This window comes from Salipaludibacillus sp. HK11, from assembly GCF_047795645.1.
Classification (GTDB): Bacteria; Bacillota; Bacilli; order Bacillales; family Salisediminibacteriaceae; genus Salipaludibacillus.
This window is the reverse complement of the sequence record NZ_CP181045.1, coordinates 4,959,749-5,075,091: the sequence shown is the minus strand read 5'-3', so window position 1 is coordinate 5,075,091 and position 115,343 is coordinate 4,959,749. Positions and strand designations below refer to the sequence as shown.

Annotated in this window: 116 protein-coding genes, 1 other RNA gene and 1 other annotated feature (2 of these 118 running past the window's edge); of the genes, 28 read left to right on the top strand and 89 right to left on the bottom strand. The window is 37.7% G+C overall.

The window, feature by feature from the left end; translation table 11 throughout:
• Positions 1 to 118, top strand: partial view of a YqzM family protein gene (locus ACM26V_RS24105; protein WP_416149297.1) — the 3' portion only. Its footprint begins 14 nt before the window's first position; the window shows 118 of its 132 coding nt (coding positions 15-132); its start codon lies beyond the left edge, outside the window; its stop codon occupies positions 116 to 118.
• Positions 119 to 177: 59 nt separating this feature from the next.
• On the opposite strand, the gene ACM26V_RS24100 is transcribed toward ACM26V_RS24105, so the two are convergent.
• The 3 genes from ACM26V_RS24100 to ACM26V_RS24090 form a co-directional block, all read right to left on the bottom strand.
• Positions 178 to 2,472 (bottom strand): DNA internalization-related competence protein ComEC/Rec2, encoded by a 2,295-nt coding sequence (locus ACM26V_RS24100; RefSeq protein WP_416149296.1) that lies wholly within the window; start codon positions 2,470 to 2,472, stop codon positions 178 to 180.
• Positions 2,473 to 2,582: 110 nt separating this feature from the next.
• The gene (locus ACM26V_RS24095) at positions 2,583 to 3,152 is read right to left on the bottom strand and encodes a ComE operon protein 2 (RefSeq protein WP_416149295.1); all 570 of its coding nucleotides are present in this window, start codon (positions 3,150 to 3,152) and stop codon (positions 2,583 to 2,585) included.
• A gap of 96 nt (positions 3,153 to 3,248) precedes the next feature.
• Positions 3,249 to 3,869, bottom strand: coding sequence for a helix-hairpin-helix domain-containing protein (locus ACM26V_RS24090; protein ID WP_416149294.1), 621 nt, complete (start codon positions 3,867 to 3,869; stop codon positions 3,249 to 3,251).
• Positions 3,870 to 3,998: 129 nt separating this feature from the next.
• On the opposite strand from ACM26V_RS24090, the gene comER reads away from it, so the two are divergent.
• Entirely contained in the window at positions 3,999 to 4,829 is an 831-nt protein-coding gene (gene comER, locus ACM26V_RS24085) for a late competence protein ComER (protein WP_416149293.1), read from the top strand.
• Positions 4,830 to 4,932: 103 nt separating this feature from the next.
• Here the strand turns inward: comER and ACM26V_RS24080 are convergent, their stop codons facing one another.
• The 8 genes from ACM26V_RS24080 to ACM26V_RS24045 form a co-directional block, all read right to left on the bottom strand.
• A complete protein-coding gene (locus ACM26V_RS24080) occupies positions 4,933 to 5,664 on the bottom strand; it encodes a class I SAM-dependent DNA methyltransferase (protein ID WP_416149292.1) in 732 nt (243 codons plus the stop codon).
• 27 nt (positions 5,665 to 5,691) lie between these two features.
• Complete coding sequence (rsfS, locus tag ACM26V_RS24075; protein ID WP_416149291.1) at positions 5,692 to 6,048, bottom strand: ribosome silencing factor; 357 nt, start codon at positions 6,046 to 6,048, stop codon at positions 5,692 to 5,694.
• A gap of 7 nt (positions 6,049 to 6,055) precedes the next feature.
• Positions 6,056 to 6,634, bottom strand: coding sequence for a bis(5'-nucleosyl)-tetraphosphatase (symmetrical) YqeK (yqeK, locus tag ACM26V_RS24070; RefSeq protein ID WP_416149290.1), 579 nt, complete (start codon positions 6,632 to 6,634; stop codon positions 6,056 to 6,058).
• The gene (nadD, locus tag ACM26V_RS24065) at positions 6,627 to 7,202 is read right to left on the bottom strand and encodes a nicotinate-nucleotide adenylyltransferase (protein WP_416149289.1); all 576 of its coding nucleotides are present in this window, start codon (positions 7,200 to 7,202) and stop codon (positions 6,627 to 6,629) included. Before nadD ends, yqeK begins: the two co-directional genes overlap by 8 nt.
• 29 nt (positions 7,203 to 7,231) lie before the next feature.
• Positions 7,232 to 7,522 (bottom strand): ribosome assembly RNA-binding protein YhbY, encoded by a 291-nt coding sequence (gene yhbY / locus ACM26V_RS24060; RefSeq protein WP_416149288.1) that lies wholly within the window; start codon positions 7,520 to 7,522, stop codon positions 7,232 to 7,234.
• On the bottom strand, positions 7,519 to 8,358 hold the full coding sequence (gene aroE, locus ACM26V_RS24055) for a shikimate dehydrogenase (protein WP_416149287.1): 840 nt from the start codon (positions 8,356 to 8,358) through the stop codon (positions 7,519 to 7,521). The genes yhbY and aroE overlap by 4 nt, the downstream gene beginning before the upstream one ends.
• Positions 8,359 to 8,457: 99 nt before the next feature.
• The gene (yqeH, locus tag ACM26V_RS24050; protein WP_416149286.1) at positions 8,458 to 9,570 is read right to left on the bottom strand and encodes a ribosome biogenesis GTPase YqeH; all 1,113 of its coding nucleotides are present in this window, start codon (positions 9,568 to 9,570) and stop codon (positions 8,458 to 8,460) included.
• Positions 9,543 to 10,073 (bottom strand): YqeG family HAD IIIA-type phosphatase, encoded by a 531-nt coding sequence (locus ACM26V_RS24045; RefSeq protein ID WP_416149285.1) that lies wholly within the window; start codon positions 10,071 to 10,073, stop codon positions 9,543 to 9,545. The genes yqeH and ACM26V_RS24045 overlap by 28 nt, the downstream gene beginning before the upstream one ends.
• A 568-nt stretch (positions 10,074 to 10,641) precedes the next feature.
• Between ACM26V_RS24045 and ACM26V_RS24040 the strand changes: the two genes are divergently transcribed.
• Positions 10,642 to 10,797 carry a sporulation histidine kinase inhibitor Sda gene (locus ACM26V_RS24040; protein WP_416149284.1) on the top strand — a complete coding sequence of 52 codons (156 nt, stop codon included), beginning with the start codon at positions 10,642 to 10,644 and terminating at the stop codon, positions 10,795 to 10,797.
• 30 nt (positions 10,798 to 10,827) lie between these two features.
• Here ACM26V_RS24040 and ACM26V_RS24035 read toward each other — a convergent pair whose 3' ends face one another.
• The gene (locus ACM26V_RS24035) at positions 10,828 to 11,052 is read right to left on the bottom strand and encodes a hypothetical protein (RefSeq protein ID WP_416149283.1); all 225 of its coding nucleotides are present in this window, start codon (positions 11,050 to 11,052) and stop codon (positions 10,828 to 10,830) included.
• A gap of 331 nt (positions 11,053 to 11,383) precedes the next feature.
• Between ACM26V_RS24035 and ACM26V_RS24030 the strand changes: the two genes are divergently transcribed.
• The 7 genes from ACM26V_RS24030 to mnhG are packed head-to-tail and all read left to right on the top strand — an operon-like array spanning position 11,384 to position 17,144.
• On the top strand, positions 11,384 to 13,807 hold the full coding sequence (locus tag ACM26V_RS24030) for a Na+/H+ antiporter subunit A (RefSeq protein WP_416149282.1): 2,424 nt from the start codon (positions 11,384 to 11,386) through the stop codon (positions 13,805 to 13,807).
• Positions 13,804 to 14,229 carry a Na(+)/H(+) antiporter subunit B gene (locus ACM26V_RS24025; protein ID WP_416149281.1) on the top strand — a complete coding sequence of 142 codons (426 nt, stop codon included), beginning with the start codon at positions 13,804 to 13,806 and terminating at the stop codon, positions 14,227 to 14,229. Before ACM26V_RS24030 ends, ACM26V_RS24025 begins: the two co-directional genes overlap by 4 nt.
• Positions 14,229 to 14,567 carry a Na(+)/H(+) antiporter subunit C gene (locus ACM26V_RS24020; protein WP_416149280.1) on the top strand — a complete coding sequence of 113 codons (339 nt, stop codon included), beginning with the start codon at positions 14,229 to 14,231 and terminating at the stop codon, positions 14,565 to 14,567. The genes ACM26V_RS24025 and ACM26V_RS24020 overlap by 1 nt, the downstream gene beginning before the upstream one ends.
• Positions 14,560 to 16,041: a Na+/H+ antiporter subunit D gene (locus ACM26V_RS24015; protein WP_416149279.1), complete on the top strand. Its 1,482-nt coding sequence runs from the start codon at positions 14,560 to 14,562 to the stop codon at positions 16,039 to 16,041. Before ACM26V_RS24020 ends, ACM26V_RS24015 begins: the two co-directional genes overlap by 8 nt.
• 5 nt (positions 16,042 to 16,046) lie before the next feature.
• Complete coding sequence (locus ACM26V_RS24010) at positions 16,047 to 16,529, top strand: Na+/H+ antiporter subunit E (RefSeq protein WP_416149278.1); 483 nt, start codon at positions 16,047 to 16,049, stop codon at positions 16,527 to 16,529.
• Positions 16,529 to 16,810: a Na(+)/H(+) antiporter subunit F1 gene (locus ACM26V_RS24005; RefSeq protein WP_416149277.1), complete on the top strand. Its 282-nt coding sequence runs from the start codon at positions 16,529 to 16,531 to the stop codon at positions 16,808 to 16,810. Before ACM26V_RS24010 ends, ACM26V_RS24005 begins: the two co-directional genes overlap by 1 nt.
• Positions 16,791 to 17,144 carry a monovalent cation/H(+) antiporter subunit G gene (gene mnhG, locus ACM26V_RS24000; protein ID WP_416149276.1) on the top strand — a complete coding sequence of 118 codons (354 nt, stop codon included), beginning with the start codon at positions 16,791 to 16,793 and terminating at the stop codon, positions 17,142 to 17,144. The genes ACM26V_RS24005 and mnhG overlap by 20 nt, the downstream gene beginning before the upstream one ends.
• A 121-nt stretch (positions 17,145 to 17,265) precedes the next feature.
• Here the strand turns inward: mnhG and ACM26V_RS23995 are convergent, their stop codons facing one another.
• Entirely contained in the window at positions 17,266 to 18,054 is a 789-nt protein-coding gene (locus ACM26V_RS23995; RefSeq protein WP_416149275.1) for a phosphatidylserine decarboxylase, read from the bottom strand.
• A 386-nt stretch (positions 18,055 to 18,440) separates the two neighbouring features.
• Here ACM26V_RS23995 and ACM26V_RS23990 point away from each other — a divergent pair, with 386 nt between their 5' ends.
• The 3 genes from ACM26V_RS23990 to ACM26V_RS23980 all read left to right on the top strand — a co-directional run bounded on the left by ACM26V_RS23990 (position 18,441) and on the right by ACM26V_RS23980 (position 22,452).
• Positions 18,441 to 21,041: a CBS domain-containing protein gene (locus ACM26V_RS23990; RefSeq protein WP_416149274.1), complete on the top strand. Its 2,601-nt coding sequence runs from the start codon at positions 18,441 to 18,443 to the stop codon at positions 21,039 to 21,041.
• 305 nt (positions 21,042 to 21,346) lie between these two features.
• Positions 21,347 to 21,892, top strand: a complete 546-nt coding sequence (locus tag ACM26V_RS23985) for a peroxiredoxin (RefSeq protein ID WP_416149273.1) — start codon at positions 21,347 to 21,349, stop codon at positions 21,890 to 21,892.
• 110 nt (positions 21,893 to 22,002) lie between these two features.
• Positions 22,003 to 22,452: a TlpA disulfide reductase family protein gene (locus ACM26V_RS23980; protein ID WP_416149272.1), complete on the top strand. Its 450-nt coding sequence runs from the start codon at positions 22,003 to 22,005 to the stop codon at positions 22,450 to 22,452.
• A 156-nt stretch (positions 22,453 to 22,608) separates the two neighbouring features.
• Here ACM26V_RS23980 and ACM26V_RS23975 read toward each other — a convergent pair whose 3' ends face one another.
• A complete protein-coding gene (locus tag ACM26V_RS23975; protein ID WP_416149271.1) occupies positions 22,609 to 23,709 on the bottom strand; it encodes an HD-GYP domain-containing protein in 1,101 nt (366 codons plus the stop codon).
• Positions 23,710 to 23,987: 278 nt separating this feature from the next.
• Between ACM26V_RS23975 and deoD the strand changes: the two genes are divergently transcribed.
• The gene (deoD, locus tag ACM26V_RS23970) at positions 23,988 to 24,695 is read left to right on the top strand and encodes a purine-nucleoside phosphorylase (protein ID WP_416149270.1); all 708 of its coding nucleotides are present in this window, start codon (positions 23,988 to 23,990) and stop codon (positions 24,693 to 24,695) included.
• A 147-nt stretch (positions 24,696 to 24,842) separates the two neighbouring features.
• Here deoD and ACM26V_RS23965 read toward each other — a convergent pair whose 3' ends face one another.
• From ACM26V_RS23965 to ACM26V_RS23950, 4 genes are all read right to left on the bottom strand, one after another.
• Positions 24,843 to 25,829: a lipoate--protein ligase gene (locus tag ACM26V_RS23965; protein ID WP_416149269.1), complete on the bottom strand. Its 987-nt coding sequence runs from the start codon at positions 25,827 to 25,829 to the stop codon at positions 24,843 to 24,845.
• 59 nt (positions 25,830 to 25,888) lie between these two features.
• On the bottom strand, positions 25,889 to 26,014 hold the full coding sequence (locus tag ACM26V_RS23960; protein WP_416149268.1) for a hypothetical protein: 126 nt from the start codon (positions 26,012 to 26,014) through the stop codon (positions 25,889 to 25,891).
• Between the two features lie 134 nt (positions 26,015 to 26,148).
• Positions 26,149 to 26,874 carry an RNA polymerase sporulation sigma factor SigK gene (gene sigK, locus ACM26V_RS23955; RefSeq protein WP_416149267.1) on the bottom strand — a complete coding sequence of 242 codons (726 nt, stop codon included), beginning with the start codon at positions 26,872 to 26,874 and terminating at the stop codon, positions 26,149 to 26,151.
• Positions 26,875 to 27,357: 483 nt separating this feature from the next.
• Positions 27,358 to 29,388, bottom strand: a complete 2,031-nt coding sequence (locus ACM26V_RS23950) for a methyl-accepting chemotaxis protein (protein ID WP_416149266.1) — start codon at positions 29,386 to 29,388, stop codon at positions 27,358 to 27,360.
• 475 nt (positions 29,389 to 29,863) lie between these two features.
• Between ACM26V_RS23950 and ACM26V_RS23945 the strand changes: the two genes are divergently transcribed.
• Positions 29,864 to 30,688 carry an aldo/keto reductase gene (locus ACM26V_RS23945; protein ID WP_416149265.1) on the top strand — a complete coding sequence of 275 codons (825 nt, stop codon included), beginning with the start codon at positions 29,864 to 29,866 and terminating at the stop codon, positions 30,686 to 30,688.
• A 387-nt stretch (positions 30,689 to 31,075) separates the two neighbouring features.
• On the opposite strand, the gene dapF is transcribed toward ACM26V_RS23945, so the two are convergent.
• The 5 genes from dapF to ACM26V_RS23920 form a co-directional block, all read right to left on the bottom strand.
• Positions 31,076 to 32,044: a diaminopimelate epimerase gene (dapF, locus tag ACM26V_RS23940; protein ID WP_416149264.1), complete on the bottom strand. Its 969-nt coding sequence runs from the start codon at positions 32,042 to 32,044 to the stop codon at positions 31,076 to 31,078.
• Between the two features lie 260 nt (positions 32,045 to 32,304).
• Positions 32,305 to 32,475: a hypothetical protein gene (locus ACM26V_RS23935; RefSeq protein ID WP_416149263.1), complete on the bottom strand. Its 171-nt coding sequence runs from the start codon at positions 32,473 to 32,475 to the stop codon at positions 32,305 to 32,307.
• Between the two features lie 186 nt (positions 32,476 to 32,661).
• The gene (locus ACM26V_RS23930) at positions 32,662 to 33,573 is read right to left on the bottom strand and encodes a metal ABC transporter solute-binding protein, Zn/Mn family (RefSeq protein WP_416149262.1); all 912 of its coding nucleotides are present in this window, start codon (positions 33,571 to 33,573) and stop codon (positions 32,662 to 32,664) included.
• Between the two features lie 265 nt (positions 33,574 to 33,838).
• Positions 33,839 to 34,567, bottom strand: coding sequence for a PRC-barrel domain-containing protein (locus tag ACM26V_RS23925; RefSeq protein ID WP_416149261.1), 729 nt, complete (start codon positions 34,565 to 34,567; stop codon positions 33,839 to 33,841).
• 154 nt (positions 34,568 to 34,721) lie between these two features.
• Positions 34,722 to 35,537 (bottom strand): flagellin, encoded by an 816-nt coding sequence (locus ACM26V_RS23920; RefSeq protein WP_416149260.1) that lies wholly within the window; start codon positions 35,535 to 35,537, stop codon positions 34,722 to 34,724.
• 236 nt (positions 35,538 to 35,773) lie between these two features.
• Here ACM26V_RS23920 and ACM26V_RS23915 point away from each other — a divergent pair, with 236 nt between their 5' ends.
• Positions 35,774 to 37,765, top strand: coding sequence for a S9 family peptidase (locus tag ACM26V_RS23915; RefSeq protein ID WP_416149259.1), 1,992 nt, complete (start codon positions 35,774 to 35,776; stop codon positions 37,763 to 37,765).
• Between the two features lie 119 nt (positions 37,766 to 37,884).
• Here the strand turns inward: ACM26V_RS23915 and ACM26V_RS23910 are convergent, their stop codons facing one another.
• Entirely contained in the window at positions 37,885 to 38,127 is a 243-nt protein-coding gene (locus ACM26V_RS23910) for an HPr family phosphocarrier protein (RefSeq protein ID WP_416149258.1), read from the bottom strand.
• Between the two features lie 162 nt (positions 38,128 to 38,289).
• On the opposite strand from ACM26V_RS23910, the gene ACM26V_RS23905 reads away from it, so the two are divergent.
• The gene (locus ACM26V_RS23905; protein WP_416149257.1) at positions 38,290 to 38,904 is read left to right on the top strand and encodes an NUDIX hydrolase; all 615 of its coding nucleotides are present in this window, start codon (positions 38,290 to 38,292) and stop codon (positions 38,902 to 38,904) included.
• 75 nt (positions 38,905 to 38,979) lie between these two features.
• On the opposite strand, the gene ACM26V_RS23900 is transcribed toward ACM26V_RS23905, so the two are convergent.
• Together ACM26V_RS23900 and mtnN are read right to left on the bottom strand one after the other, a co-directional pair.
• On the bottom strand, positions 38,980 to 39,219 hold the full coding sequence (locus ACM26V_RS23900) for a YrhC family protein (RefSeq protein WP_416149256.1): 240 nt from the start codon (positions 39,217 to 39,219) through the stop codon (positions 38,980 to 38,982).
• A gap of 175 nt (positions 39,220 to 39,394) precedes the next feature.
• Entirely contained in the window at positions 39,395 to 40,096 is a 702-nt protein-coding gene (mtnN, locus tag ACM26V_RS23895) for a 5'-methylthioadenosine/S-adenosylhomocysteine nucleosidase (protein ID WP_416149255.1), read from the bottom strand.
• 131 nt (positions 40,097 to 40,227) lie between these two features.
• Between mtnN and ACM26V_RS23890 the strand changes: the two genes are divergently transcribed.
• Positions 40,228 to 40,443, top strand: a complete 216-nt coding sequence (locus tag ACM26V_RS23890) for a DUF2536 family protein (protein ID WP_416149254.1) — start codon at positions 40,228 to 40,230, stop codon at positions 40,441 to 40,443.
• 165 nt (positions 40,444 to 40,608) lie between these two features.
• Here the strand turns inward: ACM26V_RS23890 and ACM26V_RS23885 are convergent, their stop codons facing one another.
• The 21 genes from ACM26V_RS23885 to ACM26V_RS23785 form a co-directional block, all read right to left on the bottom strand.
• On the bottom strand, positions 40,609 to 41,265 hold the full coding sequence (locus ACM26V_RS23885) for a YrrS family protein (protein ID WP_416149253.1): 657 nt from the start codon (positions 41,263 to 41,265) through the stop codon (positions 40,609 to 40,611).
• 212 nt (positions 41,266 to 41,477) lie between these two features.
• On the bottom strand, positions 41,478 to 41,948 hold the full coding sequence (greA, locus tag ACM26V_RS23880; protein WP_416149252.1) for a transcription elongation factor GreA: 471 nt from the start codon (positions 41,946 to 41,948) through the stop codon (positions 41,478 to 41,480).
• 383 nt (positions 41,949 to 42,331) lie between these two features.
• Positions 42,332 to 42,982, bottom strand: a complete 651-nt coding sequence (udk, locus tag ACM26V_RS23875; RefSeq protein ID WP_416149251.1) for a uridine kinase — start codon at positions 42,980 to 42,982, stop codon at positions 42,332 to 42,334.
• Positions 42,983 to 42,984: 2 nt separating this feature from the next.
• Positions 42,985 to 44,262 carry a peptidase U32 family protein gene (locus ACM26V_RS23870; protein WP_416149250.1) on the bottom strand — a complete coding sequence of 426 codons (1,278 nt, stop codon included), beginning with the start codon at positions 44,260 to 44,262 and terminating at the stop codon, positions 42,985 to 42,987.
• Positions 44,263 to 44,329: 67 nt separating this feature from the next.
• Positions 44,330 to 45,259, bottom strand: a complete 930-nt coding sequence (locus tag ACM26V_RS23865; RefSeq protein ID WP_416149249.1) for a peptidase U32 family protein — start codon at positions 45,257 to 45,259, stop codon at positions 44,330 to 44,332.
• 12 nt (positions 45,260 to 45,271) lie between these two features.
• Entirely contained in the window at positions 45,272 to 45,934 is a 663-nt protein-coding gene (locus ACM26V_RS23860) for an O-methyltransferase (RefSeq protein WP_416149248.1), read from the bottom strand.
• A gap of 123 nt (positions 45,935 to 46,057) precedes the next feature.
• Positions 46,058 to 47,173 carry an endolytic transglycosylase MltG gene (gene mltG / locus ACM26V_RS23855; protein WP_416149247.1) on the bottom strand — a complete coding sequence of 372 codons (1,116 nt, stop codon included), beginning with the start codon at positions 47,171 to 47,173 and terminating at the stop codon, positions 46,058 to 46,060.
• A gap of 195 nt (positions 47,174 to 47,368) precedes the next feature.
• Positions 47,369 to 47,677 (bottom strand): DUF1292 domain-containing protein, encoded by a 309-nt coding sequence (locus tag ACM26V_RS23850; RefSeq protein ID WP_416149246.1) that lies wholly within the window; start codon positions 47,675 to 47,677, stop codon positions 47,369 to 47,371.
• Between the two features lie 16 nt (positions 47,678 to 47,693).
• The gene (ruvX, locus tag ACM26V_RS23845; protein WP_416149245.1) at positions 47,694 to 48,110 is read right to left on the bottom strand and encodes a Holliday junction resolvase RuvX; all 417 of its coding nucleotides are present in this window, start codon (positions 48,108 to 48,110) and stop codon (positions 47,694 to 47,696) included.
• Entirely contained in the window at positions 48,107 to 48,379 is a 273-nt protein-coding gene (locus ACM26V_RS23840) for an IreB family regulatory phosphoprotein (RefSeq protein WP_416149244.1), read from the bottom strand. The genes ruvX and ACM26V_RS23840 overlap by 4 nt, the downstream gene beginning before the upstream one ends.
• Positions 48,380 to 48,478: 99 nt before the next feature.
• Positions 48,479 to 51,115 (bottom strand): alanine--tRNA ligase, encoded by a 2,637-nt coding sequence (gene alaS / locus ACM26V_RS23835; protein WP_416149243.1) that lies wholly within the window; start codon positions 51,113 to 51,115, stop codon positions 48,479 to 48,481.
• Between the two features lie 448 nt (positions 51,116 to 51,563).
• Positions 51,564 to 52,652: an AI-2E family transporter gene (locus ACM26V_RS23830; protein ID WP_416149242.1), complete on the bottom strand. Its 1,089-nt coding sequence runs from the start codon at positions 52,650 to 52,652 to the stop codon at positions 51,564 to 51,566.
• Between the two features lie 255 nt (positions 52,653 to 52,907).
• Positions 52,908 to 53,093, bottom strand: coding sequence for a hypothetical protein (locus tag ACM26V_RS23825; RefSeq protein ID WP_416149241.1), 186 nt, complete (start codon positions 53,091 to 53,093; stop codon positions 52,908 to 52,910).
• Between the two features lie 27 nt (positions 53,094 to 53,120).
• Positions 53,121 to 53,309 carry a hypothetical protein gene (locus tag ACM26V_RS23820; protein ID WP_416149240.1) on the bottom strand — a complete coding sequence of 63 codons (189 nt, stop codon included), beginning with the start codon at positions 53,307 to 53,309 and terminating at the stop codon, positions 53,121 to 53,123.
• A gap of 44 nt (positions 53,310 to 53,353) precedes the next feature.
• The gene (locus tag ACM26V_RS23815) at positions 53,354 to 53,824 is read right to left on the bottom strand and encodes a hypothetical protein (RefSeq protein ID WP_416149239.1); all 471 of its coding nucleotides are present in this window, start codon (positions 53,822 to 53,824) and stop codon (positions 53,354 to 53,356) included.
• Between the two features lie 24 nt (positions 53,825 to 53,848).
• Positions 53,849 to 56,167, bottom strand: coding sequence for an ATP-dependent RecD-like DNA helicase (locus ACM26V_RS23810; protein WP_416149238.1), 2,319 nt, complete (start codon positions 56,165 to 56,167; stop codon positions 53,849 to 53,851).
• A 7-nt stretch (positions 56,168 to 56,174) separates the two neighbouring features.
• Positions 56,175 to 56,849 carry a tetratricopeptide repeat protein gene (locus ACM26V_RS23805; RefSeq protein WP_416149237.1) on the bottom strand — a complete coding sequence of 225 codons (675 nt, stop codon included), beginning with the start codon at positions 56,847 to 56,849 and terminating at the stop codon, positions 56,175 to 56,177.
• A gap of 80 nt (positions 56,850 to 56,929) precedes the next feature.
• Positions 56,930 to 58,036: a tRNA 2-thiouridine(34) synthase MnmA gene (mnmA, locus tag ACM26V_RS23800; RefSeq protein ID WP_416149236.1), complete on the bottom strand. Its 1,107-nt coding sequence runs from the start codon at positions 58,034 to 58,036 to the stop codon at positions 56,930 to 56,932.
• A 21-nt stretch (positions 58,037 to 58,057) separates the two neighbouring features.
• Complete coding sequence (locus ACM26V_RS23795) at positions 58,058 to 59,203, bottom strand: cysteine desulfurase family protein (protein ID WP_416149235.1); 1,146 nt, start codon at positions 59,201 to 59,203, stop codon at positions 58,058 to 58,060.
• A gap of 22 nt (positions 59,204 to 59,225) precedes the next feature.
• On the bottom strand, positions 59,226 to 59,645 hold the full coding sequence (cymR, locus tag ACM26V_RS23790) for a cysteine metabolism transcriptional regulator CymR (RefSeq protein WP_416149234.1): 420 nt from the start codon (positions 59,643 to 59,645) through the stop codon (positions 59,226 to 59,228).
• Positions 59,629 to 60,285, bottom strand: coding sequence for a YczE/YyaS/YitT family protein (locus ACM26V_RS23785; RefSeq protein WP_416149233.1), 657 nt, complete (start codon positions 60,283 to 60,285; stop codon positions 59,629 to 59,631). Before ACM26V_RS23785 ends, cymR begins: the two co-directional genes overlap by 17 nt.
• Positions 60,286 to 60,527: 242 nt before the next feature.
• Here ACM26V_RS23785 and ACM26V_RS23780 point away from each other — a divergent pair, with 242 nt between their 5' ends.
• The gene (locus tag ACM26V_RS23780; protein WP_416149232.1) at positions 60,528 to 61,859 is read left to right on the top strand and encodes an AAA family ATPase; all 1,332 of its coding nucleotides are present in this window, start codon (positions 60,528 to 60,530) and stop codon (positions 61,857 to 61,859) included.
• A 96-nt stretch (positions 61,860 to 61,955) separates the two neighbouring features.
• Positions 61,956 to 62,609 carry an RsfA family transcriptional regulator gene (locus ACM26V_RS23775; RefSeq protein ID WP_416149231.1) on the top strand — a complete coding sequence of 218 codons (654 nt, stop codon included), beginning with the start codon at positions 61,956 to 61,958 and terminating at the stop codon, positions 62,607 to 62,609.
• 363 nt (positions 62,610 to 62,972) lie between these two features.
• On the opposite strand, the gene ACM26V_RS23770 is transcribed toward ACM26V_RS23775, so the two are convergent.
• The 18 genes from ACM26V_RS23770 to ACM26V_RS23685 all read right to left on the bottom strand — a co-directional run bounded on the left by ACM26V_RS23770 (position 62,973) and on the right by ACM26V_RS23685 (position 82,387).
• Positions 62,973 to 63,692 carry a LutC/YkgG family protein gene (locus tag ACM26V_RS23770; protein WP_416149230.1) on the bottom strand — a complete coding sequence of 240 codons (720 nt, stop codon included), beginning with the start codon at positions 63,690 to 63,692 and terminating at the stop codon, positions 62,973 to 62,975.
• Positions 63,689 to 65,128 carry a LutB/LldF family L-lactate oxidation iron-sulfur protein gene (locus ACM26V_RS23765; protein ID WP_416149229.1) on the bottom strand — a complete coding sequence of 480 codons (1,440 nt, stop codon included), beginning with the start codon at positions 65,126 to 65,128 and terminating at the stop codon, positions 63,689 to 63,691. Before ACM26V_RS23765 ends, ACM26V_RS23770 begins: the two co-directional genes overlap by 4 nt.
• A 14-nt stretch (positions 65,129 to 65,142) precedes the next feature.
• Positions 65,143 to 65,865 carry a (Fe-S)-binding protein gene (locus tag ACM26V_RS23760; RefSeq protein WP_416149228.1) on the bottom strand — a complete coding sequence of 241 codons (723 nt, stop codon included), beginning with the start codon at positions 65,863 to 65,865 and terminating at the stop codon, positions 65,143 to 65,145.
• Between the two features lie 184 nt (positions 65,866 to 66,049).
• A complete protein-coding gene (locus tag ACM26V_RS23755) occupies positions 66,050 to 66,823 on the bottom strand; it encodes a ThiF family adenylyltransferase (protein WP_416149227.1) in 774 nt (257 codons plus the stop codon).
• 170 nt (positions 66,824 to 66,993) lie between these two features.
• Positions 66,994 to 67,179: non-coding RNA, 6S RNA (gene ssrS, locus ACM26V_RS23750), on the bottom strand.
• Between the two features lie 238 nt (positions 67,180 to 67,417).
• A complete protein-coding gene (gene aspS / locus ACM26V_RS23745; protein WP_416149226.1) occupies positions 67,418 to 69,229 on the bottom strand; it encodes an aspartate--tRNA ligase in 1,812 nt (603 codons plus the stop codon).
• A 2-nt stretch (positions 69,230 to 69,231) separates the two neighbouring features.
• Positions 69,232 to 70,494 carry a histidine--tRNA ligase gene (hisS, locus tag ACM26V_RS23740; RefSeq protein WP_416149225.1) on the bottom strand — a complete coding sequence of 421 codons (1,263 nt, stop codon included), beginning with the start codon at positions 70,492 to 70,494 and terminating at the stop codon, positions 69,232 to 69,234.
• Between the two features lie 139 nt (positions 70,495 to 70,633).
• Positions 70,634 to 70,864: a binding site (T-box leader), on the bottom strand.
• Between the two features lie 84 nt (positions 70,865 to 70,948).
• Entirely contained in the window at positions 70,949 to 71,125 is a 177-nt protein-coding gene (locus ACM26V_RS23735) for a hypothetical protein (RefSeq protein WP_416149224.1), read from the bottom strand.
• A gap of 66 nt (positions 71,126 to 71,191) precedes the next feature.
• A complete protein-coding gene (gene dtd / locus ACM26V_RS23730) occupies positions 71,192 to 71,635 on the bottom strand; it encodes a D-aminoacyl-tRNA deacylase (RefSeq protein WP_416149223.1) in 444 nt (147 codons plus the stop codon).
• A 77-nt stretch (positions 71,636 to 71,712) separates the two neighbouring features.
• The gene (locus ACM26V_RS23725) at positions 71,713 to 73,902 is read right to left on the bottom strand and encodes a RelA/SpoT family protein (protein ID WP_416149222.1); all 2,190 of its coding nucleotides are present in this window, start codon (positions 73,900 to 73,902) and stop codon (positions 71,713 to 71,715) included.
• A gap of 443 nt (positions 73,903 to 74,345) precedes the next feature.
• Positions 74,346 to 74,858 carry an adenine phosphoribosyltransferase gene (locus ACM26V_RS23720; RefSeq protein ID WP_416149221.1) on the bottom strand — a complete coding sequence of 171 codons (513 nt, stop codon included), beginning with the start codon at positions 74,856 to 74,858 and terminating at the stop codon, positions 74,346 to 74,348.
• Positions 74,859 to 74,951: 93 nt separating this feature from the next.
• Positions 74,952 to 77,306, bottom strand: coding sequence for a single-stranded-DNA-specific exonuclease RecJ (gene recJ / locus ACM26V_RS23715; RefSeq protein WP_416149220.1), 2,355 nt, complete (start codon positions 77,304 to 77,306; stop codon positions 74,952 to 74,954).
• 68 nt (positions 77,307 to 77,374) lie between these two features.
• The gene (locus ACM26V_RS23710; RefSeq protein ID WP_416149219.1) at positions 77,375 to 77,701 is read right to left on the bottom strand and encodes a LapA family protein; all 327 of its coding nucleotides are present in this window, start codon (positions 77,699 to 77,701) and stop codon (positions 77,375 to 77,377) included.
• On the bottom strand, positions 77,698 to 78,615 hold the full coding sequence (locus tag ACM26V_RS23705) for a cation diffusion facilitator family transporter (protein WP_416149218.1): 918 nt from the start codon (positions 78,613 to 78,615) through the stop codon (positions 77,698 to 77,700). The genes ACM26V_RS23710 and ACM26V_RS23705 overlap by 4 nt, the downstream gene beginning before the upstream one ends.
• Before the next feature lie 199 nt (positions 78,616 to 78,814).
• Entirely contained in the window at positions 78,815 to 79,747 is a 933-nt protein-coding gene (gene secF / locus ACM26V_RS23700) for a protein translocase subunit SecF (protein ID WP_416149217.1), read from the bottom strand.
• Positions 79,737 to 81,059: a protein translocase subunit SecD gene (secD, locus tag ACM26V_RS23695; protein WP_416149216.1), complete on the bottom strand. Its 1,323-nt coding sequence runs from the start codon at positions 81,057 to 81,059 to the stop codon at positions 79,737 to 79,739. The genes secF and secD overlap by 11 nt, the downstream gene beginning before the upstream one ends.
• Before the next feature lie 155 nt (positions 81,060 to 81,214).
• Positions 81,215 to 81,532, bottom strand: coding sequence for a post-transcriptional regulator (locus tag ACM26V_RS23690; protein WP_416149215.1), 318 nt, complete (start codon positions 81,530 to 81,532; stop codon positions 81,215 to 81,217).
• 36 nt (positions 81,533 to 81,568) lie between these two features.
• Positions 81,569 to 82,387, bottom strand: coding sequence for a DUF368 domain-containing protein (locus tag ACM26V_RS23685; RefSeq protein WP_416149214.1), 819 nt, complete (start codon positions 82,385 to 82,387; stop codon positions 81,569 to 81,571).
• Positions 82,388 to 82,694: 307 nt separating this feature from the next.
• On the opposite strand from ACM26V_RS23685, the gene spoVB reads away from it, so the two are divergent.
• Positions 82,695 to 84,245 carry a stage V sporulation protein B gene (spoVB, locus tag ACM26V_RS23680; protein ID WP_416149213.1) on the top strand — a complete coding sequence of 517 codons (1,551 nt, stop codon included), beginning with the start codon at positions 82,695 to 82,697 and terminating at the stop codon, positions 84,243 to 84,245.
• Between the two features lie 161 nt (positions 84,246 to 84,406).
• On the opposite strand, the gene ACM26V_RS23675 is transcribed toward spoVB, so the two are convergent.
• A complete protein-coding gene (locus tag ACM26V_RS23675) occupies positions 84,407 to 85,075 on the bottom strand; it encodes a DUF421 domain-containing protein (RefSeq protein ID WP_416149212.1) in 669 nt (222 codons plus the stop codon).
• Between the two features lie 87 nt (positions 85,076 to 85,162).
• Entirely contained in the window at positions 85,163 to 86,452 is a 1,290-nt protein-coding gene (locus tag ACM26V_RS23670) for an ArsB/NhaD family transporter (protein ID WP_416149211.1), read from the bottom strand.
• Positions 86,453 to 86,627: 175 nt separating this feature from the next.
• Between ACM26V_RS23670 and ACM26V_RS23665 the strand changes: the two genes are divergently transcribed.
• Positions 86,628 to 87,017: a TIGR04086 family membrane protein gene (locus ACM26V_RS23665; RefSeq protein ID WP_416149210.1), complete on the top strand. Its 390-nt coding sequence runs from the start codon at positions 86,628 to 86,630 to the stop codon at positions 87,015 to 87,017.
• Positions 87,018 to 87,111: 94 nt separating this feature from the next.
• Here the strand turns inward: ACM26V_RS23665 and yajC are convergent, their stop codons facing one another.
• The 14 genes from yajC to ACM26V_RS23595 all read right to left on the bottom strand — a co-directional run bounded on the left by yajC (position 87,112) and on the right by ACM26V_RS23595 (position 99,991).
• The gene (gene yajC / locus ACM26V_RS23660) at positions 87,112 to 87,375 is read right to left on the bottom strand and encodes a preprotein translocase subunit YajC (RefSeq protein WP_416149209.1); all 264 of its coding nucleotides are present in this window, start codon (positions 87,373 to 87,375) and stop codon (positions 87,112 to 87,114) included.
• A gap of 197 nt (positions 87,376 to 87,572) precedes the next feature.
• Entirely contained in the window at positions 87,573 to 88,712 is a 1,140-nt protein-coding gene (gene tgt / locus ACM26V_RS23655) for a tRNA guanosine(34) transglycosylase Tgt (protein WP_416149208.1), read from the bottom strand.
• 95 nt (positions 88,713 to 88,807) lie between these two features.
• Complete coding sequence (queA, locus tag ACM26V_RS23650) at positions 88,808 to 89,836, bottom strand: tRNA preQ1(34) S-adenosylmethionine ribosyltransferase-isomerase QueA (protein WP_416149207.1); 1,029 nt, start codon at positions 89,834 to 89,836, stop codon at positions 88,808 to 88,810.
• A 69-nt stretch (positions 89,837 to 89,905) separates the two neighbouring features.
• A complete protein-coding gene (locus ACM26V_RS23645) occupies positions 89,906 to 90,124 on the bottom strand; it encodes a DUF2905 domain-containing protein (RefSeq protein WP_416149206.1) in 219 nt (72 codons plus the stop codon).
• A complete protein-coding gene (gene ruvB, locus ACM26V_RS23640) occupies positions 90,121 to 91,122 on the bottom strand; it encodes a Holliday junction branch migration DNA helicase RuvB (RefSeq protein WP_416149205.1) in 1,002 nt (333 codons plus the stop codon). The genes ACM26V_RS23645 and ruvB overlap by 4 nt, the downstream gene beginning before the upstream one ends.
• 42 nt (positions 91,123 to 91,164) lie before the next feature.
• Positions 91,165 to 91,779, bottom strand: coding sequence for a Holliday junction branch migration protein RuvA (gene ruvA / locus ACM26V_RS23635; RefSeq protein WP_416149204.1), 615 nt, complete (start codon positions 91,777 to 91,779; stop codon positions 91,165 to 91,167).
• Positions 91,780 to 92,053: 274 nt separating this feature from the next.
• Positions 92,054 to 92,620 (bottom strand): BofC C-terminal domain-containing protein, encoded by a 567-nt coding sequence (locus tag ACM26V_RS23630; RefSeq protein ID WP_416149203.1) that lies wholly within the window; start codon positions 92,618 to 92,620, stop codon positions 92,054 to 92,056.
• A 158-nt stretch (positions 92,621 to 92,778) separates the two neighbouring features.
• Positions 92,779 to 93,591 carry a YhcN/YlaJ family sporulation lipoprotein gene (locus ACM26V_RS23625; RefSeq protein ID WP_416149202.1) on the bottom strand — a complete coding sequence of 271 codons (813 nt, stop codon included), beginning with the start codon at positions 93,589 to 93,591 and terminating at the stop codon, positions 92,779 to 92,781.
• Between the two features lie 146 nt (positions 93,592 to 93,737).
• Entirely contained in the window at positions 93,738 to 94,763 is a 1,026-nt protein-coding gene (gene safA / locus ACM26V_RS23620; RefSeq protein ID WP_416149201.1) for a SafA/ExsA family spore coat assembly protein, read from the bottom strand.
• 456 nt (positions 94,764 to 95,219) lie between these two features.
• Positions 95,220 to 96,128, bottom strand: a complete 909-nt coding sequence (pheA, locus tag ACM26V_RS23615; RefSeq protein WP_416149200.1) for a prephenate dehydratase — start codon at positions 96,126 to 96,128, stop codon at positions 95,220 to 95,222.
• Between the two features lie 55 nt (positions 96,129 to 96,183).
• On the bottom strand, positions 96,184 to 96,591 hold the full coding sequence (locus ACM26V_RS23610; protein WP_416151955.1) for an ACT domain-containing protein: 408 nt from the start codon (positions 96,589 to 96,591) through the stop codon (positions 96,184 to 96,186).
• A gap of 248 nt (positions 96,592 to 96,839) precedes the next feature.
• On the bottom strand, positions 96,840 to 98,126 hold the full coding sequence (gene obgE, locus ACM26V_RS23605) for a GTPase ObgE (protein ID WP_416149199.1): 1,287 nt from the start codon (positions 98,124 to 98,126) through the stop codon (positions 96,840 to 96,842).
• Between the two features lie 46 nt (positions 98,127 to 98,172).
• Positions 98,173 to 98,709 (bottom strand): Spo0B domain-containing protein, encoded by a 537-nt coding sequence (locus ACM26V_RS23600; protein WP_416149198.1) that lies wholly within the window; start codon positions 98,707 to 98,709, stop codon positions 98,173 to 98,175.
• 124 nt (positions 98,710 to 98,833) lie between these two features.
• Positions 98,834 to 99,991: a sensor histidine kinase gene (locus tag ACM26V_RS23595; RefSeq protein ID WP_416149197.1), complete on the bottom strand. Its 1,158-nt coding sequence runs from the start codon at positions 99,989 to 99,991 to the stop codon at positions 98,834 to 98,836.
• 236 nt (positions 99,992 to 100,227) lie between these two features.
• On the opposite strand from ACM26V_RS23595, the gene ACM26V_RS23590 reads away from it, so the two are divergent.
• Positions 100,228 to 101,178, top strand: coding sequence for an agmatinase family protein (locus tag ACM26V_RS23590; protein ID WP_416149196.1), 951 nt, complete (start codon positions 100,228 to 100,230; stop codon positions 101,176 to 101,178).
• 189 nt (positions 101,179 to 101,367) lie between these two features.
• Here ACM26V_RS23590 and ACM26V_RS23585 read toward each other — a convergent pair whose 3' ends face one another.
• The 5 genes from ACM26V_RS23585 to ACM26V_RS23565 all read right to left on the bottom strand — a co-directional run bounded on the left by ACM26V_RS23585 (position 101,368) and on the right by ACM26V_RS23565 (position 107,413).
• A complete protein-coding gene (locus ACM26V_RS23585) occupies positions 101,368 to 101,547 on the bottom strand; it encodes a hypothetical protein (protein ID WP_416149195.1) in 180 nt (59 codons plus the stop codon).
• Entirely contained in the window at positions 101,540 to 102,949 is a 1,410-nt protein-coding gene (hemY, locus tag ACM26V_RS23580; RefSeq protein ID WP_416149194.1) for a protoporphyrinogen oxidase, read from the bottom strand. Before hemY ends, ACM26V_RS23585 begins: the two co-directional genes overlap by 8 nt.
• A gap of 3 nt (positions 102,950 to 102,952) precedes the next feature.
• Positions 102,953 to 103,885 (bottom strand): ferrochelatase, encoded by a 933-nt coding sequence (gene hemH, locus ACM26V_RS23575; RefSeq protein WP_416149193.1) that lies wholly within the window; start codon positions 103,883 to 103,885, stop codon positions 102,953 to 102,955.
• Between the two features lie 13 nt (positions 103,886 to 103,898).
• Positions 103,899 to 104,951, bottom strand: a complete 1,053-nt coding sequence (hemE, locus tag ACM26V_RS23570) for a uroporphyrinogen decarboxylase (protein WP_416149192.1) — start codon at positions 104,949 to 104,951, stop codon at positions 103,899 to 103,901.
• Between the two features lie 290 nt (positions 104,952 to 105,241).
• Positions 105,242 to 107,413: a transglycosylase domain-containing protein gene (locus ACM26V_RS23565; RefSeq protein ID WP_416149191.1), complete on the bottom strand. Its 2,172-nt coding sequence runs from the start codon at positions 107,411 to 107,413 to the stop codon at positions 105,242 to 105,244.
• Positions 107,414 to 107,680: 267 nt separating this feature from the next.
• On the opposite strand from ACM26V_RS23565, the gene ACM26V_RS23560 reads away from it, so the two are divergent.
• From ACM26V_RS23560 to ACM26V_RS23550, 3 genes are all read left to right on the top strand, one after another.
• A complete protein-coding gene (locus ACM26V_RS23560; protein WP_416149190.1) occupies positions 107,681 to 108,427 on the top strand; it encodes a cytochrome c biogenesis CcdA family protein in 747 nt (248 codons plus the stop codon).
• Between the two features lie 45 nt (positions 108,428 to 108,472).
• Positions 108,473 to 109,645 carry a M20 family metallopeptidase gene (locus ACM26V_RS23555; RefSeq protein ID WP_416151954.1) on the top strand — a complete coding sequence of 391 codons (1,173 nt, stop codon included), beginning with the start codon at positions 108,473 to 108,475 and terminating at the stop codon, positions 109,643 to 109,645.
• A 283-nt stretch (positions 109,646 to 109,928) separates the two neighbouring features.
• A complete protein-coding gene (locus tag ACM26V_RS23550) occupies positions 109,929 to 110,756 on the top strand; it encodes a DUF4397 domain-containing protein (RefSeq protein WP_416149189.1) in 828 nt (275 codons plus the stop codon).
• Positions 110,757 to 110,834: 78 nt separating this feature from the next.
• Here ACM26V_RS23550 and ACM26V_RS23545 read toward each other — a convergent pair whose 3' ends face one another.
• From ACM26V_RS23545 to ACM26V_RS23535, 3 genes are read right to left on the bottom strand one after another with little or no spacing between them, the layout of a single operon-like run.
• Positions 110,835 to 111,563, bottom strand: a complete 729-nt coding sequence (locus tag ACM26V_RS23545; RefSeq protein ID WP_416149188.1) for an EcsC family protein — start codon at positions 111,561 to 111,563, stop codon at positions 110,835 to 110,837.
• A 34-nt stretch (positions 111,564 to 111,597) separates the two neighbouring features.
• Positions 111,598 to 112,821 carry an ABC transporter permease gene (locus tag ACM26V_RS23540; RefSeq protein WP_416149187.1) on the bottom strand — a complete coding sequence of 408 codons (1,224 nt, stop codon included), beginning with the start codon at positions 112,819 to 112,821 and terminating at the stop codon, positions 111,598 to 111,600.
• Positions 112,814 to 113,560, bottom strand: coding sequence for an ABC transporter ATP-binding protein (locus tag ACM26V_RS23535; RefSeq protein WP_416149186.1), 747 nt, complete (start codon positions 113,558 to 113,560; stop codon positions 112,814 to 112,816). Before ACM26V_RS23535 ends, ACM26V_RS23540 begins: the two co-directional genes overlap by 8 nt.
• A gap of 174 nt (positions 113,561 to 113,734) precedes the next feature.
• On the opposite strand from ACM26V_RS23535, the gene ACM26V_RS23530 reads away from it, so the two are divergent.
• Together ACM26V_RS23530 and serC are read left to right on the top strand one after the other, a co-directional pair.
• A complete protein-coding gene (locus tag ACM26V_RS23530) occupies positions 113,735 to 114,163 on the top strand; it encodes an HIT family protein (protein ID WP_416149185.1) in 429 nt (142 codons plus the stop codon).
• Between the two features lie 222 nt (positions 114,164 to 114,385).
• Positions 114,386 to 115,343, top strand: partial view of a 3-phosphoserine/phosphohydroxythreonine transaminase gene (gene serC, locus ACM26V_RS23525; protein ID WP_416149184.1) — the 5' portion only. 128 nt of this gene lie beyond the right edge of the window; 958 of the gene's 1,086 nt are visible here — the first part of the coding sequence; its start codon is at positions 114,386 to 114,388; the stop codon falls past the right edge of the window.

The following is a 115,343-nucleotide window of genomic DNA, read 5'->3' as shown; positions in this document are numbered from 1 at the left end:
AAAAGATGTTCAAACAAAACGGAACGACTTTTTAGATAGTGCCGTTGGTTTTGTTGTTGTTTTTGGCTTTTTTGCAACAATTTTTATTATTGCCCAAGTGATTGACCTTTTCTTTTAGCAGTAAGGTCTACATATACTTTAGAATGACACGTCCTCAATCACATTGAAGACGTGTTTTTATTTAAAATATGGTTCCACGTTTATTTGCCCACCCCACACTTCCAATGATATTGCTCCGTGTCGCGTTGTTCTATAAATCATCACACCCTGTTCCTCAAGTCGAATCGACACCTCGTCATGTGGATGACCATAACGATTATTCTCCCCTGCAGAAATTAACCCAAATTCAGGTTCGATTTGCTCGATAAACGGTCCAGTTGTTGAGGTGTTACTTCCATGGTGTCCAACCTTTAATACATCCGTTGTGAGTGTAGGAAAATTTTTTAATAGTTGCTTTTCGCCCAATTCTTCCAAGTCGCCTGTAAATAAGAAATGGACACTATTTAATGATGCCAATAAAACAATCGATCGATTATTTTCATTTTCTTGTGGTCCATCAGGATGAAGAATATAAAACCAATCGTCACCCTCTTTCCAACCGAACCCTTTCTCAACCATTGAAATCGACACACCATCTTCTGCAAGACAGTTTAATCTAGATTCAGCTGTTTCTGGTACTGGTAATCCTTTTGGGTAAAAGACATTTGCCACGCTCAGTTTACTTGAGAGGTAACAGGCTTCTCCTATATGATCAACATGCCCATGCGATAGTAAAAGCACATCAATTTTTTTTATTCCTTTTCCTTTTAAAAAAGGTTCAACGACATATTTACCAGGACCTGTAGATTGACGTATATCTTTTTCGTGATTATCCCCCCATGTAAGGCGTCCACCAGTATCGACCAGATAAACCCCTCTTCTATAAGGTAATTCAATGACAATTGCTTCTCCCTGACCTACATCAAGCATCGTAACTATTGCTTTCCCATTGAAATAAGGAAGTGCCCATTGGAGTGAAAATACCGCGATCAGTAACAGAGAGGGAATTATCCTGCGGTTTTTTTCAAATAATAACAAACTCACGATAATCACAACCATCATCATCCATAACATAACTCCTGATGGCCTTCCAAACATAATCACACTCCACGAAGGTCCTGTTGCTATGGAAAGTAGACGATCCATCATCATTAAACTTTTTGATACAAGCCAATAACTTAATTCAGATAGCGAAGGAATAATTTGTTGAAAAATAACCGTTATAAAGGCGCATGGAAGCACAAAAAATGAGATGAAAGGAATAAATACAAGATTCATCGGGATCGTGAACAAAGACAGTTCAAAAGAATGGTAAAGTGTTAATGGTAAAGAGATTAGTTGCGCTACACCCGTGACTTTTAATAAAAGTATTATCCGGGATTGCGTCTTAAAAAGAGATGTTGATAGCAAGAGAGTAAAACTAGTCAGAACAGATAGTTGAAATCCGAGGTGATAAATATAAAAGGGGTTAACAATCAATAAAAACAAGGCCACAAGTGCCACGACATCAATTGCTTTGATTTTCCAATTCAAGGCAACAACTAGAAGGTATATCATGCACATCAAGGATGCCCTTAAAACAGAAGGTGATCCACCAGCAATAATCATATAAACCGGTAAAAAGCTGAATACGAGGAATCCCGACAACTCTCTTGTTAGTCCAAACCGGTACAAAATGAAAAAAAGCGCAAAAGTTATTAACCCTACGTGAAGTCCAGATACGGCAAGCAAATGAAGGATTCCAAGCTGGCGATACTGGGCCATTGTATTTTCACTCATGAATGTTCGATCACCAAATACAAGAGCAGCCATAAGTGCTGACGTTTCTGAATCATTTTTTCTTAATAGTTGATCGATTCCACGATGACGAATTGTATCGAAGAATCGTAACCAGAGATTATCTTCCTGTTCACAAATCAGGTCATCTTCTGATAGACGTATAATCCAATCGATATTTTGCTCAGATAAGTATTGTTGATAATCGAAGGAGTAGGGGTTTTTTGAAGGGGTAGCTTGTTCTAAAACACCTGCAAATGTACACCTTTCACGGGCGAGCACGGGAGGATCTTTCCCAGGCTGATTTGGATAAAATACTTGCAATTTTTCATTCTCATCCAGTAAAAAATTAAAGGACCATTCTCTATTACTCGACGTTAACTGAGGTTTCGTTTTAACCGTCCCTTGAAATATTGTCTCCGTACCTAGTAATGTCGATTGAGCTTGTTGAACGAAAAATGTCCCATAAACAAAAAAAGTAAGACCAATAAGTAAATGGAACGCAAGTAAAAAACGTGTCTTTTTTAACTTGAGTCTTTTCAGGTGAGGTAGAAACCCAAAAAATAGGAATGTGATTGACCACATTTCTCCAACATTGAAAGCGAATAACAAGCCGCTTATCGCAAAAAAAACGGCACAATACATTCGCGAAAACATGATGACCTCCTGTCTTAAAGCGTTAGTTATTGGTAGACTTCTATACTGGAGGAAAAAAAACCAAGAAAGGGGGAAGAGGAAGAATGACTCCCTCCATTAACATCTGATGATCATGAAGATGACGTGTATAGACGATTCGCCTCATCTTTTAACGCCCTAATTTCATCTCCACCTAAACCTTGCTTCTCTAATTTAGATAGGAGGTCTGCAGTGAATGATAGTTTTTCTTTGTTTTGTGTATCCAATATCATTTCTTCGAGTTCAACTTGCTCTACCATTACGTCAGCTTGTTGAAACAGTTCGATTGCAAACTCATGATTTTTATAATCTTGGGCGTAAAAAACTTTTTTAATTCCTGCTTGAATCAGTGATTTACAGCAATTTAAACAGGGAAAATGGGTCACGTATATTTCCGCCCCTTCTGCCGGTACACCGAACTTGGCACATTGCAGTATTGCATTAATTTCTGCATGAACGGTTCTTACACAATGGTCCTCTATTAAATAACATCCTTCGTCGGAACAATGAGTTCCCCCTGAGATAGAACCATTATATCCTCCAGCTATGATTCGCTTATCTCGAACAATCGTTGCTCCGACCATTAATCTCGTACATGTACTTCTTAAAGCTAGCAAATGACTTTGAGCCATAAAATATTGATGCCACGATATTCTTTCCATGATATGTACTACCTCCTATAGATTTAACCTGACTACATTCTCTACTAGTTTAGACACCTTTTTAACTATTCGTCAATCTGATTACTGTAGTCACTCCTACTTTAGCCAAATTTCATCTCGAATCGCTTCCAATGTTTTTTCCCCGATTCCCGGAACTTGGATGATTTCTTCTACCGTTTGAAATGGTCCATTTTCTTCACGGTAAGCCACAATCGCTTCAGCTTTGGCTGGCCCTATCCCCGGAAGCGCAGTCAACTCTGTAGCAGAAGCTTGATTGATAACAATCCCTTCTTGTTGATTGCCCTTTAAAGTTGTCTCCATGATGTTTACATCTTCTTCATCAAAAGATGGCACATAAATCACCATTTCATCATAACAACGCTCAGCCAAATTAATCGAAGACTCGTTAGCATCTTCTGTGAATCCACCCGCTTTGTTAATTGCATCATGAACCCGCTCACCACTTTGTACTCCATAAACACCTGGTTTCACAACCTCCCCCTTAATATCAACAACGAGACTTACATCTAAATCCTCTACATTTTCAGCAGCGACACTTACTTCTTGCAAATGTTCTTCCCAAGGTTGGTCCTCCTCAACAACCGCTTCTTTGTCATTTAGATTGACTACAAGGAGAAATGATAAAATTACAACGATAAAACCTGCAAATACAACGTAATTTCCTTTCCCTGAAAAAAAATCTTTCATTATTTCCATAACAATTCCTCCAATAAAACATGAAATGAGTTCTATTTCATACGTATTAAGAAAGGTGCATTTGCCTTGAACACCGATGTAGAAGCTGATAATGAAGTTAATTGATTTTTACTTTAGGGGGTGAATGTAATGAAAAAGTTGGGATTTATCGGTACTGGAAACATGGGAAGACTAATTATTGAATCGATGATCAATGGGAGAGGCGTTCGACCTGAAAATGTCCATATGACGAATCGAACAATATCTAAAGCAAAAGAAATTCAAAGAAGATATAACCAAAGTCACGTTCATGAAAAAGCTATTCCAGTTGTGAATTATGCCGATTGGATCTTTATTTGCTCAAAACCACTTGAAATGGTCAACATTATTAAAGAAATTAAACCTCACTTGAAAGATCGTCATGTCATCATTACGATTACAAGTCCACTTGAAGTAGAAGACACGGAACAACTATTAGCGGAAACGAACACACCGATTGTTCGATTCATACCGAGTATTGTCAATCTAGCTCTTGAAGGACCTTCTTTAGTAACATACAGTGATCGTTGCTCAGTAGACCTTCGTAATGAATTATGGACGTTATTTTCAAGTATCTCCTCCCCCATAGAGATAGAGCGAGATATCACACGTGTAGCTTCTGACATCGCAAGTTGCGGTCCAGCTTTTATCAGTTACCTCATCGAGCAGATGATTAAAGGTGCAGCTGAGGAAACAAACATTGATGAAGATACGGCAACAAGTATTGCAGAATCAATGTTGATAGGTTATGGAGAACTTCTTCGGCAAAAACATTTTAATTTGGCCACACTCCGCGACAGAGTTACAGTTCCAGGTGGGGTAACTGGCATAGGGTTAAATGTCCTAAAAAAAGAGGTTGGCTTCATGTTCCACGAATTATTTCAGGAAACGGAGAAGAAATATCTTGAAGACCGTCGAGGAATTTCTGATCAAATGGAATAAACGGATTAGATAAACTAGCGAAGTTAAACATTCTTAAATTATAATAAAAGGAGCTAGCAATGCTAGCTCCTTTTATTATACAAGAAGTTCATTTTATTTCAAACTACTTTTTCACTGCTTTAAAGAAAATCCGGTCATCCTCTTCTTCCACATCTTTTTCTCCAAAGTCTGCGGTAATTTCTATATTATGAAAACCCGCATCCTCCAACCATTGTTTATATACATGTGGCTCAAAGGTGCGTTGGTATTGCTCTTCATCCATGCGCTCGTAATCTCCATTTTCTTTTTTATTAAAAAAAGTCAATGTATGTTGTACACTCAGAGGTTCATCAGCTGGGTCAGAAAACCACAAATAAGACAGTGTTTCTCCGTTTTCACCATAAAGTTGGTGATCAAATATATATTCGAGCTTAAAACAAGAATGAACATCAAATAATAGGACTCCACCTGTTTTTAAGGCAGTTGCTAGGTGAAAGAATGTCTGCTTAACATCCTTTTGCTGACGAAGGTAATTCAAGCCATCACAAAAGATGGTAATCCCATCAAGCTGTTGAAATCCTTGTAATTCTCGCATATCCTGTAAAATAAAATCGACATCCACACCTGCTTCACGCGCTTTTCCTTCAGCTACTGTGAGCATATCCGCTGAGATGTCTACACCAGTCAAGTCAAACCCCTGACGAGCAAGCATTAATGAGAATGTTCCCGTCCCACAAGCAAGGTCTAACACTCGTCCCTGTTTTACTAGATATCTTTCTGCGAAGGATAGCCATGACTCATAAGGAGCATCTTCCATAAGAAAATCGTATAAGGAAGCAAAGTGATCTTGTTTCATGTGCTCACTCTCCTCTTTCTTTTCACTCTACGCTTGCAATATTTCTTCCACATCAATGGTTGGTGCATCTCCCCATAGCTTTTCTAAATTATAATATTGTCGCTCATCTTTATGAAAGACATGGACAATCACATCATCAAGGTCAATCAGAACCCACCTTGCATCTTCAATACCTTCCAACCGCTTAACATCAAGCCCTGCTAATACAGCTTGACTTTTCACTTCCCTAGCGATCGACTCTACTTGCGTTTCAGAATTCCCGTGACAAATGACAAAATAATCTGCTACTAAAGATACTCCTTCCATATTTAATGTAGTAATTTGGTGAGCATTTTTTTCATCAATAGCACGAACTGCTAAATCTAATTTTTCTTTAGGTTCCATATATTTACTAACCTCCATGTTTTTTTAACTTAATCACAAAGTCGTTATAAGCTTCAAATGTATCTGGATATATCGCAATTGAATTTTCACTCAAATAACAGATTGTGTTCTTCAATGATTGCAAACAAGCAACGTCTAGATCTTTTTCAGCTAACTCACGGGTAAGTTTTGCTCCGGAAAATGTTCGACCAGGTTCAATATAATCTGCCAAAAACACTATTTTTTCTTCTAATGTCATTCCTGCTCTTCCCGTTGTATGATATCGAATGGCAGATAAAATACTATCATCGTCAACTGCTAACTCCTGATGTACATAAACTGCTCCAACAAACGAGTGTAACAATTCGTCACCATAGTCTAACAAGTGATTAGGGAGATTCTTTTCTTTTATTACCATATCTCTCATTTCTAACGATGATCGATATTTGGCATAATCGTGTAAGATCGCGGCTAAGCGGATTGTTTGTAAATCTCCCCCGTATCTCTTTGCTAACTTTGTCGCCTCTTCAACAACCCTTTCTGTATGCTCAAAACGACGTGGTTTCAAGGCGTGACGGACCACTTCAAAGGCCTGAGTTTCATTCATATAAACGATTCTCCTTCACAAACTGATAAACCTCTTTCGTCAATAAAAATTGATTAAAAGACTTCCCCTTTATTTTTTCACGAATATAACTGGACGATAACTCCAAACTCACGTCATCTATAACAAGAATTTCCTTGAAGTTATTCGTATCAGCTACCGCAAATCCAGGGCGAACCAGCACTATAAACCGAAGCATCCTTTGTAATTCTTCACTTTGATACCATAAATGAAAGTGCTTTAAACTATCTCCCCCCATAATAAATGAGAAATCGTCATTTGGCCTCGTTTTCAGTAAATGCCTAATCGTATCGACAGTATAAGATGGACCAGATCGCTCTAACTCTAAACGAGAGAATTTGTAAGTTGAATGTTGTTCTACCATTTTCTCAACAAGTCTGATCCGTTGATGCTCAGGTGCACCAGATGAAAGTTCTTTATGAGGGGGAATTCGATTTGGCATCCACCATATTTCATCCAAATTCCCTTTCAGCCTTGCTTCCTCTGCCATAATTAAATGGCCAACATGTGGAGGATCAAAAGTACCACCTAATAGCCCTATTTTTTTCATCTCCAACTCCTCACATCGTCATTCCAGTTCTAGGGAAGATCTATTTTTTTGTTCTCTTGTGACTCTTTATAAAATATGATTGTGCTCCCAATAATTTGTACCACATCTGCACGAGTACCTTTTCCTATGTTTTGCGCTACTTCCTCTTTATCCTCTTCACAGTTTTGTAAAATACTCACTTTAATTAATTCCCTTGCTTCCAATGCTTCATCAACTTGCTTGATAAGATTCTCATTCACACCCGCTTTTCCTACTTGAAAAATTGGCTTTAAGTGATGTGCTTTGCTCCGCAAAAAACGCTTTTGTTTTCCAGAAATCATGTCAATCCTCCTAATTTTTCAACGACTTTTTTCCTCATGATATCTCTTGGTGCTTCTTGATTTGTCCATTTCTCAAAAGCTAAGGCACCTTGATTGATAAACATACCCAAACCATTCTGAATGATTGCTCCTCTTGCTTCTGCATCTTGGAGCCACCTTGTTTTTGCTGGTGTGTAAATTAAATCACTTACGACCACTCCACGGGCGATCATCTCAAGAGAAAGAGGCATCTGGTCTACATTTGGTGTCATACCGATCGATGTCGTATTAACGATCAAATCGAATTCTGTTAAGCGCGCTTGGGCTAATGCAATTGGTAATGTCGATACTTTCGTTATAGCTGAACATTCATGGGCCAACGTATCTGCTTTTTCCATCGTCCGGTTGGTTATACACATTTCTTTGACTCCATGAACCGTCATTGCCATCGCTACACCTTTAGCCGCTCCTCCTGCTCCTAAAACGAGAACGCGCATGTTGTCTAAAGATTTAGGTAGAATAGGAAGCAATGCTTGAAGGTAACCTTCACCATCCGTATTATACCCGATCAATTTATTCTCTTTATGAACGATAGTATTAACCGCACCAATTCTTTCAGCTAAAGGATCTATCTCATCTAAGTATTGCATCACATTTACCTTGTGTGGAATTGTGACATTTAACCCACTAACCCCTAACCCTCTAACGCCATCTATCGCTTGTTTTAATTGATTTTCTTTCACTTCAAAAGCTAGATATGTTGCATCTATTTCCCGTTCCTTAAATGCTACATTATGCATAATTGGAGAAAGGCTATGCCCTATTGGATGACCAATCACTCCATACACTTGTTTCATGAATTCGTCCCCCAAATCTATACCTTCCACTTGATAAGGATGCTACTTATTAACCAAAGCGCGTGGAAGCTTGAAATCTTCATACTTTTTTAGGATAGTTTAAAAAATAGACGGTCTTGTACTTACATGAACCCCTTTAGGTGCATAGCTTCGAATGATACTTCCGGTTCCACTTATTGTCACCCAGCCCAAACCTGAAAATACGAGATCAACCTTCCCAGATGAAATCTTCCATTCCTTCTCGCTAAATGCAGGGAAATTGGAATCTTGGCTTGGTGGCGACAGTAATTCTCCCACATGTTGCTCATATAAAGAATCAGCCTTTTCTAATTTCGTTCGATGAATCGTTAACTCATTAGATACATAAACGACGAACGATTGTGGATCACCACTTACAAAATCGACTCGTGAAAGCCCTCCGAAAAATAACGTTTGTGCGGCTTTTAATTGAAAAACTTTGGGCTTCACTTCTTTTTTAGGTGTTATTACTTTAAGCTCGTCCTTATTCAGTAAGTGAGATATTTGATGATGATTAATAATACCAGGAGTATCAAACAAGTTAGAACCGTCATCTAATGGAACATCAATCATATCCAATGTTGTACCTGGAATATTTGATGTTGTGATCAACATGTCGTCCTCTGCACCAAATTCCTTCAACAACCTATTAATAAACGTTGATTTGCCCACATTCGTACAACCAACAACATATACGTCTTTATTATTACGTAACTTATCGATTAGATTCGCTACCTCCATAAGTGCTTCTCCTGTTTCAGCACTCATTAAATGAACATCCACTGGCTTCAAACCATATTCTTTCGCTGATTTCTTCATCCATTGGATGACCTTAGAGCGTTTGACTGATTTTGGTAACAAGTCAACTTTATTTCCGACCAATAAGACTGGATTTTTCCCAACAAAACGGTGAAGCCCTGGAAGCCAACTTCCATCAAAATCAAAAATATCAACAACTTTTACAATCAGTGCCTCTCTGCTGCCAATTTCATTCAGAATTTTTAAAAAGTCGTCATCTGTAAGAGACACATCTTGAACCTCATTATAATGCTTAAGTCGGAAGCATCGTTGACAAATGATGACTTCCCTCTCTAAAGCTGACGCCGGAGTGTACCCTACCTTTTGTTTATCCTCCGTTTGTATCTTTACTCCACAGCCAGAACAAATCACTTGTTGTCGTTCGGTTTCTCCCATTCAATTAACCCCTTTCTTTTCATTGCGCGAAATACACGTTGTTCGATTCGTCGATTGATCTTTGTGAAGAAACCATCATTCTGTGCAACCGGGACGACTAATATCGTTTGAAAACCGCCTCGATTTCCTCCAAGGATGTCAGTCATTAATTGATCACCGATTACTACCGTCTCTTCTCTTGTTAATTTCATCAATTTGCAAGCAGTTTTAAAAGCTTTGCTCAGAGGTTTCCGGGCACTGTGGATAAACGTAATCTTATGAGGTTCAGCGAAATGTTTCACTCGCCTTTCATTATTGTTTGAAACTATAACGATTTGAAAACCACTCTCTGCTAATTTTTCAAACCAAGCAATTAGTTCTTCCGTTGCTTCTGGCCGATCCCATTCAACCAACGTATTATCTAGGTCTGTTATAATTCCTTTTATACCTTGGTCCTTCAGCTCTTCGATAGATAATTCAAATATCGATTGAACATACTGATCTGGAATAAATTGGTTTAACACATATTTCCCCCATTTCTCAAATACGAACACTAAAATAATGAGTTCCTCATCTATAATACCTATATTTTATCAATGATTTCAAATGGAACAATGATTATCTCAAATAATTACCGTTTTTTGCAAAAGAATTTCGACATATTTTTACACCATTAAAAACTGTGGATAAGTTTTTGCACAGATCCTTCTCTTTATTACCATGAAAACAAGATAGATATGAACAGTCTATCCACAGGAATTACACAGGTAGATGTGGACAAAAACCGATTTGAGAAGGTTTTCTTTTCATGGTAATATCAACTTAATCCAATAAAACACTTAAATAATTCGAAATATTTTCATTTTGAAAAAGGACAAGTTACTCTCATATTTTAGATACTAAAGTCAATTTCTTGATGCATTATCTAAAAAAAACAGAAGTGCAGGATAACGAGATTGTATCACTAAAACAGTAATTTAATTTCGTGTCCGCACCTTAAAGATATCAATGTTTTTAACTTAAGTCATTAATAATCATTTAGTTAGATGGGAGTTATCGTTAAAACTCTTTAAAAATAGGGAGGTTTTTTGATTGAAGAAGCACGGGGCATTGCGCGATTTATCAGACGATCTTTTGATGGAAACATATGAAAAAGCAAGAGAATTAAATTTATCCAATGATTTCTTATGTTTAATCACTGATGAAATGAATCGACGTTCGATCTACAATAAAAAGATTGACCTTTAACGAAACCTTATATAACGATCCTGCACCCTATCAATCCTCGTTTTGCCTTTGTTTAACTGGAACGACCTTAATATATTGTCTGGGTTGGAATTTTTGATTACCGCTCCACAGCTCACCTAAATGCATCCCTTGGTATTCCTCCTGATGTTCATTTTCAATCATCGTCTTTGTCAAAATGACATGACCTGTTGCTCCACATATTAACACAACTAATAAGATACTAACTGAAACGATGTATTTCGATTTCAATTTCATCCGTATCCCTCCTCTTACTAACAGGTTGGTACGGTTTTTTTGTTTTTATACAAAGATCATTCAAAACTTTAACATGTATGTAAAAGTTTTGGGAAAACTAACCTTGTTCTTGAGAAACATAAAAAAAATTTAAATAAATTTTTTTATGTTCCTACATATTTAAGACCTATGTTAATTCTTAGTGAGTAACACTCTAAAAGGATGCAAGGATATGAAATTTATATTATAATTCTACTTATGTTTCTACATAGAAGATCCTTTACTTTCCATGTTAGTAAAGTTGATTCGCAAATAGTTTTTTGTTCATGTTTTATAAAAGGAGGTTAATCACTTGTCAACGCTTCACTTTGTAGCTTTAGCACCGTTTATTATGGCGATAATTATTCCACTCGTATATCACAAATTTCGTCATATCCATACAGGTTGGTTTGTTTTACCAGTACCACTTGTATTATTTATTTATTTGATCAGTTACTTGCCGATTGGTGATGGACCGATGGAAGCAGTCAAACATTCCGTACCATGGGTATCTTCACTTGGTATTCATTTCACCGTATTTCTTGACGGATTAAGTTTGTTGTTTGCGCTATTAATTACTGGGATAGGAACGCTCGTTGTTCTTTATTCGATTTATTACATTGCTAACAAAAAAGATGAACCTCTTAATAATTTTTATGTTTATTTATTAATGTTTATGGGAGCAATGTTAGGCGTTGTTTTATCGGATAACCTCGTTGTTCTTTATGTTTTTTGGGAAATAACTAGTCTTTCTTCTGCGTTATTGATCGGTTATTGGCACCATAAAGAGAAGTCCCGATACGGTGCTCAAAAATCACTATTAATCACCGTTAGCGGTGGTTTTGCCATGCTCGCAGGGTTTACGCTTCTTTACGTTATGACCGGAACATTTAGTCTTAGAGAAATCATTTCGTATGGCGACGTCATCGTTACGAGTTCGTTATTCTTACCGGCAATGCTTTTAATCCTTCTGGGAGCTTTCACGAAGTCAGCACAGTTTCCATTTCACATTTGGCTTCCAGACGCCATGGAAGCACCAACACCAGTGAGTGCTTATTTACACTCCGCTACAATGGTAAAAGCAGGTATTTATATCGTTGCTCGCTTCACACCTGTTTTTGGTGGCGAAGCGGAATGGTTTTGGATCATTACTGGTTTCGGTTTATTCACATTATTATGGGGATCAATTTCAGCTGTCAGGCAAAAGGATTTAAAAGGTATTTTAGCCTTCTCGACAGTCAGCCAATTAGGCTTGATTATGAGTTTACTCGGAATGGGTTCTGCAGCCTTTCACTATGACATCGTTGACGGACAATCAATTTTTACCGTTGCGATACTAGCAGCAGTTTTCCACCTTATTAATCACGCCACTTTCAAGGGTAGTTTATTTATGGTCGTTGGTATTATTGATCATGAGACAGGAACTAGAGATATTCGAAAACTTGGCGGATTGATGACGATTATGCCAATTACGTTCACAATATCTTTAATCGGGATTGCCTCTATGGCTGGCTTGCCACCATTCAATGGCTTTCTCAGCAAAGAAATGTTTTTTACTGGCGCACTAAACACATTGTCCGTCGATATGTTTAACGTTCAAACTATCGGATTTATCATCCCAATAGTTGCTTGGATTGCAAGTATATTTACGTTTGTCTATTGTTCAATCATGTTGTTTCGTACATTCACTGGAAATCACCAGCCAGAAAAATTGGATAAACAAGCCCACGAAGCACCAATGGGTCTGTTGATTTCACCGATCATTTTAGTTTCATTAGTAATTGTATTCGGCCTCTTTCCAAATCTGTTGGCTTATACGATTATCGATCCTGCCATGCAATCAATTCTTCCAGGATTACTTGAACCTGGAGAACAATTCTATGTAAATATTTATCACTGGCACGGCTTGAATGCAGAATTATTTATGACAATGGGTGTTATTTTCTTCGGTTCACTTATTTTTCTGAACGCAAGAAAATGGCAAGAAACAGCAATTTACTTAAAGGAAAGAGACCCACTGAACTGGTTTTATGACAATGGCCTTGTTGGTTTAATCAAAGGTTCTACGGCTGTAAATAACGTTCAGATGACTGGTCGTTTAAGGGATTACTTCAATTTTATGTTTGTATTCTTGATTATCGTTATGGGTTATATGCTATGGAAAACAAATGCGATTGCGATTGATATGGCAAACACAGCTGAAATTCCTGTGTATATGTATTTCATCACAGCTTCACTTATTTTAGCTACACTAGTTATCCCGTTTGTTGCAAAACGGATCTCAGCAATCGTATTAGTCGGAGTTGTCGGATTCCTAATTGCTTTGCTATTTGCAGTATTCCGTGCTCCAGACTTAGCACTCACTCAATTATTAGTTGAGACAGTCGTCGTCGTTCTGTTTTTACTCGTATTTTATCATTTACCCGAGTTGAAAAAAGAAAGCTTCAAACCAGCTTTCAAATTTTCCAATTTATTCATTTCACTTGGGGTGGGACTAGTTGTAACTTTAACTGCTCTTAGTGCTCATGCTTTTAGTCACGCAAATCCAATCAGCCCTATTTCGGATTATTTTGTCGAGAATGCTTATGCTTTAGCAGGCGGACAAAATATCGTAAACGTCATTTTGGTAGATTTCCGTGGCTTAGACACGCTACTAGAAGTACTTGTTTTAGGGATAGTAGCTCTGGGCGTTGTGGTATTAATTAAATTCAAAGCGAAGAAGGGGGAAGACATATGAAAAATACCCCAGTTCAGTTGCATGTGATAACGCGAATTGTTGCGTTTATCATCCTTGCCTTCTCCGTCTATCTATTCTTTGCTGGGCATAATAACCCGGGCGGAGGATTTATTGGAGGATTAATGACCGCTACAGCCCTGATCCTACTGTACTTAAGCTTTGACTTAAAGACGATAAAGCGGGTCATACCATTTAATTATGCAAAAATTATTGCATCCGGGTTACTATTAGCGATTGGAACAGGTATGATCAGTATGCTTTTAGGCTTACCTTTCCTTAAACAGTTCTTTAAATATTATACAGTTCCTATTTTAGGAGAAATAGAATTAACAACGGCCCTACCTTTTGATTTAGGTATCTATTTAGTAGTCGTAGGGTTTTCACTTCTTGTAATATTGACAATAGCGGAGGATGATAACTGATGGAAATCTTAATGATATTAACCGTTGGAGTCCTCGTTTCTGTAGCAACATATATGATTTTAACGAAAAGTTTGCTTCGAGTTATTTTGGGGGTCGTTCTTTTATCCCATGGGGCTCATTTACTGCTGCTAACGATGGCAGGTTTAAACGAAGGTTCTCCCCCACTATTAGGAGAAGACGCCGCCTCATATGCAGATCCTTTACCGCAAGCTTTGATTTTAACGGCTATTGTCATCGGCTTCGGGATCACTGCTTTTATGCTCGTGTTGGCCTATCAAACATATAAAGTGCATAAAACCGATAACTTCGATGAATTAAGGGGAACTGAAGATGACTAACTTACTCATATTGCCAATACTTATTCCATTACTTATGGGCGTCATATTAATCTTCTTCAAGGATTCCAAAACCATTCAACGAGTTGTTAGTGTCATCAGTCTAGCACTTATGCTCATTTTGTCTGCTTATATTACTTACACCGTATATATAAGTGGGATTCAAACGATGGAATTAGGGGAGTGGCCAGCCCCATTTGGGATTGTCCTTGTAGCAGATTTACTTTCGAGTTCACTCATTACGCTAGCTAGTTTGTTAGCTCTTGTTTGCTTGTTTTTCGCCTTTCAAACCTTCTCTGGTGAAAGGGAGCGAAATTACTTTCACCCCTTCTTTTTGTTTTTAATGGTCGGGGTTAATGGCTCCTTTTTAACAGGCGACTTGTTTAACTTGTTTGTCTTTTTCGAAGTCATGTTAATTTCGTCTTTCATCCTTATTTCTATGGGAAGCAAAAGATACCAACTTCGAGAATCATTAAAATATGTCATTATAAACACGGTTTCCTCTATGTTTTTTATTATTGCAATTGCCTATCTTTATGGTATTACAGGAACACTAAACATGGCGGACATCGCAGTGAAAATCTCTGAATTAGAACAAACAGGTATCGTATCCGTAATTGCAGTCGTATTCTTGTTCGTATTTGGAACAAAAAGTGCGATATTTCCACTTTATTATTGGCTACCACATTCCTACTTCGCTCCACCAGCAGCTATTGCTGCCTTGTTTGGTGGGTTATTAACAAAAGTCGGCGTGTATACTATTATGAGGACCTACACATTAATTTTTCCTCATGATGACACTGTCTTTCAAATCCTCCTCATTCTTGGTGGACTGACTATGTTTATTGGGGTTCTAGGCGCCGTTTCCCAATTCGATTTTAAGCGAATACTTGCTGTTCATATTGTCAGTCAGGTTGGCTACATGATCATGGGGATAGGAATATTTACACACTTAGCCATTGCAGGTACTTTTTTCTTCCTTGTCCATAACATCATTGTAAAATCAGCTTTATTCCTTTTTGCAGGAGTAACCGAAAAAATTACTGGTACTTCTCACTTGAAACAAATGAGCGGTGTAATAAAAACTCATCCTTATGTTGGCTGGCTCTTCTTTATCACAGCTATTTCCTTGGCTGGTATTCCACCGCTAACTGGATTCTTTGGAAAATTTGGATTAATCGTCGCTGGTTTAGAAGCCGGACACTACTTTGTTATTGCAGTTAGTTTAATTACAGGTGTCCTAACGCTCTTCTCAATGTGGAAGATTTTCATGACCTCGTTTTGGGGTGAAGTCAAATTTAAAGAACCTGAAGGAAAAGATAGAAAGGTTGGAAAACTATTAATTCCAATCATACCTTTAGTCGCATTGACCGTTATATTAGGACTTGCCGCTGAACCGTTTATGCAGTTCTCTCTTGAAGTTGCTGAGCAGCTTATGGACCCATCTCAATATATAAATTCTGTACTTAAGGAGTAGTTGCCATGGCCTTTCAAATATTATTAAATATTGGTTTAGCTTTCATTTGGATGTTACTCAGAAATGAGTACACAATGGTTGAGTTCATGCTTGGCTTTATTGTCGGTCTTGCTCTCTTATATGTATTACGGAGGTTTTTAGCTTTTGATTTCTATTTTCGTAGGGTCATTGCAGTATTCAAGTTATTAATCCTGTTCACGTATAAGCTAATTTTATCAAATATTGATGTAACAAAAATCGTTTTAAGTCCTAAGATGAAATCAAATATACAACCAGGAATTATTGCAGTACCTACCAAATTAAGAACTGATTGGGAAGTTACATTGCTAGCTAACCTTATTTCATTAACACCAGGAACGTTAACAATGAATTTTTCGGAAGACGGTAGGACTCTATATGTTCATTCCATTCATGTTCCCGATAAAGAGGCAGCAATAAAAGAGATTCATGAATCATTTGAAAGAGCGATTATGGAGGTGACACATTAATGTTAGAAACCGTATCGCTTATTGTACTCGTATTAATGTCTCTAGCCATTCTTGTCTGTACGATTCGAGCAATAATCGGCCCAAGCATGTCAGACCGTGTAGTCGCTTTGGATACGATTGGCATTAACTTGATCGGCTTTATTACTATATTAATGCTCATACAACAAACCCTTGCATATTCAGAGGTTATACTCGTAATTGCAGTCTTGGCTTTTATTGGCTCAGTTGCAATTGCAAAGTTTATTGAGGGAGGTGTGGTTCTTGACAGAGATCGTCATTAGTATTCTGTTGCTTCTTGGTGGAGGATTGAGTGTTCTCGGTGCAATTGGCATCGTTCGCTTCCCTGATGTTTATGGAAGATTACACGCAGCTACAAAAAGTGCCACACTCGGAGTCATTAGTATTATCCTTGGAGTTTTCCTCTACTTTCTCTTCATAGAAGGACTTTTTGTTGGTAAACTTCTTCTAACGATCATATTTGTATTTCTAACTGCTCCAGTATCAGCATTTATGATTGCACGTTCAGCTTATAATGTTGACGTAAAAATGTGGGATAAAAGTATTCAAGATGATTTAGCTGCAGCTATGAAAAAACAAAAATCGCAATCAAAATAAAAAGAACCTGACTTGAACATTTTCATTTTCAAGTCAGGTTTTTTTGTACTTTTATAATCATCTTCACAACTCGAACGCAGAGACGAGTGAAATTTAATTTCAAGGTATTCTAAGCTGTGTGTTAGCTTTTCACCCATTTACCGATAGATTCACCTTGCTTCACATTTAATTCTCCTTCTATAACTTCTGAATTAAATGTGATTGAATTCTTTTCAAATAGTAAAATTACTGTTGAACCAAAGGAAAAATAACCGATTTCTTCTCCTTTTTCCACTTTATTTTTTAAATGAGAGGGGTGGATACTATTGACATTCAGAGCTCCAACCTTGATTAATGCCATCCGATTATCTTTATGAACCATTTCTGTAATCAACCTGTAATTTGTCGCCAAAGGCTCTATTCCATAATGGAGTCCCATCGAATTTACAGGTTCAGAATATCTTCCGAGTGCCCACCGATGGATAATTACGCCATCGCTAGGACTGTGAATCCGATGATAATCCTTTGGGGATAAGTACAATACACAATAATTCCCATTAGCATAACGATTTACTGCTGAATCAATGCCTAACATCGTTTTTAAAGAGTGCTTTTTCCCTTTCACAAAAAAATCCGTATCTTTTGTTATTTTTCCAGCATCTTTTATCACTCCATCTACCGGGCTAATAATTTCGTTTTTATCATCACCTATAAATCTACTGCCCTCTTTTAACTCCCTACTGAAAAAGTCACTTAATGAGTCATACTCAGGTAGATTTCTGGCAAGCTCCGCTTCATTAATATGGAAAGTTCTCGAAAAAGATGGAATTAATAACTTACTTACTTTTAATTGGGTAAACCTCTTTAAAATAGCTGTATACAATCTGTTATGAGTTAGTTCTAACATTAGTTTATAAATGTTTTTTTTCATTTTAATTCGTAACTTCCTTCCTATTTTTAATTTCTAAACTGTTTATTATTATTGAGCTAATTAGTTTCGGGACTGAAAATATGGTATAATTACCCTTCAAATATGCTTTTTGCACAATCAAATAATACAATTACGTGTTTCAAAAACGAAAATTATTTTAAATATAATTATACTTGCACTTGCATATGGGCTCGCTTACTTAGGATTATATAATACTAAGTCGTTTATAAAATGACCTTACTTAAAAGATAAGCTACTGAGGAGTGGTTTTACATTCCTGTTTATTATTCTAACACTATCCATTCTATGATCAGTCAATTTTGAAACAAAATATTTCAACAAGCTCCCGTTTTATTGAGTAATTACTTTTTGGAGGATGAAACACGATGCAACTGATTTTATCACATACTAACCTCGATTTTGATGGACTCGCATCAATGATTGCAGCAAAAAAATTATATCCTCTAGCTGAATTAGTACTCCCGTCAAAACTATCATCTGAAGTCGAACATTTTCTAGCCATCTATAAAGATACCTTCGCTTTCCAAAAAAAGCAAAATATCATCTGGGATCGAGTACATGAAGTGATCTTAGTGGATACTAATGACACTAGCAGAACAGGGGATTTTAAGACCAACTTACACAAAGAAATCTCTTATATCATATTTGATCATCACCCAGTCACAGCGGATACGATTTCTTCAACAAAAGGAATAATTGAAAAGGTTGGAGCAACAATCACATTGCTTTCAGAACGTATACAAGCTAATCGAATTTCTATCTCTCCTCTTGAGGCAACAGTATTTTCATTGGGCCTTTATTCTGATACCGGTGCTTTCACCTATCAGCAAACAACATCTCGAGATCTACTCGCAGGTGCTTTCTTTTTAGAACAGGGTGCTAATTTGCGTGTCGTTGATCAATTCCGTGACGCCCCTTTGAATGAAGATCAACAACAACTTTTCCAGCTTTTATTAGACAATAGCGATCTAATATCTATAGACGGCATTGATATCTTGCTTACTAGTAACATTCAAGAACATTACACAGGACACCTAGCTCAAATAACAAGAAAACTCATGCAAGTAACCGGCACAGATGCCGTGTTTTCGGTTGCTCAAATGGGGGATAAAACATTTATCACGTCAAGAGCATCATCAGAACGAGTCAATGTTCTTCCCTTAATATATTCTTTTGGCGGTGGAGGTCATGAAAAAGCTGCCTCCGCTATGGTGAAACATGAAACGGCTAGTCATGTACGTTCTTTAGTTAAGGGCAAACTTACATCCATTGTTAAACCATCATTAGTTGCAAAAGATATGATGTCGAGTCCAGTAAGGGTCGTAGCACCACAAACAACCATTGTGACAGCTTCAAAAATGCTCTATCGCTATGGGCACACAGGCTTTCCTGTCGTGGAAAATGAAAAATTAATAGGTGTAATCTCTAGAAGAGATATGGATAAAGCTCTTCATCACCAATTAGGACATGCACCTGTGAAAGGTTACATGAGCCACCAGCCCATTACCATTGGTTTGAATGAAAACATTGAGCAAATCCGCGAATTCATGATCGAAGACGATATTGGTCGCTTGCCAGTGATACATAACAAGCAGTTAGTAGGTATCGTCTCACGATCAGATGTGATTCAAGCCATGCATGGAAAAAAAGGCGTGAACGTAACTCACAGTCATTCTAACGCTTCTCCGTTGAAACGTCAGCTCATTGAAACGATGAAGAGGTACCTCTCACCAACAGTCTTTCAATTATTACTTATTATCGGTGAAGAAGCAGATCATTTAGAAATGAAAGCTTATCTTATTGGTGGCATGGTAAGAGACCTCTTGTTAGAAAGTGAAAATGAAGATATAGATGTTGTAGTAGAAGGAGACGGTATTTCGCTCTCTTTTCATTTGCAAAAAATATATGGGGGTAAAGTCCGTCGTCATGACGAATTTCGCACGGCCACATGGCTTCATCCTTCTGGGTTCAAAATCGATTTAACTAGTGCTAGGACAGAATACTATGATTTTCCTGCTGCACTCCCAAAAGTAGAAATGTCTACGATTAAAGAGGATTTATTTCGCAGAGATTTTACGATTAATGCTATGGGCATCTGCCTTCACAGAGAAGAATTGGGTGAACTGCTTGATTACTTCCATGGATTTGAAGATTTGCGAAAGGGTAAACTTAAGGTACTTTATAACTTAAGTTTTGTCGAAGATCCTACGCGTATATTACGAGCGATTCGATTTGAAAGCCGTTTTAAGTTTGAAATGGATTCTCAAACAGGTAGACTCGCCACTGAATCAGCAAATAATCTAGCATCTGTTTCAAAAGCCCGTTTATCAAACGAACTCGCTCGGCTTTTTTATGAAGAAGATGCATCCTTCGCGATAAGGAGGATACATGAGCTATCTTTACCTAAGTTTTTCGTCAGCAAACCTGCCGAAGAATCGATTGCAAAAAATCAAATAGCGCTGCTTTTTAAATGGCAACAATTTTTCAAAGCAAAAAAAATACCGATTCATCAATCCGTTTGGATATGTTATATGTTTTTTCTGACTGCACAAAAAGAAATTGGCCAAACAGGAGTTGAAGGATATTGTTCAACAAAAGAAGATAGACATACATTAGATAATTTAGTAACTCTCAAGAGTAATGAAGGTAGTTATGACTTATATAACGGTCAGAAAATAACGATAGCAGATTTACACAGAACATTTGTGAACTATAAACTTGAGCCACTATTAGGTTTTTTTTCATTATATCCCGCAAAGAACAATCGTCATTTATTTCACTATTTACTTGAACGCGAAAGTTTGGAAAGAATGCTATCAGGAAATGACTTGAAAGAAATAGGACTAAATCCAAGTCCATTATTTAGGGAAATTCTGTTCTTTTCAGAAATAATACAATTGGAAAATCCAACTATAACCAAAAGTAAATTGTTAGAAAAAGTTAAATTAGAATTCTCACTTAAGTAGAAAATTTAACACTATAATGAGAATTAACACCCTTCTTCCTCGATCTAAATAATTTTTTCTTTAATATGGACCGTATTTGTTGATCTTAAAATTTCAGTCGATTATAATATGTATTGGACAGACTTACGATGACTTAAGAGATAGCGTTATTAGTATTCTTTTGATTAGTGCTATTTAATATAAGAGGCAATTACATTAAAAGACGGATACTAAGTGAATTGTTTCACTTGACATATATTCTATTTCATGTAAAATATAATATGTGTTAAATAATAATCATTATAAATAACAAGGAGAGATATAACATGGCTGAAAAAAGAATGGTCGCTAAACAGGCTCCAAGATTTGAAATGGATGCAGTTATGCCTGACAAGGAATTTAGAAAAGTATCATTAGAGGAAAATATGAAGAATGATAAATGGACTGTACTTTTCTTTTATCCAATGGACTTCACATTTGTATGTCCAACGGAAATCACTTCTCTCAGTGATCGCTACGACGAGTTCGAAGATTTAGATGCAGAAGTTATTGGTGTTTCAACAGACACTGTGCACACTCACCTCGCATGGATCAATACGCATCGTGACGACAATGGTTTAGGAGACTTAAATTATCCATTAGCCGCCGATACAAATCACAAGATTGCTCGTGATTATGGTGTACTTATTGAAGATGAAGGTGTTGCCTTGCGTGGATTATTTATTATTAGTCCTGAAGGTGAATTGATGTATGCAGTTGTCAATCACAATAATATCGGACGAGATGTAGAGGAAACATTACGTGTTCTTCAAGCCCTTCAAACGGGTGGACTTTGTCCAGCAAACTGGAAACCCGGTCAAGCTACGTTGTAATCGTTTTTGATCACGAAATCGTCCTCATGTTTGGACGATTTCGTTTTGTATGTTTTAACCAATTAAGAGAACAATAAATAAATGAATAGATAGAAAGGAAGTGGCACTTCATGAAACTTCGTGCACAAATGCCTGAATTAGATGGTGCGACAAAATGGTTAAATGGAGAAGTTAAGAAAGATCAATTAGTAGGAGACAAACCTACTCTAATTCATTTTTGGTCAGTCAGTTGTGGTTTATGTAAAGAAGCTATGCCTGATGTCAATGAATTCCGGGACGAATACGACGAAGAGTTAAATGTTATTGCAGTTCACATGCCACGCTCTGAGAAAGATTTGGATCTGAGTCTTATTGAAGCAACCGCTCAGGGCCATGACATTAGTCAACCTATTTTCGTTGATAGTGAACATAAATTAACCGATGCTTTCGAGAACCAATATGTACCTGCTTATTATGTATTTGACGAACAAGGTCAGCTTCGCCATTTTCAAGCTGGTGGCGGCGGGATGAAAATGCTTCGTAAACGAGTTAATCGTGTCCTCGGAAAAGAAACGAAATGATTTCAAAAGATGACTAAAAAGTACGGATAGAGTATGACTACTCCTTTCGTACTTTTTTATACTTTGAGAATGTTTAACTTAGCTAAAGGATTAAAGTATAAGATAAACTAAGGCTTTCGCCATGAAGGACTTGGCGACAAGCCAAGTTTTTCTAATTTATGAATTAGTCGGAGTTTGGAATACTACTCCCTTTTTAGGGAGCAAAGCCACTTCTTTAATATGCAAATGACGCGCTTCACGTAAATTCACAAATTCAGATTTAATTTTTATTAAAGGTCGATTAATTTCTTCTTTAAAGAGTTGAATAATGTGACCTTTTCTTCCGTCAGTTAACTCAACTTCATGACCAATATAACCCCTAAGAATATGGTCAACAAAAGGAAAAACAATTTCACCGTTTAATTTCCCTCGGTATACCTCTTTGACGAGCTCATCAAGAGCATCAAAAGGAGAACGCTTTGTTTGATAGACTCTTTCTGATGACATCGCATCATAAGTATCAGCAACAGAGATAATTTGTGTTAAAAAAGTGATATTCCCACGCATCAAACCTAAAGGATAACCAGAGCCATCTAGTCTCTCGTGGTGATAAAGTGTTCCGTCCATTAAAGTTTGATCTTTTCCTTGCATTTGTTGCAGAATTTCTTTTCCATAAATTGTATGCATTTTCACTTCTTCAAACTCTTCCTTTGTCAAAGGTCCTTCTTTATTTAAAACTTGCAATGAGACTTTCATTTTACCGATATCATGTATGAATCCTATTTCAGCTAACTTTAAAGATGTACGATATGGGAGGTTTAAAATTTTCCCGATCGTTGCAGCCATTAATCCAACATTAATACTATGTCGATATGTGTATTCATCATGACCTTTAATGTGGCGAAGTCCAAGAAAAATATCAGGGCCATGAAGGACTTTTTCAAGCAATGGTGTAAAAGGTACCATGAATTCTTGTAAAGAAGGTACCTCTTTTGTTAATGCAGCTTGGAATAGTCTCTTGATCTCAATCAAGTTGGTATTGTATTGTTCAGATAATTCTTGATCAAAAAGGTGCTTCGTTTGTTCATCAATTGGTTCTTCCATTTGTTTTTCTAATGTAATTTCTTGTATATTATGGTTTTTTAATATTGGAAAGTGCCAATGTGTAATTATTATTCCTTTTCGAAGTAAAAAATGACCTGATTCTGATATAACATCATCCGCCAATGACCTTCCAATTATAGATTCATTCCACTGATCTTGCTTGGCCAGTTCCATAGACCCACCTCGTCCAAACGTATATTTTGGTATTATTTTCTATATACTGTTAATATACCATATTTTTAGAGCAACTTTTATACTTATTAAAAATTCCACATATAAGAACCAGTTCTTTAGGGCTATTTTTTTTGTGACCGTCATAAATTAAACTAATCAAATCTTTTGCTTGCTATTAAAATGCGAAGTTGTTCAATACCCTATTTACAAAGCTTTTGCATCTTATTCTGCACTATGGTACGTTTATTTCAGTTAATTTATTTGAAAGGATGATAACTATGAGCGTACATATTGGTGCAAAACAAGGAGATATTGCTGAATCAATTTTACTACCTGGTGATCCTTTGCGAGCAAAGTTTATTGCCGAAAATTTTCTTGAGGATGTTACTTGCTATAATGAAGTCCGTGGAATGCTAGGTTTTACAGGTACTTATAAAGGAAAGCGGGTCTCTGTTCAAGGAACAGGAATGGGGGTTCCTTCAATCTCCATCTACGTCCACGAATTAATTAATAGTTATGATGTAAAAAATTTAATTCGAGTCGGAACGTGTGGTGCGATACAAAAAGATGTCAAAGTAAGAGATGTTATCCTCGCCATGAGCGCAACAACTAATTCAGGTGCAAATAGACATCATTTTAAAGGTATGGATTTTGCACCGACGGCAAGTTTTGACCTGTTAAAGAAAGCTTATGATGGCGCAAAAGAACACGAGATGAACGTTAATGTTGGCAGTGTGTTCACAAGTGATATTTTCTATAACGAAGATAAGGAGATCATCCCTTTACTTGCTGCTCATCAGGTACTTGCTGTTGAAATGGAAACATCTGCACTCTATACGATTGCAGCTCGTTTTGGTGTCAATGCATTGTCTGTTTTGACTGTGAGTGATCATATCATAACAGGTGAAGAAACAAGTTCTCAAGAACGTCAAGAAACGTTTAATGAAATGGTTGAAGTGGCTTTAAGTGCTGCTGTGGCCGAATAATAAGTAAAAAAAGAACGGTCGTTGTATGATGAACGACCGTCCTTTTTTATGTTTGGGCTTCTTTTAATCTTCATTGTTGATTATAAAAATCTGCAAGACATGCATGCAGAAAAAGCAATAGCTGAAGATCCTCTCAAAACAATCAATTTAATAAATTAACTCTATAAATCCTTCACGAGAAATTCTTCCGAAATAATAAGTCATATCCAAATCAGCCAATGCCTTATGAATCGCATTTTTCTCATAAGTAATGTTCATCAGCATCTTCTCAACCTCGCTAACGTCTCCCACACCGAAGAAATCACCAAATATTTTACACTCTTGGATGATTCCTTTTGACACATTTAACCGCACGTCTATCGTACCAGCATCAAATCGCTTTGAACGTTGCAAATCGAATTTTGGCGATTTCCCGTAATTCCAATTCCAATTCTTGTAACGGTCTTGTGATATTTGGTTAATTCCTCGCCAATCCTCTTCCGTTAATTTATATATTTCAACTTTTCCCTCTGGAAAAATAGACTCAAGCAATACTTTTTTGAGTTCATCGACCGTAAGTTTTTCTTCTAAAAATTCATTTATGTTTGCCACACGACTGCGAATCGATTTAATACCTTTCGAACGGATCTTTTCCTCATTGACATTTAAAGCATCAACTACTTTTTCAATTTCTGAATCCAGAAGTAGCGTTCCATGACTGAACATTTTACCTTTTGTTAAGTATTGGGCATTTCCTGAAATTTTTCGCTCCCCGACGTGAATGTCATTTCTACCGCTTAATTTTGCATCAACTCCCAGGTTGGCCAATGCTTTGGTGACTGGTTCAGTGAATTTTTGAAAATTAGAGAAGCTATCTCCATCATCTTTCGTCAAAAAACTAAAATTTAAATTTCCTAGATCATGGTACACAGCTCCTCCGCCTGACAGGCGTCGAATTACTTGTATCCCTTCTTTATCCACATAGTCTTTATTTATTTCTTCGATCGTGTTCTGATTCTTACCTATAATAATTGACGGTTTATTTACATAAAAAAGCAAATACGTCTCATCAATTGGCAAATTTCTTAGTGCATATTCCTCAATTGCTAGATTAATCGATGGATCAGTAATATTTTCATTATCTATAAATTTCATTATATGCCTCCTTGTCTAAATACCTTTGTGATTATTTTAACATAATTGTACTGAAAACATTATAAGGTTTGCTTTGTTACTCCATCTGTCGGTAAAATCACTCTAATTATTGTGCCATGATTTCGTTCACTCTTGACATTAATTGAACCTCCGTCCAATTGGACTAGCCGCTTAGTTATCGCCATTCCTAAGCCTGCACCATGATCCGACTGATTTGTATTTGTACCACTTATGTAAATATCACAGATTAAATAAAAGGATCGAGTGGGAAAACTAACCCACTCGATCCTTTTTAGTGTTTTTTCTGATCTTACATAATTTAATCATCTTTATCCGTTCGATAGGCTGCTTTTTGATGACGATAAAACTCATGAAACAGCTTCATTAATGCACGTTTTTCAATACGTGACACATAGCTCCTTGAAATCCCCAATTCTTTAGAGATTTCACGCTGCGTTTTATCCTCTTGCATATCAAGTCCGAAACGTCCAACAATAACCTCTTTTTCCCGTTTATTTAACACATGAATGTATTGATAAATTTGTTTCTTCTCCATCTTTAGTTGAATCTGGTCAACCAAGTCTTCCGTTTCCGCCTGAAGCACATCGATCAAACTAATTTCATTCCCTTCTTTATCTTGGCCAATAGGGTCATGCAGCGAAATATCTTTACGAACTTTTTTTAGCGCACGAAGGTGCATGAGGATTTCATTCTCAATACATCTCGCTGCATAGGTCGCGAGTTTCGTTCCTTTTCCTGAAGAATAACTTTCTATTGCTTTAATAAGACCAATCGTACCTATTGAAATTAAGTCTTCCGTATCTTCTTTTGTGTTCTCAAACTTCTTGACGATGTGTGCCACTAAGCGAAGGTTGTGTTCAATAAGTAAATGCCTTGCCTCCTCATCTCCATCCTTCATTAACTCAATGTATTTCTTTTCGTCCTTTTGACTTAGTGGCTGCGGAAATGCGTTGTTTCTGACAAATGACACAAACACGAGCAATTCCTTCACAAAATGCGTAACTGCAACAAGAATACTGGACATGCTGCCACATCCCTCCTTTGCCTCGTGATATATGTATATGCCTAATAGAAGGGGGCCGTGTCTGTCTATATTAGGGACTACTGAATAACTCAAGTTTTCCAAAGAAGGAACTGTATTTATCAGAGTGGGATGCCTCTTTCATGGCTTCGCTTTCCGCGGTGAAGTCGTCAAGCCGCTTCGGGCAAATGCCCTGTAGGGTCTTGCCAGGACTTCCAATACCGCAGGAGTCTTGCCATGAAAGAGGCATCCCTAGTGTTTATAGTAGGAAAAGCTCTTTAACCTGCAAGATTTATGGGCTATATTACGATCATTCCTTTTCACTTAACTACGATAAAGTAGGCGGAAACCACTGTCCCGATCAGTATTATTAGTTATTCAGTAACCCCTATATTAATTGTGATAAATTCTCATTGGTTAGAAAAGGCGGTTCACCTAAAAAAATAATCCTCTCCTGCTTGTCAGCAAGAAAGGATTATTTCAGTACTACTCTACTTTAAATCGGTTAACAACTTTCTCTAAGTCTTTCATTGTTGTTGCTAAGCTTTCTGACAAGCTACCGAGTTCTTCCGCTGCAGCAAATTGCTCTTCGGTAGTCGCGGTAACTTCCTCTGTTGCTGCTGAAGTCACTTCCGTAATTCCAACCATATCGGATATTGCTTTCTCAACTCTACCCCTCGTCACATCCATTGTCTGAATTGACGTTTCCATAGATTGCGTTGCCTTAAAAATATCCTCCGTATCTTTTATTATTTGATCAAACGACTGCTTCGTTCCATCAACAGACTTCGTTTGTTCAGCAAAAAGAGCGACGGAAGTTTGCACTAAGTTAACAGAATTACTCGTCTGACCTAAGATATTTTTAATAATATCCTCAATCTTTTTTGTAGATTGCTTTGATTGCTCTGCCAATTTTCTAACTTCATCAGCAACAACAGCAAAACCTTTTCCAGATTCACCGGCTCTCGCTGCTTCAATGCTAGCATTTAAGGCTAGTAGGTTTGTCTGATCACTAATATCATTGATCATTGATACAACACCTTGAATCCCATTAACTTCTACATTTAACTTTTCAATCGATGTTTTTATTTCTGAAATATTATTCCCTACACTATGATTCTTTTTCGTAAGTTCTTCCATATAATCCATCGAATTTTCACTTGATTTTTTTGTATTAGTTGCAGCTTGAGATACTTCATTCACATTTTCACCAACACCAAGAACTTCTTTTGACAGCCCTTGCATTTCTTGATTCGTTTTCTCTGAATAGTCTACTTGCTCCATCGCTCCATTTGCTACCTCTTCGATTGAAGAAGCAATTTGGTCCGCTGTCTGAGATGATTGAATTGATATCGTTCTCAATTTCTCTGCACTTTTAACAGCGTACGTAGACATTTTTTTATTTTCCAAAATAATTTCTTTAATATTTGCTAACATATTATTAAAACTATTTCCTAACTGTCCTATCTCATTTTTGCCAACTTCATCTGTACGAACCGTTAAATCTCCTTGTTCGGCTCTCTTCATCAAGTTTACAATTCGATCAACAGGTTTTGTTACCGACAATGTTACAATCACACCTATTATACTTGCAATTACTGCAAAAATAATAACAATAATGGTGACATATTGAATCACATCATTCATTTCCTGCATTAATACTGACCGTGGTGTAGAGACAACCACTTGCCATCCATTCAAAATAGAATGTGTTGACATGACTGCGTCTTCATTTTCTTCGTTCACAGAATATTCTTTTCCAACTTCATCTGGAAAACTACTTGAAACTATTCGATTCTGATCGTCGATAATATATAGTTCTCTTTCTGTTTCTTCTTCTCCTTCAGTAATAAACACATCATCAAACAAACTTCCATCAATTCTTAATACAACTACTCCATCCATAACACTTCTTAGAACAATCAAATCATCAACAGTATCTTCTTCACCTGTCGCTAACCAAACGGTACTTCCATTTGCAAATTGTTCATCTGGATCTGAGCTTATTAGTTCATCAATGCCCAACGAAGTTGTCCGCCCTAATAATTCCCCCTCATCATTTACAAAAAATAGTTCCTCTAAATCAGATTCCCCCACAAGAATTGCAGAAAAATATTCCTGTATTTCTCTTTTCTCTTGAAACTCATCCCCACCATCAATCTGATCAAAATCTTGAGTCAACTGTCTATAAAAATTTTGGTCATTAACCGGTCTCAAAGCAAGATCTTCCATTTGTTCGATTGTCCGATTGACATTTTCAGTCATTTGATAACCGATATCCTCACTCATTTCAGACACTTTATCTTCTAGAGTACTTTTCGATACACTATATACAATACTCGCAATAATTACACTCGGAATAACACTTAATAGAATAAATGAAAGCATTAATTTATACTTCAAAGACATTTTTCCCGACCGATTTTTTCTATTCATTTTCCCAGCAGATGGAATTTTTTTTAATTTATTGAAAAATGACAACTGCGGTATTCTATTTTTTATTTTATTAAAAGCCAAGCCCTCTCACCCCTCGTTTTTTATGCAAACTTGATAGACGTCCCAATATACCTCCTTTAAGTAGTAGATATAATTACTTAGATATTTTTCAAATACCGACGGCTTTTTGTAAATATATAAACCTTTTTTCTCAATAAATGAAATAATGATAACGATTGCAAAAAACTAAAGCCGTTATACATGAGTAAATAGTCCTTTTATTATCATAGCAAATAGATGATATCTTGTCTATTGCATTAGCAAAAATATATTTATTTCTACCAATTTATTTCATGATTTATAAAATAATAGGATAAAGATAGGATCTCTATTAAATCTTATTATGTGAATCTAATCCATGAGACTTTGGAAGAACAAGACTACGATATTTTTACAATAACTACCTCAAACTGCTTTTCTTGCTAGTCAGCTAATATTTAAAGTAACATAAAAGAGGTAGTGATTTTCTCTATCAATTTATTTTAGGAGTGATTCGATGAATTTTGTAACACTCAATAATGGTCTAAAAATGCCACAACTTGGTTTTGGAGTTTGGCAAGTAAAAGACGATGAAGCAACACCTGCAGTAAAAAATGCGATTGAAACAGGGTTTCGCTCAATTGACACGGCAATGATTTACAAAAATGAACGTGGTGTTGGAAAAGCGATTAGTGAAAGTAATATACCTCGCGAAGAATTATTCATTACTACAAAAGTTTGGAATGGTGATCAAGGATACGAGAAAACATTAAAAGCGTTTGATGATAGTTTAGAGAGATTAGGGTTAAACTACATCGATTTATATTTGATTCATTGGCCGACTCCAGACTTTGATAATTATGTTGACACCTATCGGGCAATGGAGAAGTTGTATAAAGATGGACGAGTTAAAGCGATTGGAGTTTGTAATTTTGATATCGATCATTTACAACGTATCTTAGATGAATGCGAAATTACACCTGTAATAAACCAAGTAGAATGTCACCCATTTTTTGCGCAGAATGAATTGAAGTTGTTCTGTAAAAAACATGATATTTATGTTGAAGCTTGGAGTCCTTTAATGCAAGGCGGAGAAGTGTTAAATCATCCTATCGTTCAAGGACTTGCTCGAGACCATAACAAAACTGGTGCGCAAATAATTATTCGTTGGCATTTGCAAAACGAAACGATTGTGATTCCAAAATCAGTCACACCATCACGTATAGAAGAGAACTTTAGTGTGTTTGATTTTGAATTAACAGATGATGAAATGGAGATTATCAACAATCTAGACCGTGGCACACGAACAGGAGCTAAACCTTCTGAATTGCATGCAAGGTGATTTATTAGTCGAAAAAGCTTGCACTTGGTATTATCCAAGGTGCAAGCTTTTGTATTTAGGGACTACTATTTGCAAAGACGATACTGTATTTATCAGAGAGGAATGCCTCTTTCATGGCTTCGCTTTCCGCGGTGAAGTCGTCAAGCCGCTTCGGGCAAAACATGTGTCTCTTCCTCTGCTAAAGCTCTGAAGCGGCATCCGTCGAGACAACTCGAAGCTTACTCGTGAAGTAAACGCTCGACCCTGCAGGGTCTTGCCAGGACTTCCAATACCGCAGGAAAGAGCATTTGCTTTGTCTAATCGTTTGCAAGTAACTGCGTAAATAGAGGCGGTAACCCTCATAACAATCAGTATTTTTAATTATTCAGTAAACCTTATTTTATGCGTTCAAACCATTTTTTTTGCTGCTGTTGCTAATCGATCATAAAGGGCAATTTCTTCCTCAAATATCGTTTGATCTAGTAGTTCTGTTTGTTCAGGATTAGCAAAATTAAAGTCGACAGAAGCTTCGAATTCATATGTTGCATTTCCTCGAAGTCGAATAAAATACTGTCCGTGATCATCCTTTTTTACAAGACATTGAACCATTCCACCAGGATTTAATACGAGTATTTTTTCGTCGAATGTATTTAGACCCAATAAACATGAAACAAGGCTAGATGCTGACATTGCCGTTCCACATGCATTTGTTAAACCTACTCCTCGTTCATATGTTTGAACATAGATTTGGCCATCGGCTACTTTCTTTAAAAAACTAACATTCACACCATTAGGTAATACATCTTTTAATATATTCGCCTTTTCACCTATATTTTGCACTTCACTAACATTAACCTCATCAACCACTGTCACGATATGCGGATTTGGTACACTTAAGCCGGTAAACTTCAGATGTGATGGTAGCCCTTCAATTACTTGGTCAATATGATCTGCTTGGTTAGAAACCAGCGGTATTGTTTGCGTGCTTAATGATACCGGTTCAATCGCCACCTCAAACGTTACAATATCGTCAAAGATATCATCTACGTGTGCAACCGGAAGATCTGCTTTCATTGTTTCTATAATCAGTTCTTCCTTATCTAGTCGTTCGATGACATACCTGGCAACACATCGTAAACCATTTCCACACATTTCAGCTTCAGAACCGTCTGTGTTAAACATACGCATTTTTGCATCTGCATGTTGGCTATCTTGAATAAATAATATTCCATCAGAACCAACTGTTTTATCTCTTCCAGCCAGTTGCTTAGAAAGAACAACCCGCTCCTCTTCCGAAAAAGAGTATTGCCCATTCATCTCATCAATAATAATAAAATCATTTCCCGAACCATGACATTTTAATATTTCTATGATCATTTTCTTATACACTCCTTTATTGAACAAATTCTAATAAAAGCCAGAGGCACCTTGAAAATCTGTGGTGCTTTCTTTGTCGTTCAATTCCTTCATCATAATCGGTATTAGTCTAATTGGCAACGTAAGGACTTATAATTTTCTACGTCCGCTTTTGAACTGTTGTCAAAAGTAATGGATTAGAAGATAGTCTAAATCTATTACACACAAAAACGACCCATCCATTTGGAATTCGGGTCGTTTTCCTTTCTACTATATGCTCGTTAACAACAGTCACTCTCGTTACCTTTCATCACCAAACCGCCGCCCTCTGGCGATTCTTGGAATTCAAGACCCATCGAAGCAGTCTGTCCGTGAATGTTCTTATCAAAGGCAACTTGAATACCATTGATCTCTTCTACAATATCATCACCTGTTGGCTCATCCAGAGCCAAACCTAGTTGAGGACCGCCTCAACCCATGCCAGAGATAAAGATTTTAATGTTTTTTGCGCCTTGTTCGTTCATCACTCCTTGAATAAATTCTTTAGCTTTATCTGTAATGTTCATATTCTCACCTCTATATTAGTATCTAATCAACGTTATTTTAACAAGAATAGAAGTAAAACTCAACGAGCTTGCTCACTCTGTTTTTAAACCGTTAATAAACGTTTCCGCATTATGGCGAATCATCTTCAAATACGTCTCTGCTCCAGATCCTTCTTGCCCCACAGCATCTGTATAAACTTCTCCAGCTATTTCTACACCGGCGTCACTTGATACAGTCTCCATATAACGCTGATCAACCGTTGTTTCAACGAAAACAGCTGGAATTTCTTCGTCTTGAATAATATCTATTAAACGGTTAATTTGGCCTGTTGTTCCTTCTTCATGCGAGTTAATTTCCCAAATTCCCTCTGTATGGAAACCGTAAGCTTCTCCGAAATATTTAAACGCATTTTCACTAACAATTATCGTACGGTATTCCTCAGGAATTTCAGGCACACTTTCCTCTATCCATTGATCTAATTCATCAACTTCCTCTAAGTAGGCCTCAGCATTTTCACGATACACTTCTTCACCATCTGGATCTCGTTCAATTAAGTCATTTAGTAAACGATTCACATAATGATGTGTATTTTTGGGGCTTAACCATGCATGTGGATCAGGTGCTTCTTCCCCTAGAAGTGGAATTTCAGTAATGTCATCTGACAATGAAATGACATCGGTATCAGAAGCATTATCAACAACTTTCTCCAGCCATTCCTCCAGTCCCATACCATTTACATAAAAGACATCGGCATCACTTACATTACGAAAATCACTAGGAACTGGTTCATATTCATGAGGTTCCTCGCCAATCGGAACAATATAATCAATCTCTCCACGGTCTCCCATCACTTCACCGATGATATCAGCTAATACTGAGAAACTTGTTGTCACATACAAACCTTCATCCGTTCTAGTTTCTTGTTGATTCTCATCACTTCCACAACCTGCTAAAATAATTACAGAAGCAAATAGTGATGATAAAAGCACTTTTAATTTCGTCATTTTCTCACACTCTCCCTTTAGTTAAGTTATTTTAATTGTTTCCTAAAAATGAATTATCGATCTCAACATATGAATTCCCATTAAAATTGTGCACTCAACTAATGAAGTTTACAACGGGTCATTTTTTTAACTTAAACTATAAAAGTTGCACTAAGGAAACTTATTAACTAAATCTCATTATACATATTGGGATCAATGTTGTAAAGAACAATTTTATTGTTGAAACAGTAAAAAACCTTCACGATTTGTGAAGGTTTTTTACTACTTATTTTCGATAATGTAGCCATAGGTAACTTTCTCTTTCATCCGTTATATCTAGATCCCTTCGATACTCTGGTGCACTTTCCAATTGATCACGAGTAACGTCGATCCTAATTCTAGCTGCTGCCCATTCAATTTCTTTAATCCACTGTGGTGATATGAGAACCTTCTTACCACCTGGAAGCCATTTTTTCGTATCAGCGATGAAATAATTGATTCGAAATGATGATTCATCAACTAGCAAATCATCAATCTTTCCAAACGTACCATCGTTAACAGCCAATTCGTACCGTGTCACATGTCTAGCTTCATGTACACGAGGATTATCGTCTTCCATCGTCTCTTCTGTTACCTGAACTTCTTGTTGTGACATCTCTCGCGCTGTATTAGCTGATCCCCAAACACCACTTCCAATCCAATAAGGATTCATTCTGTAGTATAGGCTGAAATCATGTTCTCGTTTTCTTGAAACAGGTTCTTCTCCAAAATCTGGCGCTTTTTTCGCTTCATCTTTGGAAATGGACAATCGGATTGTTTCATTCACGTGATCAATCTTGTCAATTGAAACCGGTGACACAAATAATTTTGCTGATAAAAATGTCGCTCCAGTTTTAATGACGATGTAACGAACGGTCCACATCTCTTCATCGAAATAGACGTCCTCTACTTGACCAAATGCACCATCATTTCCGAACACAGTATAAGACGTTAACCAACTATAGTGTAAAAGCATCGGAAAACCAACCTTTCTATACACAAATTGACTTATCACTTTATCGCGAAAGCCCTCTTTGCAGTTATACTGTTGACTATAAAACATGGCCCCAACGGTATAAAAAGAAGATTAGTTTTCTTTTCCCATCACGTCGAAATGAAAAACATACTATTTATCGATTCCCGTTAAGCAAGGTCAATACCATTGATTGTTGTTGATTTACATGCATTAGCATCGACATTGATACTTGTTGTAATAACTGGTGTTTAACTAGCCCCATCATTTCAGAGGCTATATCAGCATCACGAATTCTTGATTCAGATGACGTTAGTTGAACTTCATAATTCGTTAAATGATTGTACGTATGCTCCAAGCGATTTTCATACGATCCTAACCTTGAACGAGCAGAGGAAAGCGATTGTATAGCAGTATCCAATCGCTCTAGTGCGTTGTTAGCTCCTTCACTTGTCGATACATCGATGCCTTCAAGTCCTAAGTTAGCTACACTTGTGTTAGGAAGTTCAATCGTCATCGTCTGTCCTGCATTCGCTCCCGTTTGCAGACGAATCTCTCCGCCTTGATGAAGAGGCCTTGTATTAAATTCTGTTTTCTCGGACGTTGCACCGATTTCTGCAAGCAGTTGATCTATCTCTTGCTGAATCACCAGCTTATCCTCGGGAGAATTTGTCCCGTTTGCTGCTTGAACGCTCAATTCTCTCACACGTTGCAAGATCGAATGCTGTTCATTCAATCCGCCTTCCGCAGTCCTTATTAATGAAACACCATCTAGTACATTTCTTTGCGCTTGTTGTAAGCCCCGAACTTGTGCACGCATTCTCTCAGATATCGCCAACCCCGATGGATCATCGGCTGCTCGATTAATCCGCTTCCCAGAAGATAGTCGTTCCATATGTTTCATCGTCTGCTGCTGGTGGATTCCTATATGTCTTAAGGCAAACCGCTGCATCATTCCGATATTTCGTAGCATCGTCCTTCTTCCTTTCTTTTCATCTATTCTTTATATCGGCAGATCGGACATAATATCGGACTGTTTTCAAAAATTTATTTTTAAACGCTTGGGTTTCACAATTATAAACTCTTTGCTAGTAGGAAGTAACTACCAAAGATGTCCTAAAGTAATTGCGTTTACATATATAAAAGTATTTCGGAATCCGAATTTTTTTGTTAAGATAATAAGAAGATTATGATGAGAGGAGATTAACGATGATTAAACACCCCATGTCTATACATGATTTACGAAATATTAACGTACTAAATGAACCACAAATGGCACCTGATGGCGAGACCATTGCGTTTGTAAGTCAATTCATAACCGAGAAAGATGAGTATACATCACACCTATTTCTACAAAAAAATCAAACGGAGCTACCTAGTCAATGGACCTTTGGAGAAGGTAAAGTAATGTCACCGCGCTTTTCACCTGATGGCCAATCGATCGCGTTCGTTTCTAATAGAGGAAAGAAAACAAAACCGCAAATTTACCTACTTTCGTTATCTGGAGGTGAAGCTAAACAATTAACGGATTTACCTAATGGCGCAAGTCAACCATTTTGGTCGCCTGACTCAACAAAAATAATGTTTACAACCTCTTTTCAAAAAGGTGATTCGCCAGATAAACAAAAGGAAAACACGGAGAAGGAAACGCAGAATAGTGATAAATCTCAGCCGCTCGTCGTTGAGCGTTTAAAATATAAATCAGATGCGTCTGGATTTTTAGACGAAAAAAATAAACAACTCGCTATCTATAACGTCCAAGATGATTCAATGACATTTCTGACTGACGATTCCTTCGATCATGAACCGTCTGGTTGGTCTCCTAATGGAAACGCCATTACGTATTTTTCTAACAAACAAGGAGATCAACACCTCGTTTCTGATATTTATCTTTTAGATCTTTCTACAAATAAACATCGTTGCTTAACTAATGGTAAAGGAATGTATTCACATGCAACATTTTCTCCTAATGGTCAAATGATCGCATGCTTCGGTCATGAGAAAGAATATGCTGGAGCAACTCACACAAAAATTTGGACGATTGATATTTCCTCAGAGAAGAAATCGTGCATAACAAACAATTGGGACGTTCATGTGAGTGATTCTGCAATTGGTGATATTAGATCTGGTAATCCTAATCCTGGTCCTATCTGGTCAAATGATGGAAAGTCATTTTATGCTTTGGCAAGTGAATCGGGAAATACGAACCTTTACCAAATTACGATTGATGGTAAAATCGATCAAATTACGCAAGGAAACCATCACGTTTATGGGTTTGATATTAATAGCGAACAAGACACAGCTATCGTCGGTATTAGTTCTCCTATCAACCCAGGCGAATTGTATATGTATGCTCTAAACTCACGTTCGTCGGAAAAAATGACTGCCATGAATGATGATTTTCTTGAGAAAGTCCAAGTGCAACAACCGGAAGAAATTCAATTCAAAGCAAAAGATGGTTTGACACTTCAAGGTTGGTTATTAAAACCTGTTGGCTTCAAAGATGGTGAAACCTATCCAGGTGTACTAGAAATTCACGGTGGCCCACATGCGATGTATGGAAATACTTTTTTTCATGAGCTTCAATTGTTGGCTGCGAGGGGATATGCTGTATTTTATAGTAATCCAAGAGGTAGTTACGGCTATGGGCAATCTTTTGTAAATGCTAATCGCGGTGACTACGGTGGAATGGATTATGAAGATCTTCTCTCATTTACCGATGCGATCGTTGAGAAGTACTCATGGATCGATGAGAAGCGCTTAGCAGTGACAGGAGGGAGTTATGGTGGGTTCATGACAAATTGGATCATCGGGCATACAAACCGATTCAAAGTCGCTGCTACACTCCGCTGTATTTCAAACTGGACCAGTTTTTATGGAGTAAGTGACATTGGCTATTTCTTCACCGAATGGGAAGTAGGCACTGATGTGTTAACTGATCCTGAAAAACTATGGTATCATTCACCTTTGAAATACGTGAACCAGATGGAAACACCTTTGTTAATTATGCATGGTGAAAAAGATTTTCGCTGTCCTATCGAACAAGGTGAACAATTATTTGTTGCTTTGAAACATCGAGGACAAGAACCGAGATTTGTCCGCTTCCCAGAAGCAAACCATGAACTTTCACGAAGCGGACCTCCTCATTTACGTTTTGCTAGGTTAGAGGAATTAATGAACTGGTTTAAGAAACACATATGACGAGACTAGCCAGATGACTTCTTGAAACTATAGTCATCTGGAATACCCTCTATTTGCTTTATAAAGTAGATCAAAAAAAGAGTCTGGCTTATCCATGGATAAGCCAGACTCTTTTTCTATTATTTTTCAAATAATCCTGCTTCAATTAATGCATCAATAAATTCATCGTCTTGCTCGCCATCAAAATCAAATTCTACAACTTGCCCAGGTTGTAATGATAACGCTAACAAACCTAGTAAACTTTTTGCATCAATAACCCAATGGTCTTTCTTGATAAGAATTTTTCCAGTGTAACGACTAGCATGGTTAACGAGTAAACTTGCAGATTCAGCGAAAATTGGCTTAATTACAGTAAGTTTCATCCAAACACCTCCGACATATTTATTCTGTCATTATACCTAATATTTACTACTATGCCAAGGAGGAATTGAAAATGAGCAAAAATAGATTGTATTTGGTATGATTATTTTAAAGATAGAATCAATGGAAGTGGTGGTCTATTCATGCATAACATACCTGACTCAATGAGAAAATATTTTAAACAAAGAAAAGCTAACATCCTCAATCATGACAATTACAATCGTTTTGCTATTTTTGTTCCGTTAATGATAAAAGATGGAGAATTGCAAATTATTTTCCAAATTCGTTCCCGTCATGTTCGTCAACCTGGGGAAATCTGTTTTCCTGGTGGAAAAGTAGAAGAAACAGACCCTTCTACTTCGTTTGCTGCTATTCGTGAATTAAGTGAAGAATTGGGGGTTCCAGAAAATAACGTTCAACTTCTAGGTGAACTTGATTATATGGTTACTCCTTTTCATTTTATGCTTTTCCCTTATATCGGAACACTTCCAAGCAACACAGAATTTCATTTGAATAAAGGGGAAGTAGAAGACATCTTTTTTGCACCTGTTTCAACATTGATGAAAATGACACCAAAAGTACACGACATTAAACTTGAAATGCAACCAGATAATAACTTCCCCTATCACCTTATTCCTAATGGTGAAGACTATTCTTGGCGTAAGGGCGCCGTAAGTGAAGAATTTTACGAATACAATGGCCATGTCATCTGGGGACTAACAGCTAGAATTCTCACGCATGTTCTTATCGAACTCAGCAAAGATTATTCAGCCAAATAGCACGAACCATTTATCATATTGAAAAACCACAACCTTGGGAGGTTGTGGTTTGAATAAATCTATTTATCAAGCGAATTATTCATCACTTTCATGGATAACTTTCATTGCTTTTTTAGAGATAAGGTGCATAATAACCGATAATACCAATAATAATCCAGTACCAGCAAGTAGAATAGCTTGTGCATTCACTAGTGTAGATTCATTAGGCAAAACGATACCTACCATTAGAAATCCAGAGAGTGCTAATAAAATAAACGCAAAGCGTCGATAATCATCTGCTTTATGCTGTAACTTCATTTCCTGTTTTTCCGTCATAGTAATCACCTCTCATTTATACTGATCAATGAATCTATCAATAGTATAACATGAGGAATGACCTTGTCGGTTTAGTAATGATTTCCGTATTATCCATAGTTTAATCTAACTAAAAAACTATGTTAGATTTACAGGTGCTTTGAAGATTAGGCGTAAGCTGTGAGGCGACAACATCTCACTTCTGTTTTCGAAACTCTTCTAACATTAAAATGACCAACTTCGCAGAATGAACAGATGCCGTCTCTAAGAACTCATCATAAGAAACTTTGGCGTCTTTTCCTGCAATATCAGATAAGGAACGGATGATCACAAATGGTGTTTGAAATTGATGGCATACTTGAGCGATTGCTCCTGCTTCCATTTCTGAACAAGATGGATCATTGAATTTGCTTCGTACTTCTTCTACTCGATCATGGTCGCTCATAAAGGAGTCTCCTGAAATGACTAATCCTTTCACTGCATGGATTCCTACTTCCTTGGCACACTCTTCAGCGATATTAATTAGTGAGCTCTCAGGCTCATAAAAAGAAGGCATTCTTGGCACTTGACCGAATTCGTAGCCAAATACTGTCGCATCGACATCGTTATAACGAACTTCCGTTGAAATTACGATATTACCTACTGCAAGCTCTTTGTGAAATCCACCTGCGGACCCTGTGTTAATAATATAATCAGGAAAATATAACTGATTCATTAATGTCGTGCTGATCGCTGCATTGACTTTGCCAATTCCAGATTTAGATAGAATGACTTCCATTCCATTTATCCGTCCAAGATAAAATTCACACCCTGCGATAATTGCTTCTTCCGTAACACTCATTTCTGTCTTTAATAACTCGACTTCTTCCTCCATTGCACCAATAATTCCTATTCTCATGAATAAAACACCTTTCCTTTTCACATTTGCTCCCACTATCATAGCGAATTTGTCTTGATAGAACAAGCAACGATTCACTTTTGTTCCATTGTCTCTAACACACAAATGGGGTAAAATTAACATGAAATGGAGTGATAAAAGTGATATTTCAACCAGATCAATTAAAAGACAAAGTAGAAATGTTCGAAACATCCAGTCTAAGAGAACTTGAAGACCGAATTTCTAAGAAGATTGACGATAACCAGGCAATTTTACTCGACGTTCATCGTGTCTCACATCAACTTACCATCGATCCAACTACAGGAAAGAAAATATATACTGCGGTCGTTCATTTTAAGAAGAGATAGATCGAATTTTCGTTATATTGTTAATAGCTACTCCTTAAAGTAGAATGATTATCGCCCTATCCAATGAGAAATAGCAGAAACTCACAAGGCTGTTTTAACTAGCTTAAGAAATAATAACGAAAAGGTCAGTTGCGATTGAGTCGCATTCTGACCTTTCTTCATTAACTATCTGTGAGGATTGGAGGATAATTTCTCCATACTAGTCGGCATCCATCCTTCGTTTTCAACCCACTCTATGATGACTTGATATGGTTCATTTGCGTTTTCAGAAGTACTTACCGTACCTATCACCGTTTGATTCCCACCATTTTCAACTCGCCACACGACCATATCGTCGTGATTAATTCCTGTTGCATAAGAGAGAGCACGATCCATCTCTTCACGGTTTACAGTCCCCGAGTCAAAATTCATTGTAAATTGTTCTCCTTGAGCAGTACCAATCGGCTCCCATTCGCCGTCTTCTGTCTCAGGAGTGTCCTCGTTCTCGTTTTCGTTATTTTCTTCATTTTCATTATTCGATTGATTCTTTTCTATTTCCACTGAATCTTTTTCAGCATCATTTACTGAATTATTACTATCAATAGAAATATCTCCTGAATTACCTGTATCTCCACTTTCATTTAAATTCGAATCAGTAGACTCATTTTCCGCTGCTTCTTCAGAAGTTGATGCATCATCTGATCCTCCACCTATAATAAGAGTTCCTGCAATAAATACAATTAATAATGCTACAATACCGATTGAAATATTATAAAATGAATTGATTTTTTTCTTTTTGCGCATATCTGTTCGTTGAGGGGGATTACTCCCATATCGACTCATGGATTTCACTTCCTCCTTTTTAGTGCTTGTACATTTATATTATTATAATGCATTTATCAGATATATTCGAGATTTGTTTAAAAACTTTGACCGTACATGTGAATGTATTGAAATTTTTAAATAGCCTAAGCCAACACCTTCTTCCGTTTATTTCCATTGAATAAAAAAATCTATCCTAGTAGCTAATAAACCAGGATAGATTCACTCATCAATTAATGTACTTTAGTAATTTCAACTTTCATATCTCCTCCAGGCGTGGAGACAACAACTTGCTCTCCAACTCCTTTTCCGAATAAACTTTGAGCCATAGGCGAATCATTAGAAATTTTTCCTTCAATCGGGTCTGCTTCTGCTCGCCCTACAATTGTATAGACTTCCTCATCGCCATCCGGTAATTCTTTAAAGGTGACCGTTTTTCCTAAAGCAACAACCGAACTATCCGAATCTTCTTCAATGATTTGAGAATTCCTAATCATCCCTTCAATTTGTTGGATACGTCCTTCAACAAACCCCTGCTCCTCTTTAGCAGAATCATACTCCGAGTTCTCTGAAAGGTCTCCAAAACTTCTAGCCACTTTTATTCGTTCAACAACTTCTTTACGTTTTTCAGAAATTAAATACTTGAGTTCTTTCTCTAATTTTTCTTTACCTTCTAATGTCATATAATGCTTGTCTTCTGTCATCGTTTCCACTCCTTAAAAAATACATCCCTAATGTTCTACGCTTACATGTTTCATTGTTAGCCAAATGTCAAATCAATGATTTAAAACTGATTGATTTTACTATATGACGTTAACAAGGAAAGATGTTTATTAGTTATTCCCCTGCTAACTATCCTTTTGGCGAAATCAAACTTTCTTTTAAGCTCAGATATGATCCATTACCATAAACGGTAAGCGCCCAACCTGTTCAAAAGTCCAGCCTTGAACAGGTGAGGGCGCTCGAATCATTCTTATAGAAAATGCCATCAACTAACCTTTATCTTCGTTCCTGTCTGTTATTATAAACAAAACTTTGCTTTTAGCCAAGTATTTTTAATTAAATATCCTTTATTTGGGGAATATCGTCATAAATTTATCTTTAAACCGTTCCTTTTATCTTCAAGAACAGTTTTAACTTTCGTAACCATAAGATCAATTGCAACATGGTTATGGCCTCCTTCAGGCACGATAATATCTGCATATCGTTTCGTTGGCTCAATGAATTGCAAATGCATCGGCCTAACTACTGAAGTATATTGGTCAATCACTGAGTCAATCGTTCTACCCCGTTCTTGTATATCCCTTAACAGGCGTCTGATGATGCGAAGGTCAGAGTCAGTATCAACAAATAACTTTATGTCCATCAACTCTCTCAATCGAGCATCTTCTAAAATGAGGATGCCCTCCAAAATAATTACTTCTCGAGGTTCAACATCGATTACTTTTTTTGAGCGAGTGTGATTCGCATAATCATAAACGGGTTTTTCGACCGGTTCCCGGTCAATTAGACGCTTAATATGATCTAATATCAAGTCATTATCAAACGCTAAAGGGTGATCATAATTTGTTTTTAGCCTTTCCTCCATTGGAAGATGATCTTGATCTTTATAGTATGCATCTTGCTCTAGCATTAAAATTGATTGTGCAGGAAATTGGCTGTATATCTCTTTTGCTACAGTTGTTTTACCCGAACCAGATCCTCCAGCTACACCAATGATGATAGGTTTCTTGTTCATGGTCATAGTTCCTTTCTCATCATATTATCTCGGCTTACAGGTTTATCAACCTTAAACTTTACAATTTGCAATGGATGGCGAGCAGCATCGAGTTGATTTCCTTCTTCATCCCAAATTGTGTCTACAACTTGTATAAAGTTCATTATTTCAGGGCCAAAAAATTCGATTCTATCGCCTGGTCTGAAGTGGTTTCTTTGTTGAAGCGTGACGACCTTTGTCTCTTCTTCGTAACCTAGCACAACTCCAGCGAAATCAAAAGCCGTTTTCTGACTATGATAACGGTACATTTGTTCTTCATGTCCTGGTGTATTTTCAAAAAAGGCTGGAGCTGTAGGTCTGTTTGCACATTTCTCTAGCTCTTGCACCCATTCATCGTCAATTTCAAAATGATCGGGGTCTGCACAGTACGCATCAATCACTTTGCGATAGACACTTACTACTGTTGCAACATAATGAATCGACTTCATTCGTCCTTCTACTTTCAAACTGTCAATACCTGCCTCAATCAATTTAGGAATTGCTTTGATTAAGTTCAGGTCTTTTGGAGACATTGCAAATGGAGCATCGTCTTCATCAAAAAGCGCTCTTTCATCTAAGTTTTCTGAAGCTATATCTCCTTCTTCATATAAAAAATAATCCCATCGACAAGACTGACAGCATCCGCCTCTGTTAGAATCTCTAGCTGTCATATGATTACTTAACACACATCTTCCAGAATAGGAAATACACATCGCCCCATGAATAAACGTTTCGATTTCTATATCGACATTTTTTTTCATTTCTAGCATTTCTTCTAGACCTACTTCACGGGCAAGAACAACCCGATCAAGACCTTCTTGTTTCCAGAAATTCACTGCCTGCCAATTCGATAAAGACTGTTGGGTAGATAAATGAACTTCTAGTTTTGGCGCCACTCGTTTACTTGCTTCTATGATTAACGGGTCGGCTACGATAATCCCTTTTACTCCTATTCGCTCTAATTCTTCCAGATAATCATCTAATCCAACCATGTTTTCATTATGTGCGTATATATTCGTTGTCACATAAATATGTGCACCATATTTGGTTGCAAATTGAACTCCCTCTTGCATTTCTTCAATAGAAAAATTATCTGCATTTGAACGTAAACCAAAATCTTGTCCACCGATAAACACGGCATCCGCTCCATAGTGAACAGCAATTTTTAATTTTTCCAGACTTCCAGCAGGCGCGAGCAGTTCGGGTTTTTTCGTGATCACCCGCTTCTCCTCAGTCGACTCTTTGACCGTTTGTTGATCCAATTGCGATCACTCCTTTAATCAAACTAAGGTGTCTCTATTACCTCCATGTATTACATAAACAAGCCGATTAATAAACTGATTCTTTGAAGAAAAATCCTGTATCAAGTTCTCGATTCAACGGCTGAACTGCTTTTACTGCATCTAGAAACTGCTCTTTCTGTTGATGATATGTATCCGGGTCTTCTATATATAAATCAATCGCTTCCCTATATAGCTTTGTAATTTTCTCCAGATAAATTATATCTTTCTGAATGCCTTCAATTTTAAAGGCATCCACTTCTGCTTCAATCATTTCTTCCAACTCATCAATAATACACATATCTTTTGGACTCATAATATGTGTGCCATTTTTATCTTCCCAAATCGGGTATTTGGCATTCCTTTCCGGATCATGGAGAACCAAGCTCTGATCTTTGCTTTTACCTTGAACCTTGAGATCTCTCCCTTGAAATGCCATGTAATTTCCAATTAGCATCCGTTTAGATTGGAACATACAGGTCATACCATGTACTTGTACCTCAATTTCTACATTTGCTTGTTCTTTAATCTCAACAATTGCTTCCATGTCCAGTTCACGAGCCAATACGGCACGAGCAGCACCTTTTCTTCCCCAATAATTTGCGGTATACCAATTTGTCGCTGTTGTTTCGGTATTCCAATGAAGTTTCAAATTAGGTCCGTGTTCCCGTACGTTAATTAAAATCGCTGGATCACCAAACACAATAGCGTCAACACCGATTCGATCTAGGAATTGAATATAATCTGGCATCAATGGGAGGGTTTCATTATGAAATAAAGCATTCATCGCAACATAAACTTTCGCCCCTTGTTTGTGAGCAATATTTGTCGCTTCCTGTACCTCTTGGCGATTAAATTCACCAGCCAGTCTTAGTCCAAACCTTTCTTCTCCAATCATTATCGCTGTCGCCCCTGCATCGAGGAGCATTGGAATATCTGAAATGGTGGTCGGTGTGACTAATAATTCTGGTTTTTTCATACTTTCACCGTCCTATTTTTCTCTGTCTATCTGATTTTTCCTACTGATCATTAACCCGTCACCAACAGGTAACAGCATCGAATCGAATCGAGGGTTATTCATCAAGTTTTCGTTGTATAATCTAATCTTCCGAACCATTGCCCTTAAACCACGGCTATCCGGTTCCGTTTCAGAAGCTATCATCCCTTTAAAAAGAACATTATCAGAAAAAATGACCCCACCCTCTTTCACCATTGGCTCATACAATGAAAAAAAGCGCTCATACTGTCCTTTAGCAGCATCGATAAACAGAACATCAAATGGCCCATAATTTTCGACCTCTTCAGCTAACTCGAGAGCATCACCTTGGATGAGGTCGAATCGTGATTGTAACGAAACTTTTGCCACATTTTTTTTTGCAATCAAAGCTCTTTCTTGATCTCGTTCAAGTGAAATCACTCGAGCATTTGGCAATGCGTGCATCATTCTAATAGCTGAGTAGCCAATTGCTGTTCCAATTTCTAGAATTAGCTTTGGCTGCTGGATACGAAGAAATTGTAACATTGTCTCCATGCCATCTAGTTCCATAATAGGGATGTCATGATCCTGTGCATAAGCTTCTATTTCTTGAATGTACTCTGATCTCTCTTGAAGAAGAGATTTTATATATGCTGTTGTTTGATCAGCTAATTCCATAAAAAAAGCGCCTCCTTTTAGGTGCTTTTTACTTTTTATTCTATTTAAATTATCTTTGACCGATATATTTTAACATACAGAGAAAGTGAATGCGACAAAATGCATTCTCTTCCTCTTTTTTCTTTATTGATATTGTCCTACTGATTCTAAATGATCTGAATAACTTTCGTTAAAATACACGTCTCCTTCAGGAGAATGATAAAAATACAAGTATTCATGTGGCTCTGGCTCTATTGCAGCTTCAATTGAGGCTTGTCCTGGATTATTAATCGGCCCAATTGGGAGACCATCTGTTCGATACGTATTATATGGTGATTCAAGCTCCAAATGTTCATTTAACGTCCTAGACAGGTGCTCCTCATGAGCATATGCTACGGTAGGATCCATCTCTAAACGCATTGGAACGTTAAGTCGATTGTCAATGACACCTGAAATCGTCAATCGCTCTTCGTCATTTCTTGCTTCTCCTTCAATTATCGAAGCTTTTGTTAGAATTTCATGATAATTACCTTCAACCTGTGTTTGTTCTAAGATAGCAGCTGTGCGATCAAGCATCGATTCAATCACTAATGTAGCAGTTAATTCTTCTTCAGTAAAATCATACCTTGAAGGAAACAAATAACCTTCTAAAGGTTCACGTATTTCTTCATCTAAAATCACTTCTTCAAGCATAGCGTAACGTTCAATCAATTCTTCAATGTAATCCTCGTCTCTAGCTTGCTCAGTTAGTTCATCTGCAGTTAAATTTGATTCTTCGGCAATTCGTGCAAATATGTCTTCTAGCCATAGACCTTCAGGTATCGTAAATGAATTTGCATATCCTTCGTACACTCTTCCTTCTTTTAATTCTTCTATCACTTCACTCATAGCCATCGAGCGTGTAAGACGATACTCTCCTGCTTGAAAACCAGATTCACTTTGAAACCGAATGTAATATCTAAACATCGTTGAACTGCTAATGACTCCTTCTTCTTCAAGAATATCTCCAATAGCTGTTGGGGTCGAGCCAATTGGTATATTCACTTCTATTTCCTCTTCATTTTCTTCGTCTACTGGTCCAATAGCACCCATGACATATTGATAGGTACCAAAACCTGCTGCCGCTACAACGACAATAATCGTTACAAAGAAAAACAAAACAATTTTACGTACTAAACTTGCTTCACGCTTTTTTTCTTCCATTTTTATATGATGCTTTTCTTTTTTTTGTTTTTGTTTTAGTTTTTTTTCGTCTGACACAACATGACACCCCTTTCGCCTTTCCCATTATACTATATCTTGCAAATCTCTCCAACAAAATGATAGATTTTAATAGAACATCTAACTAAAACTCTTTTTAAAGAATAAACCTTTACTTGATTAAATTCTTTAAAACAGACAAAACCTTACTAGCACATTATGTACTAGTAAGGTTACATCGAACGTTTATTGGAGTTAGTCCTCTTCTTCCATACCGTCTGCGTATGTGTTCAATAGTTCTTCCACCATTTCCCACTCTTCATCGGTGTCGATCGTGTGAAGAACCAACTCTTCACCTTCTGGCTCTTCAAATCGAAAAGCGTGAACTTCAACTTCTTCATCATCACTTTCGTTTGATCCTTCTGGTGCGAGGACCATGTAGGAACTATCTGTTGCATCTACGTCAAAGGTAAATAAAACTTGAAATAGATGTTCATCCCCATTTTCATCGGGAATCACTATTCGATCATCTTCATTTGCTTCGTTTATTTTAAATTCTGACATTGAAATGCCTCCTTCATTAGGACTGACGATCTAAATACCCTTGTAAGATCATTACAGCCGCCATTTTATCAATTACTTTCTTCCGTTTCTTCCTACTAACATCTGCAGAAATAAGCATTCGCTCAGCAGCGACCGTAGTCAAACGTTCGTCCCACAAATCAACGGTAAGACTTGTTCGTTCCTCGATTTCTTTTGCAAAGGTTTGACAAGCCTCACCACTCGGACCCACAGTTCCGTTCATATTTTTAGGTAGTCCAACGACAACCTTTGTCACTTCATTTTCAGCAATTAATTTTTTAATTCGCAAAAAGTCGGCTTCTGGATTGTCTTGATCACGCTTAATTGTCTCAATCCCTTGTGCAGTCCAACCGAAGGCATCGCTGACAGCGACGCCAATCGTTTTCGTGCCTACATCTAAACCTAACGCCTTCATAATTTCTCCTTTTGATGCTGAGCCAAATAAGAGCGCACTAACTCTTCAATAAACTCATCTCGCTCAATTTTACGTATGAGAGTTCTTGCATCATTATGACGAGGAATATAAGCAGGATCCCCGGATAAAAGGTAGCCAACAATTTGATTAATTGGATTATACCCTTTTTCTTCAAGTGAAGAGTAAACCGTAAGTAAGACTTCCTTTACATCTTCATCCATTGAATCATCATTGAAATTAAACTTCATCGTATTGTCCATAGAACTCATATCACTCACACCTCTCTTCTTGTTCGAAAGAAAAGATTCAATTATTGTTCCACTTTAGTTTAATATACTTGTCTAATAATGTACACATATCTTATTCAATTAGACATTACTTTTTACTAATTGAGGAACAATTTTCAAAGCTTCATCTACTTTAGCTGGATTTTTTCCGCCTGCTTGAGCCATATCTGGACGACCGCCGCCGCCACCACCGCATATAGTAGCTACTTCTTTCACAATGTTTCCTGCATGATGACCTGATTGTACTAAATCTTTTGATACACTGGAAACGATACTCACCTTTTCTCCGTTCACAGACGCTAATACGAGAATGCCTGATTCCAACTTCTCTTTAATAGAGTCTGCCATTTTACGTAAACCATTCATATCTGTAGCTTGCACTTTCTTTACAAGTAGTTTAACACCTTCGATATCTACCACATCACTCAATAGATCTCCAGCCTGTTTCTGACTGAGCTTTGCAGATAAGGATTCATTTTCTTTTTCCTTCTCCCTTAACTGCTTTTGAAGTTGCTCGGCTCGGTAGGGAACATCGGTTAGTTTTGTTTTCAAAATACTTGCTGCTTCTCTAAGTTTATCTACTTGTCCATTCATAAACTGATATGCCTTTTTACCTGTCACTGCTTCTATTCTACGAACCCCTGCACCAATTCCTGCTTCAGAGACAATTTTAAATAATCCTATTTCAGCTGTGTTTGAAACATGACAACCACCACAAAGCTCTATACTATAATCGTCTACTTGAACAACTCGGACGTTATCACCATATTTCTCTCCAAATAGGGCCATTGCCCCCATTTCCTTTGCTTCTTTGAGAGATTTGTTTAACGTTTTTACAGCGATACCTTCCCATACTTTTTCATTGACAATTTGTTCAATTTGTTCGATTTCTTCATCAGTAAGCTGCCCGAAATGTGAAAAATCGAAGCGAAGCCGCTCTTCTTGCACTAGAGAACCAGCTTGATTGACGTGATCACCTACGACATCTTTCAACGCTTGATGGAGCAAATGTGTAGCTGTATGATTCTTTACTATCGGTTTACGTGTCTGCTCTGCTACTTTCGCTTTAAGTGTTACTCCATTCTCTAGTACCCCTGACTGAACTTCTACAGTATGGATGTTTTGACCATTTGGCGCCTTTTGCACATCACTAACTTCAAGAACAACCCCTTCATTGCTCAATGTACCTCCGTCAGCTACTTGTCCACCACTTTCCGCATAGAAAGGTGTTTTATCAAGAATAATTTGTACTTTCTCTCCTTTATTTACTCTGTTAACAAAAGATTTGTCTTGGACAATTGCTTTTACGGTTGATGTTGATTCAAGTGTTGTATATCCAACAAATTCACTTGATTCTTGAATGCTACCCAAAATTTCATCTTGCAGTTGCATCGAACCTGACTCTTGTCTCGCAGACCTTGCTCTTTCCCGTTGCTTTTTCATTTCCGCTTCAAAGCCATCTCGATCTAATTTCAACCCAGCTTCTTCGACATATTCTTCAGTTAAATCAACTGGAAAGCCAAATGTGTCATAAAGACGGAAACCGTCTGACCCGGAGATTACTTCACTTGAATCCTGCTTCGCTTTTTCAATCAATTTATTCAACATAGCTAATCCATCATTTAGTGTTTCATGGAAGCGTTCTTCTTCCGTTCGAATCACCTTTTGGATAAACGCTTGCTTGTTAACCACTTCGGGATAAAAGTCCTTCATAATATCACCAACGACAGGAACAAGTTTATACATAAAAGGGTCGTTAATATTCAATTGTTTTGCATAGCGAACAGCCCTTCGTAACAAACGACGCAACACATACCCTCTACCTTCATTTGATGGGAGCGCACCATCAGATACCGCAAACGCAACAGTTCGAATGTGATCTGCTACAACTTTAAAAGCCATATCAGTATTTGTTTCTACCCCATAAGATTTTCCAGATATTTGTTCTGTTAAACCTATAATCGGTAAAAATAAATCTGTGTCATAATTTGTTTTCGCATCTTGAATAACTGACACCATCCGCTCTAATCCCATTCCTGTATCAATGTTCTTTTTTGGCAACGGAGTATATGTGCCATCAGGATTGTGATTAAACTGGGAAAAAACAAGGTTCCACACTTCTAGATGGCGTTCGTTTTCGCCACCTGGAAACATCTCTGGATCATTCGGGTCGTTGCCATACGCTTCCCCGCGATCATAGAAAATTTCTGAATTTGGACCACAAGGACCTTCTCCAATATCCCAAAAGTTTTCTTCTAGTCGAATAATGCGTTCAGTGGGAAGACCGATTTCTTTATGCCAGATGTCAAATGCTTCATCATCATTCGGATAAATCGTTACCGCTAATTTTTCAGGATCAAACCCTATCCACTTTTCACTAGTAAGAAATTCCCATCCCCAATGAATCGCTTCTTTCTTAAAATATTCACCAATTGAGAAATTACCTAGCATTTCAAAAAACGTATGATGACGTGCTGTTTTCCCTACGTTTTCGATATCATTGGTTCGAATCGACTTTTGTGCATTGGCGATTCTAGGGTTTTTTGGTATCACTCTTCCATCAAAATATTTTTTTAATGTAGCTACTCCACTGTTGATCCAAAGTAAGGACGGATCCTCATGTGGTACTAGAGGTGCACTCGGTTCCACTTCGTGTCCTTTTTCTTTGAAAAAATCGAGAAACATTTGTCTAACTTCAGCTGAACTTAAATTTTTCATTTTATATCCTCCTTCAGTTTATATGTTTAGGTTGTTATCTAAAGGGTGTGATTCCATTTACGCTGAAGGCGAATGGTTTCCTCAAGCCACACTTTAGACTCCTACAAGTGGACGAAAAAAAACTCCTCCCTTAAATAAAGGGACGAGAATATTAATCACGCGTTACCACCCTAGTTACAAAGAAAGATTTCCCTTCCCCTGTCACCTCGTCACGAATAACGGTCGAGTACCGGCAGATTTTAGCCTGCTCTCAAGAGTAGCAAATAATCAATCATGATCTAGAATTTCTCTCAGCCTAGGAAATTCTTCTCTGACCTAATCAAGATATCTACTTCCCATTTTGAGGAGATCATCTTAAACTAGGTTGAACCGGGCTTGATTATTTTTCTCCGTCATCAAATTCATCTAGTATGTATATCAGTTATTATAGAAATCCATGTCGCGTTTGTCAATCATAGATCCCCTTCCTTTCTCGGATTATTTTTCTCCAATGTAAAACAAGTACTTTTAACGTTGCAAAAATAGGCACTGCTAAAATCAAACCAATAAATCCAAGTAACTCATTCCCTAAAATAAGCGCAAAAATAATCATTAGTGGATGAGCATGGATACTTTTGCCTATAATTACTGGTGCCAAGACATTGCCTTCAATAATCTGAACGATCCAAACGATTACAACCCCTAATATCATAAGTTGAAATGATTCCGTAAGTCCTAACAGTATCACAGGTACCAACCCTAAAATTGGCCCGAAATAAGGAATAATATTTGTTAATCCAATAACTATTGCAAGTAACACGGCATATGGCATATCGATAATCCAAAACCCAATCCAAGAGATTAGTCCAACAGTGAAACAAATGATAATTTGACCACGTATATAGGATCCTAGCGTGTGATCTAACTCTACCATAAGTTCATTCCCTTTTTTTCGCATTCGCTTAGGGGTTAGATACCAACTTGCTTTCTTAAGTAAGGGGTAATCTTTTAATCCGTAAAACACGATAAACGGGATGACAATTAGCATAACTGTCCAATCGAGGATTTTCATTAACACTGTACCTAATTCTTCAACGGACGTGGCAATCCAAGCTTCACCACGATGAACCCAGCTATCTATTTGGGCTTGAACTGATTCAGGTAAATAAGCCAGTTGCTGGTAAATTAATTCAAGAGTTTCGCGATATGTTCTTGCCATTGCCGGTAGTTGTTCAAGAAACTCTTCTCCTTCCCTTATGACGTAAGGAGTGCCTTTCATTACAATCACGATAAAACCGGCGAGTAAAAGTAAAAACAGGAACAAAATCGACAGTGGTCGAGGAATATTTACTGATTCCATTTTTTTAACAAAAGGATGGACCAAGTAAATAATAAACCCCGCAAACACAAAAGGAACCATGACATTAACCAAGAGTTTTATCAAAGGAATGATAAAGTAAAGAAATAAAAATCCGCCTGCGATCAGGAGAGAGACCAACAAAACGAGTACTAGTTGGTAAATCAATTTTTTTAATTCTTCACTCGAACGATTAATCACGTCACATTGGCCCCTTTACTGAAAATCGTTTTTTCTTTTATATTTCAATATGTGAGCAACGAATAAATACGCTTCTATCTTTGCTTTAAGATGACAACCGTATTAGAAAAACTTGGCTTGAGACCTTCATACGAAAGCCTAAGTTTATCTTATACTTTAAATCCTTTAGCGAAGTTAGACATTCTTAATGTATAAAAGACAGACGTAATGAATCACGTCTGTCCTTGCCTTTAAACGTATAGACATCAATCAGTATCATAATGCTTTTGACAATTGCCTTCTCATTCTTTTCATTTGATCTTTAGGGATAAGATCTTTCATAATGAAAGAATTTATTGAAGACAACTTTTTTCTCCAACGCTTCTTTGACTTCTGATCCATTGAAGAGGCGTAAGCAACTCCACCTGCTCCAACAGCAATTAAGGATGCCAGGGTTCTCATTTGTGATCACCCCCATCGGTTACAACTTCACAAATCGATGTGACGTTCATCTTCGGCAAATAAATCGTCAAGGGAGCTTAACGATCCGTCTGCTTCCACCTGGTGGAGGTGTAGTTGGCGATCAGACACTGACAGTTCAATAAAGCAATTCCAACAATAATATTGGTTCGTTCCAATTTTACCGATATCCTTACTCTTACAATTCGGACACAACATAACACCCCTCCTAGGGCATGAATTCGTTCCAAAAAATGAACAAGTTAATAAAGAACCAAGGACTCACCGTCGTTTTTAACAGTAAATTGTCCAGTCTTTACAACCTTAATTCCTTTTTTTATATCTTCAAATAAACCTTCTGTCAATTCATACCCTAGAATCTTGCCCGAATTTGGTAAGAAATATACATCCTCGATTATTCCTACCATGCCCCCATCGTGTTGATTTACCGACCTACCTAAAAGTCGGTTTTTTCCATGGAGGAACCGATCATCTGATGGGTTTCTCAGTAAAAAGGGATCTTTACGATCAACTAGAACGTGTTGCCCTGTTTCTTCTTGAATACATGAAAGTGGTAACAGATGCTTCCTTGACCACCAGCGATGATCTTGAATCCAATAGCCAGTTATTCTTCCCTCTGGTGCACAAAACGTGAGGTCAGTGACTATGCCAAGCTGACAGTTTTTTCGCCCATAAACAATCGGTACTCCCTTGACTTTCTTAAAGGTTCTCAAGGACTTCACTCCTTTCGAACATTACTAGTCTTTAGCAGCACCCTTTGCTTCATCCATGTATTCCTTTTCCAATTGCGGTAATCCCTTAATTTTTTCTTTTAAAGTCGTATGTCGCTTAACATCTCGATTTGCTTCAACTGCGATTTCCATCGCTTTCCAATCACCACAAAGGAGTAAAAATTCTTTTGCTCGTGTAATTCCAGTGTAGATGAGTTTTTTTCTAAGCATACGGTAATATCCCCGAACAACGGGCATGATTACAATCGGAAATTCACTTCCTTGTGATTTATGAATCGAGCAACAATAAGCATGAGTTATTTGTGTTAAATCAGGTTTCGTATAAATAACTTCTTCACCATCGAAAGAAATAACGACTTGAAGTTGCTTTTTTGTATTCTCCTTTTCAGTAAAAATCGCGACGATTTCACCACGATCACCATTGTATACATTGTCTTCCGGGTTATTGACTAGCTGTAACACCATATCACCAATCCGATAAACCACATCTCCAAAAGGAACTTCCCTTCGCTGATCCGATTTAGGGTTAAATAACGTTTGTAGCATATCATTTAAGTTTTCTACACCAGCTACCCCGCGATACATTGGCGCTAATACCTGAATATCTTTTGCCCGAAACCCTTTTGAAATCGCCCGTTCGCATATTTGTTTTACAGCTTCCGGTACCTCTTCCTGTTCACATGGGAAAAAACGTATATCTTTGCTTTTTTGATCTATTGTTTGGAGCTCTCCATGTTTGATTTGATGGGAAAACTCAATAATTTTAGACCCTTCAGACTGACGATAAATATCAATAAGCTGAACAGATGGGATCACTCCAGATTCTAGTAAATCTGCCAACACTTGTCCAGGTCCTACAGATGGAAGTTGGTCTTCATCTCCCACAAAGATCACTTGCATGTTATTTGGCACAGCTTTTAACAACTGGTTTGCCAACCAAGTATCGACCATCGACATCTCATCGAGAATAAGTAATTCTCCTTCTAGTTGATCGTCTTCTCCTTTTTCAAAATAATCGCCCTCCGCACCTTTATATCCAAGTAATCGGTGAATCGTGGAAGCGGGTAGACCTGTCGATTCCGTCATTCGTTTAGCTGCTCGACCTGTAGGTGCTGCCATTAAAATTGGAAAGTCTTTTTTCTTATCCTTGTATTCACCTGGATTAACTGAGATACCTTTTAATTGACCAATGACTTCAATCAATCCTTTTATAACGGTTGTCTTCCCAGTTCCAGGTCCACCTGTCAGAATGAGTAATGGGGAACGAAGTGCTTGTTCAATCCCTTCTTTTTGTGAAGGTGCATAACTTAAACCAAGCTGTTCTTCTACTTGCCCTAAAGCCTTTAAAAACTCTGACTCAGGATATTCATCCATTTCTTTTTTATTTGCTAACAATCGTTGGAGGTTCGTAGCAATTCCACGTTCAGCAAAGTAAAGGGATGGCAAATACATCCGGTTTTCTTCAATAATAATTTTTTCTTCTTCGCCTAGGAGAATTACTTGTTCCGCAATATCCATTGCCGATATTTCTTCATAGGAACCTTTTTCTAATAATTGTTTCGACGCTTCGATGACCGTTTCATTAAGAACATACACATGCCCTTCACTCAACGACTGATCTTGAATCACATATAAAACGGCCGCTTTTAAACGATCAGGATGATTTCCAGTAAGCCCTTGTTTCCTCCCTAGTAAGTCGGCTTTAGAAAATCCAATCCCTTCAACATCTTCTACCATGCGGTATGGATTTGATTGGATGATTTTCAATGCTTCGATTTGATAAGCTTGATATACTTTCATCGCAAGCTGAACACCGAATCCAAATTCATATAACTTCAGTAGCACCTGTTCAATTCCTTGATCTTCCATCAACGTTTCATAAATTTCCGTCGCCTTTTCTGGCTTTATTTTCGGAATATTTTTCAATACTGCACGATCTTCTAAAATCCTCGAAATACAATGAACACCTAAGCTCTCAACGATTGCTTCAGCTGTTTTCCGTCCTATTCCTGGAAAGCGGTCACTCGATAAATATAAAATAATTCCTTGTTCCGTTTCGGGCAATACTTTCTGAAACTGGTCGAATTTATATTGGATCCCAAATCGTGGATGATCCGTAAAGATGCCTCGAAATAAATAAGTGAGATCTCGCTCAGGCTCTGGCATCATTCCAACGACCGTCACTTCTTTATTATCAAGTTTTTCCGCCGATTCATTCACACGTATTTTCGCCACTGTATAAAGAGTATCCTCGTTATGGAAAATCAAATGAAGAAGCTCTCCTTTAATATAATCTTTGACTTCTTCTTCATGAGATTCATTCATATCCATCCTACTCTCTTTCGTTCTGTTTGTTTAATACTTCAGTCATTTGTTTTTGACCATTAGCAGCCAAAGCATGTTCAGGCTGAATGTCTAATGCCGTCTTGAACATGTCCAACGCTTTTTTGGGATCCTCATTGTACGCATAACCTACTCCAAGGTTGAAGTATGCATCAGCATGGTCAGGGTCTTGCTCAATCACTTGCTCAAATTGTCTAATTGCTTCATCAATTTGTTCGGTTTGCGCTAAGCACATCCCATAATGAAAGCGCGCATCGACATCGTTTTCATTTATTTCGGCAGCACGACTCAAACTTGGAAGCGCATGGATAAAGTCTCCTAGATGATAAAAACTCATTCCTAGCATGTAGTACACGTCCGCTTCAAGAAGCCCACAAGACATCGCCTGTTGATACAATGCTACCGCTTCTTTAAACTGGTCTTGATTAAAACGAACGTTCCCTTTTCCATAATAAGCTGTAGCTAATTCACCATTTAATTCAATCGCTTTGTCATAAAATGCAATTGAACGATCATCGTCTCCAACGGCAGATAATAAATTCCCAAAATTCGTATAAGCTATTTCATCTTTTGGATTCTCCTCAATCGCGTCATTTAATAATTTCGCCGCTTCTTCAATATTTCCTTCTTTCATTTGCTCTACCGCTTGCTTATTTTTATCCATCGGTGCATTCTCCTTTTATTCAATCTATGGCTGATTCTATTTTATCTTGTTTATACGACACAGAAAAGGACTGATAATCATCAGTCCTTGATTACTTCATCAATCGTTCCTCCACCTAAACATACTTCACCTTTATAAAAGACGACAGATTGTCCAGGAGTGATTGCTCGTTCTGGCTCATCAAAAATAACTTTTACACTTCCATTCTTCAAGGGTTCCACAGTAACCCCGTGGTCTTCTTGGCGATATCTAAACTTCGCAGTACAGCGAAATGATTCCATTGGTGTTTCTCCTGAAATCCAGTTCACACCTTGTGCGATAAGACCATTAGAATACAATGCTGGATGATGAAAACCCTGTCCAACGAGTAATACATTTTTTTCTAAATCTTTCCCTACGACAAACCAAGGCTCACCAGCGCCACCAATACCTAGTCCTTGGCGTTGACCGAGAGTGTGGTACATAAGACCGTCATGCTGTCCTTTTACAATCCCATCCAATGTCTTCATTTCACCTGGTTGCGCAGGTAAATATTCACTAAGAAATTCTTTGAAATTCCGTTCTCCAATAAAACAAATGCCTGTACTATCCTTTTTCGTAGCCGTAGCAAGTTCTGCCTCAAGCGCAATTTCGCGTACTTTCGGTTTTTCTATTTCTCCGAGTGGAAACAGCACATATTGAAGTTGTTTTTGACTAAGGGCATTTAAGAAATACGTTTGATCTTTGTTCCCATCAATACCACGTAACATCTCCACTTTTCCATTCGACCGTCTGACTTGAGCGTAATGGCCTGTTGCCACGTAATCCGCACCTAACGACATCGCATGGTCTAAAAATGCTTTAAACTTAATTTCTTTATTGCACATGACATCGGGGTTTGGAGTTCTTCCTGATTTATATTCCTCTAAAAAATAGCTAAATACCTTATCCCAATACTCTTTTTCAAAGTTCACTGCGTAATATGGAATATCCAATTGGTTACAGACGCGAATGACATCATTATAGTCTTCCGTTGCTGTACAAACACCCATTTCATTCGTATCATCCCAATTTTTCATGAAGATGCCAATGACTTGATACCCTTCTTCTTTCAAAAGATGAGCGGTAACTGAAGAATCTACACCTCCAGACATCCCAACCACGACACGAATATCCTTTTTCTCTTTTTCTTCCACGTGAGCGATCATTTCACTCACCTCCTAAGTGTTTCATTTCAATTTCATTAGTCTTTCGATGACTTTAACAACCTTATAAGCCGCACGTTCCACTTGTTCATTAGTATTTCCATAACCAAAACTGAATCGCACCGCCGAATGACTTCTTTTTTCATCATCAAACATCGCCATTAAGACGTGAGATGGATTGATCGATCCCGCCGTGCATGCTGACCCACTCGAAACAGCAATACCTTCTAAATCTAAGTTCATTAAGATAGATTCGACATTAATCCCTGGAAAACTCACATTTAGAATATGCGTTAATGCTTCTTTTTCCGATCCATTAATAGAATAGGGAATCTTTGCTTGATTAAAAATATCGAGCATCAGGCGTTTATAAGAATTGTATTGTTCTTTTCGGAGGGAACGTTCCTGAATTGTTAAGTCTAACGCTTTCTGTAAACCAACAATCGCTGGAACATTCTCCGTCCCCGCTCGACGCTTTTGTTCTTGTTCTCCACCATATAATAAAGGAGAAAGAGCTATGCCTTTTTTTGCATATAAAAAGCCGATCCCATTTGGGCCATTTAACTTATGTCCGGAAGCTGCCAATAAATCGATTCCTAAATCCTTCACGTCAATAGGTTCCATCCCTAGAGCTTGAACAGCATCTGTATGAAAGATCGCTTGATGTTTAGATAGGAGTCGTCCAATTTCATTTATCGGTTGTATCGTTCCCACTTCGTTGTTTCCGAACATAATCGAAACAAGAATCGTCTCTTCATTTAGAGCGTCTTTTAGTTGATCGACAGAAATCATCCCATTTTCATCAACATCTAAATACGTAACAGTGAACCCTTGTTTTTCTAAATACTCAAAGGCATGGAGAACACCATGATGTTCAACTTTAGATGTAATCAGGTGATTTCCTTTATCTCGATTTGCAGTGGCAGATCCTATAACAGCTAAGTTATCAGCCTCTGTTCCTCCACTCGTGAAAATAATTTCCTCAAATGCTGCCCCAATTGCCTTTGCAATCGAGCCTCTTGATTCATCCAAACCCCTTCTAGACTCTCTTCCGTACCGATGAATACTAGAAGGATTGCCAAAGAATGTTTCATTATATAAAGCCATTTCCTTTAATACTTCTGGCCGAACCGGTGAGGTTGCTGCGTGGTCCAAATAAATACTTTCCATCTTTGTTCACACCTTTAAAATGCTAAATATAAAACATGTATTTTTCCTGATTACCTTCACCTTCATAATTCGCTAAATCATCTAACGTTGTCGAGTCGAGTACATTTTTTACGGCATCGCGAATTTTAATCCATAAATCTCGCTTCGCCGGCTCCTCATCATCAATAATTTCTACTGGTGTAATCGGTCCTTCGAGGACACGAATAATATCGCCTGCTGTAATCTCCGTTGCATTTTTTGCGAGCATATACCCACCATAGGCTCCTCGCACGCTCTTTACTAAAGTAGCGTTTCTGAGAGGGGCAATGAGCTGCTCCAAATAATGTTCAGACAAGTTGTGATCTTTCGCAATTGATTTAAGCGATGTAGGACCTTCACCATCCTTTTTTGCTAGAGCAATCATAATTGTCAATCCGTACCGGCCTTTAGTTGATATTTTCAACTTGCATCCCTCTTTCCATTCTTCTATCTATCCACTTCTTGCAATAGTTTAATGAGAATCCTGTAATATGTCCAATTAGTAAACTGAAAATAACCGTACCGACAAATACTGGGCCTCCAAGTGCCCATCCCACTGCTAATACAAGGACTTCCATGATAATTCTTACTTTTGCAACCGATGCACCCGTTTTTTGAGAAATCGCCAACATCACACTGTCACGCGGTCCGGCCCCGCATCGAGGAGAGATATAAACTCCAATTCCAAAGCCCATTATCAAAATACCTATAAATAACATCACACTTTGAGCTAGTAATGTAGGAGGAGTTTGTAACATAAATAAAAACAAATCGACAAACATTCCAACAAATATCATATTTAAATAACCGCCTAATTTCGGCAATTTCCGTGTTATAATTGTTGCTACAACAAGAAGTAAAAAGCCCATAATTACTGTCCAGGTACCTACTGTTAGCCCAAAATGATTTACAAGTCCAATATGTAAGACATCCCATGGTGCACTTCCTAATTCAGCGGTAATCATTAATGCAATACCAAAGCTCATAATCATAATTCCAATGAGAAAAACGCCCCACCGAAACCAAGGCGCGCTTGAATTTCCATCATCATCTATTTCATTCATCCATTGTCAATCCTCTCATCAGAAACACTACCCATATATCGTAATTGTTATTCTCATCTAAAATAATTATAGCATAAAATATACTCATTTGTTCTATCATGAGTTTGAGCAATGACCTTAAATAGATGTAAGTTACTGCATTTTATCGACGATTCGACTAAAATGCAATTAGATAGCTTATGCATATATACAGAAGCGCTTTTCTATTTCATCTGACATGCGCTCAAAAAGGTGGTATAAACGTGGATTTATTCAATTATTCTAGTCAAAGTCAACCAAAGGGACCTTTAGCTTCACGCATGCGCCCAAGGTCACTAGAGGAAGTCATCGGACAAGAAGCTATTATCGGTCATGGAACATTATTAAGAAGAGCAATCGAAGCTGATCGTCTAACAGCGATGATTTTCCACGGACCACCTGGGACTGGGAAAACAACGTTAGCTCGAGTTATAGCTAATACAACATCTGCTCGATTTGACCAGTTAAATGCTGTCACAGCAGGTATAAAAGATATTAGAGAAATAGTTCAAAAAGCAAAAGATCGATTATCATTTGAAGAAGATAAAACGGTTTTATTTATAGATGAGATTCATCGGTTTAACAAAGGGCAACAGGACGCTTTACTGCCATATGTTGAAGATGGAACCGTCATTCTTATTGGAGCAACTACCGAGAATCCTATGTTTGAAGTGAACCCTGCTCTCATATCCCGATCAAGATTGTTTAAACTTGAATCATTATCTGATTCAGAAGTCAAACGGGTAATAAAGCAAGCTTTGGACGACAAAGAAAGAGGTTTCGGACAATATGCAATTGAATTTGACGAAGATGCATATTCTCATATAATTAACATTGCAAACGGTGATGCTCGAACAGCATTGAATGCTGTTGAACTAGCAGTTTTAACAACAGATCCTGATGAAGACGATATTATTCGAATCGACTTATCAACAGCAGAGGCTTCCATTCAAAAGAGAATGGTTCGCTATGATAAATCTGGCGACAATCATTACGATACCATTTCAGCATTTATTAAAAGCATAAGAGGCTCAGACCCAGACGCAACCCTCTATTGGTTAGCAAAGATGATTTATGCTGGGGAAGACGCTCGTTTCATTGCTAGAAGGCTCTATGTACATGCCGCAGAAGATATTGGTTTAGCTGATCCCAATGCGCTTTTAATTGCGGAAGCCGCCTTTCAAGCTGTAGAATTCATCGGTATGCCTGAAGCAAGGATCCCACTCGCTGAAGCTGCGCTTTATTTAGCAACAGCTCCAAAAAGTAATGCTGTCATTACCGGAATTGATACTGCCTTACAAACGGTAGAAAGAGAAAAATCGGGAGAAGTTCCTATTCATTTACGTGATGCTCACTATAAAGGGGCTACGAAACTTGGTCATGGAGATGGTTATTTATATCCACATAACTACGAAAACCATTACGTTGTTCAACAATACCTTCCAGATCATCTTAAGGATCGGACGTTTTATAACCCATCTGCAAGCGGCTATGAAAAAACTGTCCAAAAACGATTGGATTATTATAAACAAAGAAAAAAGAACGATAGACACTAGCTTTTTAGAATGAACACTATTTGATAGTATACTTTTTCACTTCTTTGTCCATCTTAATAGAAATGAACAAGTTTTATAAAGAAAGGGATGGACAAAATGAAAGTTAGACAAGATGCTTGGTCACATGAAGATGATCTTTTATTGGCAGAAACCGTTTTACGTCATATTCGCGAAGGTAGTACGCAATTAAATGCATTTGATGAAGTTGGAGATGCTTTGAACAGAACCTCGGCAGCTTGCGGTTTCCGTTGGAATGCCGTTGTACGAGATAAATATGATGAAGCAATCAAACTAGCAAAGAAACATCGAAAACAGAGAAAGAGACAACTCGCTCAAGATTCAAAACCTATTGTTTATAAACAATATCAACCTAAAGTGGAGGCACCTTCTCCTATGTTAGAAGATTCGAACAGAGAGGTAGTTGTCCCTGTTGAGCCATTTGTTAAAAATGAACGAGAGCTCACTATGGAAGAAGTCATCTCATTTTTAAGATCTATTCAAGGGAGCGGTTCAAAAGCTGGTGCGTTAGAACTTGAAAATAATGAATTGAATAAAAAAGTCCAGCATTTGGAAGAATCGTATTCTCAATTACAAGTACAATACCAAGGACTAGAAGAAGATTATCAATCAATCATTAAAATCATGGACCGCGCTCGAAGAATGACTATGTTAGAAGATGAACCAGAGGATAGACAAGCAGCAGCTTTTCGTATGGACAAAAACGGAAATCTAGAAAAAGTAGCAAGATAATAGGAAAAGCGGAATCGCTTATCTTTTATAACTTAAAGGCACAAAACAAACTGTTTCGTGCCTTTTATTATGATCTGATTTTCAAAATTTAGCTTAATTAGTCATTTTGTTCCCTTTAACAAGCCGACCTCTCAGAATAGGCACGCTGTTTCTTGTTTTATTCCTTTCACATGAGCGAGCAAAGTTAAATGGAACTATTTTGCTCTTTCTGTTGCCTTCAGCTCGTACCCCTCTAAATTCACCCCCTACTTTCTTTCCTTTTATTTCCTTCGTCTCAAGCTCCTTCCCCTAAAACAAACATAAAAGTACACCCACCAGGTTGACGAATGTACTTTTCAGAATTGGATAGGATATCCATCCTTTTTATTTATCATCTACAACTATATAAGTTGCCTTTACCGGTCCATGAACACCAACAACAAGTCGTAGTTCAATATCAGCAGAGTTGCTAGGTCCTGATATAAAGTTAATACAGGATGGCATACGACCATTTTTTTGCGCTATTTCATGGATTCTATCTGTCGCTTGAGTCATTCTTGGAACAAGCGTGCTTTTAGGAATGATTGCTAAATATGTTTGTGGAAGCAGACTTACCGAACGCCCTTTACCATTATCACTATGAAGAACAACCGTTCCAGATTCCGCTAACGTCACATCAGAAAACGTAATCCCTATGTTTGCCTGTTCTGCTTTTTCAATGTTGCGTTTGCCTAAATCTTTATTCCATTTATGGACTGCAACACCAGACTCCTTTTCTTTGACAAGAGCTTCGGTTAAGCCATATTCATCAAAACGTGGATCATTCCAGTGAACAATCGACTTTCCACCTAAATCCTTAATAACTTTGGAGAATTCTTTCTCCAAGTTATCTTTTGACGTGACGACGACATTTGTATGAATATTTTCACACTGTAAGATAAGTTGATCAAGCAGTTCATCTTGAGATAAGCCATCAAACACTTCATATTGAGGAAGTTTACTCCAAGTTGGCAGCTCCACTCCATCTGTAAGTCGTCTTCGTCCTAATTGATCAGCGACATTTTTCAAAAACTTATCTTTATTATAAATCGTTCCTGTTGTCATGACTTATCGCCTCCTTTTTGACGGTTGACATACCATTTCCTAAAGGTTTCACCCGTAGGTTCTGGCAGATCACGGATATCCGTCCAAAGTTTTACTGGTCCAGGGCCTTTCCCGTTTCCATCCCCTTCTCCTTTTGCCACACGCCCAATGAAAGAAGGCGCTACACCTGATCCTGCTTTAAACAGACTTGGATTACTAGCTCCGAAAGCAAAACCTTTCATTGCCATTTTTTCTGGGAACCCTATTCTACCTGACTCCTCTTCGACAATGATTCGTCGGTGTTCTAAGAGATGTTCATGAAGTGGTATTTTCACTGGACAAGCATCTGTACAGGCCGCACACAATGACGATGCATACGGTAATTCTTTATGATCATCGTATCCTTCTAGTAAAGGGGTTAGAACAGCTCCAATTGGACCTGGATAGATTGACCCGTAAGAATGACCTCCAACATGACGGTACACTGGACAAACGTTTATACAGGCCGCACATCGAATACAATGTAAAGCAGATTGAAATTGAGTTCCTAAAATTTTCGAACGTCCATTATCGACAATGACGACGTGAAACTCCTCTGGACCATCGACATCCCCTTCTTCTTTCGTAGCCGTAAGCCCTGTAATATAGCTAGTAAGCTTTTGACCAACAGCACTTCGACAAAGCATCGTTACTAGAATATCTAACTCTTTCCATGTTGGGACGATTCTCTCCATTCCCATCACAGTTATTTGCGTTTTCGGTAACGTTGTAGCCAATCTCGCATTACCTTCATTTGTCACTAACGAAACCGATCCTGATTCAGCGACAGCAAAGTTACAACCTGTAATTCCCACTTCCGCTTCTAAAAAATCTTTTCTTAACTGCTCGCGTGCAAATTGTGCTAATTCATTTGGATCAGATGATTTATCGTATTTTCTTTTATCGTGAAAAGTATCTCTTATTTGTTCTTTATTTTTGTGTAGGGCAGGAACGACAATATGTGACGGTGGGTCATGATCATCTAATTGTAAAATCCATTCGCCTAAATCTGATTCTACAACGCTGCATCCAACCTCTTCTAAAGCTTCGTTCATGCTGATTTCTTCGGTTACCATCGACTTCGACTTGATGATTTTTTTCGCTTCTTTCTTTTTCACAACAGAAGTGATATATTCGCTGGCTTCCTCTGCGTCTTCCGCAAAAAAGACATGTCCTCCTTGCCTTGCTACATTTTCAGCAAACTGATCCAAATAGTAATCGAGATTTTCCATTGTATGTTGGCGAATTTCTTCTGATAAATCTCGCCATTCTTCCCAGTTTCCCAATTCTTCCGTCGTTTGCGTTTTTCGTCCTTCTAGCCTAGTTTGCGCCTCCACTACTGCTTTACGCATAAACTCGTCATTGATGCCTTTATCGACCCGCTCAAAAAACTTCCCTTCGCCTATTTTCACACTCATATTTCCACCTCCGTTTATGCTTGACTATTTAACACTTCGGCAATGTGCATCACTTTAATAGGTTTGCCTTGACGTTCAATTCTTCCACCAATATTCATGAGACAGCCAAGATCTGCTCCGATCAAAACTTCAGCTTCTGTCTCCTGTATATGTTGTACTTTTTCATTGACCATTTGCTCTGAAATCGGTAACATTTTCACACTGAAAGTACCACCAAAACCGCAACACTGTTCCTTGTTAGGTAGTTCAGTAAAATGAAGACCTTTAACATTCTCCAACAATTTCATTGGTGCTTCTTTTACTTTTAATAATCTAGTCATGTGACAAGATGTATGATACGTAACATTACCATGAAACTCAGCACCCACATCATCTACTTTCAAAACATCGACAATAAATTGGGTTAGTTCAAACGATTTTTCTGCTAATTTTGTTGCACGTGGTTGCCATTCAGGGTCGTCTTTAAATAGGTTCGTGTACTCTCTGAACATTGTTACACAAGAACCAGAAGGTGACACAACATACTCTGCTTCTTCAAATGTTTTAATCATATGTTTGGCTACATCACGTGATTCTCTATGGAAACCACTATTATAAGCAGGCTGCCCACAGCACGTTTGCTCTTTCGGAAAATCCACTTCACATCCAAGACGTTCAAGAATTTCAACAGTACTTTTTCCAACGGATGCTGGATAAACAACATCTGCTAAACAGGTTAAGAACAAAGAAACTTTCATTTAACATCCTCCTTCAATCAAAAGTGGTAAGGTCATCTGATGACTAACTATAAAAATATAAAACTTTATTACTTATTTTATATCATATATCACAGATTAAATAGGGGGTAATCCAAATTATCAACAATAATTCCTTTTACAAACCACAAATATTCTATAAAAAATAAAGAGTAAGGAAATACCCTCACTCTCCGTTACGCCTATCAATTTGAATATCTTCTAATAAATTTGTAACAACATGACCAGCCATAATCAAGCCACAAACAGATGGTACAAAAGCATTTGACGATGGTGGCATCTTCGCTTTTCGTATCGAACCTTGCTGTTGTTTTTCAGAAACAATCTCTTGACGAATTTCTTCGCGGATCTGAATTGGTGACTCTTCAGAGTAAACGACATTGATTCCTTTTGAAATCCCTAATTTCCTAAGCTTTTTTCGAATAACTTTAGCTAATGGATCATAGCTAGTTTCAAATATGTCTACTATTTTCAACTTTGTTGGATCCATCTTATTCGCCACACCCATGCTTGAAATGATTGGAATTTTTCTTTCTAAGCACTCTTTCATGAGATGAACTTTATAACTAACTGTGTCCGATCCATCTATGACAAAATCCAATCCGTGCTCAAAAAATCGTTCATACGTTTCCTCGGTATAAAACATTTTCATTGCAACGACTTCGCATTCTGGATTTATATCTGCGATTCGTTCTTTCATCAAATCGACTTTCGGTTTACCTACGGTTGAAAGTAATGCATGAATTTGGCGATTGACGTTTGTAATATCGACGTCATCTTTATCAACAAGAACAATTTTTCCTACACCGGAACGGGCAAGTGCTTCTGCTGAAAAAGACCCTACACCCCCAACTCCTAACACGGCTACTGTACTGTTTTTCAACAGCTCAACACCATCTTTTCCAATCGCTAATTCATTCCTAGAAAACTGATGTAACATCTATGACGACTCCCTCTCAATAAAGTTTCAATTAAGTACTATACCATATTTACTTCACCAAACCTAGCGGCGAAATAAAATCACATTTCCTAACCTATATTATTTAATTGGTTGATTCCAGCCTAAACAAAAAAACACCTTCTCAGGTGTTTTACTAATATAATATTATTAAGAGTCCCGTGTATGCCGTTTAAAGACTTTAGCTTTGAACCTGCTATAGCAGGTGGGTGCTTTACTCACGTCTCCTAACTTCCCTAATATCTTTCTAGGGCATGTTATTTAACGTGAGACGTCAAGCTCCCGATGTAAAAGTGTTGGCTCAAAATGCTAAGTAATGACGAACATCATAGGACTCTTAAACGTTTAAGTGATTATATTTATATAATACACAACTCAATAGCAAAATGCAACTAAAAATCATCTTTTATTATGTTTCAATTTCTTTACGTCCTATTGATTTTATACTATCTATAGCACTAATACCTATACCTCTAATCACGGTATATTAAACCTAAGTTTAAAAGAAGGTTGTTCGATTCTACCCTAGAAAAAAGCGCAGCGAGAAAGTTTCTCCATCGCCGCACACTTCATTAATTACTTTTCCTCTTGTTTCTTCTTTGGCTTTACTGATAAATTCAATTCATTCAGTTGTGCATCGCTCACACCACTTGGAGCGTTTGTTAATAGACAGCTAGCACTAGCAGTCTTTGGAAATGCTATCGTCTCACGAAGATTGCTTCTACCAGCAAGGATCATCACAAGACGGTCCAAACCTAGCGCAATTCCGCCGTGTGGAGGCGTACCATATTCAAATGCATCCAAAAGGAAACCAAATTGACTTTTCGCTTCTTCATCCGTAAACCCTAAAGCAGTGAACATTTTCTCCTGTAAATCGCGCTCATAAATACGTTGAGAACCTCCACCTAATTCATATCCATTTAAAACAAGGTCATAAGCTTCTGCTCTAACTTTTTCAGGAGATGTTTCTAATAACTCTTCATCTTCCGCTAAAGGTCGCGTGAATGGGTGATGCTCTGCCGTATATCGCTTAGCCTCTTCATCATAGGAAAGTAGAGGGAATTCAGTTACCCATAGGAAATTATATTCATCATAGTTCACAAGCTCAAGTTCCTTAGCAAATTTGCTTCTCAGTGCACCTAATGCATCCCACGCTACTTGTTGTTTATCAGCAACAAAGAAGATAACATCTCCAGCTTCAGCTGCAAAGCTTTCAATTAACATATCTTTTTCTGCTTCGAAAAATTTAGCAATCGGTCCCTTTAACGTATTACCTTCTTCAACTTTTAACCAAGCTAAACCTTTTGCACCGTAAATATTAACAAAGTCTGTAAGGCTGTCAAGGTCTTTACGTGAATTATCATCAGCGATTCCTTTAACACAAATCCCTTTCACGACGCCTCCACTTTCCACTGTTTTAGCAAAAACTTTGAAATCACTATCTGCTACTTTACTAGAAATATCAACAAGCTCCATTCCATAACGGGTATCTGGTTTATCAGAACCGAAACGATCCATTGCTTCTTTGTAAGTTAAACGTGGGAATGTTTTTGGTACATCTACACCTTTTAATTCTTTTAGCAACGTCCCCATTATTTTTTCCATCATTGCAATGATTTTTTCAGTGCTCATGAAAGATGCTTCAATATCTACTTGTGTGAACTCTGGCTGTCGATCTGCTCTCAGGTCTTCATCACGGAAACAACGAGCAATTTGGTAGTATCTCTCAAATCCAGATACCATCAGTAATTGTTTGAAAAGTTGCGGCGATTGCGGCAACGCATAAAACTCACCATGATGGACTCGGGAGGGCACTAAATAATCACGAGCACCCTCTGGTGTACTTTTAGTTAACATTGGCGTTTCGACTTCCATAAATGCTTCTTCATCTAACATATCGCGAATTAATTTCGTTGTGCGGTAACGAAGTTTCATTGTATTGTACATTTTAGGACGTCTTAAATCTAAATAACGGTATTTTAGACGAACATCTTCAGACACTTCCAAATCATCATCAATCATAAAAGGAAGGCCTTTTGCCGCATTTAAAATCTTGATTTCTTCAGCAATCACTTCTACATTCCCTGTAGCAATAAGCTTGTTTACAGTATCTTTGTCTCTAGCTACAACCGTTCCAATCACTTCAATCACATATTCATTCCGGACTTTTTCTGCGATTTCATGGGCTTTTTCATTATTTTCGCCATTGAAAACAACTTGAACATGTCCTGATCTGTCACGCAAATCAATAAAGATAACTTGTCCTAAATCACGACGGTTTTTTACCCATCCTTGTAATGTCACTTTACTACCAACAATATTTTCTAACATCTCTCCACAAACGTGTGTACGTTCATTCACAGTTGATCCCATCCTTTTTTCATTCATATCTATGATTTAATTTTTTGAACTAAATTATCAAGTGGTACAAGCTCTTGTTCTCCGGAAGCCATCGTTTTTACCATCACACTATTTTGATTTAGCTCATCTTCTCCTAATATCAACACATAGCTTGCATTCTGACGGTTCGCAGCTTTCATTTGTGCTTTCATTTTCTTGTCCATGTAATCTCCATCTACAGTTAAACCTTGTTTTCGAAGCTGATGTAGCAGTTTAGGAGCTACTTGTTTTGCCTCATCACCCATTGTAACTAAATATGCATCAAGGCCAGACGTAACTGGAAGCTCGATCCCTTGCGCCTCTAATGCCATCAAAAGACGTTCGAGACTTAAGGCAAATCCTATTCCCGGGGTCGTTGGTCCTCCTATTTCTTCTACAAGGCCATTGTACCGTCCTCCACCTGTCAACGTCGTAATTGCGCCAAAACCTTCTCCATCAATCATTATTTCAAACGCAGTATTGTTATAATAGTCAAGACCTCGAACAAGCGTGGCATCAACTACGTAATCTATCTCCATGTCATCTAGAAATTTTTGAACTTTCGAGAAATAGGTAATAGAATCTTCATTTAAATAGTCCAAAATCGAAGGAGCGCTACTCATTAATTCATGTTCACTATCTACTTTACAGTCCAAAATTCTTAGTGGATTCTTTTCTAAACGTGACTGACAATCAACACAAAACTCTTCAATTCTCGGTTTAAAATGATTAATTAAAGCTTCTCGATGTTTCGTACGGCTTTGTGTATCTCCAAGACTATTGATCACTAACTTCAAATTAGTTAAACCTAGCTCTCGATAAAAATCGTATGCCAATCCAATGACTTCTGCATCTATGGCCGGATCCGCACTTCCCATTGCTTCGACGCCTAATTGCACAAATTGTCGCATTCTACCAGATTGTGGACGTTCGTAGCGAAACATCGGTCCAATGTAGTACAGTTTAGCTGGCTGATCTGCCCATCCATGCATTTTATTTTCTACAAACGAACGGACTGTTGAAGCTGTTCCTTCAGGACGGAGTGTTAGACTTCGCCCACCTCGATCTTCAAATGTATACATTTCCTTCTGAACGATATCCGTTGTATCACCTACTCCTCTTGCAAACAGTTCTGTTTGTTCAAAAATAGGTGTGCGTATTTCCTGATAGTTATATCGTTTACATAAGTCGTGCGCTTTTTGCTCAATATATTGCCACCTTCTTGATTGTTCCGGCAATATATCTTGCGTACCTCTCGGTATTTTGTACTGCATCTGTTTTCCTCCCTTACTTCTCCTTTATTCGTAACACGTAAAACACCTATTTAAAAGATGACTAACAAAGCGACTTCCACTTCATCACTTTAGTGTAGTACATCAAAAAAACATATAAAAAACCCCCATCCCTGAACTTGTCAGGGACGAGAGTTATTTCCCGTGGTACCACCCTAGTTGAAGCTATTATGCTCCCTCTTAAAATCAGTTAACGCCTGACAACGACTTTTCCTAATAAGGTAAAACCTATTCAGAAAAATACCTAAGGAGTGTTCATTCATAAAGAATCATATAAAAGTGTTCCCAGCCTTTGACACTTTTTCTCTGGTTATGAATTACCTTTATTACTTTGCTCCCTCAATGGTGTTTCAAGTATTGGACAATTTTAATCTATCATACGAATTGTAACCTAATGTGTCAACCTTTTTTGTAAATATTTATGCATATACTTAAATTAATTTCGTTCTAACCGTTTTTTTAATGCGCGAGTATCATGACTCAACAAGCCACTTTCGGTACAAAGTGCAATGGGTGTTCTCTCAGATTCTGGCTCCATAAAATGATGCAAATCAGAATGAATTACACGGTTCGCGAATAGACCTTTCTGTTCATGTGTATAACCTGTCCTCACCGAAGTAACCTCCCTTTTTAGCTTAAGTTTAGCCAAAAAAAAGTAAAATTACTCAGAGAAAACAAATTATTTACTATCAACAATCAGTGTGACAGGTCCATGGTTAGTAAAAGATACATTCATCATTTCACCAAAAATTCCCGTTTCTACAATAAGTTGATGGTCAGTCCGGAGAATTCGGTTAAATTCTTGATACAGTTTTTCTGCCTGTTCCGGTTTTGCTGCTGCCATAAAATTAGGTCTACGCCCTTTACTACAGTCCCCATACAAAGTAAATTGCGAAATAGACAAAATCTGCCCACTTACATCTTTAACGGATAAATTAATTTTTTCGTCATCATCTTCAAATAACCGTAAGTTGGCTACTTTATTTGCCACATACTTCACATCTTCTTCTTTATCCTCATGAGTAATGCCTACAAGAAGGACGAAGCCGTGATCTATTTCTCCCTGAATCTTATCATTAACCGTTACTTTCGCTTCTAGTGAACGCTGAACAACAACGCGCATAGCTAAATCTCCCTCTTTCGCTCAAATTTCAGCTATGCAGCAATCCATAAGTCATTGTTTACTTTTAGATCTTCTAATTAATGCATAACTCTCCTTACGGAATAGATATCTGATATTTGTTTTATTCGATCTACCACCTTTTGTAGGTGCGAAATATCTTGGATGGAAATACTCATGTGAATCGTTGCCATTTTGTTTTTATCCGATTTACCAGAAACGGCATTTATATTTGTTTTCGTTTCAGCTACAGCTTGGAGAACATCATTTAATAATGCTCGACGATCATATCCGGAAATTTCAATATCTACGTTGTAATACTTTGGTTTTTGATGATTCCCTTCCCACGCAACTGGAAGTAACCGAGTAGATATTTCTTCACTGTTGATGTTAGGGCAGTCACTACGATGAATTGAGACACCTCTACCTTTTGTAATATAACCTATAATATCATCGCCAGGTACTGGGTTACAGCATCGCGATAATCGTATAAGTAAATTATCTACTCCTGCTACCTTTACCCCTGTATTTGTCTTAGGGCTACTTTTATTTTCTTGTGGTTTTTTTATCTCCTCAACAGCTTTTGACAATGATTTTGATTCTTGTTCTTCATCTTGCTTTTTACGAATCGTATCTGTCAAGCGTGTCACGATTTGAGCTGCTGTAATACCATTGTACCCAACGGCAGCATAAACGTCTTCCTCAGAAGTGAAGCTAAATTTATCCGCAACACGTTCAATATTTTCTTTTGTTAACACTTCTTTTACTTGATACCCTTTAAGTTCAATTTCTTTTTCGACTAATTCACGGCCTTTATCGACATTTTCTTCACGTCGTTCCTTTTTAAACCACTGTCGAATCTTATTTTTCGCATGGGAGCTTTGCGTGATTTTGATCCAGTCCTGGCTAGGTCCGTACGAATGTTTCGATGTAAGCATTTCAATAATATCACCTGTTTTGAGTTGATGATCCAACGGAACCATTTTCCCATTCACCTTCGCACCAATACACCTATTCCCTACTTCTGTATGAATTCTGTAGGCAAAATCCAATGGGACAGATCCTTTAGGAAGTTCAATGACATCACCTTTAGGCGTAAATACAAACACCATGTCAGAAAATAAATCGATTTTTAAAGATTCCATGAATTCTTGTGCATCATCTGCATCATTTTGCCACTCTAAAATTTCACGAAACCAAGACATTTTTGTTTCCAAAGTCTCAGAGTCGTTAACTGTTTTCCCTTCTTTGTAAGCCCAATGGGCAGCAACACCAAACTCAGCGACTTTATGCATATCCTCAGAACGAATTTGCACTTCTAACGGATCACCTTTTGGTCCAATTACTGTAGTATGCAACGACTGATACATATTTGCTTTTGGCATTGCAATATAATCTTTGAACCTTCCTGGCATAGGTTTCCAATGAGTGTGAATCGTACCTAAAACCGCATAGCAATCTTTTATACTACTTACAATAATCCTTACTGCAAGAAGGTCATATATTTCGTTAAACTGTTTATTTTGCAAAACCATCTTTCGATAAATACTATAAATATGTTTAGCTCGTCCATTTATCTCCGCTTTGACATTCATTGTTTCCAAACGTTCATCAATTTGATTCGTAACTTCCTGAACATAATCTTCACGTTCGGCACGTTTCTTTTTCATTAGATTTACGATTCGATAATACTGTTGTGGATTCAAATAGCGTAAAGCCGTATCTTCTAATTCCCATTTAATTGCTGAAATACCTAATCTATGTGCTAATGGTGCAAATATTTCCAACGTTTCATTTGCTATCCTTCTTTGTTTCTCGGGTGGGAGATGTTTTAATGTTCTCATATTATGAAGTCTGTCAGCCAACTTAATTAAGATCACTCGAATATCCCTAGCCATTGCGACAAACATTTTTCGGTGATTTTCAGCTTGTTGTTCCTCTTTAGATTTATATTTTATCTTTCCTAATTTAGTGACACCGTCGACTAGCATCGCGACTTCATCACCAAATTCTTTCGCTAATTCTTTTAACGTCACAGGTGTATCCTCTACCACATCATGAAGAAAAGCTGCCGCTATTGTATTCGGATCCAATCCTAGTTCAATAAGTATGCCTGCTACTTGAACAGGGTGCCAAATATAGGGTTCCCCCGACTTACGATACTGCTCACGATGGGCAGTTTCTGCCCTGTCATAGGCTTTTTGTAAAAAAGCGACATCCGCTTCGGGTAAATATTCACTTGCTTTTTGAAGAACTTGTTCGCTAGTCATGGGATCACCTTGAATTTCATAGGATTGGTAAAAATCTTTCTTACAAGTCGTTTCCACTAATTTTCACTTAACATGAATAAAAAGTGATAACTTTTCTATTTTAAAAGAAAAGAGGTACTAACATATATGTATGTAAGTTTTAATTAAGAAGGTAAATGATGTCAAATTCATTTCAATTGGCGGTGCTTTGAACATTTAACTAGACTAAAAACTAGAAACTTGAGAGATAACAGGCCCGAAAAGTGGCATGATTAATGTGCTACGACCTTCCATATTAAACCTACCGTAATGTATAAAAAAAGGGTCTCTTCCGTGGAAAAGACTTGCAATAATCATAACATATTTTTTATGAAAATAGCATTTAATCAGCTGATTTTATTTAAATGGACGTTTCACATAACATGAAGTTAAAGCAGGGTCGTCTATGGACGACCCGTATTATTTTAATAAGTCATTAATGAGAACACATCATATTTCTTTAGTTTGCTTCGTCCATCTAAATAGCTAAGTTCAATCAAGAATGCAATGCCTACTACAATACCACCGAGCTCTTCGACCATTTGGATAGTTGCTTCAATCGTCCCACCAGTAGCAAGCAAATCGTCTGTAATCACTACTTTTTGTCCTGGCTTAATTGCGTCTTTATGAATATTTAGCGAGTCTTTCCCGTATTCTAATCCATAATCGACTTCAAGTACTTCTCGCGGTAATTTTCCTGATTTTCGCACTGGAACAAAACCTAATTCTAAAGAATAAGAAATTGGACAACCAACGACAAATCCTCTCGCTTCAGGCCCAACGATAACATCAGCATCTTTTTCTTTAGCAAATTCAACCATGAAATCAATTGCTTTCTTATACGCCTCGCCATTTTCCATCAACGTGGTTATATCTTTAAAGCGTATTCCTTCCTTAGGATAATTCTCAACGACAGTGATATACTTCTTGAAATCCATTATGACTTCCTCCCAGTTTCATCTTGATCATTTTAACCTAATAGCTATACATATAAAATTTCAAACTTCTATAAATTGCAGATTTTTCACTAATTATACAGAAGTAGTTGCTTGTTTGATTTTCTTCTTTTGATCTATCCATTCCTTCAACGCACGATAAGAAGAGTAATATAAATCGTTCTCAATGTCTCGTTGATTAAAATATTTACGATACGTGAACGAGTCAGTTAAGTCTTTTTTTGTCGGTTGTTGTTGAATTGCAACTACACCATTATCTATTTTAACAAATTCTAGCTCAAAAAACACTTTACACATAAAATCGATCGATGTTTCTGACCAATCTTTATGTTTTGCTAATGCTTGTCCATTTTTTTTAACATCAAATAGATCTCTCTTGGCAAGAAAAGCATAAAACCATTTGAATTGATCTCTTGATGGAATTGATGTGAAAAAATGATCTTTTTCATTGATAAAAGCGACATAAATTCTTTCATAATCAGCTCTGCTTTGCAATAATTGCTCAAGTTGATCGATCGTAGCAGGAAGATCAAGTAATAAAAGATTTTTCACTTTACTCAGCATACTAATTTCAGATGTTTCGTGATAGTTTCTTATCACCGTAAAATGATTTGGAAGTTTGGCTAGCCACTTTTCTGAATGTTTTTGAAACAATACAACAACACATTCTTCCCAGTTCAACATTCTATCGTCTTGAAACAATCGCTTGTCTCCCCTATAATCAAACAACTGCCACTCTTTCACTTTCATATCCTCAACTACAAACTGAGGTTTACTTTGTCCATTCCACTCATTTACAGACAGTTTTCCTACTGTCGATATTTTGGACAGCGGTGAGATATCGTCATGAACTGGTCCCATGCGGAAAGCAATTCCATCTAACTTAATGTTACGTTCGCTATTAGTTAATGTCAGTTTCAAGTGATCTTCATTTGCGCCAATTTTTTTGATCATATCGAGATTGACATCTTCTAATAATACTTTTGGAGCTGGATTTCCCATTCCAAAAGGTGCCATTTGCTGAAGATCATGAATTGCTTGTATTGTCACTTCGTCTATAGATACTGGTAAATCTACATTTAATGATTTTCTCCAATCTGATTCTGATAGCGTTTCGATGGCGATGGTTGTTAATTTATCTCGTAAATCATCAATGTGCTCCAGTTTCATTGTTAATCCTGCTGCCATTTGATGACCTCCAAAGTGAGGCAACCATTCTCGGCACTGAGATAATGATTCAAACATATCAAACCCATTAATGCTTCGAGCAGAGCCTTTTGCTAATCCCGTTTCCTCATCAAAACTCAATACAATTGTTGGACGATAATATTTTTCAACGAGTCTACTAGCGACTATTCCAATAACTCCAGCATTCCATCCAACATCACCAACGATAATAACAGAAGGTACACCTGCCATTTCTACCTGATTTTCAGCTTTTTTAGCAATTTCTTTAACAATCTGCTGTCGCTCTTTATTTAAATCATCAATCATCTGTGCAATCTCATCCGCTTCCATCTCGTCTTCCGTAATCAATAACTCGATTGCAGGATCAGCAGAATCGAGTCTACCTGCTGCATTTAATCTAGGACCAATTAAAAATCCGATTTGTTCCTCACTGATTTCTTGGGCATTTGATCCAGCTTGTTCTAACAGTGATTTTAATCCTGGTCGCTGAGACCTACAAAGTGATTGAATTCCACGAGTAGCTAGGAAACGATTTTCTCCTTGCAACGAAACCAAGTCAGCAATCGTGCCGATCGCCACTAGGTCAAAGTATTCTTCTGGGATCCTGCCTAGTAATGCTTGTGCCACTTTAAACGCAACACCGACTCCTGCTAAGTTTTCGTTTGGATAGAAGCAATCCTGTTGTTTAGGGTTAATTACCGCAAATGCGCTAGGGATAACTGGAGGCGGCTCATGATGATCTGTAATAATTAAATCTATGTTTAATTCTTGTGCCACTTCTGCTTCATGAACAGCTGATATTCCAGTATCGACAGTGATAATTAATGACACACTCTCTTCTGCCGCATGACGAAATGCTTTTTCATTTGGTCCATACCCTTCTGTAAAGCGGTTCGGAACATAAAACCCAACATTTGCGCCTAATTGTTTCAGGGTCATATACATTAATGAAGTACTCGTTACTCCATCTGCATCGTAATCACCGAAAACAAGTACTCTTTCTTCTGATTCAATTGCTTGCTGGATCCTTTTCACGGTTTTATCCATATCTTTAAGTAAAAAAGGGTCATTCAGAGCACTTTCATTTATATGTAAAAAGGCATCGACATCTTCTTTCGTCTTCATCCCACGTTGAACTAAAAAGCGTGTTGCTATTTTAGATAAACCTATTTTATCTGCAAGTTCAGAAACTTCTATTTCGTCAATTTCTGTTATTATCCATTCTGCCTTCGATTGAAGCATAAAAAACCACCCCTGACCCGTATATTATACATAACGTCAGAGGTGGTAGCAATCAATCTACTGAATTACTATTTGGTATTTTTTCTTTCGCTTCTTTTTGTTAAGATACCATTTTCTATCGTATTATCGTTATTTTCTTCTTCCTCCGGTACTTGTTCGGGAACTTTCAATTTCAACTGCTTAATTTCTTGTTGAAGGCGGTAAATTTTGTACAACCCTACACTTCCTACAGTTAATCCGCCCATTAAAACAGATCCAATAATAACTAGAACTAGCGGCCATTCACTTTCACCAAACAAATAATTAACTTCAACAGGTTCAACATTAATAACTGCAAACACAGCAATGACTAATGCAATAATAAGGCCCGTAATTAATCCCCATTGTCCTCTCATGTGCCTTCATTCTCCTCTCTCAAATATGGGTTTACATGAACTCGAACATCTTGAACATAACCAATCTCCATAAGCGCATGCTTGACTTTCTTTCCAATTGCATGTCCAGCTTCCACCGTTATATTAGGAGAAACAGCTATTTTAATATCGACAATCACATAATGACCATGTTCTCTTGCCAATAACTCATCTACTTCTAATACACCTTCGACATCCTGAACTTGGTCAACCATTTTTTGCGTATCTTCCTCGTGAAGGACGTGATCCAAAGTGTTATGAATTGCTTCGCTCCCTAACTTCCAACCCATCTTGATGATCAACAATGACACCATAATACCTGCAACTGGGTCCATATAGACTAGCCAACCAATATTTAAATACCCTCCAAAAATCGCGGCTCCAATACCAATTAAAGCAGCGAGCGATGAAAATACATCGGAACGATGATGCCAAGCATCGGTAATTAAAGCATCACTCCTATATTTTTTACCCAAAAAGATCTTATATCGAAACATCGATTCTTTAATAATTATTGAAAAAACCACCGCGTAGATCGCGATAATTCCTGGAACAGCAATTGGTTCAAAAAAAGAACGACCTGCACTAATCGCAATTTCAAATCCAACGAATACTAATAAAACAGCAACGATAATCGCTGTAACTGTCTCAGCTTTCCCATGACCATAAGGGTGATCACGATCCGGTGGAAGTTGCGCTGCTCTTATGCCAATTAATACGGCTACTGAACCAACCACATCCGAAGCAGAATGAACTGCATCGGCAACAAGTGCTCGACTATCAGCTACAACTCCGATGAACCCTTTAACAATGGCGAGAACGACATTTCCTATAATGCCAACCCACGCTCCAAACTTCACTTTTTTATATCGAACATCTTGTTCTGTATCTGCCATGTTCTGACACTTCCTTCACCACAATCGATATTTTTTCTACACGATGGTTCTATCATACCTTTTTTACACGTCAAGTCCAAATGTTGGGAAATTAAAAAGCATATGTGGCAATTCCATCTGGTATTATACTCCTAACATTCAACCTTTAACCGCCTCTCAGAAAAAGAAGAAGTGACGCAATTTGCGCCACTTCACTTCATTATACTTCCGGTTGTTCTGTTTCTACTTTCTTATAACGGATCTTCTTTAGCTGTCGAGTTTTAAGAACAAGCCATACTTGAGCCGCAATAAATAGTGAAGAATACGTTCCTGCTACAAGACCAATGACTAGAGCGAAAGAGAATGTTCTTAAGCCTTCCCCACCGAGGATAAATAGCGCTGCTGCTGCAAATACAACAGTCAAAACCGTGTTGATCGATCTAGCTAATGTTTGTACTAAACTTTTGTTTACAACACGAGCTAAATCATCAAAGTCCTTCACTTTCTTCTCGTAACTCATGTTCTCACGAATCCGATCAAATGTTACGATCGTATCGTTGATAGAATAACCAACAATTGTTAGCACAGCTGCAATAAACGGAATATTTACCTCCATCTGCACAACGCTAAACACAACTAAAATAAACAAAGCATCATGGAATAAAGCAACGATTGCAGAGATTCCATATAGAAATTCAAATCGAATTGTCACATATAAAATAATTCCAGCAGCCGCGATTAAAACCGAAATAATCGCGTTTTTTGCCAACTCCTCACCAACGATTGGTGTGACTGTACTTACAGCTGGCGTATTACCATATACTTCTTCAAAATGACTTTGCACTTCTAATGTCTCTTCTTGCGTTAACCCACCGATAAATGATGCTCGTCCCATTTCATTGTTATCTCCCGCCAAAACGACGTCATCAGGACTATAGTTAATACTATCAAATTCTTCCATGATCTCATTAGCAGTAACTGCTTCATCAGAAAGTACATCTATCGTTGTCCCACTCTCAAAATCTATCCCTAAATTCAAGCCTAACGTCGATAAGAGGATGATACCTATCGAAAGAAATAACCCAGAAAAAATAAAGAACTTTTTGCGGTGCTTAATAAAGTCTATTTTCGTTTCTTTATGATCAAAGTTCACTAATATCACGCTCCTTCACGCCGAACAATCGAGGTTTTTTGTTTAGGATTCGGCTGTTCACCCATAAACCTAACAACAATCTCGCCCCAAACACAGCTGTGATAAAGCTCGTAACAATACTAACAATTAGCATTACCGCAAAGCCTTGAACGGCACTTGTTCCAAAAAAGTACAAGACCCCTGCTGCTAAAATCGTTGTGATGTTCGCATCCAAGATCGTTGATAACGAACGTTTACTTCCCGCTCGAAACGCACTCATCATTGACTTCCCAGAACGTAATTCATCTTTCACACGTTCAAAGGTAATAATATTCGCATCAACCGCCATCCCTACACCAAGAATCAACGCAGCAATACCAGGTAATGTTAAGACAGCGTTCAACCAATTAAACACAACCAATACTATATAAATATATGCTGAGAGGGTTAATACAGCAATCACTCCCAAGAAGCGATAATATATCAACATATATCCAAATATTAGTGCTACACCTACGATACCTGCGTTAATTGCCAAATCCATCGAACGTTCACCTAAAGATGCACCAACAGAGTTCGAGTAAATCTCTTCTAGCTCAACTGGAAGAGCACCAGCATTTAGAATTCCTGCAAGTTCTTGTGCTGATTGAACAGTGAAATTCCCTGAAATCTCTACATCACGAGAATGGATTGGTCGGCTAACTCTAGGGTCTGAAACAATCTTAGATTCAGATTCCGGTTTCATTCTTTCTTCGAAATAAGAATCCTCATCATTGTAATCAAGCCAAATAGCTAATATCCTTTCATCAACAGGACGATTACTTATCTCTGTTGTAATATCACCAAACAGGCTTGCATCATCAACAGTTACTAGTACCACGGGTTCATTTGTCTCGGCTTTAAAACTTTGCCTTGCCCCACCTTCAACAAGGTCAGATCCGTCCAACTTCAATTCATCATCAATATCACGAAAAGAAAGCCGAGCTTCTGTCGATAGAAGCTCACGAGCCGATTGTTGATCTGTCACACCCGCTAACTGGACGCGGATACGGTCATCCCCTTCTATCGTAATATTTGGCTCTGAAACACCTAGGACATCAATACGAGCATTTAATGCGCTAACCGTATCGGTTAAAAGTTCTCGATTAATTTCACTTTCCCCATCAACAGGTTCCACGTCATACAGAACTTCAAATCCGCCTTGTAAATCTAAGCCTAAGCTAATATCTTCTGCATGATCCATGACGTTTGTTGCAATTAACGCTGCAAATGCAATCACAATAGCAAAAAAAGTAACAATTAAGCCTTTCTTGACCCCTTTTCTCTTTTTCATGAACGAATGATCCTCCTTCGTAAATCCACATAACGATACGACCCTTGATGACTAGCAGGGTCGCTGAATCTATGTAACACTTGTTTTCTTTTATTTAACCAATAGTGCTATTATAGCGAGATTTAAAAACGCGTGTCAATCTTTGCTTTAATTGGTCAATTTTTACCTTGCACTGAAATATTTAAATCGTAGTCAATTCGCTCATCATGATCAAACCATTCAGGTCCTTTATAGGCTTCAATCGTTAAATAAGTCATATAATCATTCGCTTTTAACTGAAAAAGCTCTGCTACCATCCAATGTGAACGGATTTTCTCGGGCCTATGTTTATTTTTTTCTAATTTTGCGATGAAACAATCCCAAACATCTTTTTCTGTCACTGTATCATAGCCAAATATATGCCATTCTTCAACTTTACTCTTAATAACCGGTTCCAATTTCATTTTCCAATAACTCCACTGTTCGTTCGTCATCGTTTTCCCTCCTACTTTTAATCAGAATCCATTTATCTACTCTCGTTCTTTTGATCCTAATAAAAATGCAGTCAATGTACCAGCAATAAAGGTGATAATGCTAGGAAATACTGCGGCTCCCCCAGCCGAAAAACCTGGGTATACGACGACAGTCGATCCAAGTAGTAGTCCTATGATCGCAGCATACGTCATATATGGGTAATGACTCAATATATATTTTATAACCTTACTGCTTACAACAAATCCAAAGACGATCCCTAGACCAATAACGAGAATAACACCAATATTTAACGTTGTTAGAGACAGTGCGTTCATAGCTGTATAATAAACACCGAACAAGATCAACACAAGTGCACCACTAAGTCCTGGTAACAACAGCGACATGCTAGCAACCGCTCCAGCTACGAAAAACCAAATGCCATTAACTAATGTAAGTTCATACAATACGGTTGATCCTTCAGGATTAATATAACCAATATATCCCAGGACACTTGTTAACACAATAAGTACAGTAAAATGCCATCCGGTGAACTTCGTTTTCATTTTTGATTCCTTTATTAGCATTGGTACTACACCAATAATTAATCCCAAAAAGAAAAACTGCGTAGGCTGCTCATGGTTTGCAAGTAGCCATTTGATTGCCCCACTTAGTAGAATAAAAGGCATAATCACACCTATTCCAAGGGGGACTAAAAATGATAGTGTCTTACGCCAACGAGGGCTAAAAAAATCACTAATAGATTCAATCAATCGATCATAAATCCCAAATATTAAAGCAATCGTTCCAGCACTGACTCCAGGAATCATATTGCTAACACCCATTAAAAACCCTCGATAAATATTACGCCATTCCAATCGTTCCACTTCTCCTTTATAGTTCCTTTAATATATAGTAATTTGTCCTACTTTTACTCTATGAAATTCTCTCTTAATACATAACTTTAAAAAAAGACATCCATTATTTTTCCACTGATGTCATAGAGAACGAGTCAATAAACAACAACCTATAAGGAAACAGCCTTAACTAAAAATGTTTGATTTGTAGTCCTTTTAATAATTTTATCAGATTATTTCTATAAACTTGTCATGCTTGGCCACCTTTTCAGCATATACATCTTTAGCGAAAAAATCTATGATTTTTCAAAAGAAAGTAGGGGCCTAGATGACGAAACAAACATTCTTAAAAGGCGCAGCTATTCTAATCGTTGCAGGATTAATTACCCGTATCCTCGGATTTATCAATAAAATCGTTGTAGCAAGAATTATGGGGGCAGAAGGTGTAGGCCTTTATATGATGGCTGTTCCTACCTTGTTATTAGTCATTACACTCACTCAACTTGGACTACCTGTGGCTATTTCCAAACTTGTAGCTGAAGCAGACGTTGAAGGTGATCGTTCACGAATAAAGCGGATTCTCGTCGTTTCTATTACCGTCACGGCTGTCCTAAGCATCATATTTACCGCTTCAATGATTTTATTCGCCCCTATTATTGCGTCTACATTATTAACCGATGCTCGCGCTTTTTATCCAATAATTGCGATATCGCCAATCGTTCCGATCGTTGCATTATCATCTGTCATTCGTGGTTATTTTCAAGGATTACAAAACATGAAACCGACTGCTTATTCACAAGTTATCGAGCAGGTGGTACGTATTTCTTTTGTTGCTGCATTGACTACGATGTTTCTTCCCTACGGTATCGAATATGCGGCTGCCGGTGCAATGGCTTCAGTGGTTCTTGGCGAACTAGCCTCTCTGATTTTTATGATTACTATGTTCAAGCGACGAAAAACTTTCCGAATTCGGAAACAATTCTTTTCCAGTGCTAAAGAAGGCAAAGACACACTAAATGACTTAATGACGATTGCTCTTCCAACAACAGGAAGTCGATTAATTGGATCTCTATCGCTGTTTTTTGAGCCAATTGTTGTTGCTCAAAGTTTAGCCATTGCAGGAGTCGCAACAGTTGTCGCGACTACGCAGTATGGAGAACTCGCTGGGTACGTCATTCCAATGCTACTCTTACCTACTTTTATTACTTATTCGTTATCGGTATCGCTTGTTCCTGCAATAAGTGAGGCAGCAACTGTAAATAATTTTCAACTGATTCATCATCGGCTAGATCAAGCTTTTCGTTTTGCTCTCTTATCTGGGGGAATATCTGTTGTACTCTTATATGTTTTCGCCGAACCGATCATGGATCTAGTATACAACGCCCCTAATGTAGCTAGCTATTTAAAAATCATGGCTCCATTCAGTATGTTTTTATATTTACAAGGGCCTCTTCAAGCTACTTTGCAAGCCTTGAACTTAGCAAAGTCCGCCATGATGAACAGCCTCATTGGGGCTTTTGTAAAAACAGCTGCCATTTTTATTTTAGCTTCTAGACCAGAATTAGGTATTATGGGCGCAGCTTTGGCGATTGTTATCGGCTTTTTATTAGTCACATTATTACATTTTGCCACTCTTGTGAAAACAATTAGTTTCACGCTTCACATGAGAGACTTTATAAAAATCATAACTGCTATGGCAATTAGTGGAGGAGCCGGTTCTTTCGTGTGGGACTCCTTAGCCTACTCATATCCTTTGTTATGGCAGACAATCATCAGTATCTTATTCACTTCCATCGTTTACGGAATTCTAGTTCTTGTAATGAAACTTATTCATCCAAATGAGCTCAGGAAAATACCAATCGTGAAAAAGTGGTTTTAACTTTAAAAAATAATTACGACTATTTGGTGAACCCTTTCGCTCGTGCAGCGCGTCTGAATGGCACCTTTTCTCTTTTCCGTGCCATTCAGCTTGTGCGGCGCTCCTGAACGACTCTTAGACAACTTCTAATTAACCGTCAAAAAAACTGAGAGTCTATTCCCTCAGTTTACTTCATCATCCTTCATATCAACAAAAAATGATTGGTCTCGATTTAGTGAACAAAACGAGATTTTTTTTACCTCATCGTAACCTAATTTTCTTAATTCCATTCTCAGCCATCGCTCATTCTGATCGATCTCATTTAGGTGTTCATACTGAATTTCCCCATCCAAAACCAATGGTAGTGGCAAAAAAGAAGGTTTTCCATCAAAAGATGGATTTGGATCTTTACGGATAACGGACAAATCTCCAGATGGTTCTAAAATTGCAAATTCAACATCTGACATGTATTGAACATCTTTCTGCCTTAGTTGCAACATGAGATCATCAAAGTTATAACGCTGCTTACTCATTTCCTTCTCATCTATTTTCCCTTGGCGAATAATGACTGAAGGCTTACCATCAATCAATTTGCGCAAACCTTGACTTTTCAATGAAACATAGGCCAATGATATTTGAATACTCATGAGGATAAACATCGGTATCAATTGATGGGAAATTGGTACTTCTACATTTTCGATCGTCATCACTGCTAATTCTGCAATCATCAATGAAATAACAAAATCAACGATAGAAAGTTGTCCAATCTCCCTTTTTCCCATCAATCGAAAGACAATTAATACAACAAAATAGATAACCAACGTACGAATAATAATCGTAAACAATTCCATGATATTCTCCCTTTATGACGCATCTGTCTAATAGTCTGACCAAATAAAGAATTGGTCATTCTTAGAGCGTTATTTCAAGGGTATAATCTACAGGAAATCGACTAAATATCGAAAATACAAATAAAAACTAGAGATGACAAACGAGATGAGCGCCGTCGGAATGCCTACCTTTAAAAAATCAATATAAGTAAACGGCTGCTTAGCCTTCATTGCCAATCCTGCAACAATCACATTTGAACTTGCACCTATTAGCGTCCCATTTCCACCTAGACAAGCTCCCAGCGCAAGCGCCCACCAAAGCGGGTCAAGGTTTGTCATACCATACTCCTGAAACTCCAAAATCACAGGTATCATAGCCGCAACAAATGGAATATTATCAACAAAACCTGATAAAATCCCTGATGACCATAATATAAGTAGCGACGTTCTCGGTACATCTCCTTCTGTGTAATAAATAATCGTTTTTGCCATTTCATCTATAAGTCCAACCTCTTTAAGACCTCCGACTAGCATAAACAAGCCAACAAAAAAGAATATCGTAACCCACTCGATCGCTTGAAAAACTTCTTCGGTCTGCTCCTCATCATTCGTTAGCAACATTAATAAAATTGCACCCGCCATGGCAATTGTCGTTAATTCTACATATAATAGCGGTTGGATAATAAAACCGACCGTTGTCATAACCAAAACTGATACCGATTTAAACAAAAGAGAGCGTCGAAGTAAATATTTTGTTGGGTCAATTTTCATCAAGCCATCTCTCTCTTGATCATCAACTATTAATCGATTTCGATATAATAGAGACACGCCAATAATTACTGTCACATAAATGACAAGAACTACTGGACCAAGATGAATTAGAAAATCATTGAAAGACAAATGAGCAACTGCTTGGCCAATCATTAAGTTTGGCGGATCGCCAATTAGCGTCGCAGTCCCCCCAATATTTGAAGATAAGATCACTGCAAGCAAGTAAGGTATTGCAGTGATCTTGAGCATACTTGTTAACGTAAGAACAATCGGGACAATTAACAATACAGTTGTCACATTATTAAGCAAAGCAGATCCAACGGCCGTTAAAGTTGAAATAACAATCAATATAGGAATAGGCTTTCCTTTAACTATTTTCGCTAAAGAAATAGCTATATATTCAAACAAACCACTTTTACTAGTAATGGAAACTAAAATCATCATAGATAATAAAAGGACAATTGTATGCCAATCAATGTGCTCCAAGAAGGCATTATCTAAATTCAGTACACCTGATAACAGCATAAGTATGCCTCCGAGACAAGCTACGAGTGCTCGGTTTATTTTTTCTGAAATAATTAACGCATAACTTACAACGAAAATGATAAGTGCCAACATCCACTCCATGCCTCTAAGCCCTCCCCACTTCATCGGTACATTGTATGAACCTGAGTGGACAAACATGTCTTAAATAAAGGAAACAATCTCAGAAGAAATTTTAAAGTCAACCTGTCAAAAAGCTCGTCTATTTTTGAGTGAAAAGAATACATATGAATAAATGAGACTAGAAAGGAGGAAATGGATGTTTTCACAAAGACTAATCAGTAGCGTACTTTATGGCGTTTTAACGATCTTTATCCTCGTCATTACAGCTAGTTTATTTAGTTCATTAATATTACGCTATACCAATGTAATGGAAAGTTCTTTCTATTGGATTTTAATTACGTTTTCCTTCATAGCGATGTTTATTGGTGGCTTTATTTCAGGAGGTCGTTCTGGAGAAAGAGGTTGGTTTGCCGGTACTCTCACAGCTTTATTATATTCTTGCGTTATTTTATTTTCACAATATTTAAGTTTTAATCAGTGGTTTGATGCCGAACAACTAAGTATGCACGCCGGGTATGTTGTCGTTGCCATCTTTGGAGGGATGATTGGTGTCAACACTCGAGGGAGTTCTTTTAGGGAACAATAATATTGACTAAACAAGCACAAACTAAAAAATTAGTACATTTTTATCCTTTCAAAAGGCTTGCTATCCTATGGACGGCAAGCCTTCTTGATAAATATTAGTCTTGATTAGTTATTTCACGTACTGACTGACGATCAAATGTAAGCTTGTTAGTTCCATCCACATCGAGGACTATACGATTCTCATCAATGGCATCAACCTTACCATGTAATCCACCAATTGTGACAATTTTGTCTCCTTTTTGAAGAGCGGCATGCATTTCTTTAACTTTCTTTTGTCGTTTTTGTTGAGGACGAATTAAAAGAAAATAGAAAATCGCAAACATAAGTATTAGCGGTATTAACGCACCGAACATCTCCATTCATTTCACCCCTTTCAGTGATAACTCTTTCGCTCTCACCATTTATTATCGATGTTCAAGTCTTTGAACAACTTTTTTTTGGAAAAAGCAGCTTTTTTCATTCGTTTTGTTCGAATGCTGTAAAATAACTTTCCCATACTATTGTAGACAAAGTTCTATTCAAAAATCAATCAAAACGAAGCTAAATATATTTTTTATTAAAAGTTTTTTGCATTTGGTTTATTAAATCCATATGATTCAAAAAATTCTTCTTTAAAATCAAGCAATCGATCTTCACGAATTGCCTGTCTAACTTGCTCCATTAAGTTCAGTAAAAAATGCAAATTATGGTATGATGCTAATCGCATACCAAGGGTCTCTTTACATTTAATTAAGTGGCGAATATATGCACGAGAATGATTCTGACAAACGTAACAATCACAGTTTTCATCCAATGGTCCGAAGTCTCTTGCGAAAGCTGCATTCCTCACAACAAGACGGCCTTGACTGGTCATAATTGTTCCATTACGGGCAATACGTGTTGGCAAAACACAATCAAACATATCAATCCCACGAATCGCACCATCGATCAACGAATCAGCGGAACCAACCCCCATAAGGTAGCGCGGTTTATTGGTAGGTAGTAAAGGTGTCGTATACTCAAGGACACGATTCATAACATCTTTTGGTTCCCCTACAGACAGTCCACCAATTGCATACCCTGGAAAATCAAGCGAAACTAAATCTTTAGCACTTTGGCGGCGCAAATCTTCATATTCGCCGCCTTGAATAATCCCAAACAATCCTTGTTCATTCTTCCTACCATGAGCTTCAAGACAACGCTCTGCCCAGCGACTCGTTCTTTCAACAGAGGCTTTCATGTACTGATGCTCTGCAGGATACGGTGGACATTCATCGAAAGCCATCATAATATCTGGACCGAGAGCATTTTGCACATGCATCGATTCTTCTGGCGTTAAAAACAACTTTTCGCCACTCAAATGATTTCTGAAATGAACTCCCTCTTCAGTAATATCTCGCAGATCACTCAAACTAAACACTTGAAACCCACCGGAATCCGTTAAAATTGGTCGATTCCAGTTCATGAAAGAATGTAATCCACCCGCTTCTTCTATAATATCTGCTCCAGGTCGTAGCCATAGATGATACGTATTACTTAAAATGATTTGCGCATTCATTTGCAATAAATCTTCAGGACTCATTGTCTTTACTGTAGCTAACGTTCCAACTGGCATAAAAATCGGCGTCTCAAATGAGCCATGTGGTGTATGTACGATACCTAGGCGTGCTCCCGATTGCTTGCATGTCTTTATATGTTCATATGTGATGGCTGTCATTCTGTCATTCCTTCTTTCTTTACTTGACCAAAAAATTGGTTTATTCAAAAATACTTGCCCAATATTCACTCATGATGGTCCAACCATCATAGCATTTATATAAGGAGCATCGCATCTCCAAAACTAAAGAAACGATACTTTCTGGCAATCGCTTCATGATAAGCATGAAGGATGTTGTCTCGGCCTGCCACTGCACTCACAAGCATAACTAACGTTGACTTCGGTAGATGGAAATTTGTTAACAAGCCATTTATCGCTTGTAATGAATATCCAGGATAAATAAATATATCTGTCCAACCACTTGACGCTTGGAACTGGCCTTGATGGTCCCTTGCAATAGTTTCCAGCGTCCTAGCTGACGTTGTTCCTACTGCAATGATCCGCCCCCCTTGAATCTTTGTTTGATTTAACAGCTCAGCCGTTTCCTGATTCATTTGATAAAACTCAGCATGCATCTTATGATCTTTCACGTTTTCTACAGAAACAGGCCGAAAAGTACCTAACCCGACATGCAGTGTCACATAAGCAATATTTACTCGACGTTTTAATAACTTATCGAGCATCTCTGTAGTAAAGTGCAATCCAGCAGTTGGTGCAGCTGCCGAGCCTGAATGTTCGGCATAAACTGTCTGATATCGATCCTTTTCTTCAAGTTGAGCTTGGATATAAGGTGGAAGAGGCATTTCGCCTAATTCATCCAAAATTTCATTAAAAATTCCTGTAAATTGAAACGTAATTTTTCTACGCCCCTCGGGTAGCTCTTCTTCACAAACTCCAATTAACCGCCCCTCACCAAAGTCAATTACAGTGCCCTTTTTCACACGTTTCGCTGGTTTTACTAGCGCTTCCCAAGAATGGTTTCCTTCCTCTTTTAACAATAATAATTCAATTTTAGCCCCTGTTTCCTTCTTCACACCAAATAACCTAGCAGGGATCACTTTCGTATTATTAAGCACTAACGTATCTCCCTCACTCATAAAGTCAAGTAAATCAGAGAATGTTTTATGCTGAATCTCTCCAGAGTTTTTATCCATTACGAGTAGCTTTGAAGCATCTCTATTTTTCAGCGGTGTCTGCGCAATTAATTCCTCTGGTAAATCATAGTCAAATTGTGATACATCCATTGCCTTTTCCTCTCTTTGTAAAAAATAATTATTTTGATGTCTAAACAGATTGACCTTAAGATAGGTCTGTTAACGAAATCTTCCAACTAAATAAAATATTAACGACAAAACGATACTTACGATAATGGATGTCATCAATGGGAAATAGAAAGTTGAATTACCTTTTTGGAACAAAAAATCACCAGGTAGTTTCCCTAACGATAAATACTTTCCACCAATTTGCCATAAAACACCCGCAACTACAAGAATCAAACCTAATGAGATCAACAATTTAGGAATGTGATTCAACGTTTAGGCACCTCCAAATCAAAGTGGTCATACACTAACGGAGTAACCATTCTACCACGAGGAGTTCGCTGTAAAAAACCAATTTGCATAAGGTAAGGTTCATAAACATCTTCAATCGTATGTGCTTCCTCACCAATTGTTGCTGCGATCGTATCCAATCCGACAGGACCTCCACGAAATTTTTCGATAATATTCATTAACAAAATATGGTCAATTTGATCTAGTCCAAGTGGATCGACTTGCAATAATTCAAGTGCTTGCTGTGTGATGGACAAGTTAATCGTTCCGTCACCTCTCACTTGCGCAAAATCTCTAATCCTTCGTAAGATTCGGTTTGCAATTCGCGGTGTTCCACGCGATCTCCCTGAAACTTCTACCGCTGCTTCTGTATCCATCGAGACCTCTAATACGTCCGCTGTTCTTTCTACAATTTCTTGGAGCTCACCATGCGTATAGTATTCCAACCTACTAACGACTCCAAACCGATCTCTTAAGGGTGCTGATATCATTCCAGCTCTTGTTGTTGCTCCGACAAGTGTAAATGGAGGGAGGTCGACTCTGACAGACCTAGCTGACGGACCTTTCCCAATAACAATATCAAGAAAATAATCTTCCATCGCCGGATACAGTACTTCTTCAACTGAACGATTCAAGCGATGAATTTCATCAATAAAAAGTACATCCCCTGGTTCTAAACCACTTAAAACGGCCGCTAAATCTCCCGGACGTTCAATTGCAGGGCCAGAAGTCGTTCTTAAATTGACTCCCATTTCATTAGCAATAATCATCGCTAGGGTTGTCTTACCAAGCCCAGGAGGACCATATAATAATACATGATCGAGACATTCTTCACGCATTTTTGCAGCTTCAATAAAGACCGTGAGATTCTCTTTGACTGCCTTTTGTCCGATGTATTGTGACAGCGTTTGTGGACGAAGGCTAAGTTCTTCCATATCTTCTTGTCCTTGTAATTCTCCACTAACAATACGCTCTTCCATGTTATCTTCCTCCGATATTCTTACGTTCATTCTTTCTTACTACTATCTTTGCAGCATTTCTTTTAATGCCAACTTAATATATTGGTCTGTTGTCATCACATTTTCACGCAATGTCGGAAGAATTTTTTTAATTTCTCGCTCAACATATCCAAGTGCTTTTAATGCTTCTAATGCTTCTTCTAAATCTTCATTCCCAGTTGACACATTCGAGTAATTTGACCCGATTTCTCCTGCATTTTGAGTCAAAGTCGGTACAAGTTCTTGTACTTTTCCTTTGAGATCTAAAATCATTTGGCGAGCAGTTTTTTTACCGACGCCAGGAAACTTGATGAGAAAAGTTTCATCTTCATTTTCTATCGCTTCGACAACAAGTTTTGGTTGTTCAGCACTAACAATAGCTAATGCTCCTTTAGGTCCAATTCCTGAAACTTGAAGTAATTTCTCAAATAAGCGTCGCTCTTCCCGATGAAAAAAACCATACAATCGAATTGCATCTTCTCGAACGTGCTGGTATGTATAAACCGTTACAGTTTGATCGATCCATTCCTCATAACGATACGGATTCCCACAATAAACAAGGTATCCAACTTGATGGACGTCAATAACTATCGTTTCTGGCTCTATATTAATTACGGTTCCCTTTAAACATTCAATCACTGTCTTTCCTCCACCCATTGTTTCTATTTTACGAACACATATTTCTATTTTATCATATATTTAAGGACATATTTGTACCTTATGTGAAAAAAGCAAGAAGGCATATATTAGACGAAAGTAAATATTTAGAAAAACTCGGCTTTTCGCCAAGTCTTTCATGGCGAAAGCCTTAGTTTATCTTATACTTTAATCCTTTAGGGATACTAAACATTCTTAAAGTACAAAAAAAGCTACCTAAATACGGTAGCTTCTCCCACAAAACGATGAATCTCCATTAACTATTAATTGCATACTTTTGATAATTTTTCAAGACTTCTAAGTACTGATCTTTTGTTGAAACTGGAATTCCTTTAAGTAGCAATTCTTGTGATTGGCTCTTTAATTTTTTTGTATTAATCTGATAAAAAGACTGAATGACATTATTCTCATTAGGTTTACCATTGTAAATCCTTAATGTCCCATCGTCGGAAAGACCAAAGTAACCATGCATTTTCAAAAGTGGCGAAATATCATCTACCTCTTTTTGAAAAACAATTTGAGACTGATTTTGATCTACAAGTTCCCAGTCATCGTAATATGACCAAAAATCTTCCATTGACCAAATGGTTTCTTCTAATTCCTCTTCACTCATCTCACCATCCAGATAGTAGCGTTGTAACACTACTTCCACATCGTGTGGTTCATCTGAAATAAGTGATTCAGAAGCGTTTACCTTGCTGTTTTCAATTGATGTGGTAACGAATAGGAAAAAAACGGTCGCAACCAACAGCAAATGAATAAAGCTTTTCCTAATAAGCAGACCTTTTCTACAATAGTGATCTTCTTTTATATTATTTAGCATGCCTGCCGCCTCCCTCGTTTGAAAATGGACTCACGACATCCATGCCTAGCATAACCATTTGTAACGATAAATATGCTTCAAAATAATTATTTATCGTGTTTCTAAATCAATTTAGAAAGCAGCACCAATTTAAGTGCTGCTTCCATACTTACTTTTTGCTACCTTGATCTCTCGAACGGTCGTTGAATGGCATCTCCTAAATCGTCTAACATCGCGTTAAACGTTGAACCAACTTCCTCAAATGGAGCACCACCACGGAGTTGATTTCCCATACCTTGAATGTTCTCTCTACCTTCTTTGTCTGTTACCACATGGACTTGCTTACCTTTTGCTAGTCCGCGGATATTTTCTTCAATTTTTTGATTATTGCCTGATGCATCCACCGCTACTATAACATTGTCATCGTGAACGATGACATCAGCGCCATTGACACCATCCATATTTTCGACACGCTTTTCAATATTTCTTGCTGTTTTTCCATCTTCTGTATTAAAATAACCTTGTTCCTCTCTACCTTGGCCTTGGCTGCCTTGCCCACGCATACCTTGTTGTCCTTGCTGGTTCCCACCATTCATTCTGTCTTGTGTTCCCCTTTGAACGTTACCTTGATTACGATTTCTAAGACCATCTAAATCGCCATTCAATAGCCCATTTTCGTCAACCATCCCTGGACGGTCATTCCCTACAATTCCTTGACCAAATCCTTGTGTTCCTCTTTGTGCACCACGCGCACCTTGTTCCGTCATACGGTTCTGTCCTATACCAGTACGTTGACCAAATCGCTCAGTTTCTCTTCCCATCATGCCCTGCTGACCAGCACCTGTTCCATCTGCTCGATCAACTCCATAACCTGTTTGATCACGTTGATATGCAGTGCCTTGACCTTCTGTAGTATCACCGTTCATATCACCGCATGCTACACCTGATAGCAATATTGTTGCTACTGATAAACCTAAAGCAATTTTTTTCATTCAACCTCCTCCTTTCAAGAATAGCTTGATCAGAAAAGGATGAAATCATCCTGTAAAATATCGGTAGTATTTCAATTGAATTTGCCGTCTATACAAAAAACCTAGCTTGAGTTATCCTCAAGCTAGGTTTTTTTAGTCTTTCGAATTTATTCTTCGTGATCTTTAGTTGGATAGGTCCACGGAATCAATTCATCATTTTGTCGTTTTTCCGTTGCATAACCAGAATTTGATAATCCGTTATTTATGGTTACGTCGCCATAAACCTCTTCATTACTTCTAGTATTAATTTGTTGTTCTTCATTTTCAAGACTTTGCACTGCTGTTTCTTCATATCTCGACCAAGTTTGTTGTTGATAAGGCTGGTGAGGTTGCCCAAATTGACCATGGTACATCGCGTTAGCAGGCTGATGTTGATGATAATATTGTTGGTGATTTCCTTGATACATTTGCTGCATTTGCGGTTGTGGAAACACCATGGCATTTGGGTAAACCATCGGGTGACATCCATATCCGCACAAAGCTGAAAGTGGAATACAACCTTCAATGAGTGGACCAACTTGTTGATAAGCTGGTGGTGCATGATATGGCATTGGTTTTGGTTTGGCTGGAGGCATCGTTTTAATTGGTTTTGGCGCTGGCATTTTCTTCTCAGGTATTTTATCAACAGGCATCGGTTTCACTATTTTATGTGGTTTCGGCTTAGGCTTTGGTTTCGGCATTGTTTTTGGTTTCTCTTTTAGCTTCACTTCTTTTACCGGCTTTTTTGGCGGCTCTGGTGCTGGCATTTTTGGATAACTCGGTTGATGGTAAAAGTTAAGATCTACCTTTGCTTTTTGTTTCAAATATGACGGCTGTGGTTGCGGTGGCGGCACTGGTGGTGCGGGCGCCATTGGTGGTGGAGGTGGTGCTACCGGCTTTTTTACCTCAGGTTGTTTTGGTATCGGCTTTTCTTTTACAGGCATCTCTTTTTTGACTGGATATTCTTTTTTCTGTTGCTCATTTTTCTTAACGTTCATGTTGCCTGAAGATGGGATATTTATCTTCATACCAGGCATAATCATGTCAGGGTTCGCCAATTGTTGATTCATTGTTTTTAATTGTTCAAAATCAACCCCATATTTTTTTGATATTTTCCAAAGAGTATCGCCTTTTTGAACAATATGAATTTTCACTTTTAAATCCCTCCCATACAATGTCTCTTTATCCTATGCACCTAATAGGCGAATGGTCACAATAAACCACTTTTTCTTCGTTTCTTCTTCACAAAAATATATGTACTAATTAAATAAATCATTCTTTTTTATTTACTCATCAAAGTTTTTTAGGGATTTTATCTGCAGGGAATGTTGAAGAGAGTATCGTCCCTTCCAGATGCGCTACTTAAGCTGAAGGGCACGCTAATTCTTGCAGGGTTCCCTTCACATAGCTAATAAGCACATATAAAAGGGAACTATTTAGCTCTATCTGTTCCCTTCGGATCTCCACTCTCTCCTGAAGAGCACGGTAATAGAGGGGTTGATGCCGTTCAGGTGCGCAGGCCAAGTTGATGGACACGACTAATTTACATAAAAAAGAAAAAACACCTTAAAAAAGGTTATCCTTTTTAAGGTGTTTTATAAACAAAATTATTAAGTTGCTTCTTTTTCAATCATTTTTTTCGTTACACCTGTTAAGTCTTCCCAAGAAAAACAAGGATAACTACCCAATACTTGCACACCACAACCTAATGCTTTTAATTCTTCGCAAACCGCCGGAATTAAAATATCATCTTTTTTCATCGCAACATCAATAATGAAAAAATAATTTCCTAATCCAGTTTTAGTGGGACGTGATTCGATTTTTGATAAGTTAATTCTTCTCCATGAAAAAGCTGATAGCACTTGGTGAAGAGCTCCAGAATAGTCAGAAGCTAACGTAATCATCAGTGTTGTTTTATATTCTGTTTCTTCAGTTATACCATCGCTATCAAATGGCGCCTCATCGTTTGTTAATAACAAAAATCTTGTTTGATTATTCTCATAATCATTTATTTTCATTTGAGGCATTTTCAATTGATAAGCTTCTGCAGCGATATCATTCGCTATAGCGGCTGCATTTTCAGATTGGTTCTCTTGAATATATTTAGCAGCTGCCGCGGTTGAGTTCGTATATGATATTTCTGCATTAGGTAGATATTTCCGTAAAAAGTGATGACATTGTGCAATAGCATGAGGATGGGAATAAACCGTCTCTACCTTATCCCAAGACGACATGCGAGATGGTGCAACAAGTAAATGTTGTTCGATAGGTGCAACAATTTCCGCCGCCATATTCATTCTTTGATGATGGATAAAATAGTCTAGCGTTATATTAACAGACCCTTCAATTGCATTTTCCATCGGAACAACCGCACGAGTCACTAATCCTTCTTTAACGGCATCCATCGTATCCGGAATCGAACGAAACGGAATACGTTCATCATTCGGTACAAGTGCCTTTGCTGCTGCTTCAGTAAATGATCCCATAGGACCTAAATATCCAACTTTCCCCACGTTCATTTCACTCCTTTTAATAACTGGTAAACATCTGTATTCATCATGTTATAATTTTCTGTTAGGCTCCTGAACCAATGAGTTCAACCTTCACTACTGATTCTAAGCTATCTATTTTATTTAACAATATCGTAACATCCGAATTCATAGCTGCTGTTTCAATCGTGATCGTGATCGTTGCTCTCCCTTGAAGAGGAATCGTCTGATTAATCGTTAACACGTTAGCACCTGTCTGAGCAATCATCGACAGTAATTTTGATAAGGAACCTGACTGGTCCTGAAGATAAATGGATAAGGTTATAATTTTTTCTTTTACCATCGTGTGAAAAGGAAAAATTCCATCTTTATATTTATAAAAAGCACTTCTGCTTAGATTAACTTTTTGCACCACTTCATTAATTTTATATTCTTTTCCACTATCGAGAAGCTTCTTCGCTTCTACTGTTTTTAGCATAGCGTCAGGTAACATATCTTCCCTAACTAAATAAAATTGATCCGGTCTCTTCTTCACTTGTTTCACCACCTGGTAAGCAACCTATTCACTCATTATAAAGATCGTACTTGAAGTTGACAACTTTGATTTATACAATTTCTGAATTTTTCATTTTTTTTTAGAAAAACCTTACATCGGTTCGGATCGAATTCCTGTAGGTTCTCTCTCTTATTAAAAAAAAATAAAACAGACCAGAACTCAACTCGTTCTGGTCCAGCAATTTTTTACTCTACAAATTCAAACTCATGACTTAAAATTCGAACAGTATCACCATCTTCAGCACCTAAATCTCGTAATGCTTGGTCTATTCCCATATGCCGCATTTTTCTTGCAAAACGCTGCACGGAATCGTGACGATTAAAATCTGTCATTTGGAACAAGGTTTCTATTTCATGCCCTTCGATGACATAGCCACCAATATCATCATCTTTGAAGACTTTAAAAGGATCTTCCTTCTTCGTGTACTTATAAACAACTCGCTGTTCTATTTCTTCCTCTTCATAAAGAGGGAACTCTGGAGTTGTCTCAACTTTGTCAACTACACTTCTTAATAAATTAGCAATTCCTTTTTTAGTCACAGTTGAGATGGCGTGAATTTCGACTTCTTCACCAACCATTTCTTTAAACAGTTCCAAGTTTTCTGCTGCACCTGGCAAGTCCATTTTATTAGCAACAACCACTTGTGGTCGTTCAGTTAATCGTAAATTATATTGTTTCAATTCTTCATTTATTGTTTGATAATCCGCAAATGGATCTCTACCTTCAATTCCACTCATATCAATGACATGAACAATTACTCTTGTTCTCTCAATATGGCGCAAAAACTGGTGCCCTAATCCAACTCCAGAATGTGCTCCTTCGATTAATCCAGGTAGATCTGCCATAACAAAACTTCGATGGTCGTCAGTCTCCACAACACCTAAGTTTGGTACCAATGTCGTAAAATGATAATCCGCAATTTTTGGCTTTGCCGCTGAAACGATTGAAAGTAACGTGGATTTCCCTACACTAGGAAAACCTACTAAACCAGCGTCTGCAAGTAGTTTCAACTCCAATACCAACTCTTTTTCTTGGCCGGGTTCTCCGTTCTCAGCGATTTCTGGAGCAGGATTTGATGGAGTAGCAAATCGAGCGTTTCCTCTTCCACCTCTACCAGCGCGAACGACAATGGCTCGCTGACCTTGTTCTGTCAAATCAGCGATAATCTCTCCAGTTTGTTCATTTGTTATCGTTGTACCAGGCGGCACTTTTACCACCATTGGTTCTCTGCTTTTACCATGTTGCTTTTTTGGGCGACCATTCTCACCACGCGGCGCCTTAAAATGCTTTTGATAGCGAAAGTCCATCAACGTTCTTAGCCCTTCTTCTACTTCAAAAACTATGTCAGCACCTTTTCCACCATCACCACCTGCTGGTCCTCCATCAGGAATATATTTCTCGCGCCTGAATGCAACGATCCCATTTCCCCCTCCACCAGCTTTAGCAAAAATCTTTACCTTATCTATAAACATTTACTTCACCTCGTTATCCAATGTTATTTCGTTGTTCTTCATTCAATCATATCTCAACAACATACTTAACATAACATTCGGATTCGTTCCATTCTATTTGTTCAATATGATTTCCATATTGTTGTTCAATACGACTTATGTTCTCACACCATCTGTCATCTATTCGAAGTGTACCCTCGAAATCAATTTCTATTGTTTTTTTATCGACATCATTGATAAGAAGAGTCGCATGTTGGTCTTCTCCCCGTTTTGTATGATTATCTAATAATTGCATCATGTCTTGAAAATACATAAGAATGCTTTGTTCCCATTTTGACCAATCGACAACTTCTGATACCACTTCAAAATTCAACAAAAAAGAATAACCTTGCCAATTAAACGTGAGGATTTCTTCAGCTAGCTGGTCCATGTTGAGATTTGAAAGGTGGCTTTCATTTTGAGCTTGCACGACAATCTCATTAATAAGAACTTCTACTTTTTCAACTCGTCCCATTGCTAAGTACCCATTAATAAGTTGCAGATGATTTAACCAATCATGACGGTAATGTCGCATTAAATTTATGGCGGTCCATTTCTCAGTCATTTTCACACCCCTAAACCAAGCATGATTACTATATAAAGCTATATATTCGAAACAATCTTTCAAGCAAATGGTGCAATTAACCATAACTTTTATCATATCATAAAAACATTTAAAAACGTATAAATTATTCAGATTGGTTCATCGAAATGTTTTTCTTTATCGGAAATCGAAGTTTGAAAATCGTCCACTCCTCATTTGAAATATAATTAATATCCCCTTCATGTTTTCTCATAAGTTGTTTTGAAACGGCTAGTCCCAATCCTTTACCTAATTCCTTCGTTCCAACAAATGGTTCAAACATTGAATGTCTGATTAACCGTGGAATTGGCGGACCATTATTTGAAAATGTTATCACCGCTTCACTATCGTCACGCTTAAGTCTAATGTATAACTTTCGATCTTTAATTCTCAATAACAAAGCGTCTAATGCATTTTGCATCAGTTTTATCAAAACAAGTTTAACTTGCTCTTCCATACCTGTTGTCGATATTTTCTCGGACAAGTCTAGGTTAACAGATATATTATTTTGAGAAAAAAATGGCTGAAAAGCATCTACTACATCAAACAATATCGCATTTAAATAAATCGAACTAAAATTGATATCTTGATGATTTTTCTCATTGGATAAGAATAATAACTGATCTACTTGTTGCTCCAATGCTTCCATATCTTTGTATATTAACTCAAAATATCTCTTCTCTTCCTCGATTTTAGCAAAGCGTTTCTCTAATATTTGTATAAAGCCTTTAATAGATGTTAACGGGTTTCTAATTTCATGTGCAAAGCTCATCGAAAGTTTTGTTAAGATCTCTGAGCGATCTTTCTTTAAATGTGATAGCTGAATCTCTTTTTCCGAAATTCGGTTGTTCTTTCGATTGATTGATTCAACATAAAAATAATATTGTATTTCCAAAAAGAATTTGTTTAATTGAGCTATTATTTTTGTTTTCTCAAATTCCGAGATTGGAATTAAGTATACTTTTTTTTCAATTATTAACCGCATTTCTTCAAAATTATTAATAAACTCATCTAAATTTATATCGTCGGTACCGTTATATTCTTCGATAATCTTCTCAAAATAAATATTATTAATATGATCTTTTGACGAAATATTCAGTAAATACAAATCAAACAATGAATCTAGCGCATTTCGAAGCACTTCTTGCTCACATTTTCTTTTTCCTTTGGGAGTATCTCGAAACAGCTCCATCATATCCGAGACGGTTTCCCGCTTAGACTTTTCAAAGAATTCCACTATTTTCTTCTTATCACTCGTATACATGTGAATAACTCCCTTTCTTAGATTCCCACATTTAGTATAAATCACCTCTAGCAAAAATAGCTTAACAACTTTTTGACACTTTCTTTCAGAATTGTTACCCTTTCGACTTCTCTCATCTTCATATGTTAATATCTTTTTATTTTCCCCAGTTATCGACATTTTCTTATTGTTTATCAAAAATGAAGAAGGGAAATAACTATATTACGAAGAAAATCTCTATATAGGAGGGAATAACGATGTCTAATTCAATGATTTATGGCAATACACCGTGTTTTTTAGGAGCTGAAAACTTAGTTAAAGAACCTCAGAAAGAAAATGATATGGACGTTACCGTTTACGGAGTTCCATGGGAAGGCGCAGTAACCTGGGGAGACTATACAGGATGCGAACTTGCCCCAAAAGTAATACGACTTTGTTCAGCTAGATATAGCGGATATCTTCCAGAATTAAATCACCTTGATGTATTTGAACATTTAAAAATTGGTGACAAAGGTGATATAGCAGTTACCCCCGCTGAGCCAGAAGATACGATGAAAAAAATCCGAGATTTTTCTAAAAACATATGGAAAAATGATACATTTCCAATAGCTTTTGGTGGTGACCACGGAATTACTTATCCGATCCTTCAAGGGTTTGTTGAAGAAACTGGAAAAAAAGTTGGGATTATCCACTTAGATGCTCACTATGATAATAATGACCAATCAAATGGTGATCCTTATGGTCGTGGCGCACCATTTGCTCGACTCTATGAAACAGAAGGGATTGTCAATGAATCTCTCGTCCATTTAGGTATCCATGGACCAAGAAACAAACCAGAAAATGGGCGTCTCGCCGAGAAACAGGGCGCGACTACTTTAACCATTAATGATATACGCCAAGCCAATAATGTACGTGACATCGCACGCAAATCTTATGAGATTGCTTCCAAAAATACAGATGCTGTTTACTTAAGTATTTGCAGTGATGTGTTGGATCATGCCTTCAACCCTGGTGGGCCTATTGATGGTAATGGATTGAATTCATATGAATTATTAAATATTGTTCACGAAGTTTGCAAATTGGGAGTTGTTGGTATGGATTACGTCGAAGTTTATCCTCAACAAGACGGTAATGACTTCAGTTCGCACTTCGCATCATTTGTTGCACTATACGCATTAGCTGGTGAAATTGAAAACAGAAAAAAATAAAAACAGTGGGAATAAGTCAATTTAAAAGACAGAAGTACTTTTTAAAACGATCGGAACTTTTATAGTTAGAATTGATATTTGACAACCTTGCTCGCTTGCCGCAGGCAATTCTTCAGCTAATCGGGGGAGCGCACCCCGATGGATCTTCAGCCATTGCTATTCCTGCAGGCGTCTCCCAGGTTATCAAAATCAACTATCAAAAATTATTGAAAAAGGTTTAATATATTGTTTGGTAGGTTCAAAATCGTACTTAGCATGCTCTCTTGTTGAAACCGTAAACTCTGTGTGCGGTTTTTTGTACAACAAAAACCGCCTCTCAGCAACTTCAAGCTTCTGAGAGGCGGTCCAATCGGTTAGAGATTTATTCATTAACTAATTCAAGTACACCGTTTTTTCCTTGATCAATACAATCTGGCAGTCCTACACCATTATAACTAGCTCCAACTATTTTTACACCAGGATATGTATGAGACAATCCTTCTCTGACAGTTTCAAGCTTTTTCAAATGATCAACTTCATATTGTGGCATCGATTCTTTCCAACGCTTAATCTTATAGAAGATCGGATCACCTTCTATTTCCATAATTTGATCCAAATCTTTTTTCACTTTTTCTAAGATCACGTCATCTGATTCTGCCACGATATCGTCATCGCCTGCCCTACCAACATAAGCTCTCAACAACGCATATCCTTCTGGAGCAGCATGAGCCCATTTTTTGTGAGTCCACGTGCACGCAGTGATCGTATAATTAGTTTTTTTAGAAACGACAAAGCCAGTTCCGTCAATATCTTTTTTTATAGCCTCTTTCCGATAAGCAAGGGCTATTGTTGCTACAGACGTTGATGGAGTTTCCCCCAATGGTGTCATGAAATCGTGTTCTTGAAACAGTTTATAGGCATGTTGGTGTGGGGTCGTCAATAAGACTTTGTCTACAAGATCTTCCGTTCCGTCTTCAAAAACAAGCCGGTATCTCTCATCTACTTTTTCAAGCTTCACCAACGAATGATTTTTGTTAACTTGATCCGCATCTAACTTCGCTTCCAACCGGTCTACCATCGATTGAAGACCTCCACGATAAGTAAGGAACATCCCTTTTTTCGCTTTTTTATCTTTACTTGAAGGATTCTGATTCTCTTTTTTAGCCATTGACGTCTTCATTCCAATAACTAAACTACGATATTTCGATTCCATTTGTTGAAAATGCGGGAACGTCGCTTTTAAGCTTATTTGGTCAATATTTCCAGCGTATATCCCAGAGAGAAGAGGTTCAATCAAATTATCAACCACTTCATTTCCTAATCTTTTTCTAAAGAAACGTCCAAGTGACTGATCTTCGCCAGTTTTATTTGATCTTGGAAGTACTAAATCAAATGCCGCTCGTGCTTTTCCTATAGGGGAAAACAGGCCAGTTTTTATAAATGGCATCCATTGTGTTGGAATACCCATAATCGCTCCACCCGGCATTGGATAGAGTTTGTCTTGATGAAGGATAAACGCACCTGAACGATTATCTATTAAATCATCCGCTAACCCGATGTCAGTCGCTAACTCTGTCATACTTAATTTTCTTGCTAAGAATGATTCGGGACCTTGTTCGATCACAAACCCATCGGTATAGTCCGTTTGTATTCTTCCACCCAAGCGGTCACTCGCTTCATACAAAACATATTCTGCATCGATCTTGTCGATCTTAATTTCTTTTTGAAGATAATAGGCAGCCGAAAGCCCGGTCATTCCACCGCCAATAATTGCAATTCGTTGTTTCGACATGATTTAGACATCCTTTAACGTTTTTTCTATCACAGTCGCTAATGCGTCGATAAATTCATCCTTGGCATTCGGCATTTCTGGGCGATAGTAGCCAGCTCCCACTTCATCTGTCACAACTTTGCATTCGTAGTCATTGTCAAACAATACTTCCAAGTGATCAGCAACAAACCCTACTGGACAATACATAAATGCTTTGTATTCCTCTTTCTTAAATAGGTCTCTTGTTAAGTCTTGTACGTCCGGACCAATCCACGGGTCAGGCGTATTCCCTTCACTCTGCCAACCAATTTCGTATTTTTCTACACCTGCTTTTTCGGCAATCAATTTCGCCGTTTCCTTTAGCTGTTCCGGATATGGATCACCATTTTGTAGAATTTTTTCCGGCAGACTATGGGCAGAGAAAATAACGACATGGTGGGCTTTTTCTTCCTCTGTCATTGTCTCTCTCGTTTTCCTAATCTGTTCTGCCCAGTAATTGATGAAACCTGGCTCATCGTACCAGCTTTCTACACTTGTTAATGTTGGACCTTGAATTGACTCGGACTCTTCTTTTGCTCGTCCATTGTATGACTTCACGCTGAAAGTCGAGTAATGAGGCGCAAGTACGATACTAACGGCTTCTTCTAAGCCATCCGCTTTCATTTTATGCACGGCATCTTCTATAAATGGATCAATGTGTTTAAGGCCTTGATATGCTTTGAATTGTCGGTCAGAAAAGCGACGATTTAATTCCGCTTCCAATTTATTGGTTTGCTCTGTAGTAATTCTGGCTAACGGGGATATTCCACCAATCGCTTCATATCGCTCCGTCAGATCATCTAACTGTTCTTGTGAAGGCTTTCTTCCACGACGGATATGCGTATAGTATGATTCAACTTCATCCATACTTCGTGGTGTACCATATGCCATCACTAGTAATCCTACTGTTTTTTTCATTAGTTAATCTCCTTTATTGATTAGTTTGAGCAAGCTTCTCGGCGGAATACTCGTGGACAAATTTAGTCAGTTTTTTCAGCGTTGCCGGATCAACCTCTGGAAACACGCCATGCCCCAAATTAAAAATGTAGCCTGGCTGTTTCATTCCCTGATCTAATATTTCTCTTGTTTTATCTTCAATAATTTGCCACGGAGCCATTAGAACAGACGGATCCAAGTTACCTTGAACAGCTTTGGTGATACCATCGGCTCTTGCCTCTTGGATAGGATATCGCCAATCGAGTCCAACAACGTCCAAAGGAAGATCATGCCAATCTAATGTTAAGTGGCGTGCACCAACACCAAACATAATCAGAGGAACTCCTTCATGTCTTAATTCCGAAAAAATCCGTTGCATAACTGGCTTCACATATGTTTGATAATCTTGTTGATTTAACGAGCCAACCCATGAATCAAATATTTGAATAGCTTGAGATCCAGCTCGTATTTGTGATTTTACATATGTAATCACCATATCCCCTAGTTTTTCCATTAGTAAGAACCATGCTTCAGGCTGAGAATACATCATACCTTTCGTCTTGTTGTAGTTTTTAGAAGGGCCACCTTCAATCATATAACTTGCAAGCGTGAATGGTGCACCACTGAAACTAATTAGTGGAACGGTTAATTGCTTTCGTAACAATTTAATCGTTTCTAATACGTAATCTACGTCTTTTTCAGGCTCAAGTAGGCCAAGCCGTTCCACATCAGCAATCGATTTAAGTGGATTTGAAATGACAGGTCCTATTCCTTTTTTTATTTCTACATCCACTCCCATTGCTGGTAATGGCGTCATAATATCCTTGTACAAAATTGCCGCATCATTTTGATAGTCATCGACTGGTAATTTGGTTACCCAAGCACAAGTTTCAGGACGATGCGTAATTTCCTCCAAGCTGTATTTTTTCTTTAATTCTCTATACTCAGGTTGAGATCTTCCTGCCTGTCTCATATACCATACAGGAACATGCTGAATCGGTTCCTGCCTACAGGCTTTCAAAAATTGATCATTAAATTTCACTGACATTCCATACACCCCAAATCTAAATTAATGATTCGATAATCTCTCAAATCATTCTTTCACTTTTACTCAAATAATACTCATACTAGGATTGATTTTACACTACTATTCATTCAGAACGATAGTCATAGACCCTACCGTCACATTTTGATCACATTTAGAATTAAAAGTTAGCATTTATTATTAGAAAAACTTAGTTTATCTTATACTTTAATCTTTAGCGAAGTTAAACATTCTTAAAGTACAAAATAAACAAGCTCCTGCGAAAATACAGGTAGGCACCCGCCGATCTAGTATTAAGATGCATCAGAGAACAACCTGAATTTCGCTTCAGCAAGGTTAGACGCATCTCCTTCTCTGTCAATTTGCGGATTATACGGCTTAACAACATATACAGAAGTAGAAAATAAACTCGCCCCTCGGATCGAATATTCGCTTTCTCCAACAACTTCATCTATCAATGTAAGGACATCATCCTTTTTCTTGTAGATCCTATAATGAAGTCGATCATCTTCACTTGCTGTCCATTCTAACTGCACATGTCCTCCCGTAAAACCAAAGGAAATGTCAGCTGACAAATCATTAATTTCGACCAATTGAATAGGATCTTGCAAATCATTTACCCCTTCTGGCATTTCAAACGTAAGCATTGGTTCAGCTTCGCCCATATACAAATCTGTTAATACTGATTTAAAAGCTTCCGTTGCAACAGAACTAGATGCAGTCAAGTAATGGTCTGAATTATGCTCGTCATATCCCATCCAAATCGCACCCGATAATTCAGGAGTAAATCCTGCGAACCATAAATCTCTAGTTGCTCTTTCTATACTTTCAATAGATGTCGTACCAGTTTTCCCTGCAAGTGCGCCGTGAAATTCCCCACTGATTCCCGTTCCTTCCTCGACTACAGCCTCTAACATTCGCGTCATATACCAAGCCGTTTGAGCAGACATCACTTGAATTTCTTCGGTATTCACTTGCGCAACTTTTTCACCATTGCGATCATAGATTCGCTCAATAAAATAAGGTTCTGAATACTTTCCTTCGTTTGCAAATGTTCGGTACGCTGCCGCTATTTGCATAGGTGACATACCATGTTCGATTCCACCTAAAGCAACGCTAAGCCCTTCCTCTTCATCAGCAAGGATAATATTTTGTTTTTGTAAATATTCTTTAGAAATATCAATTCCCAGTTCGTCCAACACCCACACAGCAGGGATATTTGCTGATTCTTTCACCGCATCATACATCGTTATTTCACCAGCATATTGGTTATTGTAATTACGAGGAGAATATCCATCAAAATCATGTCGCTCATCTAACAAGAGCGAATAAGGTTCAAATAATCCTTCTTCTATAGAAGGGGCAAAAACAGCTAGCGGTTTGAAGGTTGATCCCGGTTGCCTTTTCGCTCCATCAACTCGATTAAACCCTTTTCTCACATAATCTCTTCCACCTTGAGCACTTACAACGCCACCGGTTTCATTATTTAATAAAATAATGCTACCCTGAACCATTTCTTCGCCTGTTGAAGCAGGGAAAGTTGCATCATTTTGAAAATGCTCATACGTTGTCTGCTGAGCATTTGAATCCATTGCTACAACAATTTCGTAACCACCTTTTAATATTTCCTTTTCACTAATCTGATATTTATCTACTGCTTCGGATAAGACTAGATCGACATACGACATGTAAGCTGGATTCTCTGTAATCGTTGTTTGCTCAGTAGGTAGCGTCTTCCCCTGAAGCCTGACCGCATCTTCTGCAGTTAAGTAATCCCGACGTTCCATGGTAGACAAAACTAAGTCTCGACGTTGTTTACTTCTTTCATAATCTATAAAAGGAGAATAGTGACTTGGTGCCTTAGGAATTGAAGCTAACAACGCTCCATCTTCAACCGAAAGCTCTGAAACACTTTTATCAAAATAAAGCTTTGATGCAGCCTCGATTCCGTGAGCTCCATGTCCAAAGTAAATCAAGTTCAAATACATTTCTAGTATTTCATCCTTAGAATACCTTCGCTCCAAATTAATAGAAATCAAGACCTCCTTCGTTTTACGAAGCCATGACTTTTCGTTTGACAAAAATGTGTTTTTTGCCACTTGCTGCGTGATTGTGCTTCCTCCCTCTGCTTTTGAACCAGAAAGAATATCTCGATAGAGCGCACGGCCTATCGCACGAAAGTCAACCCCGGTGTGTTGAAAGAAACGGTGATCTTCAATTGAAATAAATGCCGCTTGCACATGTTGAGGAATGTCATCTATATCTATGATTTCTCGATTTTCAAGGAATAATTTTGTGATTTCCTGTCCGTCTTGATCAACCACTGTCGTCGATTCGTTTAGGACTAAATCCTTCTCATCTATAGCATAATTACCAAATAATATAATACCTAAATAACCAACAAACCCTACGACTAATATTGCGAGAAAGAATGTGACTGCAAATAGTAATTTACGTTTTAACATCGTCTCACCTCCATCATCACTATTATACTTCAGGTTGAAAAAATTGACGAATATTCTTTCTTTTTCTGATTATGGAGAAGTAGTTATTACGTTACATCTAGTTTGAGAAAAAGAGTCGAAATCATTCTAACTTACAATCGTTTCGTGTATATTAATAGTAGTGGACAAATTGAACATCGCTAGAAGACATTTTGTTTTAAACTTGAAAAGTTTCACATTCTCACTCATTGAGAAATTTTCATGTTTTCATTATCTGGAGGTTTTAGTATGCAACTAATGAGTATTTTTTTAATAGATGAAGTTACGTTTCTATCCTTATGGGTTGCCCTTTTTGCAGGGTTCGTTTCGTTTCTATCTCCTTGTGTGTTTCCACTAGTCCCTGCCTATATCGCTCAACTTACTGGTAGTGGAATTTCGGACAATCAAGTCATAGCTGACCGTAAGCTAATTTTCACTAGAAGTATCGGTTTTATTATTGGATTTACGTCGATCTTTCTTATCTTAGGCGCTTCATCGTCATTCATCGGCAGTATGTTTTTGCGAAATCAAGTACTGTTAGAACAGTTAGGTGGCATCATCATTGTCCTGTTCGGACTTCAATTAATCGGTATTTTCAACCTGAATTTTTTAATGAACGAAAAGAGATTAATGAAACCTTCTAAAACAACAAGCTTTGGTCGTTCAGTCCTTTTCGGTTTAGTTTTTGCTGCTGGCTGGTCTCCATGTATCGGTCTTGTCTTAGGTTCGATTCTCACATTAGCCGCACAAAACACAACTGCAACTGGAGCAATGTTATTATTATTTTTCTATTCGCTTGGCATAGCGATTCCATTTTTACTTGTTGCGATGATTTATGCTAAGTCCATCAATAAAGTTCGTAATATCAATCGCTATTTACCAATGATTCAAAAGACAAGTGGTGCAATTATGATCATTCTTGGGATCATGCTATTTACAGGCGTTTTTGCCCGCATCGCAGCATACTTATCTCAATATATCCCATTTAACATTTAGTAAAAAATTCACAGTCTAAGTCTACTAAAGGAGATGTTTAAAATGATGAACCAATTGCATAAAAAATTATCGGATTATTATCCAGAAATGGTAGAGATACGACGATACCTTCACCAACACCCAGAACTTTCTTTTGAAGAAGTCGAAACCCCGGCATATATAGCTAATTATCATAAGAACCTCGGTCATGAGATCCGCGAGCAGGTAGGTGGTCGAGGTGTTGTCGCTAAGTTAAAAGGCGCAAAGCCCGGCCCAACAATTGCATTAAGAGCTGATTTTGACGCCTTGCCGATACAAGATGCAAAAGATGTCCCTTATAAATCAACCGTCGATGGAGTCATGCATGCATGTGGACATGACGGACACACCGCTTTACTATTAGTTTTAGCAAAAGCGTTAAATGAAATGAGTGGTCAGTTGCATGGTGATGTCGTCTTTATTCATCAATTCGCTGAAGAGCTTGCACCCGGTGGCGCTAAACCAATGATTGAGGACGGTTGTTTAGATGGGGTCGATGTTATTTACGGCACACATTTATGGGCAACGACACCGTTAGGAAAAATAGAATATAACGAAGGGCCACTAATGGCAGCCGCGGATCGCTTCAAAATAACGATTCAAGGTAAAGGTGGGCACGGTGCGCAACCTCACCATACGAAAGATGCGATTGTAATTGGGTCACAAATAGTCCAGTCATTACAAAACATCGTCAGCCGCAGAGTTGATCCGCTTGATCCTGCTGTTATTACCATCGCTAGCTTTAAAGCGCTGAATGCTTTTAATGTTATAGCTGATAAAGCTGAGCTTGAAGGCACCGTGAGAACATTTGATGAGAACGTTCAAGCCCAGATTCAAAAAGATATGGCTGAAGTTATTCAAGGTGTAGCAGCTAGTTTTGGAGCTACAGCAAAATTTGAATATGTCCCAGGTTACCCAGCATTGATTAATCATGAGAAAGAGGCACGATTTTTACATGGAGTAGCTGAGAAATCAAAAGGAATCGAAGAAGTTGAACATGCAAAACCTCAAATGGGTGGGGAAGATTTCAGTTATTATTTACGCAACATGAAGGGCGCATTCTTTTTCACTGGAGCGCAAAATCCAGACTGGGAAATTTCTTATCCGCACCATCATCCAAATTTTGATATTGATGAACGAGCAATGTTACATGGAGCAACAGTTCTTGGGAATCTCGTTTTAGAAACTTTTAAAGATTAATATAACTCATTTAGGCTTTTGTTCAGGAATTCCTGAACAAAAGCTTTTTTATTTATAACGATGAACGAGGTATTAGTATGCCGTCACCATAAATCTTGGACTCTTGTCTTCGATTGAGGAACAGGAACCTTTTCCGACTATTTAAACTAGGAAGGACTCTCATAAAAACAATCCTCTTTGCAAAGACCTAAGTTATTCAGTAAACCCTAAATAAATACATAATTATCCATTACCCCGGTAAAACTACTCCATGCATGAAACTATCATTCAAGGAGATGAAAAAATGAAGAAAAGAAATACCGTGCTTACATTCACTACTGTTTTATTAGTTCTCTTTATATTTTCTATAGTTGGGTTAGCTGATGGCAATGAAGATGCGATGGTCCGGCTTCTACACGCTTCGCCCGATACACCTGAAGTAAGTATTGTAATTAATGGAAATATGGTCGTTAATGAGCTAGATTACAAAGGTACTTCGGATTACATGGGATTTGTTCCTGGACAGCACAAAGTAGAAATCTTTCCTCTAGGAGAACAAGAACAGCCGCTCTTAACTCAGATAATTTCTATAGAATCAGGGAAAGCCTATACGGCTGCTGCGATTAATTCAGTCGAGAGTTTAGATTTAAATGTTTTTGAAGACGCAAAATCTGTTAGTAATGGGCAAACCTTGTTTCGTATTGCGCACCTCTCACTAGATTCACCAAATTTAGACGTTCTCACAAATGGAAAGGCTACTTTCTCTAATCTCACGTACACAGATGTGACTTTTTACGTAGAGAGAAGTCCTATGACAATTGATTTAGAAATAAGTAATGCCAGCACAAAAGAACAAATCTTATCAGCACCATCAACCCAACTAGAAGCAGATGCTCTCTACACTTTCTTAGTCGTTGGCTTAACAAGAGGAGAACCACCAATAGATACAATTATTTTAGCAGATCAACCGAGAGAACTTCCTTCAGAAGAAATGATAGGGACAGCTGTCACTGGAGAAAGAAATGTTAAAGAAGAATCAATAATTTTGGGTGGGTTTTTAATGATGCTCATTACAATGACATCGATTTTTTTATTTGTTCGACAGCAACCATGGCAGTATTCTCAACACTAACAGCCTTCAAAAAAACGAGGCCCTCCTACTGACAAATCATTTTGCATGATTCCATCTTTGGAGGACCTCGTATTTTTCCTACTGTTTGAGTAAGCGATGTCGATAACTATTTTTAGTGTGATAAGCTAATAAATCTAAATAATGATAGTTAGCCGTCGCCCCAACAATAGCTCCAAACCCCGGGATTAATTGTAACGTTTTTGGTAAATCGATGAAATCCCGATACTCTAGCTGGAACGCTTTCCAGTCTACCTCGTTTAAATCATGCTCCTCTGTCCAAGCTTTCTTCGTTTCTTCCCAATTCGTTACGTTATCAAAAACTTCTTTCTTCTTCGTTTCTTTTGAGAAAGCAAGCTGAAAAACATGGAGAAGAAACAAACGTTCTTCCATTTTATCTGAGTCATAGCCATAAATTTTTGCTGCCTCAAATAGAAACCTCATTTTAATATTTAATAGCAATGGAAAATCAGCTATTCCTAATAAAATACCACCAAATCCAGTCCCGGCTCCTTCAACAGCTGCGGTTCTTTTATACATCTCAATACGTTTGTCTAAAAGCGATTCTCGTTCTTCCAACGATTGATCCACAACTCGTTCTTGATTTGATAAGTAATCACTACTCGCCAACGTTGCTCGGACCATTTGTTTCACACTTTCAGTAACAACACTATGAATTTTATCAGGTATTTTATCGTTCAGTTTATTTTGCCAACGTTTACTTACTTGAGCTGGCATAGATGAAGAACGAAATGTTTTTTGTTTCCAACGGCCAAGTTCTCTATCAACTTTTTCCAAATAGACACTCATCCATTCGTCCTCCTTTAATTGATTCCACTAAATGTCACGATACCGATACTTCATATTTTTTTATTAATCTTAAGCGAAGGTGTAATTGATACGTAACGATAGCTAATAGAAAAACTACCCCGCCTGCAAATAGTCCATATGTCAACATAGCTACTACCGCAAAGATACACGATTGAACCATTCCAAGGAACAACATCCAGAATTGATGACCTTTTAGCATACTATCTGAGTTAACTGGATATAATTCAATCATCTGACTCGTATCATAATGATTTTTTAGTGTCTCGATTTGTAATGCCGTCATATAAGCGAACAATACGGCGACAAACCAACGGCCCCACTCAAGATCAACAATTGAAATGAACAACGCTCCAATGAAGGTGAGTCTTACGTAAATACCAAAGTAGTCATTGGCTCGTATAAAAGATCTTGCAAATAAATAATGATACACCTTCGTTCGGTCAAACTGAACCAATTTATATAAAGGATTTAACCAACGTCTGAATTTAATTTTAGACTTTAAACTAGGTACATCTGTAAAGCTATTTGCAATTCTATAAAATGTCATCACTGTTTGATTCTCAATTTCTACAAGTCTTTCCCATTTTAAACTAAACTCTTTTGCCAATTTGCGATAATATCCAACATAGAAACTAGCTAAGGCCAAACCAATTGCCCCTATGAACAAACTCGGTTGTTGTGAGAACACAGCATACACTGAAACGGCATTCAAACCAGTTCGTAGCATCGTGTGGATCATGTAATGGTTTTTATCAAGAATTCTTTGCTCTTCAAACCCTGCTACTAAATTCCATAACTTTAATGCACTCAACAAAACCAATGCCGTCAGAAGCGTACTTCCAGCTCCATCAATTCTATCGAAAAATAATGGAGCCATTAGAAGCATACTCAATACGAGCCAAAATGTTTCCATCATCCAACTATATGCGACAGAAGATCGAATATACCCACTCAATTTCCCTTCAACAGGGATCAGAAAAACCAAGTCTCCTTGCTTCATAAATGTACGTACTCGACCTCTTGTCACAAGCCAAGTAAAGATAACAGTAAAAAAAATCACTGCCGGAAATGTATCTGGCAACCATTGCAAAAACTGTCCATAATAATAACTTCCAAAGACAAATAGCAAATAAATTGTAAACAAAAAGCCACTGTTTCCAATGAGACGCAGGTACTTTATAGCCATCGTCCAATAATCTCCACGTCGCTTACTCCATAAATTTGCTACGTTATTCATGGCGACCTTCCTTTGTCATCTCAACATAAATATCATCTAAATCTGCCCCAGGCATATTCGCTTGCTCCTGCAATTGTTGCAACGTACCTTGTAAGATAAGTTTTCCTTGATCTAGAAATAAAAACCGATCACAGTATTTTTCTGCTGTCGCCAAAATATGTGTCGACATTAAAATTCCGCAGCCTTCTTCACGTAAGGTTAACATGCGGTCAAGAAAAGATTTTATTCCAATCGGATCTAATCCAACAAAAGGCTCATCGGCAATATAAATCGACGGATTAATTAAAAATGCACTCATAATCATCACTTTTTGCCGCATCCCTTTTGAAAAATGACTCGGAAACCAATGTATCATTTTAGCCATTCTAAATTCTTCTAATAATCGATGTGCACGTTCTTCAAATTGTTCTGCAGATAATCCATACGCCATCGCTGTCAGTTCAAGGTGTTCCCATAACGTCATCTCTTCGTATAAAAGTGGGGTCTCAGGGATATATGCTAAATTTTGCCGATACTCATTTTTACCTTCTGCCATCGTTTTTCCTAGTAACCTAATCTCGCCGTCATGCGGTTCCATTAAACCCAATATATGTTTGATCGTTGTACTTTTACCTGCTCCATTTAAGCCAATTAATCCGACCATTTCATGAGGATTTACAGTAAATGATACATCATGCAAAACAGGCTTACTCTTCTGATAACCACCTGTGATATGGCGAACATCTAATAATTCACTCATCGTCAACTACCTCCTACATTTACTTTCAAGTTTATTCCATCCTAACTATATCGAAAACTCGTCTAATTGAAAAGCAAGTCCACGTAAAATGTGATACGATATAAGAATACAATATCTTTTAAATACATATAAACGTGCTCTTTAACACATCATTTTATCAAAGAGGTGATTCTTGTGATCAAAAAAGACGATTGTATTTTTTGCAAAATTGTAAACGGTGAGATTCCGGCTGCAAAAGTATACGAAGATGAAGATGTATTAGCTTTCTTGGATTTAAGCCAAGTCACAAAAGGACACACATTAGTGATTCCTAAAAATCATGAGGAAAATATTTATGAACTTTCAGAAGAGACAGCACAAAAACTATTTAAAGTCATTCCAAAAATTTCCAACGGAATAAAAGCTGCCTACAATCCAATTGGATTAAATATTCTCAACAACAATGGCGAAGCTGCTGGACAGTCAGTCTATCACTACCACATGCACCTCATCCCTCGATATGGAAAGGGAGATGGCTTTGGAGCAGTTTGGCATGACCATAGTAGTAAATATTCCAATGACGATTTGCAAACTATTGCTCAAGCGATTCAGTCAAAACTTTAATAAAAGTAATACCGTTTCATGAAGTTATTGATTTTTCAGTTAAATAAGGTAATATAGTGTTGATAAAGAACGAATTCTAGCTTTTTTATCTTCGCTTTTTTGATAACATGTGTCAAAAAATGATTGTACGAGACATTTTTCTCGTACAATTTTATTTTTAAAGAAGGATTTTGAAAATTTTTAGAGAAATTGTTAAGGAATCTATCAAGGAGGTTATGTAAAGTGACAAATGTTTACAATTTTAACGCTGGTCCAAGCTCGATCCCGGCTCCAGTGTTAGAAAAAGCAAAAAATGAAATGTTCAATTTTGAGCAATCTGGAATGGCAGTTATGGAAATGAGCCATCGAAGTCCGTTGTACGAGAAAATTCATTTTGGTGCAATGGACCAATTAAGAAAAATTTATCATATTCCTGATGAATTTGAGGTACTTTTCTTGCAAGGTGGAGCTAGTTTACAATTCTCCATGATACCACTAAATTTCTTAGGAAAAAATCAGAAAGCTAGTTACGTCTTGACCGGGTCTTGGTCCGAAAAGGCGCTAAAAGAAGCTAGTGCCTTAGGAGAAGTGGAAACATTATCCAGTTCAAAAGACAATCAATATAAATATATTCCTGAGACTGATTTATCTCAGTTGTCTGAAAATGTAGCCTATGTTCATTTAACTTCAAATAACACGATCTTTGGAACGCAATGGCCAACTTTTCCAAAAAAGAAGAATGTGCCAGTCATTGTTGATATGTCTAGTGACGTCCTAAGTAGAAATCTTCCTTGGGAAGATTTGGACATGATTTATGCTGGTGGACAAAAGAATGCTGGGATGGCAGGTGTAACACTGGTAGTCATCAGAAAATCACTTCTCGAAACAGCTAATGACGAACTACCTCCTTCCCTTTCCTATAAGCAACATGCTAAAAGTGACTCTCTATATAATACCCCACCAACTGCTGCAGTGTATATCACGGGCTTAGTTGCTAATTGGATCGACGAATGTGGTGGTGTCGAAGAGATGAATCGTCGTGCCAGGGCAAAGGCAGAGATGATCTACAATGTCATTGATGAATCAAATGACTTCTATACAGGTCATGCTGAGTTTTCGGCGCGCTCTACTATGAACATCACATTTCGTTTAGCAGATGAACAACTGGAAAAAGCATTCTTATCCGAAGCGAAAGAGGCAG

Excerpts from the sequence above, each read along its gene's own strand:
- ACM26V_RS24100 (WP_416149296.1), bottom strand. The coding sequence starts at position 2,472 with ATGTTTTCGCGAATGTATTGTGCCGTTTTTTTTGCGATAAGCGGCTTG.
- ACM26V_RS24095 (WP_416149295.1), bottom strand. The coding sequence starts at position 3,152 with ATGGAAAGAATATCGTGGCATCAATATTTTATGGCTCAAAGTCATTTG.
- ACM26V_RS24090 (WP_416149294.1), bottom strand. The coding sequence starts at position 3,869 with ATGGAAATAATGAAAGATTTTTTTTCAGGGAAAGGAAATTACGTTGTA.
- comER (WP_416149293.1), top strand. The coding sequence starts at position 3,999 with ATGAAAAAGTTGGGATTTATCGGTACTGGAAACATGGGAAGACTAATT.
- ACM26V_RS24080 (WP_416149292.1), bottom strand. The coding sequence starts at position 5,664 with ATGAAACAAGATCACTTTGCTTCCTTATACGATTTTCTTATGGAAGAT.
- rsfS (WP_416149291.1), bottom strand. The coding sequence starts at position 6,048 with ATGGAACCTAAAGAAAAATTAGATTTAGCAGTTCGTGCTATTGATGAA.
- yqeK (WP_416149290.1), bottom strand. The coding sequence starts at position 6,634 with ATGAATGAAACTCAGGCCTTTGAAGTGGTCCGTCACGCCTTGAAACCA.
- nadD (WP_416149289.1), bottom strand. The coding sequence starts at position 7,202 with ATGAAAAAAATAGGGCTATTAGGTGGTACTTTTGATCCTCCACATGTT.
- yhbY (WP_416149288.1), bottom strand. The coding sequence starts at position 7,522 with ATGATTTCTGGAAAACAAAAGCGTTTTTTGCGGAGCAAAGCACATCAC.
- aroE (WP_416149287.1), bottom strand. The coding sequence starts at position 8,358 with ATGAAACAAGTGTATGGAGTGATTGGTCATCCAATAGGGCATAGCCTT.
- yqeH (WP_416149286.1), bottom strand. The coding sequence starts at position 9,570 with ATGGGAGAAACCGAACGACAACAAGTGATTTGTTCTGGCTGTGGAGTA.
- ACM26V_RS24035 (WP_416149283.1), bottom strand. The coding sequence starts at position 11,052 with ATGAAATTGAAATCGAAATACATCGTTTCAGTTAGTATCTTATTAGTT.
- ACM26V_RS24025 (WP_416149281.1), top strand. The coding sequence starts at position 13,804 with ATGAAAAATACCCCAGTTCAGTTGCATGTGATAACGCGAATTGTTGCG.
- ACM26V_RS24020 (WP_416149280.1), top strand. The coding sequence starts at position 14,229 with ATGGAAATCTTAATGATATTAACCGTTGGAGTCCTCGTTTCTGTAGCA.
- ACM26V_RS24015 (WP_416149279.1), top strand. The coding sequence starts at position 14,560 with ATGACTAACTTACTCATATTGCCAATACTTATTCCATTACTTATGGGC.
- ACM26V_RS24010 (WP_416149278.1), top strand. The coding sequence starts at position 16,047 with ATGGCCTTTCAAATATTATTAAATATTGGTTTAGCTTTCATTTGGATG.
- ACM26V_RS24005 (WP_416149277.1), top strand. The coding sequence starts at position 16,529 with ATGTTAGAAACCGTATCGCTTATTGTACTCGTATTAATGTCTCTAGCC.
- ACM26V_RS23995 (WP_416149275.1), bottom strand. The coding sequence starts at position 18,054 with ATGAAAAAAAACATTTATAAACTAATGTTAGAACTAACTCATAACAGA.
- ACM26V_RS23990 (WP_416149274.1), top strand. The coding sequence starts at position 18,441 with ATGCAACTGATTTTATCACATACTAACCTCGATTTTGATGGACTCGCA.
- ACM26V_RS23985 (WP_416149273.1), top strand. The coding sequence starts at position 21,347 with ATGGCTGAAAAAAGAATGGTCGCTAAACAGGCTCCAAGATTTGAAATG.
- ACM26V_RS23980 (WP_416149272.1), top strand. The coding sequence starts at position 22,003 with ATGAAACTTCGTGCACAAATGCCTGAATTAGATGGTGCGACAAAATGG.
- ACM26V_RS23975 (WP_416149271.1), bottom strand. The coding sequence starts at position 23,709 with ATGGAACTGGCCAAGCAAGATCAGTGGAATGAATCTATAATTGGAAGG.
- deoD (WP_416149270.1), top strand. The coding sequence starts at position 23,988 with ATGAGCGTACATATTGGTGCAAAACAAGGAGATATTGCTGAATCAATT.
- ACM26V_RS23965 (WP_416149269.1), bottom strand. The coding sequence starts at position 25,829 with ATGAAATTTATAGATAATGAAAATATTACTGATCCATCGATTAATCTA.
- ACM26V_RS23960 (WP_416149268.1), bottom strand. The coding sequence starts at position 26,014 with ATGGCGATAACTAAGCGGCTAGTCCAATTGGACGGAGGTTCAATTAAT.
- sigK (WP_416149267.1), bottom strand. The coding sequence starts at position 26,874 with ATGTCCAGTATTCTTGTTGCAGTTACGCATTTTGTGAAGGAATTGCTC.
- ACM26V_RS23945 (WP_416149265.1), top strand. The coding sequence starts at position 29,864 with ATGAATTTTGTAACACTCAATAATGGTCTAAAAATGCCACAACTTGGT.
- dapF (WP_416149264.1), bottom strand. The coding sequence starts at position 32,044 with ATGATCATAGAAATATTAAAATGTCATGGTTCGGGAAATGATTTTATT.
- ACM26V_RS23930 (WP_416149262.1), bottom strand. The coding sequence starts at position 33,573 with ATGACGAAATTAAAAGTGCTTTTATCATCACTATTTGCTTCTGTAATT.
- ACM26V_RS23925 (WP_416149261.1), bottom strand. The coding sequence starts at position 34,567 with ATGCTTTTACACTATAGTTGGTTAACGTCTTATACTGTGTTCGGAAAT.
- ACM26V_RS23920 (WP_416149260.1), bottom strand. The coding sequence starts at position 35,537 with ATGCTACGAAATATCGGAATGATGCAGCGGTTTGCCTTAAGACATATA.
- ACM26V_RS23915 (WP_416149259.1), top strand. The coding sequence starts at position 35,774 with ATGATTAAACACCCCATGTCTATACATGATTTACGAAATATTAACGTA.
- ACM26V_RS23910 (WP_416149258.1), bottom strand. The coding sequence starts at position 38,127 with ATGAAACTTACTGTAATTAAGCCAATTTTCGCTGAATCTGCAAGTTTA.
- ACM26V_RS23905 (WP_416149257.1), top strand. The coding sequence starts at position 38,290 with ATGAGAAAATATTTTAAACAAAGAAAAGCTAACATCCTCAATCATGAC.
- ACM26V_RS23900 (WP_416149256.1), bottom strand. The coding sequence starts at position 39,219 with ATGACGGAAAAACAGGAAATGAAGTTACAGCATAAAGCAGATGATTAT.
- mtnN (WP_416149255.1), bottom strand. The coding sequence starts at position 40,096 with ATGAGAATAGGAATTATTGGTGCAATGGAGGAAGAAGTCGAGTTATTA.
- ACM26V_RS23885 (WP_416149253.1), bottom strand. The coding sequence starts at position 41,265 with ATGAGTCGATATGGGAGTAATCCCCCTCAACGAACAGATATGCGCAAA.
- greA (WP_416149252.1), bottom strand. The coding sequence starts at position 41,948 with ATGACAGAAGACAAGCATTATATGACATTAGAAGGTAAAGAAAAATTA.
- udk (WP_416149251.1), bottom strand. The coding sequence starts at position 42,982 with ATGAACAAGAAACCTATCATCATTGGTGTAGCTGGAGGATCTGGTTCG.
- ACM26V_RS23865 (WP_416149249.1), bottom strand. The coding sequence starts at position 45,259 with ATGAAAAAACCAGAATTATTAGTCACACCGACCACCATTTCAGATATT.
- ACM26V_RS23860 (WP_416149248.1), bottom strand. The coding sequence starts at position 45,934 with ATGGAATTAGCTGATCAAACAACAGCATATATAAAATCTCTTCTTCAA.
- ACM26V_RS23850 (WP_416149246.1), bottom strand. The coding sequence starts at position 47,677 with ATGTCAGAATTTAAAATAAACGAAGCAAATGAAGATGATCGAATAGTG.
- ruvX (WP_416149245.1), bottom strand. The coding sequence starts at position 48,110 with ATGAAGGCGTTAGGTTTAGATGTAGGCACGAAAACGATTGGCGTCGCT.
- ACM26V_RS23840 (WP_416149244.1), bottom strand. The coding sequence starts at position 48,379 with ATGAGTTCTATGGACAATACGATGAAGTTTAATTTCAATGATGATTCA.
- alaS (WP_416149243.1), bottom strand. The coding sequence starts at position 51,115 with ATGAAAAATTTAAGTTCAGCTGAAGTTAGACAAATGTTTCTCGATTTT.
- ACM26V_RS23825 (WP_416149241.1), bottom strand. The coding sequence starts at position 53,093 with ATGAGAACCCTGGCATCCTTAATTGCTGTTGGAGCAGGTGGAGTTGCT.
- ACM26V_RS23820 (WP_416149240.1), bottom strand. The coding sequence starts at position 53,309 with ATGTTGTGTCCGAATTGTAAGAGTAAGGATATCGGTAAAATTGGAACG.
- ACM26V_RS23810 (WP_416149238.1), bottom strand. The coding sequence starts at position 56,167 with ATGAATGAATCTCATGAAGAAGAAGTCAAAGATTATATTAAAGGAGAG.
- ACM26V_RS23805 (WP_416149237.1), bottom strand. The coding sequence starts at position 56,849 with ATGGATAAAAATAAGCAAGCGGTAGAGCAAATGAAAGAAGGAAATATT.
- mnmA (WP_416149236.1), bottom strand. The coding sequence starts at position 58,036 with ATGATCGCTCACGTGGAAGAAAAAGAGAAAAAGGATATTCGTGTCGTG.
- ACM26V_RS23795 (WP_416149235.1), bottom strand. The coding sequence starts at position 59,203 with ATGGAAAGTATTTATTTGGACCACGCAGCAACCTCACCGGTTCGGCCA.
- ACM26V_RS23785 (WP_416149233.1), bottom strand. The coding sequence starts at position 60,285 with ATGAATGAAATAGATGATGATGGAAATTCAAGCGCGCCTTGGTTTCGG.
- ACM26V_RS23775 (WP_416149231.1), top strand. The coding sequence starts at position 61,956 with ATGAAAGTTAGACAAGATGCTTGGTCACATGAAGATGATCTTTTATTG.
- ACM26V_RS23770 (WP_416149230.1), bottom strand. The coding sequence starts at position 63,692 with ATGACAACAGGAACGATTTATAATAAAGATAAGTTTTTGAAAAATGTC.
- ACM26V_RS23765 (WP_416149229.1), bottom strand. The coding sequence starts at position 65,128 with ATGAGTGTGAAAATAGGCGAAGGGAAGTTTTTTGAGCGGGTCGATAAA.
- ACM26V_RS23760 (WP_416149228.1), bottom strand. The coding sequence starts at position 65,865 with ATGAAAGTTTCTTTGTTCTTAACCTGTTTAGCAGATGTTGTTTATCCA.
- ACM26V_RS23755 (WP_416149227.1), bottom strand. The coding sequence starts at position 66,823 with ATGTTACATCAGTTTTCTAGGAATGAATTAGCGATTGGAAAAGATGGT.
- aspS (WP_416149226.1), bottom strand. The coding sequence starts at position 69,229 with ATGAATGAAAAAAGGATGGGATCAACTGTGAATGAACGTACACACGTT.
- hisS (WP_416149225.1), bottom strand. The coding sequence starts at position 70,494 with ATGCAGTACAAAATACCGAGAGGTACGCAAGATATATTGCCGGAACAA.
- dtd (WP_416149223.1), bottom strand. The coding sequence starts at position 71,635 with ATGCGCGTTGTTGTTCAGCGTTCACTAGAAGCGAAAGTAACGGTTAAT.
- ACM26V_RS23725 (WP_416149222.1), bottom strand. The coding sequence starts at position 73,902 with ATGACTAGCGAACAAGTTCTTCAAAAAGCAAGTGAATATTTACCCGAA.
- ACM26V_RS23720 (WP_416149221.1), bottom strand. The coding sequence starts at position 74,858 with ATGGATTTCAAGAAGTATATCACTGTCGTTGAGAATTATCCTAAGGAA.
- recJ (WP_416149220.1), bottom strand. The coding sequence starts at position 77,306 with ATGCTTCAATCGAAGGCAGAATGGATAATAACAGAAATTGACGAAATA.
- ACM26V_RS23710 (WP_416149219.1), bottom strand. The coding sequence starts at position 77,701 with ATGAGAGGACAATGGGGATTAATTACGGGCCTTATTATTGCATTAGTC.
- ACM26V_RS23705 (WP_416149218.1), bottom strand. The coding sequence starts at position 78,615 with ATGGCAGATACAGAACAAGATGTTCGATATAAAAAAGTGAAGTTTGGA.
- secD (WP_416149216.1), bottom strand. The coding sequence starts at position 81,059 with ATGAAAAAGAGAAAAGGGGTCAAGAAAGGCTTAATTGTTACTTTTTTT.
- ACM26V_RS23690 (WP_416149215.1), bottom strand. The coding sequence starts at position 81,532 with ATGACGAACGAACAGTGGAGTTATTGGAAAATGAAATTGGAACCGGTT.
- spoVB (WP_416149213.1), top strand. The coding sequence starts at position 82,695 with ATGACGAAACAAACATTCTTAAAAGGCGCAGCTATTCTAATCGTTGCA.
- ACM26V_RS23675 (WP_416149212.1), bottom strand. The coding sequence starts at position 85,075 with ATGGAATTGTTTACGATTATTATTCGTACGTTGGTTATCTATTTTGTT.
- ACM26V_RS23670 (WP_416149211.1), bottom strand. The coding sequence starts at position 86,452 with ATGGAGTGGATGTTGGCACTTATCATTTTCGTTGTAAGTTATGCGTTA.
- ACM26V_RS23665 (WP_416149210.1), top strand. The coding sequence starts at position 86,628 with ATGTTTTCACAAAGACTAATCAGTAGCGTACTTTATGGCGTTTTAACG.
- yajC (WP_416149209.1), bottom strand. The coding sequence starts at position 87,375 with ATGGAGATGTTCGGTGCGTTAATACCGCTAATACTTATGTTTGCGATT.
- tgt (WP_416149208.1), bottom strand. The coding sequence starts at position 88,712 with ATGACAGCCATCACATATGAACATATAAAGACATGCAAGCAATCGGGA.
- queA (WP_416149207.1), bottom strand. The coding sequence starts at position 89,836 with ATGGATGTATCACAATTTGACTATGATTTACCAGAGGAATTAATTGCG.
- ruvB (WP_416149205.1), bottom strand. The coding sequence starts at position 91,122 with ATGGAAGAGCGTATTGTTAGTGGAGAATTACAAGGACAAGAAGATATG.
- ACM26V_RS23630 (WP_416149203.1), bottom strand. The coding sequence starts at position 92,620 with ATGCTAAATAATATAAAAGAAGATCACTATTGTAGAAAAGGTCTGCTT.
- ACM26V_RS23625 (WP_416149202.1), bottom strand. The coding sequence starts at position 93,591 with ATGAAAAAAATTGCTTTAGGTTTATCAGTAGCAACAATATTGCTATCA.
- pheA (WP_416149200.1), bottom strand. The coding sequence starts at position 96,128 with ATGAACGTGGGGAAAGTTGGATATTTAGGTCCTATGGGATCATTTACT.
- ACM26V_RS23610 (WP_416151955.1), bottom strand. The coding sequence starts at position 96,591 with ATGTTACCTGACGCTATGCTAAAAACAGTAGAAGCGAAGAAGCTTCTC.
- obgE (WP_416149199.1), bottom strand. The coding sequence starts at position 98,126 with ATGTTTATAGATAAGGTAAAGATTTTTGCTAAAGCTGGTGGAGGGGGA.
- ACM26V_RS23600 (WP_416149198.1), bottom strand. The coding sequence starts at position 98,709 with ATGACTGAGAAATGGACCGCCATAAATTTAATGCGACATTACCGTCAT.
- ACM26V_RS23595 (WP_416149197.1), bottom strand. The coding sequence starts at position 99,991 with ATGTATACGAGTGATAAGAAGAAAATAGTGGAATTCTTTGAAAAGTCT.
- ACM26V_RS23590 (WP_416149196.1), top strand. The coding sequence starts at position 100,228 with ATGTCTAATTCAATGATTTATGGCAATACACCGTGTTTTTTAGGAGCT.
- ACM26V_RS23585 (WP_416149195.1), bottom strand. The coding sequence starts at position 101,547 with ATGAATAAATCTCTAACCGATTGGACCGCCTCTCAGAAGCTTGAAGTT.
- hemY (WP_416149194.1), bottom strand. The coding sequence starts at position 102,949 with ATGTCGAAACAACGAATTGCAATTATTGGCGGTGGAATGACCGGGCTT.
- hemH (WP_416149193.1), bottom strand. The coding sequence starts at position 103,885 with ATGAAAAAAACAGTAGGATTACTAGTGATGGCATATGGTACACCACGA.
- hemE (WP_416149192.1), bottom strand. The coding sequence starts at position 104,951 with ATGTCAGTGAAATTTAATGATCAATTTTTGAAAGCCTGTAGGCAGGAA.
- ACM26V_RS23565 (WP_416149191.1), bottom strand. The coding sequence starts at position 107,413 with ATGTTAAAACGTAAATTACTATTTGCAGTCACATTCTTTCTCGCAATA.
- ACM26V_RS23560 (WP_416149190.1), top strand. The coding sequence starts at position 107,681 with ATGCAACTAATGAGTATTTTTTTAATAGATGAAGTTACGTTTCTATCC.
- ACM26V_RS23555 (WP_416151954.1), top strand. The coding sequence starts at position 108,473 with ATGAACCAATTGCATAAAAAATTATCGGATTATTATCCAGAAATGGTA.
- ACM26V_RS23550 (WP_416149189.1), top strand. The coding sequence starts at position 109,929 with ATGAAGAAAAGAAATACCGTGCTTACATTCACTACTGTTTTATTAGTT.
- ACM26V_RS23545 (WP_416149188.1), bottom strand. The coding sequence starts at position 111,563 with ATGAGTGTCTATTTGGAAAAAGTTGATAGAGAACTTGGCCGTTGGAAA.
- ACM26V_RS23540 (WP_416149187.1), bottom strand. The coding sequence starts at position 112,821 with ATGAATAACGTAGCAAATTTATGGAGTAAGCGACGTGGAGATTATTGG.
- ACM26V_RS23535 (WP_416149186.1), bottom strand. The coding sequence starts at position 113,560 with ATGAGTGAATTATTAGATGTTCGCCATATCACAGGTGGTTATCAGAAG.